We start from the raw sequence: 115,343 nt of genomic DNA, 5'->3' as shown, positions 1-115,343 counted from the left end.
GATGAGATCGGTTTTATGGTGACCCGAATTACGGAGGAAGGGTTTTTGCGTTTTCAACCCCTCGGGGGTTGGTGGAGTCAAGTCGTTTCCGCCCAACGGGTGGAGGTGATAACAGATCATGGAAAGGTGTTGGGGGTGATCGGTTCCAAACCGCCACATCTCCTTCCCCCTGATCAGCGGAGGAAGGCTGTTTCCCTTGAGGAACTCTTTATCGATGTGGGAGCTTATGACAAAGAAGAAGCGGAAGCGATGGGGATCCGCCCCGGAGATGTGGTGGTTCCATGGTCTCCCTTTACAGTGATGGAAAATCCCAAACATTGGTTGGGCAAGGCCATGGACAACCGGATGGGATGTGCTGTCGCTGTGGAGGTGTTGAGACGGCTGAGTAGAATCGATCATCCCAACACGGTTTATGGCGTTGGTACCGTGATGGAGGAGGTGGGGCGCCGGGGGGCTCATACGGCCACCGCCACCGTCCGACCTGATATCGGTATTGCAGTGGATGTGGGGATCGCGGGGGATACACCGGGGGTCAACAAGGATCAGGCTTCCTGTCGGCTGGGGGACGGCCCCCAACTGGTGTTGTACGATGCCGGTCACCTGCCCCATCGCGGTCTGGTCCGATTGGTGCAGGATGTGGCAAAAAAAGAGGGGATTCCCCTGCAGTATGAATGGATTAACCGGGGAGCGACCGATGCCAGCCATATCCATCTGTTTGATAAAGGAGTTCCCGCCATCAGTCTGGGTGTGCCAGCCCGATATATCCACAGCCACACTTCCATTATCCATCAAGATGACGTGGAACGCTTGATCAGTCTGTTGGTGGCGGTGATTCACCGGTTGGATCGAGAGACGGTGGATCAGCTCTGTCAGGGTTTGTAAACAGTGATTTTAAAAGTGTTCTGAAAAACGATCAAGGCTGATGACAGGAGCTGGTCATCAGCCTTTTTGAGCGGGAGGAAACCGGTGATATAGTGAGCATGGTTCTAGGAAGGGAAATATGGATGAACCGGATTGCTCAAGATGGTGCGACGGGTGGTTGCGCCTGTTCTCTGGGCATATGGTCGTATAATGTTTCGATCATGTGTTCTTGATCCTGTGGCGTACTGTTTTTCCAGATCACTTCAAAGAGAACCCCTAGTCCGGGGAGCAATTTTTCTTCTCCCAGAATGGAGTCTTCCACCATCGATTTCAGTTGTTCGGGACTCATCTCTTTTATGTTGTAATAGACGGCCCCGCGAATGGGAAAGCTCACTTCACGCTCCCTCCTTTCAGATGTAGTTTGACCCGGAAGAGACCGCTTATCCGTTCCGCAGGGAACATTGTGATATAATACTCACCATGTATGGGCAATCAAAAAGGGAGGATCTCTATGAGTAAGGAGTTTGCAGTCATCGGATTGGGCCGCTTCGGCGGAAGTGTAGCCAAAACCCTGCATGATATGGGGTATGAGGTGTTGGCCATCGATCGCGACCCGCAGCGGGTTCAGGATTTTGCCCAGATCGTCACCCATGCGGTAGAAGCGGATTCCACCGATGAAAACGCCCTCAAGGCACTGGGAATTCGAAACTTTGATGTGGTGGTTGTCTCGATCGGGGAAGATATTCAGTCCAGCATTATGACCACGCTGATTCTGCAGGAGATGGGTGTGGAAAAAGTGGTGGTCAAAGCGCGAAATGACCTTCATGGCAAGGTTTTGTACAAGATCGGAGCCTACAAGGTGGTTTATCCCGAGCGGGACATGGGGGTGCGGGTGGTCCATAATCTGATCTCTCCCAACATCCTGGATTATATCGAATTGGCGGATGAATACAGTATCATTGAGGTGAGTGCGGGGGAATTTTTTGCCGGCAAAACACTGGAGGAGCTGAATATCCGGGCCAAGTTCGGTTGTAACGTGATGGCCATCAAGAGCCGAGACAAGATCAACATCGCTCCCTTGGCCGGTGACCGGATCAACCGGGGGGATGTATTGGTTGTGATCGGTCACAACAATGATTTGAAGAAACTGGAGGAACGTGCATAAACCATGGAGATCCATCAAATCACTTCCGCCCGCAATGAGAAGGTGAAACGATGGCGGAAGCTGAGTACTCGGAAGGGACGGGAGGAATTCGGCAGCATCTTGATCGAGGGAGAGAAATTGCTGAAGGAAGCAGTCTGTGCCGGATGGCAGGCGCGTTCAGTGATTGTGTCTGACGAGGGGATCCAGGGCTTGGAACATCTTTCCCATCTGGATGGAGTTTCGATTTATGCCGTGTATCCGTCCATTTTTTCTCAATTGGTAGATACCCAGACTCCCCAGGGAATTGCTGCCGAGGTGATGGTTCCGGTAAACGGGGCAGGCTACCAAATCCGTGGCGAAAAGCCGGTCTTGTTGCTGGATGCCATCCAGGATCCGGGGAATCTGGGGGCGATTCTGCGGACGGCCGAAGCGGCAGGGGTTGGGGATGTTTGGTTGGGAGCGGGGACTGTGGATCCCTACAACCCCAAAGTGGTCCGTTCCGCGATGGGATCCCTGTTTCGTTCCCGTATCCGACGTGTTGATTTGCGAGAGGCGATTCCGGAATTGAAAGAGCAGGGATATTGGGTGGTGGGGACGAATCCCCGGGCGGAGAGAGTCCATTTTGATTGTCATTATCCGAAACGGACGGCAATTTTGCTTGGAAATGAAGGCCGGGGCATTTCCGCTGAAATCGACTCCCTGGTGGATGACCGGGTGAGAATTCCGATGCCCGGACAAGTGGAATCCCTCAATGTGTCGGTGACTGCAGGGATTCTTCTGTTTGAGCTTCTCCGCCAAAAATGGAGGGAAACTTGATGGTTTTTCACTTTTCGGCATTGCAAAGCGTCAAGTTTTTGTCTATACTGAAGGGTAAATTCTATTGACATCATCGGCTATGACGGAGAAGAGTACCGACACACGACCCGACCAGGGAGGGGATGTCGTGACTGGAAGCACCCCCGGAGTATCGGTGTCGGGAAGTTCGCTCCTGAGCTGTCCCCCGAACCCCTTTTGGGGCAGTAAGGGGTACCGGATCAAAACCGTTATCTTTTTTCGAGTGGAGCAGTTTCTGCAACCGACCGCAGGGATTGCTCAACCAAGGGTGGTACCACGGATCTCTCGTCCCTCGGACGCGGGATTTTTTTATTTTTATGGGAATCGGGAGGGAATTCAAGTGCGTGAACAATTGGAGTCCATGAAAAAGGAAGCGGAGGTGGAGATTCGTTCCGCTTCCGGGCCGGATGCTTTGAAGGAGCTTCGGGTGAAGTACCTAGGAAAAAAAGGGAAGATCACCTCTGTCCTTCGGGGAATGAAAGATCTCCCGCCTGCCGAGAGGCCTGTCATCGGCGGATTGGCCAACGAGATCCGGGCTTTGTTGGAAGCGTGGATCGGGGATAAGGAGCAGGAGCTGGATCAGGAGAGGCTGAAAACCCGGCTGGAGTCGGAGATGATCGACGTGACCCTCCCGGGAAAACCGAAGCCCTTAGGGGGGGTTCATCCGCTGAACGCGGTGATTGAGCGAATCGAGGATATCTTTGTGGGAATGGGCTTTGAAGTGGCGGAGGGGCCGGAAGTGGAGACAGATTATTATAACTTTGAGGCTCTGAATCTTCCCAAAGACCATCCGGCCCGGGATATGCAGGATTCTTTTTACATCACACCGGAGATTTTGCTGCGGACCCAGACTTCTCCGGTGCAAGTGCGCTCCATGGAAGCCAGAGGGGGAAAGGTGCCGGTCAAGGTCATCTGTCCGGGTAAAGTATACCGACGGGATGATGATGACGCCACCCACTCCCATCAGTTTACCCAGGTGGAAGGACTGGTGGTGGATCGGGGTATCGCCATGAGCGAGCTTCACGGGACCTTGCTCTCCTTTGCTGAGCAGATGTTTGGAAGGAAGTTGGAAAGCCGTTTGCGTCCCAGCTATTTTCCCTTTACCGAACCCAGTGTCGAAATGGATATCTCCTGTGTGCAATGTGGTGGAAAAGGATGCCGGATGTGCAAACAGACCGGATGGATTGAAATTTTGGGTGCAGGGATGGTTCACCCGCGGGTGTTGGAGCGTGGGGGGTACGATTCGGAACGTTATACCGGATTTGCCTTCGGTATGGGGCCGGAGCGGATCGCCCTTTTGAAATACGGAATTGATGATATCCGCCACTTTTACACCAATGATCTTCGGTTTCTGCGCCAATTTCAAAGCTTGTAACCGGAAAGGAGAGAGGACAGTCGATGCGCGTTTCTTATCAGTGGTTGAATGAATATGTGAATCTGGAGGGTGTCTCTCCGGAAGAATTGGCTGAACAATTAACCCGTGGCGGGATTGAAGTGGAGCTGGTGGAGCCCCGGGATCACGGGGTGAAAAAGGTGGTGGTCGGTCACGTGAAGAGCGTGGAACCTCACCCTGATGCGGATCGGTTGCGTGTTTGCACCGTTGATGCCGGACAAGGGGAGTTTCTGAACATCGTTTGTGGCGCTCCCAACGTGGCGGCAGGGCAAAAGGTGCCTGTCGCCTTGTCCGGAGCCAGACTGCCTGGTGGAATCAAGATTAAAAAGTCCAAACTGCGGGGGGTCACCTCGGAAGGAATGATTTGTTCCGCCGGGGAGTTGGGTCTGCCGGAGAAACTTCTGCCCAAGGAACAACAAGATGGAATTCTGGTTTTCTCCCCATCGGCGGAGGTGGGGGAAGATGCGAAAAAACTCCTCGGTTTGGACGATGTGGTGCTAGAGCTGGATCTGACTCCCAACCGTTCGGATTGCCTGAGCATGTGGGGAATCGCTTATGAAGTGGGGGCGTTGTTGGATCGGGAAGTGCGTCTCCCCCAACCGGCGGAACGTCGGCCGGGAGGGAAAGGAAAATCTGTCGACATTGTATTGGATGCTGAGGAAGACTGTCCCTTGTACGCCGCTCAGGTGGTGGAAGGAATCCGGCTGGGTCCCTCTCCCCAATGGATGCAGAATCGTTTGTTGGCAGCGGGTGTGCGTCCCATCAATAATGTGGTGGATATCACCAATTATGTGATGCTGGAATATGGTCAACCCTTGCATGCCTTTGATTACCACCGGGTGGATAACGGTGAGATCGTGGTTCGCCATGGTACTGCCGGAGAAACGGTGACCACTTTGGACGGGGTCACCCGGGCTTGTGATACAGAGACCTTACTCATTACGGACGGGAGCAAACCGATTGCTATCGCCGGCGTGATGGGGGGGGAGAACTCTGAGGTGACGGAAGAGACGACCACCCTTCTGATTGAATCCGCTTATTTTTCCCCGGAATCGGTGCGTCGAACCGCCCGCAGACTGGGACTCCGTTCTGAAGCGAGCACACGTTTTGAAAAGGGAGTGGATCCGGAGCGAATCTTGCCGGCTCTGCACCGGGCGGTGGAGTTGATGGAAGAACTGGCCTCCGGGGAAGTTGCCTCTGCCATCACTGCAAAACAGATAGGGGACATTGAAGAGGTGGCCGTCGATTTACGCCACAGCCGCCTGGTCGGTGTATTGGGGGTTCAGGTGGATAAACAGGCGGTCACGGATATCTTCCGGCGCCTTCGTTTCCCCACAGAAGTGAAAGAGGGGGTCTACCGTGTTCAAGTTCCCTCCCGCCGTCCCGATATTTCCATCGAAGTGGACCTGATCGAAGAGGTGGCCCGCCTGTACGGCTATGACCGGATCCCCACAACCCTCCCTTGGGGCCAACAATCCCCCGGATCCCTGACCCCGGAACAGCGGCTGCGCCGGGTGATTCGCCATACATTGCGGGATATTGGCTTCTATGAGGCGGTCAATTACAGTCTGACATCTCCGAATGTCCTCCGTTCATTGGAGCAGGTGATCCATCCAAAGGCGCGGCCTGTTCGGATCAGCATGCCGATGAGTGATGAACGGAAAGTGCTCAGGACCTCCCTGGTGCCGCAGCTGCTGGAGATAGCGGAATACAACATTCATCGCCGGGAAGAAGGGGTGTCCCTTTTTGAAATGGGGCGGGTGTATCTTGCAGAAGAAAAAAAGTTGACTCAGCAGCCGGAGGAGAGATGGATGTTGGCCGGGTTGACCACAGGCACCTTAACATCCAAATACTGGCAGAGAGAAGCGGAGGTTCCGGACTTTTTCTCTCTCAAGGGGGATCTGGAGATATTGTTCCAACGCTTGGGTGTGGCGGGAATCCGCTATGAAGCTGTCCAACCGGAAGGGTATCACCCTGGTCGCACCGCTCGGATCCTCATGAAGAACCGGGTGATCGGGTTGATCGGCCAGATCCATCCCCAAACAGCTCAAACCCATGATTTGGAGGAAGTATTCATCTTTGAACTGGACCTGACCCCGGTGGCAGAAGCAGTTCTCGGGGAGACGATGCAATATCGCCCCTTGCCCAAATACCCGGCTATCACCCGGGATCTGGCTCTGGTGGTGGATGAGGATATACCGGCGAACCGTTTGCAAGAATTGATCCATGCTACCGGTGGGAAATGGTTGCGGTCGGTGACGTTATTTGATGTGTTTACCGGCGGAAGAATCGGGAAAGGAAAGAAGAGTATCGCTTATTCCCTCACCTATCAAGCGAAAGATCGAACCCTGACCGATGACGAAGTGAATGGGGTGCACCAGGCAGTGATTGCGAAGCTGGAGAAGGAAGTGGGAGCTTCCCTGCGCCAATAACGGGATGATGCAGGACTTTGCAATCTGCAAGAGGAAACAATGGAAAACAGGAGGCTGAACAGGGAGGAGAAAACGATGAGCAAGCACAGACACAGTGTCGAGATTTACGGTCAGATGTATCATATCGTGGGCAAGGCTAGTTCCGGATATGTTCGGGAAGTGGCCCGATATGTGGATGACAAGATGAGAAATATCGCTGAAAGCAATCCCCGTCTCGATACCACCAGATTGGCGGTGCTATCTGCCGTGAATATCACTGATTCCTACATGAAGCTGAAACAGGAGCATGAAGAGATCTTACATTTGATTGAAGATGATCAACCGTAAGCCGGGCTGTTAATAAACCGGAAACTGGGCGCTGCTCCGGCAATGGTTTGATCAGATACGCTCAAATAAGCATTGTGAAAAAGCCGTTCACAGGGAAGATTTCCGACCGATCCGGCCATTACTCATTCACAACGCTTCCTAACATGCTTAAACCTTTGCCTTAATAAGTGATGCCCACCGTGGAGGGGAGTTGCGGATGAATCTGTTGGATGGGCTGATCGTCCTGTTGTTGATTGGAGGACTTTTTTCCGGTTACCGGAAGGGATTAATCAAGGAGACGGTTTCCCTGCTCGGAGTGCTGGCCGCCGTTTTTGTTGCCTGGCAATTCAGTCCGGATCTGGGTCCGGTCCTCATGGAAATCATTCCCCTTCCGGAGACTGTGAGCGACAGCGGTCTGCCTCTGTTTCTTTTGGCGAAACCGATCTATACGGCTTTGGCGTTTGTGTTGTTGTTTTTGGTCACTCGATTGCTCCTCTCCATTGTGGCCAAGATACTAACCGCGGTGGCGGATTTACCCGTTTTGGCTCAGATCAATGGATTGGGAGGGGCCTTGCTGGGTTTTCTCAAAGCTCTGTTGCTTATTTTTGTGCTGGTCAATCTGCTTCATATCCTTCCTTGGGATACGGGTCAGGAAGCGGTGACGGGATCCTCTCTCAGCCAAGGGATTTTGCAGTTAACCCCCGATTTCGGTGATTCCGTCAGGACCACCCGGTTATAAACAAACGGATCCGACAGCTCGTTCGCATCTGGCTTTTCTTCCTCCCCTTGACGGGGGGTTTTTCATGGCCCATCTCCCGCAAGTATAGGGAAGGTAAATGTCGGGATACTAACAGCAGACACCAACCTAAGAAAGGTTGACTGGGCCATGAAAAAAACATTGCTGTTACTATGTGCCTGTATGCTCATCGTGGCCGGTCCGGTCACCACTGCCACCAAAGCGGAAGCCGCTTTTGGCAAGGGCGAGTTGAAGGTGGGGGCGGCCGGCGGTGATGTGTATGAGTTACAGGGTCGGTTGAAGTATCTCGGATTTTATACCGGAAAGATCGATGGACGCTTGGGTTGGCGGACCCATCGCGCTGTTCGCCTCTTTCAGTACCAATTTGGATTGGAAGTGGATGGGGTTGTCGGCTCTGACACCAAGCGGAAACTGGTGGAGGCTTCAAAGTTGTGGGCACCCGGCGTTTCCAACCGGATCTTCAAGAAAGGAGATCGCGGGGGTTATGTGTGGGAGCTTCAGCGGAGACTTCAGTTTATCGGATATTATTCGGGAAAGATCGACGGGAAGTTCGGATGGCAAACCGATCGGGCCGTTCGGGATTTCCAGTATCGATTTGGTTTGAAAGTGGATGGACGGGTGGGCCCAAAAACTAAGCTGAAATTGTGGAAGGCCACCCGCCGGTGGAGTCCCCAAGCCGGCAAGGTTCCTCAAAGGAAAACCAAGGTCACGGGTTTGACCCAGATGAAACCCATGGCCCAAGTGCCGAAACATACGTCAGGGCTGTCCAAACATGATATTGACATCATCGCAAGAGCAGTTCACGCAGAAGCCAGGGGGGAAAGTTATACCGGCAAAGTGGCGGTGGCTGCAGTGATTCTAAATCGCTTGGAAAGTGAGCAGTTCCCCGATTCTCCTTCAGCAATCGTCTATCAACCCCTCGCCTTTGAAGCGGTTGCTGATGGTCAGATCAATATGACGCCGAACTTGAGGGCCAGAAAAGCGGTCTATGACGCGATCAACGGCTGGGATCCCAGCGGGGGCGCCCTCTACTACTTCAACCCGGTCAAAGCCACCTCCAGATGGATTTGGGGAAGACCTCAGATCAAACGGATCGGCGAGCATATCTTCACCAGATAAAATACTGTGCGGCATCTCCTAAAGGGAGGGTGCCGTCTTTTTTTTCCGGTATGGAAAGCCCTTCATGCTATAATATTGAATGATTGTTGTCGGAACAGGAGGGTACAAATTGGACCCGCAAATGCTTCATACCTTGGAATATGATCGAATCATTGATCAGTTGATTGAACAAGCCACATCGGAAACAGGAAAAAAAGCCGCTGCCGATCTGCAACCTGCTCTGCAGGGGGATGAAGTGAAGCGGATGCTTCAGTCGACCGCCGAAGCCATGGACTTGCTCCGGTTGAACGGGAACCTGTCCTTGGAGGCCGTCTCTGATATACGACCCGCTCTGCAAAGAGCACGGATCGGTGGTTTGTTGTCGGCTGTTGAGCTTCTCCGGGTGGCGGGAACTGCCGGAGCGGAAGAGACGGTTTGCTCGGTATTGGAAGGGATCGATCGGGAAGAAACCCCTTTGCCTCTTCTGCGGGAGTTATCCGTGCAATTGAGGGAAACCCGGATTTTGGCCCAGACCATTCGAGTTGCTATCGATGAAGACGGGGAAGTGACTGATGATGCCAGTCCGAAATTGAGTCGGATCCGTCGCAACATCCATCAGCTCCAGGGGGCCATCCGGAATACACTGGATGAATTCCTGCGTAACTCCCAATACCAGAAAATGCTTCAAGATCCGATCGTCACCCAGCGGAACGACCGTTATGTGATTCCGGTCAAGCAGGAGTACCGGGGAGCGGTCCGGGGTATTGTTCACGATCAGTCGGCATCGGGACAAACCTTGTTTATTGAGCCCCAGGCAGTGGTCGACCAGAACAACCGGTTGCGGGAATTGGAACTGGAAGAAGAGCGGGAAGTGGAACGGATTCTCAGGGAGCTGTCCATGGAGGTTGCAGACAAGGCTGATGAGCTGGAAAACAATCTCTCAGTCCTCACCGAATTGGATTTGATTATGGCCAAGGCCCGCCTGGGAAGGAGATTAAAGGGGATTGTCCCTGGAGTGAACACCAAGGGGTACATCCATCTGAAAAAAGCGAGACATCCTCTGATTCCCATCGAGGAAGCAGTTCCCAATGATGTGGAATTGGGACGGGAGTACCAGGCGATGGTAATCACCGGGCCCAACACGGGAGGGAAGACCGTCACCTTGAAAACGGTTGGCCTGCTCGCGTTGATGGCTCAATCGGGATTGCCGATTCCGGCGGAAGAAGAGAGCGATCTGGCGATCTTCACCGGAGTCTATGCCGATATCGGGGATGAGCAGAGCATCGAGCAAAATCTGAGCACCTTCTCATCTCATATGACCAATATCGTCCACATCCTGGATTTGATTGACGAAAACAGTCTGGTGTTATTGGATGAGTTGGGAGCGGGGACAGATCCCACTGAAGGAGCGGCACTGGCGATTTCCATCCTGGAACGGATTTTGGAACAAGGTTGCCGCTTGGTGGCAACCACTCACTATAACGAATTGAAGCTGTATGCCCATGCCCGCCAAGGCGTGATCAATGCCAGTGTGGAATTTGATGTGGAAAGCTTAAGTCCCACCTACCGACTGTTGACGGGAGTTCCGGGCCGAAGCAACGCCTTTGAGATCTCCCGGCGGCTGGGGCTGCCGGAGGAGGTCATCCAAGCGGCGAAATCCCAACTCTCTTCCGAGGAAAAACGTCTGGAAGAGATGATCGGGGCACTCTCAGAGGACCGCCGCAAAGCGGAAAGGGAACGAGCTGAGGCGGAGGATTTGCGACAGCAGGCAGAGATACTGCTGCAGGATCTGAAACTGGGATTGGAATCTTGGGATCGGGAAAAAGAACGAATCCGGGAATCCGCCCGCCGGGAGGCGAGGAGTATTGTTTCCCGGGCCAAACGGGAAGCGGATGAGGTGCTGGAGCAACTTCGACGCTGGGCGCGGGAACAGCCCGGGGAGTTAAAGGAACACCGGCTGATTGAAGCCAAAAAGCGACTGGATGATGCTGAACCTGAGACTGTGTTGGATCAGAGGATCGACAGGGAATCCACGCGGCAGATCCAAATCGGCGATGAGGTGTTGATCCGAAGTCTCGGTCAAAAAGGACAGGTGATCGATCAGATTGGAGACCGGGAGTTTCAGGTACAGGTGGGAATCATGAAGATGAAGGTGAGCCGGGAGCAATTGGAGTGGAAAGGATCCTCCCCACAGGAATCTCCCGACAAGGGGGGCACCTCCTATCGTCGACAGTCCGATCAAGTTCGGCCGGAGTTGGATCTGCGGGGGCGAATGGTGGAGGAAGCGATCCCGGAAATCGACAAGTATCTTGATGATGCCCTGTTGACCGGCTTTGACCATGTCTCCCTGATTCATGGAAAGGGGACGGGTGCGCTGCGGACAGGGGTTCGTAAGTTTTTGGATCAACACCCCCGAGTAAAATCCTATCGTTCCGGGGGCCAGGGGGAAGGAGGTCTGGGTGTGACAGTGGTGGAACTTTCTTGAACTTCCACGGATCTGCAGGAGAGCTTTTTTGCAAAACCGGAATTCCGGTGGCTGGAGGGGATTTAGATGCTGGCCCGTTTGGCCATGATTTTGGGGTTGGTCGCATTAATCTTTTTAATCACAGGTGTTGTTTGGTTTTTTTGGAATGCCATGTAACCTCGTGTTCCATTCCTGTATACATGTAAGATAAATGGAGGAGATCGGAATGGATTGGATACAGGATCCCTGGGTGGCTGCCTTGACGGTATTTTTGGCGGGGATGTTTCTGGTGACGGAATTTCTTGTAAAAGCCCGGGGGCTAGCCGGGTTGGCCGGAGTCGCCTTGCTGTTCTTGTATGCCTGGGTTCAAACCCCGTCATTTCATACTTGGTCCTTGGGTCTGTTGTTGATCGGACTCGCGTTGGTGATCCTGGACGGAAAGTTGATTCAAGATGGTACCACCGCAGGGATCGGGGTATTGATGATGCTGGTCGGTTTGGTTCTTCCCACGGGAGACTTTTTGACAGGGAGCCTGGTGGGGATCATGTGGATTTTGGGTCTGATGGCCGGATTTCTCTCATTGAAGATCCTTCCCCGGCGCCCGGTATGGGACAAGGTGGTGCTGAAGGATTCCTTGACACGTGAACGGGGTTACAGTTCGGTCAATGCCAGGTTCCTGGAACTGATTGACCGTGAAGGGGAGACGCTAACGGATCTGAGGCCTTCCGGTGTCATCTCGGTGGATGGAGAGCGTTTCAGTTGCACCAGTGGGGGTGCATGGGTGAAAAAGGGAACTCGGGTCCGGGTCATTTCCGTGGATGGAACCCGGATTCTGGTGGAACCTTTACAAGAGGATCACGCCGGGTGAATTTTCCCGAGTGGAAGGCACCGCACATGCGGTGCCTTATTGTTTCAATATTGAACGGCATTGTAGGCGTTGATACGACCATTGGCAAAATAGGTACCGGTCCCCGGAATGGGATCGGCCGTTTTTTCGATGGCTGCCCGGATCTCGTCAGCGCTCCTTCCCTGGGAAGCCAGCAGACCGGCCAATCCCGCCACATGGGGAGTGGCCATGGATGTGCCTGATAGGCTTTGGTAGGAGTCAGTCGGATAAGTGGAATAAATATCGACGCCGGGTGCTGCAATATCCACCCAGGATCCCCAGTTGGAGAAACTTGCCGTTTGGTCGTTGGAATCCGTGGCAGCGACGGCGATGGCATTACTGTAGTATGCGGGATAACTGGGGAAGGGCAGACCGGAATTGCCGGCAGCAGCCACGATGACGGAACCTTTGTTCCATGCGTAGTTCACAGCATCCTTCAGCGCCGTTCCACCTATGAAGGAGCCGAGGCTGAGGCTGATTACTTGGGAACCGTTGTCGGCGGCATGGGTGATTCCGCTGGCGACATCGGCCAAGCTTCCGCTGCCGTTGGCATCCAGCACTCGGACAGCATAGATGCTGGCATCGGGGGCCATTCCTGCGATCCCGATACCATTGTCAGTCACGGCGGCGGCGATGCCGGCGCAATGGGTACCGTGGCCGTTCTCATCATAGGGATCTGAATCCTTGTCCACAAAATCGAAACCTTTCACCACTTTATCGGCCAAATCGGGATGGTCATACTGCACTCCCGTGTCCACAATGGCGATTCGGACATTGGAACTGCCTCGGGTGACATCCCAGGCCTGAGGGGCTTTTGTGATCTGCGGTCCGTACTGCTTGGTGGAATAGTCGGGGTCATTAGGGGTCCAGGCAGTCTTGACGATATAGTTGGGCTCGGCATATTCGATGTTGGGATTGGCTTTGTAAGCTTTTAACGCTTGCTGTACCGATTGATCCTTCAGTTTGATCACTTCAAAACCGATATCGGTGTTTCGGCTGATCACTTCGGCGTCTTCCTGTGCATGGAGAGATGCCTTGGCGGCTCCCCGGGTTCCCGGTTTGAACTTGACGATCAATTCATTGGGGACATATTTGGCTTCCGCCTGGACTGATGCCGAGTCGACGGTTCCCGGAACCACCATGGCCAAGGCCAGCAAGATTGCAAACAGAAAAGCATGGATTCGTTTCACACAATCTCCCCCTCGCATAAAGATTATTGTAAATATTCTAGCGAGAGGTCTGTATTCCTTCCTGAATCAGGAATATTCATTCTGTTAAAAAAATATATCCAGGTGGAGAGTCCGGCAAATATAACCGCCGGATCGGTGCAGTCTCGGGCGGAAGAGGGGAATCATCCCCTGCGCGGTCGAATATTGACCCGGATCTTGTGATCAGATGGAGCTGGGTGTGGGGATGAGGTTCTCTCTTTTTCCAATGCCTTTTCTCTTTCTTCTCGATGGTAATGGTACATATACAGCCATTCAGGCTGGATCATTCCTGTAGCCAAGGCAGGGTAAAAGGGGAATCGGGTCGATTGAGGATCTCTCAATCCGAAAATCATCGAAGCACCCCCCGCGGAATCTTTTGCAAGAGTATATGAGGCTGGATGGTTGACCCATACCCTTTACGCCCGATTCCCTTCCTGACGGGACATTCGGAGTTCCACTGTCAAATGAGATTCCGGCGCAGCCATTTGGGATAGTGGTTTTTCAGCCAACCGCCGGAGACTTTTCCCCAACCGAGGGGAAATCCGTCAACTGTGATCAGAGTCCATCCTTTATCCTTGTCAATGGGGATAGTCTCCCCGCGCAGGTATTGATTCAGGTGATCCTCCTCCGGTGAAAAAGAGACGCTTCGCCGGACAGATTCGGATGTCAAGGCCGAGGCGAGGGCATGGGAAGGGGCAAAGTGTTTCCGCTTGGCCTGTCCCAGGTGAAGTCCTGGCCGTTCCACGACCAGGCCCTGAAGAGAGGGCAGGTCCGCATGGACTTGATAAAGATGGTCACCGAACAAAGTGAAGGGACCGGGGAATCTGTCTTCAATCAGGGTCTCCTGCAGGAAATCATTGAAAACTCTTTTGGCATCGCCATGTACAGGAGGCAGTTTTCCCGGTTTTTTGCAGATTCCTTCTTTCCCGTCCCTTTTCTCCAGTACCGCTACAAAATGTCCCTCTCCTCTCAAGTGGTGGGGCCAAAGTCGGGCTCCTTTGGCCAGGGAGGGAGAAGCATCGATCCAATCGGGCCGGGCGGGCTGGTAGTGGACGGCCTGGGGAACATGCTCTGGCGTGAAATGGGGATGTTGATCGAGAAAACGCTGAAGCACCCCCTCGTTTTCCCGGGGATTGAAAGTGCAAGTGGAATAGACCAGTCGGCCGCCGGGACGGAGCATCGGTGCCGCCGCTTCCAGAATGGAGAATTGCAGATCGGCGGCCGCCCTTGTGGAACGGTAGCTCCAGCGTTCCCGTGTGTCCGGGTCCTTTCGGAACATGCCTTCCCCGGAGCAGGGGGCATCGATCAGAATCCGGTCAAACCAGCCGGTGAAGCGGGTGGAGAGATGACGGGGATCCTCCCCCAGGATGAGGGCGTGGGGCACTCCGCACCGTTCCAGATTTTCCACCAGGGCTTTGCGTCGTTCCCTGCTGATCTCATTGGCGACCAAAACGCCTTCTCCCTTCATGTGAGCGGCAATCTGGGTCGTTTTGCCCCCGGGGGCGGCACACAGGTCGAGTATTTTTTCCCCGGGTCGGGGCTGGAGTGCCTCCACCGGGGCCATGGCACTGGGGTCCTGAATATAGTAGAGCCCGGCGGCATGATAGACATGCTTGCCGGGTCGGTCCCGGTCATGGTCATAGAAAAAACCTGTATTGCACCAGGGGATAGGCTCCAGATGGAAGGGGAGGCGCTGCCTCCCTTCTGACACAGACAGTTTCAATGTGTTGATCCGAAGCCCCCGGTGAGGCGGGTTGTCATAGGTCCGGATAAAGCTCGGGTACTCTTCTTTCAGCAGTTCCCGCATCTGTTTCTGATAATCTTCGGGAAGTCGGTTCACAGAATCTTTTCCTCCTCAAGTTCGCAAAGTCAGAATCACATCTAAAAGCGTTGTGATAAAGTCATTCACAGGGAGGGTTGGGTTTCACATGGAGTGATTTTGGATCGTAAGAACAACGAAAACGAAATGTGAAACCCAATCCCGACCGGCTCATCCTCGAAGGTTGGGTTTCACATGGAGTGATTTTGGCAGTTCAGAACAACAAAAAGGTCATGTGAAACCCAATCCCGACCGTTCAAGAACACACTAAATCACAGCTTCTAATCATTGTAGCAGAAGAAGTGATTTTCAATGAAAGTCGTTGCCCTTCCGACGTCCGCCCCGTTTCATAGTAGCTGTTTCGGGGATATAATGGGAAGGGACAAATACTGTGGGAGGGATGATCTTGCACGGGAATCACCATGTCTCCATCCGATTTTGCATGGCTTGAAATTATGCCCCTTATGCTGCCCGTGTGGCAGAAGAACTGTTCACCGAGTTTCGTCACCGGATCGCCGATTTGACCTTAATCCCTTCCAGCGGCGGGATTTTTGAGGTGACCGTCGATGGAGAGAAGATCTATTCCAAAAAAGAGACAGGACGGCATGCGAAAGAAGGGGAGGTCGTCCGGTTGATGAAAGAAAAGATTGACTGAGAATGATGGCCGGGTGTCCCCGGCCGTTTGAATTATCTGGCACGCTCCAGACGTTCAGCACACTTTCCCCGCATTCTCCTCAGTTTCACCTTCAAATTACAAAAATGGATAATATCCCGGATGGTTAATAGTGGTGAAGGAATGTGTAAAAATCTTCCGTTATCGGGATATCTCCAATCCAGATAAGCCGTACCGATTCCACCCCAAGTCACTGCTCTGACTTTCTTTCCGTAATCAAGAAATAAAAACTATGTACGCTTCCTGTTGATCCCCTTTTTTCATAGTGGATGAGCAAAAAAACAAGTATCGATTTTTCATAACACGCTTTCAAAGACGAGGAAAGTTCGTTAAAATGAGAAAAAGAGATAAAGTAAGGTTTGTATTCATTTTTCTTTGGTCCGGCTATGAATGATTGTTCATTCAGAGATTGAGGAGGAGATGGACCCATGACAGTCAAAGAAAGGCTCTGGTACAAAGATTATCCGGAGGCGGTACCCCAATCACTGGAGTATCCGGATCAACCCTTGCCCAATTTTCTGAAGAAATCTGCCGAGGAATACCCCGAACGGGAAGCGATCTATTTTATGGGAAAGCGGATCACATACCGGGAACTGATGGATGATGTTCACCGGATGGCCCGGGCCCTGAAAGAGTTGGGTGTGAAAAAAGGGGAGCGGGTTTCCATCATGCTGGCCAATTCTCCCCAAGCGGTCATTTCTTATTATGCGGTATTGATGATCGGCGGTGTGGTGGTTCAGACCAATCCGATGTACAAAGAGCGGGAATTGGAGCATCTGTTGGTCGATTCCGGGGCGGAGACAATTATCTGTCTTGACTTGGTTTATCAACAGCTGGAAAAAGTGAAACCGCGGACACCGCTGAAAAGGGTGATCGTCACCAGTATCAAAGATTACCTTCCCTTTCCCAAGAATCGGCTGTATCCACTGAAATTGAAGATGGATGGAATCAAGCCTCAAATCCCGTATGGGGACGGGGTTTTTGCCTTTCCGGTAATCATGAAAAAGGCACTCCCGGACCCAGTCGAAATTGAAATCGCTTCCATGGATGAGGTGGCCTTGCTTCAATACACCGGTGGTACCACAGGTCTGGCCAAAGGTGCCATGCTGACTCATCGCAACATCGTGGTCAACGTGGTCCAATGCAGCCACTGGATGTACAAAGGAGAGCGGGGAAAGGAGAAAGTCCTGGGACTGGTACCTTTCTTTCATGTTTACGGGATGACTGTGGTGATGAATTTTTCCATCTACATGGCGGCCACTATGGTGTTGGTTCCCCGTTTTCATGTGAAGGATGCACTGAAAGTGATCCACAAAGAGCGCCCTTCTTTCTTCCCGGGTGCCCCGACGATGTATGTGGGCCTGATCAATCATCCCGAGATCGCCAAATACGATCTCTCCTCCATCAAAGCTTGCATCAGCGGATCGGCTCCCTTGCCTCTGGCGGTGCAGGAAAGATTTGAAAAGTTAACCGGAGGACGACTGGTGGAAGGGTACGGGTTGACAGAGTGTTCCCCGGTGACTCACGCCAACCCGATCTGGGACAAGCGAAAAAACGGAAGCATCGGTCTTCCCTGGCCGGATACGGAGTGTCGTGTGGTTGATCCGGAGACCGGAGAAGAATTGGAGGCCGGGGTCGCAGGGGTGCTTCAGGTGAAAGGTCCCCAAGTGATGAAAGGATATTGGAACCGGAAAGAGGAAACGGAAAACGTGTTGCGTGATGGTTGGCTCAACACAGGAGATATCGCCATGATGGATGAGGATGGCTATTTTTACATCATGGACCGTCAGAAGGATATGATTATCGCCGGCGGCTTCAATATTTACCCGCGGGAAGTGGAGGAGGTTCTTTATGACCATCCGGCAGTGCAAGAAGCCGCCGTCATCGGGGTTCCGGATCCCTATCGGGGGGAGACGGTCAAGGCGTTTATCGTGTTGAGGCCGGATGAAAAGGTGACCGAACAGGATTTGGATACCTATTGTAGGAGCAAATTGGCCAGTTACAAGGTACCGCGTCTGTATGAGTTTCGTGATCGATTGCCGAAAACCACCGTGGGTAAGGTTTTGCGACGGGAATTGGTGGAAGAGGAGAAAAGAAAAGCTTCTATGGAAGAACAGGGGGAAAAATAGGCTGATCCCCCTCTTCCCAACTCCGTTTCTTCACTGGGTTCTTTTTCTTTTGTCACCTGGGGAGAACTGCTATAATATCATTGGTTGCGCTTTCACTCTAGGTTGGCATTTTGGATGGGAAAGTTGACAGAGTTGGGGAAGTTGGCATATACTCAATATTGAATGAATGGTCATTCATTGGGGGAAATCAGGGAAAGGAAAACACAGATGGCGAAGCGTACCGGAGAAAAATATGAAGCGATTATCGAGGCCGCCGTGCGTGTGATCGCCGAATTCGGCTATCATCAGGCACAGGTGTCCAAAATTGCCCGTGAGGCCAAGGTGGCAGACGGGACGATCTATCTGTATTTTGATAATAAAGACGATGTCCTCATCTCCCTTTTTAATGAGAAAATGGGGGCTTTTATCTCGGACATGGAACAAGCTCTATCAAAAGTTCCATCTCCGGTTGACCAATTGCGGCAGTTGATTTACCTCCATTTTTCATACCTCGGGAGTGACAAGAAGCTTGCCATCGTCACCCAGATCGAACTGCGCCAGTCCAATCCGGTAGTCCGCAAGGAGATTGGATTGATTCTCAAGCGATATCTGGCAGTGATCGACCGGGTGTTGCAATCCGGGGTGGAACATGGGCTGTTTCGGAAAGACTTCGATATCCGGATTGCCCGCAAGATGATTTTCGGAACTATTGATGAAACGGTTTCTTCTTGGATCATGGACGACTTTAAATACGATTTGATGGATCAGGTGGATCCGCTTCATCAATTATTTTTGCAAGGGATCGGCTCTTGAAAACGGCGGGTCTCCCGCCAAGGGTGCGATTCGTCTGCACTGAGACTGGAATGGCGAAGGAGGAACAGTGAATGAACATTCTGGTATGCTTGAAACAAACCTTCGACACTGAAGAGAGAATTGTAATTGAAGACGGACAAATCAGTGAAGACGGGGTGGAGTTTGTCATCAACCCCTACGATGAGTATGCCGTGGAAGAAGCGATTCGTCTTCGTGATGAACATGGTGGCGAAGTGACTGTGATCACTGTCGGACCGGAGCGGGCAGAACAAGCCCTGCGCACGGCCATGGCCATGGGTGCGGACAAGGGGATCATCGTGGACGATGAAGATCTGGAATCCGCCGACGAATACTCCATTGCCCGGGTGTTGGCAGCCGTGATCGAAGATCTCGATTATGATATCATCCTGAGCGGATACATGGCAGTGGATGACGGATCCGCCCAAGTGGGCCCCCGACTGGCCGAATTGTTGGGGATCCCCCATATCTCCACGATCACCAAGCTGACTGTGGATGGGGAGACGGTGGAGGTGGAGAAGGATGTGGAAGGTGACACGGAATACATTCAGTCCAAGCTTCCGATCCTGGTTACGGCACAGCAAGGGTTGAATGATCCCCGTTATCCCTCTCTGCCCGGAATTATGAAAGCCAAGAAAAAGCCGCTGGAACGCATGGATCTTGATGATCTGGATGTGGATGAGGACGAGCTGGAAGGTAAAACGGAAACCTTGGAAATCTTCCTGCCTCCGGAAAAGGAAGCGGGCAAAATATTGGATGGGGAACTGGAAGACCAAGTGAAGGAACTGGTCCATCTGTTGCGTAACGAAGCCAAGGTTATCTGAGGGAAGAGGGGGAAATGGAACCGATGAGCAAAAACGTACTCGTACTGGCGGATGTTCGCGAGGGTGAACTGAGAAATGTTTCTTTGGAAAGCTTGGCTGCGGCGATAAAAGTGGCGGACGGCGGGACGGTGACAGCTGCCGTTTTCGGAAGCAAGGGGAAAGATCTGGTGGAGAAACTGGCCCATCACGGTGCGGACCGTGTGCTGCTGGTCCCGAATGAACAGCTGGACACCTACACCACCGATGCCTATTTTCAGGCCTTTAAGCAAGTGATTGAAAAAGTGGAGCCCGATGTGATTTTTACGGGTCACACTGCGATCGGTCGGGATGTGAGCCCGCGAATCGCCGCCCGCCTCAACCTGGGGTTAGTGTCAGACTGCACTGATGTGGAGCTCAAGGACGGAAAGATTCTTCTCACCCGGCCCATCTATGCGGGAAAAGCCTTTGTCAAAAAAGCATTTCGTGACGGGATTGTCTTTGCCACTTTGCGCCCCAACAATATCCCGGCATTGGAGGCGGACACAGGTCGTTCCGCAGAAGTGGAAGAACTGGATGTCCAAATTGCTCCGGACTCCTTGCGGACACTGATCAAAGATGTGGTCCGAAAAGCTTCTGAAGGTGTCGACCTGTCTGAAGCCCGCGTTGTTGTCTCCGGAGGTCGGGGTGTCAAGAGCGCGGAAGGATTCAAACCGTTGCAAGAACTGGCAGATCTGTTGGGAGGGGCTGTTGGTGCTTCCCGGGGAGCTTGTGACGCCGACTACTGTGATTATGCCCTTCAGATCGGTCAGACAGGGAAAGTGGTCACCCCGGACCTGTACATCGCCTGTGGAATTTCCGGAGCTATCCAACACTTGGCGGGAATGTCCAATTCCAAGGTGATTGTTGCCATCAATAAAGACCCGGAAGCCAATATCTTCAGTGTGGCGGATTACGGGATTGTCGGTGATCTGTTTGAAGTGGTGCCGATGTTGACGGAAGAGTTCAAGAAGGTTTTGGCTGAGGGTTGAAGAATTTCGGGCGGCGGAAAATTTCGTCGCCTATTTTCAGGTTTAGATCATACATATACCGGGTATCCCTTCTATGGGTACTTCGATACCCGAAAGAGATTGAAACTTTCTTGTCCCAAGTGGTATACTGTGTGAAGTGAACCAGAAGGATCATTTGAAGGAGGAAGTATGATGGCGATCAAAGACGTAACGGATCAAACCTTCAATAACGAAGTGGCGTCTGGAACCGTTCTGGTGGATTTCTGGGCACCTTGGTGCGGCCCTTGCAAAATGATTGCGCCGGTCCTGGAGGAAATAGATCAGGAAGTGGGCGACAAGCTCACCATCGCAAAGCTCAATGTGGATGAAAACCCGGATACCGCCGGTAAATTCGGCGTGATGAGCATCCCGACCCTGATGGTCTTCAAAGATGGACAAATGGTGGATAAATTGACCGGTTTCCAACCGAAAGCACAATTGTTGGAATGGGTCAACCCCCATCTCTGAAGTAACAAGAAAAAGCCTGCACTCCCGACTGGGTGCAGGCTTTTGTTCATTCGTGTCATTTCAGCGATGGTAAGGATCCCAGGGATCATTCGGATCGGCGGAATTCCGTGAGTAATCACGGTCTTGCTGGTGTTCCTCAGGAGGGAGGAAGGGGTCCGGCTCATGCGGCTGGGAAAGTGGTTCCTCCCGATAGTTGTACGGGTCCTGATCACTCATCGGAACCTCCTGCTTGTATGGTTCTGTTGGTGCAGGTTCCGGCTCTTCCGGGATCACCCATTTGCGCAAGTGTTGTTTGTAACGAAGGGAGATGATCAGATTGCTGATCACCTGAACCAAAGGGAAGGTCAGGAAAAATACCAGACCCAGCAACAGCAGGCCTAAAATGGTGCCAACTCCCGCATTGTCCGGAGCCAGGATGATAGGTAAGAGTGAGGCCCCTGCGAGCAATCCATAAACGATAATAAAAGGGGCGACCGCGGCGAGCAGGATCAGCAGGGTACCGAAAGCTTTTCCATAGGATTTTCGTGCCGCTCGGATCGAATGGCGAATCGATTGCCAAGGCCTCATGTTTTCAGAGATCATGATATACGGAGAATAAAGCAGAAAGCTGCCGAAAAGGATCATGGCCACCAACAGGAGGAGCCAAATGGCACCACACAAAAAGAAAAGGAGAGTGCTGTCGATCTCACTGGCATAACTCATCCCGAGATCGACGATGCCCCACGGAATCAGAATTGGCAGACTGACCAACAATAACAAAATACTTAGCAGAAACATCTTCCACAGATAGCGTGTGGCAAAGCGGAAATAGCTGTTCAGGGAGGTACTGTCGTCCAACACCGCCTCTGTGGCCAATCCGATGCTCCCGGCGGAATGAAAGGATTGAATCAAAAAAGTGAGCAGGTAGATTAAAATAAAAAACAGAACCACCAGCAAGATCACTCCCACCGAGGCGGAGGAGAAGGCCTGGTCCAGGTTGTCCGCACCGACGACGGAAACGCCGATTCCCACAGAGGCCAGCAAAGCGACCACACCTATGAAATAAAAGATGATTTCCATCACAAATATGGCGGCCATCATGATCAGGGAGCCAAGCAGGTTGATTCCCCACATTTTCAGTCCGTGTCTACGGAGTAAGCTAAAAAACGTTCCCATGTACAATCTCTCCTATATCTGCAAGTATCTCCTCTCCTCCTCTCTATGATATACGATCGGGGAGGCCCAAGGTTTCAGAAAACTCTTCGGAAAGTTGCACAGCACAGGGTTTCCCCCGTGCTGTGTATTTTACCCGGTTGGCAGCCGCTTCTTTTCTTCTTCATGATCGAATGAATTGATCATGATCGGCTCCATACGGTCTTCCGGAAAGAGTCTGTCCTGGATGTACAGAAGATAGCGACGGAAAAAGACCCCCAAGGAAAGGATGATTGGAAACACCCCCAACATTGCGATCACGACAGGTCCCAAAGCGATTCCGACGATGTCGGCGATAGTGCTGTCCTCGAAGAAATGCAGGACCAGCCAGGGAAAGGCGGCCACCAGCAAGATGACGATCCAGGCCAGAGCTCCAACAACAATTGATCCGAGCAGGGAGGCGAGGGAAGTGCGTGCCTGAAACAGTCCGACACGAAACCCATATCCAAAAGATCGGAAGATTCCCGTTCCTTCCGCAAACAAGATTACCACGGAGTGGATCGCCGATGAGACCAGCAGCAATCCCAGGAGGAGTCCCACGATGATCCAGGCGATCAGCAGAAGGGTCTGATCATGGAGCAAGGGGTAGAGTGCCCCCCATCCGGCGGCAAAGACGAACAAGATGAGTGCCAACAAAATTTCCAGGCCGATGATTCGAAACAGGTAACGAAAACCGTAGGAGAAAAAACAGCTCAAGGGTACTCGGTCTTCCAACGCAGCCTCCCGAACCGCACCGGTGAGGGAGGCAGTGCAAAATGCGGCAGCCAGCCATGTCAACAGGAGGCTCCCTAGTGCGTAACCCAGGATCCAACCACCATTTTTTAAAATCTCCACACCGAGGTCGGCTACTGCCTCCCCGGCGGACCCGGGGGAAGTGATTATATTTTTGAGAAGATCCTGCAGGGAGAGGAGCTCAGAGCTGAGCATGATTCCCAAAAATAATTGCGGGACTGCCAGCAAGACGAATACAGTGATCGCTGTAAGCAGGGATCCCAGCCAGAGTTTCGCACCGTGTTGATTCAGCAACCGGAACGACTCAATCAAACCAATCCCTCCTCAGACAAATTTGACATAAAACCATCTTATCTTCACTGTGACTGTTTGGACAAGAAGCAACTGATCCAAAATGGGCTTTCACTCCTGTTAAACGGGATTTGCCATCGTGGTGGTTCTATCCTTTCACATCGGTTTTATATGGGAGGTGTGGTAAGATGAGCGTTGGGAGGTAAAGCACGATGAAGAAAAAAATCCGTGAAAAGCTCTCTCTCCTTCCGGAGAAGCCCGGCTGTTATCTGATGAAAAACCTTCGGGATGAAATTATTTATATCGGGAAAGCGAAGAGCCTTAAAAATCGGGTTCGTTCTTATTTTACAGGAAGTCATGACGGGAAAACCCAACTCCTGGTTTCAGAAATCGAGGATTTTGAATATATCGTGACAGAAAGTGCTACCGAAGCACTGATTTTGGAAGCAGTTTTGATCAAGCAGCACCGTCCCCATTACAACGTTTTGATGAAGGACGACAAGTCTTATCCTTACATTCGCCTGACCCGGGAAACCCATCCCCGGTTGGAAGTGACCCGGAAGGTGAAAAAGGACGGATCCCGTTATTTTGGTCCCTACCCTAATGCACAGGCAGCCCAACAAACCAAGAAGCTGTTGGATAAACTTTACCCGTTGAGAAAATGCCGGACACTCCCTAAACGGGTCTGTCTCTACTACCACCTGGGACAGTGCCTGGCCCCCTGTGAGTTTGATGTGGACCCGTCCCAATATGAGGAGATGGTCAGGGAGATCAGTCGCTTCCTCAACGGTGGTTTTCAGGAGGTCCAAAGGGATCTGGAACGGAAGATGCATCTGGCGGCGGAGGAGTTGAACTTTGAACGGGCCCGGGAACTGCGTGACCTGATCCAACACATCGAGGCAGTGATGGTGAAACAAAATATCATCATGAAAGACAATCTGGACAGGGATGTGTTTGGATATGCGGCGGACAAGGGAATGATGTGCGTTCAGATCTTCTTTGTCCGACAGGGAAAGCTGATTGAACGGGATGTTGCCATTTTCCCCTACTACGGGGAGGAGAGAGAGGATTTCCTCTCCTACGTCACCCAGTTTTATCATGAAAAACCGGTATTGCCCAAAGAGATCAATCTTCCGGAGGCGGTGGATGCCGGATTGTTGGGAGATTGGTTGACAGGGGTTCATGTTCACATTCCTCAGCGGGGGATGAAAAAGCGTTTGGTGGAGATGGCCAATGAAAACGCGCGGATTGCACTGGAAGAACGCTTTAAGCTTCTTGAACGGGATCAGGGCAGGACAGTGGAAGCGATTCACAGATTGGGAGAAGTGATGGGGATCGGCTCTCCCCGACGGATCGAGGCGTTTGACAACTCCAATATTCAGGGGACTGATCCCGTCTCGGCCATGGTGGTGTTCACCGATGGAGCCCCCGATAAGAAGGAGTACCGGAAATTCAAGATCCGTTCAGTTGAGGGTCCGGATGATTACGAAACGATGCGGGAAGTGATCCGCAGGCGCTACACCCGGGTTCTCAAAGAGAACCTTCCTTTGCCGGATCTGGTGCTGGTGGACGGGGGGCGTGGCCAGATGTCAGCGGCGATCGATATCCTGGAAAATGAGCTGGGTTTGTTTATTCCCGTCGCCGGCTTGGTCAAGGATGAACGTCATAAAACCGCCCGCCTTCTCTTTGGCGATCCTCCGTCAGAGGTGGAGCTACGCCGTGGGAGCCGGGAGTTTTATCTGTTACAGCGGATTCAGGAGGAAGTGCACCGGTTTGCGATCACTTTCCATCGCCAGACCCGGGGTAAAACCATGACCCGATCTCTCCTGGACGAGATCCCCGGGGTGGGGAAGAAACGAAAACAGAAACTCTACAAGCACTTCGGTTCCCTGGAGCGGATGCGACAAGCGAGTGTGGAGGAGTACCGGAAGGCGGGGATTGGCGATAAATTGGCCCAGGAAATCCTGGACCATCTACGTCGGAAGAGCGCCCACCCCCGGGAGAAAAATGGCTGATGGGGTGCAGTTTGCGGGATTGATCATCCTGGCGGGGGGACAATCCCGTCGCATGGGTCGGGATAAGGCGCTCCTTCCGCTGGCGGGAGAGATAATGGTGAGACGGGTGATCCGCCGCCTGTCCCTTCGGGGGAAGTGGGCCATCATGGTCAGCAGCAACCAACCGGAAAAATTTCCGGGACTGGAGGTCCCAGTGGTTCCAGATCAACTTTTAGAAGGGGGTCCTCTGGCAGGAATTCATGCTTGTCTGGAAACCTCCCCCTGTGAGTGGAATCTGGTCACGGCTTGCGACCTTCCCTTTGTCTCGGGGGAGGTGGCCCAACAACTTCTGGCCCTGGCGGGCTCTGGAACCTGGGATGTGGTCGTTCCTGTAGCCGGGAACCGAGCTCATCCCTTGTTCGGAGTGTACAGTCGTCGATGCCGAAGGCAGTTGGAAGTGTTTTTGAAGGGGGGTGGCCGCCGGGTTACCGATTTTCTGAAGAGGGCGAAAACCCGTTATGTATCCGGTGAATTTCCTGATAAAATCTTCTTCAACATGAACCGACCGGAAGACTATTACCGGGCCATCGCCATGGAAAAGGAAATTCAGGACGGTGGATGACAGGAAGAAGAAATCGCATAACAGCCCCCGGCTGGCCGGAGGCTGTATGTCATGACTTTCGATCGGTTTCCCGGGGCGGATCCGAAGCATCTTTTTTCTCCTCAGTTATTCCGGAGACGCTGTCTTTGAATTCCTTCAGGGTGCGACCGGCGGCCCGTCCCAATTCAGGCAGTTTGCTGGGACCGAACAGAAGAAGGGCGGCCAGAACGATCAGGATCAATCCGGGAACTCCAATGGTGCTCACGAGGATCACTCCTTTGGCTCCGGTCCGTGGACCGGTGAATATCTGATCACCTTGGATAAGGGTGGAAGTGACGTTTTTCCTACTTGGTATTATACTGCCCGGATGAAGGAAAGCCAAGTTAACGTTTTATGTATGTTGGGACGAGGCGTCATTGACAAAGGATGTTCCCCATAATAAAATGATTCCGATCCAAATATGAATGAGTATTCATTCTCGGGGGGTTCCAGCATGTCCATCCAAGAGGCCATCACTCAACTCACAGACAAAATGAACCGGGAACCGGGGGGAATCCAGGGGATTGATGCCGTCTACCAATTTGACATCGAAGGCTCAGGGGTACATCAGGTCAGACTGGCGGGGGGATCCGCGGAATACCGGGCAGGGGAAGAGTTTGATGCCGACTGCATTCTGACCATGTCGGAGGCGAACTTTGCGAGATTGACCGCAGGCAAATTGAATCCCACCACTGCGTTCATGACGGGAAAGCTGAAGGTGAAAGGGGATCTGTCCCTTGCTGTCCGATTGCAATCCCTGTTGAAAAAATACGGCTGAATCCACCCGCACTGACTGATCATCCTCTAATATTCATTTCGGTCACTCTCAGATCCCTTTTTTTCCTCAGGGGAATTGAGCACTCCCATCCGTCCACTGTCACAGGTGTACACGCGGAAACAGGCTGAAATCTCCGCTTGTGGAGAAGGAGTCTCTGTGGTAGGATCTATACAACCAGATGACGGGCGGGGGGAACCCGGATCTTTGCCCACTCGCCGGAAATTGAATAGTTGTAATCCTCACGTTCGGTGTGAACTAGAGGAGCGGATCGTCATCAGTACCCGTTGGGAGGCTGCGGTTGCCGTGGATCGGCGGGGAAAGGGAGATTCGCCGAAGTTTCCGGCCCGCCGCGGGGCTTGGGAACTGGGCCCGTTCTTGAAAAAAGGCGGGACTGTCACGACCCCTGTCGAGGGAGACGTGGAGCACTGTATCACTGGGAGCGATCGAGGCTGTTTTCGTCCGTTGAGGCGACAGCTGGAACTGCCTGCTGTCGCCTTTTTCAGTTTCGGCAGGGCCGTATATGATGATATGAGGAGAGGAGAGCACAAACCGACATGGGACTTGTGGTTCAAAAGTTTGGCGGAACATCCGTCGGAAGTGTGGAACGGATCAAAAAGGTGGGGGAACGGATCGCCCGTACCCGGGCGAAGGGCGACCAGGTGGTGGTAACGGTCTCTGCCATGGGAAAGACCACCGATCAGTTGGTCGCCTTGGCGAAAGAGATCAGTGTCGACCCGCCGCAGCGGGAGATGGATGTTCTGTTGACGACCGGGGAGCAGGTCAGTATCTCTCTCTTGTCCATGGCTCTGTTGGAATTGGGGGTTCAAGCCTGCCCGATGACCGGTTGGCAAGCGGGGATTCGCACCGATGAAGTTCACGGGAGTGCAAGGATTGAACAGATCGATACAACCAATATCCTGAAAAGTTTGGATCGGGGGGAAATTGTGATCGTGGCCGGTTTCCAGGGGGTTTCGGAGGAAGGGGAGATCACCACCTTGGGCCGGGGCGGGTCCGATACCACGGCAGTTGCATTGGCGGCCGCACTCAAGGCGGACCGATGCGAGATCTATACAGATGTGACAGGTGTGTTTACGGCGGATCCACGGATTGCACCCAAGGCGGGGAAGCTTTCCGAAATCAGTTTTGAGGAAATGTTGGAACTGGCCAATCTGGGGGCCGGGGTACTGCACCCCCGATCTGTCGAATGTGCGATGACCCACCGCGTCCCACTGGTGGTTCGGTCCAGTTTTGTCGAGGAGGAAGGAACCTGGGTGAAGGAGGCGGACAGCATGGAAGAAGAATTGAATGTGAGGGGAGTGGCCCACGACCTGGATGTGGCACGCATCAAAGTGTTGGGACTTCCCAACCGCACGGAAACTTTGACCCGGCTGTTTCAAAAGCTGGCGGATGCCCGAATCAATGTGGATATGATCGTGACCAGTGAACATGACGATGAGCGGATCGACGTGGCTTTCAGCGTTCATGAGAAGGAATCGGAACTGGCTGGCCAGGTGATCGAAAGCCACCGGGAAGAGTTGGGTCACCTGAAGATCTTATCGGAAACAGGGCTGGCCAAAGTTTCCGCGGTGGGTGCCGGAATGGTCACCAATCCGGGAGTGGCGGCCAAGATGTTCACCTCCATGTCGGATTCCGGTATCCGGATCAAGATGGTGTCCACCTCGGAAATCAAAATTTCCTGTGTCATTCCCAGGGAACAAGCTGGCAAGGCCGTACGGGAACTTCATACCGTCTTTGGTCTGGATGTGAAGGGATCGGCGTTGACGACAGCGGGTTTATGAATATTTCTGAAAAACATCCCCCCGGTCTCAACCACCTGGAAGGGAATCTTCTCTTCCGGGTGCTCTCCATTCTATATTTTTTGAATAATCCGCAATAGGGGAAAGATCGGAGGATTGGGAAGGATTTTTTCGATGAACTCAGAATATAGTTATACAGGTTGGGGTGAAGTCGTCCGATGGAATGGGTCATCATCGTTAAGTCCTATCGGATGGGTTTGTCCGGATGGAGACGGGACGATTTCGAACCCGGACACTGATCTCAAGGGGGTTGAATGAGTAATGGGCAAAGGAATTTCCAGGGGGATTGCGTTCCTGGCCATCCTCAGCATGGTCGTTTTGGCTGCTTGCGGGGGAGGGAACAGCGCGGACAAAGCCGGAACAGGAGAACTGGCGGAGAAGCAGGAAATCACGTTGGGCAATATCCCCAGCGAACCGCCGGGGTTGGATCCTCTGCAGGCGAAGGACAGTGTTTCAGGGGATATTTTAGCTCAAACGATGGTGGGTCTCACTAAAATGGGTAAAAATGGGGAAGCGATTCCCGGGATCGCTGAGAAGTGGGATGCCAACGAGGATATGACCAAAATCACCTTCCATCTCCGTGATGCCCAGTGGTCCAACGGAGATCCGGTCACCGCGGAGGATTTTGAATATGCATGGAAACGGATGCTGGACCCGAAAAACGGTGCGGTCTACGCTTATCAGCTTTTCTATTTGAAAAATGGGGAGAAATATAACAAAGGTAAGGCTAAAGCCGATGATGTGGGAGTTAAAGCGGTGGACGACAAAACTCTGGAAGTGGAACTGGAACAGCCGACCCCCTATTTTCTCAGTTTGACCACCTTCTATTCCTTGAGGCCTGTGCCGAAAAAAGTGGTCGAGAAAAACAAGGACTGGGCCAGTGAAGCGGACAGTTATGTATGTAACGGTCCTTTTAAGGTGAAGAGTTGGAAGCACGATGCCAAGATCGTGTTGGAGAAGAACGACAAGTATTATGACGCCGATAAGGTGAAATTGACCCAAATCAACTTGCCCTTTATCGCGGAACCAAAAACCGGCTATCAGATGTTCCAGACGGGAGATGTTGATTCCTCCAACTCCAATATCGTGCCCACGGATCTGACCAAGAAACTGTTGGACAGCGGGGAAGCCAAGGGAGCCCCGCAAATCGCCACTTACACAGTGGAATTCAACACTAAAAAGAAACCCTTCAACAACAAAAAAGTACGTAAGGCTTTTTCCCTGGCGATCGATCGAAAGCAGATTGTGGAGAATGTGCTGGAGGGCGGGCAAGAGCCGGCCAACGGCTGGGTGCCTTGGGGGATGCCGGACTTTGCCGCAGGGAAAGACTTTGCCGAAGTGCATGGCAAGTATATAGAGCCGACGGCTCAAGCCGACGAAGCGAAAAAACTGCTGGAAGAAGGGCTGAAAGAGGAAGGGCTGGAAAAGATGCCCGAGATGACCTATCTTTACAACACAGATGATGGTCACAAGAAGATCGCAGAGGCCTTGCAGCAGATGTGGAAGGAAAACCTGGATGTGAATGTCAAGCTGGGAAATGTGGAGTGGAAGGTCTTTTTGGAGCGGAAGACAGCCGGTGATTTTGATTTTGCCCGCTTTGGATGGTTGCCCGATTACATCGATCCGATGACCTTCATGGATGTGTATATGACCGATTCCGGAAACAACGATACCAAATTCAGCAACAAGAAATATGATGAGCTGATCAAGAAAGCGAAATCAACGGCGGATCAGAAGGTGCGGATGAAGGCGCTGCACGATGCTGAGGATATTTTGATGGATGAGATGCCGGTGGCACCTTTGTATTGGTACACCCGGGTGTACATGGATAAAGATTATGTGAAAAACGTGTACCGGGCGATCGATGGCAGTGTTTATTACGAAGAGGCCTATCTGACTGAGAAATAAAATGAACTTTGTCGGGGAGCCAAGTCACCCACCTCAGGCGGGTGACTTGGTTTGTCCCATGGATGTTGGGAGGTGCAGAGGTTGTTTCGTTATGTGGGAAAACGCCTGGTATTGATGCTTGTCTCCTTATGGCTGATTGCTTCGCTCACATTTGTCCTGATGCATTCGATTCCGGGGGATCCGTTCACTTCTGAGAAAAAGTTGCCCAAGCAAACATTGGAGAACCTGAAGGCAAAATACGGATTGGACAAGCCGTTACCGGTACAGTATGTCCAGTATTTGGGCAATCTTGCGATGTTTGATCTGGGGATCTCGATTAAAAGCACAACCCGAACCGTTAATGACATTTTGGAAGAGGGGTTTCCCGTTTCCGCTCATTTAGGAATTCAATCCATCCTGGTCGCATTGGTGGCGGGGATTGTGATGGGCATGATCGCTGCAGCCCGCCAAAACCGGATGTCCGACTATATTTTGATGGTGTTGGCGGTGATCGGATTATCAGTGCCTGCGTTTGTGTTGGCTCCCCTTTTTCAGAAGTATTTCGGAATGAATTGGAATCTGTTGCCTGTCTGGGGTTGGGGAGAATTTGAAAAAACCATCCTTCCTTCGATCGTCCTGGCTTTTTCACCCCTGGCTTTGGTCACACGGTTGATGAGGTCCAGTATGCTTGAAGTGATCGGTCAGGATTACATCCGGACGGCTCGGGCAAAAGGCCTCCCACCAATCAGGGTGATAAGCCGTCATACTTTGCGAAATGCGATCATTCCTGTGGTCACCATCATGGGCCCACTGACGGCGTCCATCCTGACCGGGAGTTTTGTGGTGGAGCAGATCTTTGCGATCCCGGGGTTGGGCAAGTATTTTGTGGAGAGCATCACGAACCGGGATTATCCAGTCATCATGGGGGTTACCATTTTTTACTCGGCATTTTTGATTCTGATGAACTTCCTGGTGGATCTGTTGTACGGCTGGATTGATCCCCGCATCAAATTGAGTGGGAAGGAGGCCAGTTAATCCGTGGCGATTCCGGTGGAAAAATTTCAACGGGTGGAAAGAAGGCCAAAAGAAGCGGAAGCGATTCGGCGTCCCAGGGTCTCTTATTGGAAGGATGCATGGATCCGTTTAAAGAAAAACTGGCTGGCCATGGGCGGCCTCATCGTCATTCTGTTGCTCGTGGTAATGGCCCTGGTGGGACCTTACATGCTTCCCTATGAATACTATGGAATTGATCTCAAAAGCGGCAAGAACCTGGAACCATCCGGTGATCATTGGTTTGGAACCGACGATTTGGGGCGGGATATGTTTGTCCGCACTTGGTACGGAGCGAGGATTTCACTCACGATTGGGATCGTGGCTGCTCTGATCGATCTGGTGGTTGGTGTTTTGTACGGCGGTATTTCCGGTTACAAAGGGGGGCGCACCGACGAGATCATGATGCGGATCGTCGATGTGCTGTGGGGCCTTCCCTATCTCCTGGTCGTGATTTTGCTGCTGGTGGTGATGGGGCCGGGCTTATTGACGATTATCATCGCCTTGACTGTCACCGGATGGTTGAATATGGCCCGTCTGGTTCGCGGACAGATCCTCCAATTGAAGGAACAGGAATTCGTGCTGGCTTCCAAAGCCCTGGGAGCTTCCACCAAAAGGCTGATGATGAAGCATCTGATCCCCAACACGATGGGACCGATCTTGGTGATGCTCACCTTTACCGTTCCCAATGCCATCTTTGCTGAGGCGTTTCTCAGCTTTCTGGGACTCGGGGTTCAAGCTCCCATCGCCAGCTGGGGGACGATGATCAATGATGCCCTGGTGGTAGTTTTATCCGATGAATGGTGGAGATTGTTCTTCCCCGCTTTATTCCTCAGTCTGACCCTGTTGGCCTTCAATGCCTTTGGCGACGGGCTGCGGGATGCTCTGGATCCAAAAATGCGGAAGTGAGGTGAGCTCAGATGAAAACCATACTGGAAATCAACGATCTTCATGTATCTTTCAATACCTACAACGGGGAAGTCCAGGCAGTGCGAGGGGTGAATCTCCGGCTGGAGAAAGGGGAGACCTTGGCCATTGTGGGGGAATCGGGCAGTGGTAAAAGTGTGACGGCTCAGTCGATTATTCGGTTGATCCCCTCTCCTCCGGGAAAGATCAAACAAGGAGAGCTCCTCTTTGAAGGAAAAGACTTGACCCAAATACCGGATCGGGAGATGTTCAAGATTCGGGGAGCGGAGATCGGAATGATCTTTCAGGACCCGATGACCTCCCTCAACCCGACCATGACTGTGGGTAAACAGATCATGGAAGGGTTGATGTGGCATCAGAACCACGGAAAGGACCAGGCCCGGGAAAGGGCGGTGGAGATGCTTCGCCTGGTGGGAATCCCCAACCCGGAAAGTCGGGTGGATCAATATCCTCATCAATTCAGTGGAGGGATGCGCCAACGTGCAATGATCGCTATCGCTCTGGCCTGCAATCCCAAGATTTTGATCGCCGATGAGCCGACCACAGCCTTGGACGTCACCATTCAAGCACAAATCCTGGACTTGTTGAAAGAACTGCAAAACAAGACAGAGACGGCTATTATTCTGATCACTCACGATCTGGGGGTGGTGGCGGAAATGGCCCGACGGGTGGCGGTGATGTACGGAGGGTTTCTGGTGGAGACCGGAACCGCGGAAGATATTTTTTACCGCTCCCGCCATCCCTACACTTGGGGATTGATGAGCTCCATGCCCAGACTGGACCAGAAACGGGAAGAGGATTTGATCCCCATTCCCGGATCACCGCCGGATTTGTTGGATCCGCCCCAAGGATGCCCCTTTGCCGACCGCTGTCCTCATGCCATGCAGATTTGTCACGAGGAGATGCCGAAGAGGACGGAGATCTCTGGATCTCATCAGGTTCACTGCTGGCTGGAACACCCCGACGCTCCCTCGGTGGACCCAAAGGCCCGGCTGAAAGTGAACATCGGCTCCAGATAATGGTGTTCCCGTCTTGACAATCCGCTGGAATCATCATATGATGAACAAAATTGCATAGGTCGATGTTCTTCTTATCCAGAGCGGTTGAGGGACTGGCCCGATGAAACCGCGGCAACCCCCTTTATACAGGGAAAGGTGCCAACTCCTGCTGGGCGTCAGCCCGGAAGATGAGAAGAGGCGTGGAAGACCATGTCCGGCGGAATTTACCCACCCTCTTCATTGTGAAGAGGGTGTTTTGCTTGTGGCGATATTCGGTCCATGACCGGCGAGACAGGGGGATGGATGATGCCGATCTCTACCCGGATTTTCGAGAAGAAAAAGGTATCTGTCGGATCTGTCCGACTGGAGAATGGGGAAACCCTTTCGCAAGTGGAAGTGGCGGTGGAAGCGGCCGGAAGGGAGCCGGAGGCGGATGGGAGCAATATTGTGCTGGTCTGCCATGCGCTGACCGGGGATGCCCACGCGGTGGGGGATCAAGAGCAACCCGGTTGGTGGGACGGCCTGATCGGTCCAGGGAAAAGTATCGATACCAATCTCTACCATGTGTTGACCCTCAATGTATTGGGGGGATGCGGGGGGACGACGGGTCCGGCCTCCACCAATCCCGCAACAGGTCAACCTTACGGTACTGATTTCCCCGTGGTCAGTATCCGGGATATGGTGTCTGTTCAAAAACGGTGCTTGGAGAAACTGGGGATCAGGCGTGTGGAAATGGTGATCGGGGGCTCCATGGGTGGCATGTTGGTGTTGGAATGGGGAATCTTGTACCCCACCTTCGCACGAAAGTTGGTTCCCATCGCCACCGCGGCCGCCCTTACTCCCACAGCGATCGCCTTCAATGATATCGGACGCCAGGCGATTCTGACTGATCCCGGTTATCAGCAAGGTAGTTATTATCCCGGATCCGGACCGGTGCAAGGATTGGCGGTGGCCCGAATGATGGCTATGGTCACCTACCGGACTCCGCAATTGTTTGAAAAACGGTTCAGCCGCAATCTACAATCCGGCAGGTCAGTGATCCAACCCGACTCTCTGTTTCAGGTGGAAAGCTATCTTCGCCACCAGGGAAAAAAGCTGGTGCAACGCTTCGATGCAAACAGCTACCTCTACTTGTTGAAGGCGATGGACACCCATGACCTGGGCCGGAACAGGGGAGGAGTGGAGACCGCCCTTGCCGCCATCGAGGCGGAAGTGCTGGTTGTGGGAATTCGGGAAGATCAGCTGTTTCCCGTCCAACAGCAACGGGAATTGTACACCCTGCTGAAGAACCTGGGAAAGAAGTGTGAGTTGCTGGAGATTTCTTCGGAATACGGCCATGATGCTTTCCTGGTGGAATATGAGAAGACGGGTCCTCGGATCCGGCAATTCCTCGATCAGGGGCTGAATGGAGCCGGGATTGAACGGCGGATCAGTTGATCAAAACCAAAGGGGCAAGAGTACCTGCCCGGTGAGAGCCGGGCAGGTTTTTATTTCCGGTGGGGGCTAGGTTTATAAGACGAAGGGTTGGGGTAATTTACCACGTAAGCAGGACGGCCCAACTTGACGCTATGTCGAAAGTGGGAGTACAATGAAAACGTCAAAGAAGTGAAACCTTTCTTTCCTTGAAGAGAAATGTATTCAGTGTTTCCGCCGGCTGAAAGCCGGTAAAGTTTTGGAAAGAGGGTTCCTAGCAAACATACCGTGATACCATCAGGGGATATTGGGGGGGCAAAAATGAGCACGCACCGCAGTTTTTTCAACAGACGGTTGCATTCCCTGCTGGGTGTCATCCCAGTCGGCTTTTTTTTGGTTGAACACCTAATTACAAATCATTATGCAACCGAAGGGGCGCAAGCCTTTACCGAACAGGTGGAATGGATCTGGGGCCTTCCGTTCCTGCCGATTCTGGAGATCTTTTTTATCTTTCTTCCTCTCCTGTACCACGGCGTTTACGGTCTGTACATCGCCTTTACGGCGAAGAACAATGTCGGCAGCTTCAGCCTGTTTCGCAATATCATGTTCATGCTCCAACGCTTGACCGGGGTGATCACCCTGATTTTTGTCACCATGCATGTGTGGGAGACCCGGTTGCAGGTAGCATTGAACGATTACAGTGCTGATCAACTGACCCATCTGACGGCGGACCTTCTGTCCAATCCGGTCAACCAAGTCTGGTACACGATCGGAATCCTGGCGGCCGTGTTCCATTTCTCCAACGGCATGTGGTCTTTCCTGGTCACTTGGGGAATCACCGTGGGCCCCCGGGCACAGCGAATCTCCTCCTATGTTTGGGCCGTTGTGTTTGTGTTGGTCAGCTATATTGGACTCAGCGCCCTGTATGCATTTGCAGATCCGGAATTTACTAACCAGCTGGCACAGTGGTAGAAGGGGGCACTGCCAAAATGAAAAAAGATAAAATCATTGTCGTCGGCGGAGGCCTGGCCGGACTGATGGCCACTGTACAAGCGGCCGAAGCCGGAGCCGACATCGATCTGTTTTCGATTGTACCGGTTCGCCGCTCCCACTCTGTCTGCGCCCAGGGAGGCATCAACGGAGCGGTGAACACCAAAGGGGAGGGAGACTCCCCCTGGGAACACTTTGACGATACTGTTTACGGCGGTGACTTTCTGGCCAACCAGCCGCCGGTGAAAGCCATGTGTGAAGCGGCTCCGGGAATTATCTACCTGATGGACCGGATGGGGGTTCCTTTCAACCGAACTCCGGAAGGGCTTCTCGACTTCCGCCGGTTCGGGGGAACCAAACACCATCGGACCGCTTTTGCCGGAGCCACCACCGGCCAGCAACTGTTGTATGCGCTGGATGAGCAGGTGCGCCGCTGGGAAGTGGCAGGCAATGTGACCAAGTATGAGCATTGGGAGTTCATTTCTTTGGTCCTTGATGAGGAGGGCCGTTGCCGGGGGATCGTGGCTCAGGACCGGCGGAGCATGGAGATCAAAGCGTTCCGTGCTGATGCGGTGATCTTGGCCACCGGTGGACCCGGGATTATCTTTGGAAAGTCGACCAACTCCATGATCAACACCGGCACCGCTGCCAGTGCCGCTTACCAGCAAGGGGCTTATTATGCCAACGGTGAATTTATCCAGGTGCACCCGACGGCCATCCCCGGAGATGATAAGCTGCGGCTGATGTCCGAGTCGGCCCGGGGGGAAGGAGGGCGCGTCTGGACCTATAAAGACGGGAAACCCTGGTATTTCCTTGAAGAATGGTATCCCGCCTATGGCAATCTCGTGCCCCGGGATATCGCCACCCGGGCCATCTTCAAGGTCTGTGTCGACATGAAACTGGGAATCAACGGGGAGAACATGGTTTATCTGGACCTCTCCCATAAAGACCCGAAGGAGTTGGATATCAAACTGGGCGGGATCATCGAGATCTATGAGAAATTCATGGGTGAAGATCCGCGCAAGGTACCGATGAAGATTTTCCCGGCGGTTCACTACTCCATGGGCGGATTGTGGGTGGATTACAACGGGATGACCAATATCCCGGGCCTGTTTGCCGCGGGGGAAGCCAATTACCAATACCACGGTGCCAACCGTCTCGGCGCCAACTCCTTGGTCTCCTGCATCTTCGACGGAATGGTCACCGGCCCCAGTGCGCTGGAATATGTCCGTGGACTGGATCGCTCCGCCGAAGACCTGCCTTCCACCCTGTTTGAGGGGTATCAGAAGCAGGAACAGGAGAAGTACGACAATATCCTCAAAATGGACGGAGACGAGAACCCTTATCAGTTGCACAAAGAGTTGGGTCAGTGGATGACGGATAATGTGACCGTGGTCCGTTACAACGACCGGCTGAAGAAAACCGATGAAAAGATTCAGGAGCTGATGGAGCGCTACAAGCGGATCAATGTAACGGACACCAGCACTTGGAACAACCAGTCGGCTTCCTTTGTCCGGCAACTGTGGAATATGCTCCAGCTGGCCCGGGTGATGACCCTGGGGGCTTATAACCGGAACGAAAGCCGGGGAGCTCATTACAAACCGGATTTCCCGGACCGGAACGATGAGGACTGGCTGAAGACAACCAAGGCCAAGTATACGGAAAATGGACCCGCCTTCGAGTATGAAGACGTGGATGTCTCCCTTATCAAACCGCGTCCGCGACGCTATGACGTGGCGAAACAAACTGAAAAGGGGGCGGAAAGCAAATGAGCGAACAAACGGCGACAGCTGTGGAAAAAAAGACTGTTCGTTTTATCATCACACGTCAGGATTCCCCCGACAGCGAGCCTTATGAAGAGGAGTTCGAGCTGGAATATCGTCCCAATATGACGATCAACTCCTCCCTGATGGAGATTCAACGCACTCCTTACAATGCCAAAGGGGAGAAGGTGGCCCCGGTCGCTTGGGAGTCCAACTGTTTGGAGGAGGTTTGCGGTGCCTGCTCCATGGTGATCAACGGTACTCCCCGCCAGGCCTGCTCCACGCTGGTGGATTCGCTGGAGCAACCGATCCGGATTCAGCCGATGGACACCTTCCCGGTTCTCCGGGATATGGTGATCGACCGGAACCGGATGTTTGATGCTTTGAAACGGGTGAAAGCCTGGATCCCGATTGACGGAACCTATGATCTGGGGCCCGGGCCACGGATGCCGGAAGTGGAGCGTCAATGGCGTTATGAATTGTCCAAGTGCATGACCTGCGGGGTCTGTCTCCAAGCCTGTCCCAATGTCAATGACCGTTCCAATTTCATGGGTCCTTTTATCATCGGTCAGGTGGATCTGTTTAACTCCCATCCCACGGGGGAGATGAACAAAGAGGAACGGACGGACGCCCTCATCGGCGAAGGCGGGTTGCAGGAATGCGGAAACTCCCAGAATTGTGTCCAAGCTTGTCCGAAAGGTGTGCCCCTGACCACGGCCATTGCCCGGATGAACCGGGAGGGCACCAAGCACATGTTCCGCAAGTGGCTTTCCCGTTAGTCTTGGACTCAATGGAAAACACCCTCCGAAATTGTGTCGGAGGGTGTTTCGTTTTACCCGGTTTTTCTGTCAAACAGTCAGGAGGAGAAGATGTTTTTCAGGGAGTCGATCAGATTGGATAACCAAGCCCACAATTTGTCAAAAAAGCCCTGAGCTTCTTTGGAGTCCACCACTTGACCGAGATTTCCCTTCAATTTTTCCAGTTGGTTGCTGAAGTGGTCCCAGTCGATATCCAATTGAGAGAACTTATACATCATATTGGTGATGTTATTGATTTCTTGGTTGTTCAGATGGATGTTGAGATCCCCGGCCACATTGACGATGATATCCCGAACCTGCTCTGGAGAATCGGGTTTTTTATCGGCGATCTCCTCTTTGACCCGTGTCATAAACTGGGCTGCTTTATCATTGTCTCCCAGTTTTTTACCCAATTCGGATGTGCGAACCATCTCTTCATTGGCCACTTGTTTTTGTTCTTCGCTGATGTTTTGGTCCGAGGCGGTTTCAAAGGCCTTCAGGATTCCGGTCAAGCCGGCGGTGCCGGAGACTTGCATCGGAGCCGTGACATACACTTCCGCATCATTCACGCCTGCGGTGATCAAGGCGTTTGCATACATTTTTTCAGTGATGGTGGTGATGTTGTGAGTCTGTACTTTGATGCCAGTGCCCTGTTTTTCCAGAGTGATCTTGGCGGATGAGAGAGCCCGGTTGCCGATGGTGGCCCGGTTCAGGTATTTGCCGAGATAGCGATGTTCTTCCTGGTTGGTTACGGTGATGGTTTTAACATCGGAGTTCACATTCATTTCCTGAAGGATTTGGTTTTTTTGTTGAGGGGTGAGATCGTGGCCCAAGGTGACCACGGTTTCCCCGGCAACCGCATCGGCAGATGCCGGATATGGAAGGGCCCATGAGAAAAACAGTATGATCAGGGTCAGATAAATCAACCCCGAAATCCGTTTGTGTTTGTTCATCTCCGTTTACCTCCTCCTTCATTAATATGGACGATAAAGGTCACCCGGATGTTTCAACCGGGTTGTTGGATCCTAGTGGAAAACCGGAAGGAAAGGGGTAGAAGCTTTGTGATCTAGAAGCCTTGTCACATCGCTTCTAGCGGTAGCGTTCAGCCAGCATCTTCTTAACGGCAGGGAAGATATAGTGGCTGCCGCCGCGATCCTGAACTTCATCCACCATGGTGGCCACCACCAAATCCGATTCCTGTCCCTTTTTACCTGCCATCCAGGCGAGCCACCCCAATTGACGGTTGTTTTTATCATCCTTGCTCGCTTTCAACTCTGCGGTTCCCGTCTTGGCCCCCAGATCCACACCGGCGGTTTTTAAATCCCGGGCCGAGCCTTTTGGCAGTTCGACCACTCCACGGAGTAATTCCTTCACTTTGGTGGCTGTGTCAGGGGAGATCACGTTTTTCTTCCAAATCATTCGTTTCCCTTTCTGATCGGGATCCAAGATTAGATAAGGTTTGATCATATCCCCATCGTTGGTGAAGGTGGTATACATTGCCGCCAGATGAAGAGGACTGACCAGGAGTTGTCCCTGTCCATAAGAGGTGTCCGCCAGCAGGATTTCATTGTCCAGCTTGTTATTGTTGGAAAATTGGGATGGAGTGATCTCTGGATTTTTCAGTTTTTTATTGAAACCGAATTTTTTGTAGTACTCGATCGTCTTTGCTGCCCCGATTTTAAGACCGACGCGGGCAAAATAGATATTGTCCGACCAAGCGAGGGCTTTGGCGAGATCGACACCGCCCCCCGGATTGTCCACCCGGGTTACATAATAGCCGCCCCAGGAGGAATCTTTCTGCCATTTTCCCTCATCTGTGTTATAGGAGGTGTCGGGAGTGATCGTCTTTGTATCCAGACCGATGGCGGCAGTGATCGGCTTCATGGTGGAACCGGGAGCATAGGTGAGTTTGGCCCGGTTGGCCAAAGGCTGATCAGGTCCGCTGATTCTGGACCACTCGGCTTGAGACAAACCCTGAATAAATTGATTGGGATCGTAGGAAGGGGCACTCACCATCGCTAGGATTTCTCCCGTTTTGGGATTTAAAGCGACGCCTGCTCCCTTGTCGTTCTTGATGCCCCGGTAGAGCTGTTCCTGTGTTTTTAAATCAATAGTGATTTGAATATTTTCTCCGCTTTTGGCAGGAGTTTCGCCAAGCACCGCCTTTTGTTTCCCATCCTCCCGGCTGATCACCACTTTCCATCCGGGGGTTCCCCGCAGGCGCTCTTCCAGATCTGATTCGAGGCCGCGATGGCCGATCCAGTCACCCGGCTGATACCCTCCCTTCTCTTTGTATTTCTTCAACTGTTCCTTGGTGATGGGGCGGATGTAGCCGGTAATGTGGGCAGTTAGCTCTTTTTGGGGATATACCCGGACCGATGCATCCTGAGCGGAGACACCGGGGATTTTTTTCAGGGTGTCCACCTCTTTTCCGCCCTTCCCGTTAAAAACTTGGATCGGAATGAATCGGTTGGGATCCTTCTTTTCTCCCCGTTTCAATCGGTCCCGGATGGTTTGGGGATCCCGGTTCAATGCCTTGGCCAGCTCCCGGCAAGTTTTTTCTGGATCCAATACCTCATTGGGAACCATGCCCACGGCGGTTTTTTTGGTGTTTACTGCTAGGGGCTCTCCATTCCGGTCAGTGATTTCTCCCCGGGTTCCCGGAGCAGTTCGGAGGACAGCGACCCGATCTCCATCTTTCAATTGGGGGAAAATCAGAGAGGGAGTCCAAGCCACCCGCCACCCCTCGTCATCTTCCACCATCCTTGCCCGGTTTTGAAAGGAGAGGACCCCGACGGTATCTGTTTCAATCCGAGACGAGAAAGGAATGGTCTCCACTTCTTTCTCCGAGCTTTTTCCCAACTTCAGCTGTATCTTCTGTTGCTTGATTCCTTTGGCGATGGATTCGTGCTTTTTGATGAATTCCTTTTTGGTCACCTGTTGTTTTGCATTCATACTAAGCAATTCGTACATGGACGCATAATCACCATTTTCCCAATGGTTCATGTATCTTTCCAGAACCACTCGTGGTTCAGGTCCGGAGTCTCCTTGAAAGGCATAGACCAGTCCTGCAATGATGGCAATCAAGGCCACGACGATCAACAGGGTGATCTTTTTGGAGATTGGAAACTTCCCGTTGTCCATTCGGATGAGTCACCTCTTTGAAAGGGTGGATGAGTACCCCAACATTCTACCCTTTCTAACGGCGCCTGTGAATCCATCTTTTAGTATAAAACCATGGTTTTGTGGGTCGATCATTGAAAGGGAAAAAAAGAAGCGGGGTTGTCCCCGCTGCCGTTTTTGGATCAGGAAAAGACAGGTTCTTTAAATTGTGCCAGTTTTTCCAGGGAGTCCAGCTCAATATCTTTGTGCAGACTGTTACCGTGGGCGTCCATGGTGACGATGGCGGCGAAGTTTTTCACCCGCAGATGCCACATGGCTTCGGGAACTCCGAAGTTCATGAAGTGAACTCCCTCGACATCGGTGATGCAATCGGCATAATATTGGGCAGCTCCCCCAATCGCATTCAGATAGACTGCGCCATGCTCTTTCAGACCTTCCAGGGTGCGGGCGCCCATTCCACCTTTACCGATCACAGCCCGGATCCCGAATTTCTTGATAATGTCAGCCTGATAGGGCTCTTCCCGGATACTGGTGGTGGGACCGGCTGCTTTTACTTCCCAACCCCCCTCCGGTTTTTTCAACATGACCGGACCGCAGTGGTAGATCACCCCGCCTGTGAGATCCACCGGAGCATCATGGTCGATCAAATACTTATGGAGCGCGTCGCGACCCGTATGGATGATTCCATCCAGGATGACGACATCTCCCACGCGCAAGGAACGGATATCGGCTTCTGAGATGGGAGGCGTCAGCCGCACTTCCCTGGAGGAAGCGGCAGTCTCCGGGGAGGTCGGTGGTTCAGCCGGTTCGGTGACGGTGACGGTTTCAGCTTTTGGCTCATCCTTGTACAGCCATCCGGTGATTTTTCCCGTGGTGGGATCGAGGGTGACACCCTGCCGCCGGAAAGCCCAACAATTGTAGGCGACGGAGACGTAAAAACTGGCCGGAATCCGGTGCATACTGCCAATCTTGCATCCGAGAAGGGTGGTATTGCCACCAAAACCCATCGTTCCGATACTAAGCTGGTTGGCTTTATCCAGGATGTAGGCCTCCAAGCGGGCCAGATCGGGATGGGGGTTGATGTCATCTGTTTTCCGGAACAATTGCTTTTTGGCCAATTCATAACCGGTGGTGCGGTCACCGCCGATGCCCACCCCGATGAAGCCAGCACTGCATCCCTGCCCCTGAGCTTGGTGGATGCTGTGCAGGATGCACTTGCGAATTCCATCCAAGTCCCGGCCGGCACGGCCCAACCCTTCCAATTCACAAGGGAGACTGTATTGGATGTTTTTGTTTTCACAGCCGCCGCCTTTCAGGATCAGGCGAACTTCAATTTCATCCTTTTCCCATTGTTCATAGTGGATTACCGGGACACCTTCGCCCAGATTGTCGCCGCTGTTTTCCCCAGTGAGGGAATCTACGGAATTGGGACGGAGCTTACCGGTCTTTGTCGCTTCGACGATCGCTTCCCGGATGGCCCGGGTTAGCTCCATTTGGTTGACTCCGACAGGAACACGGATGTAGAAGGTGGGCATTCCTGTATCCTGACAAATTGGAGAGACGTGATCCTCCGCCATCTGAATATTGTCGGTGATGGTGGTCAGGGCCAGTGCGGCCCGGGTGCCGGCATCCTCTTTTTCCTTTGCCTTGCGGATGGCATGGCGCACATCCGGGGGCAGATTGGTGGAGGTTTCCGTGATCAGTTGGAGAAGAGATTCTTTCAGTTCACGCATCAGACAAACTCCTTTGTAAGAAATCGGTTTTTTGTCCGAAGGATCGGTCCCAAGCAAAGGGAAATCTGTGTGGTCGGACTGGGGAGGGAAAAGGATTCGTTTTTGATGTCGGTATCCTTGTTGCCTCCTGCTTAAATCATAACACACCCGAAAAAGGAAAAAGCGCCCTTAGGTGATTTTTCCCTTCAGGCGCATGTGCTTAAAGTTAAATCCTTTTTTCTCCTGTTCCCCGCCGGGCTGTTTTTACAAATCGCTGTTCTGTTTCCACCACTCCGCAAACCCCGCATTGAACCCGCAGCTCTTCTCCCCGGTAAGGAGCCTGCAGCGGGTCGGAAGCGTCCACCTCTTCCATGATTTCACCGGTTTGAGGATCCTTTTTCACCGGGCGGACTGTTTGTTGAATCAGATTAAACCGGGTACGATTGGTACCGCAGGCAGGGCACAGATAAGGGATTTCCATGAAATTCCACCTCCCGGAATTATTATTTCCCGGGCGGGTTTCCTCATATACGAGAGGGGGGAGGTGAGAGGTGAGGAGTGGGACCGGTCCTGCCGGTATCTTTCCAATGGCTATTCCGGGGGTTTTTGGGCCGGTTCCGTCAGGGAACGATATTTCTCTTGGAGTTGTTGGAAATGATCCCGGATTTGGGATTTGGACCAGCCCCGATCCGTGAGCAGGAGTAAATGGTCCAGCCACAAGGGAGACCAGGACAATCCCAAAGCTGACTGGGTGAAAGAATGGGCGGCGATCTCCCTCAGCCGATGAATTCGCCTGCGGAGAACAAAGGGGCCCCATCTCTTTTTTTCCGCCTTGGGCAGACGGTGATCCGTCCGGCCGAGGCTGGAGGATTCCAGGTGATGAAACCATTCATGATACAGGTGCAAGGCGATCAGGTCATCCGGGTGGATCCGGTATCCTGATTGGCGGAAAAATTGGCCCAGTTGCTTCAGGGAGGGTTTGTAAATTTCGATGGTGGGAGGTTTCCGCCGGTATTGGGCACGGATCCAACCAGTGGAATCATGTCCTTCCCGCTCCACAAAACGGATCTTTACACCGGATTGGATCACCCGGTTGATCAAACGGGCCAGATCTCCTTCATAAAGTTCTCCCCTGGCGGCATTTTCACCGAAGGAGATCGCTTCCTCCAGATAGTTTGAGATCATTTGTTCAGGGATTAGGGGATACATCTCATCTTGTTCTAACTCAATCAAGGCAAGAACAACGGGTGACAGGGTCGGCCAGTTCTTTTCCAGCGGAATTTGATGCAATCTGTCTTCCTTCTGCCGGTGCCTTTTGGATGGGCTCGATCCGTAGGACTCGATTGGAACCGTTTTCCACCCCCCCTCTGTGGCAAATGCGGTCGAAGGATGGAGGATGATGTCTGAACCCCGCTCCACTTCTCCCGTTTTTCCATTGCTATGAGCTTGGTGGCTTGACCTATAACAGAAAATACTGTCCTGATTTCCGGCAGAGTTGTCTGTTCAAAGGGAGAGGGATCTGTCTCCTCTTCGACACCATCTGAGTAGGGGATTGGGATCAGGTATGGTTTTGTCAAATTCGAGGAGATTACCAGAGAAAGGGGTGGTTATCAATGTTTGTTCATGGTATACCCTTTGTTCACCTGGTGTCGCAGTATCCGGTGTTATCCCCCGGGGAGGGGAAGAAGAAACGAATATCCCCGGTACAGAAAGCGGATGCCCGCCGTCTGGTTCGACATCTGGGGTATGAACCGGTGCATCTGCTCCGCTCATCCCGGGAATATCCCCTGACTCGGTGCATCGCGGAGTGTCTCAATTATGGGGACACCATCCTTGCCTTTCCCGGAATACCTTATCCCAGGGTTCAGCTCAGTCGCAGGGAATGGGGGGTTCCCCGGCTAAATATTTTCGATGTCGCCTGGATTCTGACTACCCGGGAAAATGCTCGGGAGTGGTTTCATCATCGGCTGCCGGGGATCCCTGTATTGTATTGGAGACCGGATGTCCCACAGGCTTTGGGTCGACGGGAACTGAGGAAGATCTTCTGTGGAAAGCCGACAGGAGTGTATTCTCGGGAACCTGATTTTGGTATTGGCCCTTGATCGGAAAAGACACCGCAACAGTGTGCGCGGTGTCTCATTTTTTGAGAGGCCAATTTACTCCTGTGATTGAAGGCACTGGCATAAATGGATTTGTGACATTCGCAGTGTCATAAGGGAGCAGCCGGGTGGCAACATTTCTGTTCGGCTTTCTTAGTTTCCTTATAGATCGGCTCTTTCAGAATTAACTCGATATCTCTTATGCTTTCCACAGCACTTAACCGGTCCCGGAGCAGCCTATTTTTCTCCCGCCACCGCACCACGTTATAAGCCCGTTCATAAGATAACCTGACTGAGTCCCTGACCCTCGTGTTCCAAGAGCCCGAGCAAGGAGGGGTGACGCACTTGACGAGCAACCAGAAAGGGAAGCCTTTGTTAACCAACAGGGAAAGGGAAGTGTTTGAGCTGTTGGTGCAGGACAAGACAACCAAAGAGATCGCACAGCAACTCTTTATCAGCGAAAAAACCGTCCGAAATCATATCTCCAATGTAATGCAGAAATTGAATGTGAAAGGACGGTCGCAGGCAGTGGTGGAGTTGGTCCGGCTCGGTGAATTGAAAATTTAGCCTCATCCCATTGCCCTACCACATGCGTAGGGTTTTTTTATACGTGGGGGGATGGCGACTGATCACCATCTATAATCAGAGTTTGATTCCAAAATAATGAAGGAGCTCGTCACGAAACTGATCGTCCGATGCAACTGGACGTTTCTGTTTTTTCCCGTCCTGGGTGATGGTCAAAAAATCCTGAGTGAGTGTAATCCTTCCATCTTCAGTGGCGATCGTGCACATCTTTTTTATGTAAAGGTGGATGCGGGGGAAGTTTGGTGGTACTCGCACATGGGGGTAAAAGACTGCAATTCATGGGGGAGGGTTGTAAAATAGTACTCCGTAACCCAGTTGTGTTCCATCTTTTTTTGCAGGGCATATCCTTCTCCGTCAGCCTTTGAAATTACCCTGTAACGACCGCTGATATCTTCCAGCTCTTCCCCGGTCAAAGGCAACGGATGTCGACAACAGTCACCGAATCCCACATCTACCACATAAGGTGTTTCCAGTAAGACCAGCAGTGCCAAATGATCGAATTCGGGAGCAAAGGAACCATCCGCCTCCCGTACACGTGCGGAGATGAGCGTCGTATGAAATCCACACTCCCGAAGGAGCCAATGGAACAATCCGTTCAATTCGTAGCAAAAGCCCCCACACCCCCGCTCCACCACTATTTCATACACCTGGGGCAGTGATAAGCGAATGGGTCGATGGAGTGAGATATCCAGATTTTCAAAGGGAATGTGGAGCAGATGGTTCTCCTGAAGCCGGGACAGGAATTGTCGATCCGGATGATCGACGGCAGAGAGTCCGATCCGGCGAAGGTAAGCGGATACATTCATGGTGTTCCTCCTTGTTTGGGGATGAAATGTTGAATGCCAATGGCCCTTTCCCAACTGTGGGAATGGAAAATGTTTGGGGCAACGTCGGCCTTTACTTACCAGTGCCTCGCAAATCTCGGGGAAACCGGGCTATCCCCGGCCTGGGTGAGACCCAGTCCCGACCGTCCCGGCCCCGGATATGGATTTGCCAGACACACCCAAACACACCCAATCACAACGTTTCTGATCGCTTTGCCTGGAAACTCAGTTAAAATCATATCATTGGCGTGTGGTTGCGGTCTTCGGTCCATTTACTCAGACAGTATCCTTTGATGGTCCTGGGACGGATGGATGAGGATTTCGCATTTCATTTTCTGAACACTTGTGTCAGGCCGGTTCACCCGTTACCATATGTGATAGGACAGACCATCTCCGTTGCAGGCGAATTTGGAGGTAAACTGACAGAGATCGGCAAGGGGCCGTTAAAGGGGTTAACGGAAATGGATAATCAAACGGGTTTGTCAAAAGAGCTGGTGGCCGAAATTGAATGCTTGCTCAGGGAGATCAGTGTGGTGGTGAAGCGAAAGGGGCGGGAAATTCTCAACGAATTCCCGATTACTCCTCCGCAGTTCACTGCTTTATTGTGGCTGAATGATGAAGGGGATATGACCATCGGAGACCTGAGTCAGAAGATGTATTTGGCGTGTAGCACGATGACGGACTTGGTGGATCGGATGGAAAAGAACGGTTTGGTGGAACGGGTTCGGGATGACCGGGATCGGCGGGTGGTACGGATCCATCTTCTGAAGAAAGGAAAAGAGATCATCGGGGATGTGATGGAGACACGTCAGTCTTATCTGTCTCAAGTGCTGTCCCGCTTTTCTGAGGAGGAAGTGAGGGAGATGGCAAAGCACCTTTCTCTTCTTCATCGCGAAATAAAGTAAACGGAGTTGGGAGACTTCCTGAAAACACAGGGATACAGAGTTTTTTGGACACTCGGACCGGTTTCACCGCTCTCCCTGTTTTCAACTGGAATCTCACGCTCCAATCTGGTTTCCGGAGTTCTGGCCTGACATGAAGTTTTTATTCGGTTTGTGCAAATTCTATTTTCCGGGAAGGGGATGTTTGGTAGAATTATCACATTCCCCCGGGAATCTGCACATACCGCTTTCTCATCAGGTACATATTCTGACATTGAAAGTGACAGCCAAAAACGGAGCCAACCTGGTTCATGGAGGATGGAAGGTTTTGACCCATCAACATTCTGTGGAAAGTGCCATCGGCATTTTGGATTCCGGTGTCGGAGGCCTCACCGTTGTCCGGGAAGTTTTTCAGCAGTTGCCCAAGGAAAAAGTTCTTTATTTCGGAGATACACTCCGTTGTCCCTATGGTCCCAGACCCTCAGACGAGGTTCGCAGATTCACTCTGGAAATCGTCCGTTATTTATCCGGGCACCCTCTGAAAGCCCTCGTGATCGCTTGCAACACTGCCACAGCCCTGGCTCTCGACGAGGTTCGCCGTCAAGTGAATGTTCCGGTGTTGGGAGTGGTCGAACCGGGAGCCCGGGCGGCAATCAAAGTATCACAACAGGGTCGGGTCGGAGTGATCGGCACCGAAGGTACCATCCGGAGTTCTGCCTATGAACGGGCATTGAAGCGGATTGACCCGAGGTTGTATGTGGTCAGTCTCGCTTGTCCCGCCTTGGTTCCCCTGGTGGAGAGCGGGAGGGAGGAAAATGAGAACTCTCGCAAGATCCTGAGGGAATCCCTGGCTCCGTTGAAGAAGCACAGACTGGATTCATTGATTTTGGGATGTACCCATTATCCCTTGATTGCTTCTATGATTTCCCGGGAGATGGGATCCGGGGTGACCCTGATCAGTTCTGCCGAGGAAACCACCCGGGAATTGATTGGGATCTTGAGCAGCCACGGACTTCTTCGTCAGGGTCCCGCCCGTCACCCCGAGGAACATCACTTCTTCACCAGTGGCCGTCCCGAGGCCTTCCGTAGCATTGCGGAGCGCTGGCTCCACCGAAGGGTGCGGGTGGAGCACGCGGTTCTTTCGGCTCTGGATGAGAGTCAGGTCGGATGAAAATCAGCAGTATCCGCTCAGCCTGTTGTATTTTTCCGCCTTTGTGGCGGATTTTTTCTATGAAATCTCCTCCTGCAACAAACAAGTGTGATATTTTTCCTCAGGGCTCGTATATATGTACCAGAAACTTTTGTCCCGGGAGGGAAGAGCACACATGTGGAACAAGTGGTTCAAAGGGATCGCTCCTTTGCTGATGTTACCCCTAGTGCTGACCGGATGTCTGTTCGGTCCTGAAAAGGAGTCGGCCCCCATCGATCCGCCACCCAAGGAGATGGAGAAATCAGAGAAAGATTCGGGGATTTCGGAAGAGAAGCCCACGACCCGGAAGCAGGATGAATTGGAGCTTTATTTCCTGACGGATACGGGTTATGTAGTGCCCTACTCCATGAACGTTCCCAAAGTGGAAGGAATCGCCAAAGAGGCGATGAAGTACATGGTAAAGGACGGGCCCGCCGAATCCGATCTCCCGGAAGGATTCAGCGGAATTCTTCCGGCGGGGACGGAAGTCAAAGGCTTGGATATCAAGGATGGAACAGCCATCGTGGATTTTTCCAAAGAGTTTCTCGACTATGATGCAAAGATGGAAGAGAAGATCCTGAGTGCGGTTACGTGGACCCTGACCGGATTTGACTCGGTGAACCAAGTGGGGATCCGGGTGAATGGACAGCCACTGGAAGTGATGCCAAAAGGAAAGACTCCGGCCCAGGGGATGACTCGTGACGGAGGAATCAATCTGGAGGTGGCCCAAGGGGTCAAGGTGAGTGACAGTATGCCGGTTACCCTGTACTTCCTGGGACAAACAAAAGATAACACGGTTTACTATGTTCCGGTCACCCGGTTGATTCCCCGTCAGAAAAACGGAGCGGAGGCGGCGATGAAAGAGCTGATCAAAGGTCCTCAACACGGTTCCGAGTTGGTCAGCGCCCTGGTTGAATCCACCCGGGTAAACAGTGTGGAGTTGAAGGGGGATACAGCGGTCGCTGATTTTGGAAAAGAACTTCTTCAATATAGTGATGAAAAAAAAGCTTCTCAGGATGCTCTTAATGCCATCGTTTTATCCTTGACGGAAAACACTGCAGCCAAAAAAGTGAAGATCACCGTGGAGGGTAAGTCCGATGTGGGAAGTGAGGGAGGCGATCTGTTTGATAAACCGGTCCTTCGGCCCAAAAGAGTGAACCCGACCGGACTCTGACCCGTCCACTTCCCGTGGTCCACATGGATCATATGTGATCCGGTTAGGCTAAAGAGGTGAACCGCCTCTTTTTTCTTTGGATCAGGATGGTCGCACCGGCTTCGGTGCTATGATATAATAATTAACTACTTGTCATGGATTTATTGAGCCTCCGGCGTGTCCTCTCCGTAATTGTCACTTTTGAATTTCTGAGGCACATGTCTTGAGAGTGGGGATTTCCGCTCGCAGTTTATAAAACATACATAATGGAGGGGTACGAGTTGAGGGTGGACGGGCGACAGTACAACCAGTTGAGAAATGTGGAGATGATTTCCGATTATATCAAGCATGCGGAAGGGTCCGTCTTGATGTGTGTGGGAGATACCAAAGTGATCTGCACTGCATCGGTGGAAGAGCGAGTCCCCCCTTTTTTGCGGGGATCCGGGAAGGGTTGGGTGACTGCGGAATATTCCATGTTGCCTCGTGCCACCCAATCCCGTACCATTCGCGAATCCAGCAAAGGCAAGGTGGGCGGGCGGACGATGGAAATCCAGCGCTTGATTGGACGCAGTCTGCGATCGGTTGTCCAGCTGGATCGGTTGGGGGAGCGGACCATTTGGCTGGACTGTGATGTGATCCAGGCGGACGGAGGCACCCGTACGGCGTCCATCACTGGTGCATTTGTGGCAGTGGCACAGGCGATCCACGGATTGGTGAAATCGGGAGCCTTGGACTCGGTTCCGATTACTGACTTCCTGGCGGCGACCAGTGTGGGGATCGTGGATGGGCAGCCCTGTCTGGATCTTTGCTATGAGGAAGATTCCCAGGCGAAAGTGGATATGAATGTAGTGATGACCGGATCCGGAAAGTATGTGGAGATTCAGGGAACAGGGGAGGAATCTCCCTTCACCCCGGAGGAACTCCATCAGCTTTTGTCTTTGGCCAGTCTCGGGACAGAACAGCTGATCCGTTTTCAAAAAGATGTGCTCCAAGAGGCGGCGCGTGGGATCGGAGGGAATTGAGATGGAGGAGGAAAAGGTACCTATCGAGGAAACTGAGTGGGTGTTTGCCACCCGTAATGCCCATAAGGTGAAAGAGTTGGATACGATGTTCCACTCTGCTCTCGGGATTCACGTGGTAGGGCTGGATCACTTTGAGGGTTTGCCCGAGATTGTGGAGGATCAGGACACTTTTGAAGGCAATGCCATCAAGAAAGCGGAGACAATCGCCGCAATTCTGGGACTTCCCGTGGCCGCTGACGATTCCGGATTGTGTGTGGATTATTTAAAGGGAGCGCCCGGTGTGCATTCCGCCCGTTACGCAGGTCCCGGGGCGACAGACCAAGCGAACAATGAAAAGTTGTTACAAGCGTTAAACGGGGTTCCGAAGGAACAGAGGGGGGCCGCTTTCGTCTGCGTGCTCGCCTTGGCGATCCCGGGAAAGGACACGCGGACGGTACGCGGGGAGTGCAGAGGTCGCATCACCGAGGAACCCCGGGGAAAATATGGCTTCGGTTATGACCCGCTCTTTTTTCTTCCCGAACAGGGATGCACCATGGGGGAGCTGCCCCCCGAGATGAAAAACCGGATCAGCCACAGATCCCAAGCCACTAAGCGTCTGCTTCACCTGGTGAAAGATCAGTTGGCCATGGGATGGACGACAGGGGGGTGAATCTGTTGTGCGGGTTCTGATTGTCAGCGACAGCCATGGGGAAGGGGAACTTCTGCAGGAAGTGGTGAACCGGGAACAAGCGGATCATGTGATTCACTGTGGAGACTTCTGCACCGAAAGTGCCCAACTCCCGGGGGGATTTGCCACAGTGGTTCGGGGGAACTGCGACTGGGTGGAAGTTCCTTGGGAAGCACAGTGGGAAGGCGGGGGGATCCACTTTTTGATCACCCACGGGCATCGACTCCAAGTCGGTTCTTCTCTCCTTCCCTTACAGTATCGTGCGCAGGAGGTGGGGGCACAGATCGCCTGTTTCGGCCACACTCATATTCCCTTGTCAGAGCGGGTGAATGACATGTTGTTACTCAATCCCGGCAGTCTGGTGAATCCCCGGGGCGGATTTCCAAAGCCTTCATATGCGGTTTTAGAGACATCGGGAAGAGAAGATGTGACTGTTTCTTACTTCACTCCGGATGGGGAGCTCCTCCCCGGCTTGGGTGGAAAATTTACCGTTATAAAAAGGAAGTAATCCCCTTGACGGTTTGGATTTCCATGGTATAATGAACTTCATGGTGGAAGTTGTAACTCCACCGTCGGGTCCCAGTAGCTCAGCTGGATAGAGCAACGGCCTTTGATTAGGAGCCTCTGCAGGGAAACAGAAACTTGCAGAGTGGACGGCACTGTATCGGTGAACCCTTAACAGGTCATGCTGATGGTAACACCGAGGAAACTTGCGATCTCCACACAGGGGATTCAGGAGTTTCGAAGGCTCGGGTCGGTTTTTGCTCGAGGGTAGAGACTCCAAAGAATCATCCGATGCAAAAGAGACTTAACACCGGATGATCGCGAGGCTCCGTAGAGACTATACGTGCCGCACCTGAAACGGTGAAGATATAGTCCAGACCACAAACAACTTGCCTTGGTGGCGAAAGCCATAGTGGTATGCTAAGCCGTCGGTCGGGGGTTCGAATCCCTCCTGGGACGCCAATATCCCTTGGTGGATCGGAAGGAGTTACAACTTTTGTCAAAAAAGAGGCCCCTACCCGGGGTTTTTGTTTTGATTGCCGGGTGGTGGGTCTCTCTTGCAACAGAACCCGCATATGGTATAATGAAGCAGTTGCTTAATAAATGGGATCCTTGCGGGTATTATCTTTTTCGTGCCCGTATGGTTGGCAATAGAGTTCGTCAGGAGGGAAACACAGATGAAGGCAAGCTGGGAAAAGAATGAAAAGAACCGCGGCGTACTCACTGTTGAAGTTGACGAACAGAAGTTGGGCGAAGCGTTGAACAAAGCATTTAAAAAAGTGGTAAAAAACGTGAACATCCCCGGATTCCGCAAAGGAAAGGTTCCGCGCCCCATCTTTGAAAAGCGTTTCGGTGTGGAAGCACTGTATCAGGATGCGGTGGAGATCCTCGTACCGGAAGCGTACCAGGCCGGGGTGGAAGAGACCGGGATCAAACCGGTGGATCAACCGGAGATTGACATCGAACAGCTGGAAAAGGGAAAACCCTTTGTTTTTAAAGCGACGGTTACGGTCAAGCCGGAAGTGAAACTGGGCGATTACAAAGGTTTGGAGGTTCCGGAAAAAGACTTCTCCGTCACTGCGGATGATGTGGAAGCCGAGCTGAAGCGAATGCAGGAGCGCCAAGGACAATTGAAACCTGTGGAAGAGGGAACAGTGGAAGAAAAGGACCGGGTCATCCTCGATTTTGAAGGATTTGTAGACGGGGAAGCCTTCGAAGGCGGTAAGGCGGAAGGATATACGTTGGAAGTGGGCTCCGGTCAGTTCATTCCTGGTTTTGAAGAGCAATTGATCGGATTGAAACCCGGGGGAGAGAAGGAAGTGAAGGTGACCTTCCCCGAGGACTACCATGCTGAAGAACTGGCAGGCAAAGAAGCGGTCTTTCGGGTGAAGCTTCATGAGATCAAACGGCTGGAGCTGCCGGAATTGGACGATGAATTTGCTCAGGATGTCAGCGAGTTGGACACCCTGGATGAATTGAAGAAAGATATTGAGAATAAATTGAAAGAACAGAAGGCCAAGGAAGAAGAAAATTACAAGCGAAATTCATTGGTTGAAAAAGCCTCCGAACAGGCGGAGATTGATCTACCGGATGTCATGGTGGAGCATGAGATCGATCATATGCTGCAACATTTTGAACAGCAGCTCCAGATGCAAGGGGTCAATCTGGATCAGTATGCCCAATTTACCGGACAGGAAAAGTCGGAGATCCGTGAACAGTTTAAAGAGGATGCCGAGAAGAAAGTGCGGGCCAACCTGGTATTGGAAGCCATCGCTGCTCAGGAAAATGTGGAAGTGAGCGATGAAGAGACAGAAGCGGAAGTGAAAAAACTGGCAGAACAGATGGGTCGCGACATCGAAGAAATCCGCAAACTCCTTGAAGCTCAAGGCGGCTTCGATCAGATCCGGAATGAAGTGAAGATCCGAAAAACGATTGACCTACTTGTATCCAACAGTAAAAATGCGGCATAATGAGAATAGGACGGAAAAAACGAGGCACGTCAAGACGCGTGCCTTGTTTTTAAACATATGCTTTGAAGGGAGGAAGAAACCGTGAACTTGATCCCCATGGTTGTGGAGCGAACCAATCGAGGGGAACGGGCGTACGATTTGTATTCCCGTCTGTTGAAAGACCGCATCATCTTTGTCGGGAGTCCGATTGACGATTCGGTTTCCAACACGGTCATTGCCCAGCTGTTGTTTTTGGCGGCGGATGATCCGGACAAGGAGATTTCTTTGTACATAAATTCCCCAGGAGGATCGATTACGGCGGGAATGGCGATTTATGACACCATGCAGTACATAAAACCTGATGTTTCCACCATCTGTGTGGGGATGGCTGCGAGTATGGGGGCATTCCTGCTGGCGGCCGGAACCAAAGGGAAACGATATGCTCTGCCGAACAGTGAGGTGATGATCCATCAGCCACTCGGGGGAGTGCGCGGTCAGGCCGCCGATATTAAAATCCACGCCGACTGGATTCTTAAAACCAGGAAGCGGATTTATGAAATTTTGGCCGGGCGGACGGGTCAACCCCTTTCAAAAATTGAACGGGATTCTGACCGCGACTTCTTTATGAATGCTCAGGAAGCCATGGAATACGGGTTGGTGGATCAGGTGATGATCACCCGCTGACAGACTTTGAGAGGGGTGATACGGTTGTTTAAATTCAATGAAGAGAAAGGGCAACTGAAGTGTTCCTTCTGCGGTAAATCACAGGATCAGGTCCGGAAACTGGTGGCCGGTCCCGGTGTTTACATCTGTGATGAGTGTATTGAGCTTTGCAACGAAATTGTGGAAGAGGAATTGGGCGGCGAAGAAGAGCTTGATTTGGAGAACCTGCCGAAACCCCAGGAGATCAACGCCATCCTGGATGAGTATGTCATCGGACAGGAGCAAGCCAAGAAATCGCTCTCAGTGGCCGTCTATAACCACTATAAGCGGATTAACAGCTCCCACAAGTCTGATGATGTGGAGCTTCAGAAAAGCAACATCATTATGATCGGTCCGACGGGGAGCGGGAAAACGCTGTTAGCCCAAACCATGGCCAAGATCCTGAATGTTCCCTTCGCGATCGCCGATGCTACCTCTTTGACTGAAGCCGGGTATGTGGGGGAAGACGTTGAAAATATTCTTCTCAAACTGATCCAGGCTGCGGATTACGATGTGGAAAAGGCAGAACGTGGGATTATCTATATCGACGAGATTGACAAGGTAGCTCGTAAGTCTGAGAACCCATCCATCACCCGGGATGTTTCCGGAGAAGGGGTTCAACAAGCACTCCTGAAAATCCTGGAGGGAACCGTAGCCAGTGTTCCCCCACAGGGGGGACGCAAACATCCCCATCAGGAGTTCATTCAGATCGACACCGGCAACATCCTGTTCGTCTGTGGCGGTGCATTTGACGGCTTGGAGCCCATCATCAAACGAAGGATCGGTAAAAAAGTGATCGGTTTCGGTGCGGACAGCAACACGGAGGATCTGAAACCGGGTGAATATCTGAAAATGGTCTTGCCGGAAGATCTGCTCCGTTTCGGCTTGATTCCGGAGTTCGTCGGCCGTCTGCCGGTCATCTCCACCCTGGAACCCCTGGACCAGGACGCTCTGGTTCGGATCCTCACCGAGCCGAAAAATGCGCTCGTCAAACAATATCAGAAGCTGTTGGAAATGGATAATGTCAAACTCACCTTTGAAGAAGACGCGTTGAAGGCGATTGCGGATGAGGCGATCCGGCGCAACACCGGTGCCCGGGGATTGCGCGCGATCATTGAATCCATCATGTTGGATGTCATGTTTGATCTTCCGTCCCGCGACGATGTGTCTGAATGTGTGGTGACGGAAGCCACCGTTCGAAACAAGGTGGCCCCCCGTCTCACCAGCAGAAAAGGGCGCTCAGTCAACAAAAAGGAAGAGAGCGCTTGAGGGAATGAAACGCACTCGAAATCGGGTGCGTTTCTCTTTTGCTGTTGAAGAAAAGGGGGATTCTCCGAAGTATTTGTGATAGAATACTGTTGGCAGTTTATTATTATATAATTCAATTGGAAATCATCAGAAGTGGAGTTGTGGTTGCATGCAAGTGGAAGTGGTTTCACGGGAAGACTATTTGTCCTTCATTGAAAAACAACCTTTGGGAAACTTCATGCAGTACCCTTCCTGGGCGGAAGTGAAGACAGAATGGAAAAACGATCTCCTGGGCTGGTTTGACACAGAGGGGCAAATGGCGGGTTGTGCTTTGGTTTTGTACCGCAAACTCCCCGGTATGAATAAGTATCTGGCTTATATCCCCCGGGGTCCGGTGATTGACTGGGAGTCAAAAAACATCGGCGAATGGTTCGCTCCCTTGTTTGAATTTCTCCGTCGGCGAAATGTGTTCAGTATCAAAATGGAGCCCCCGGTCGTGCGGGCCAAATGGAAGACCCCCACGATTAAGAGTTATCTCAAAGAGGTGAGGAAGCACGGACTCAAGGGGAAAACCTTTCGTGATCTGGGGCCGGATGAAGTGGATGCCCGCGCTGAATATGTTCAGCAGGAATTGGCGGCGATGGGCTGGAAGAAAAAAGAGGGAGAAGGCGGTTTTTCAGCGATTCAGCCCCAATATGTGTTCCGCCTCCCTTTAAAGGGACGAACCTTGGATGAGATTTTTTCCGGTTTCCATACGAATTGGCGTCGCAACGTGCGAAAATCGGAAAAACAGGGTGTGGAAGTGACCGAAGGCGGACTGGAAGAGTTGCCCGAGTTTTATGATCTTCTGAAAGTGACGGCAGAGCGGGACAAGTTTGCCGTTCGAAGCTATTCTTATTTTGAGACGATGTACAAGGCGCTGAAAAGAGAGGATCCGAATCGGATCCGGCTCTATTTAGCAAAGTATGAGGGTGAACTGCTGGCCTCGACCCTTGCCATCCATTCCAACGGTCATACATGGTATCTCTACGGAGCCAGTGGTAATGAGATGCGGGAGAAGATGCCCAACCATGCAATTCAGTGGCGAATGATTCAGGATGCCCATGAAATAGGAGCCCATACTTATGACTTTCGGGGGATCAGTGATGCCCTGGATGAATCGGAACCCTTGTATGGTCTGCTCCGCTTTAAGTTGGGCTTTGGCGGGGAAGCCTGTGAATTGATCGGAGAATGGGATTATCCCTTACAACCTCTTCTCCATTGGGCTTTTGACATGTATATGAAGAAGCGATGACAGAGGTGGTTGACAATGAGTCTCACCCTGTACCTGAACCGACGGGATTGGTTTCGGCACATGGAAGAGATGGAGGAGCTGTATCCCGGCTGTGTTCCGGTGATCAAAGGGAACGGATACGGTTTTGGCAATGAAGTTTTGGCTGATGCCGCACAGAAGTCCGGCAAGCGGGAGATCGCCGTGGGAACAGTGGAAGAAGCGCGACAGTTGGAGGTGTCCCATCGCTTCGATCAGATGATCGTACTGACTCCTGTCATGTCGGAACTGATGGAAGTCGATTTGGTGTCGGGACGTGTTTATACCGTGGGTAGCCGGGATCAATTGCAATTTCTCGTCACTGCCATCGACGGATTGCTGCCAAGTGGAGGAAGAGGGGCGGAGGAGCCTTTTCGACTGAATCTCTTGATCAAATGTCAGTCTCCTATGAAACGATACGGCTTTTCACTGGAAGATGCAGGCCTGCTACCCGAATGGATCCGGACGGCAGAGACGGATCGGGTCAAAATTGAAATCAAAGGTCTCTCCATTCATTTTCCCAAGGAAAGAATGACTTTCCAGGAAAAAGAGAAATGTATTGGCGATTGGTTGGAAACAATGAAACAGGTGGGTCTTCCTCTAGAACGGATTTATGTCAGTCACCTGTCTTCGGAGCAGTATCGCAGGTTGGTGGAGCAATGGCCGGAGGTCGGATTTGCGATGCGACTTGGCACCGACCTCTGGCTCGCCGATAAATCCTTTATAACAACCAAGAGCACGGTGTTGGATGTACAATCCATTCGCAGGGGGGAGCGGTTTGGCTACAAACAACAGCGTGCCCGCCGAAACGGGCATCTGGTGTATCTGGCCGGAGGTACGGCGAATGGAGTGGGATTGGAAGCCCCCGTCACTTCCCGAGGATGGAAGGACCGGTTAAAGTTAACGGCCTTTTGGCTGATGGGTCTGTTCAACTTCCACTTGAGCCCCTTTACTTATCGTGGAAAGCGGCTGTGGTTTGCGGAACCGCCTCATATGCAGACGAGTGTTCTTTTCTTTCCGGCCGGTTCCTCCCTTCCCGAGGTGGGGGAAGAGCTTCCGGTCCAATTGCGTATGACAACCGCCTATTTTGACCGACGGGTGGATACCGGGGAAGTGGAAGAAAGAATGAATGCTGAGGAAAATGAAGAAAAAGGCAACCCTGTTCATCTAGCGCTTTAACAACGCGCAGCCCTGTCGCCGTGGCCCTAATTCCGGGAAACGGCGTTTTTTTGACCCTGATTATCCCACGGGACCGACGGTCATACTAACACCCAGATAAAAGGGGTATGGACTTTTGTGTGACCTGAAGACGGGGAGGAAAGGGAATTGAACTGGACAATCTTGATTATGATGTTGCAGGTCTTCTTTTCGATCGTGATCGGTCTGTATTTCTGGAATTTGCTTCGGAATCAGCAATCCAGCCGCTCCGCGGTGGATCGGGAATCCCGGAAAGAGATGGACAAATTGCGGAAGATGCGCAGCGTTTCCTTGACTGAACCTCTGTCGGAAAAAACCAGGCCTTCATCCTTTGATGAGATCGTGGGTCAAAAAGAGGGACTCAAAGCGCTGAAAGCGGCTCTCTGTGGGCCCAACCCACAACATATACTGATCTATGGACCTCCAGGTGTCGGAAAGACAGCCGCAGCCCGGGTGGTACTGGAAGAAGCCAAAAAAAATCCACAGTCTCCCTTCAACTCCACTTCAAAGTTTGTGGAAATCGATGCCACTACCGCCCGCTTTGATGAAAGAGGGATCGCCGATCCCCTGATCGGATCAGTACATGATCCCATCTATCAAGGAGCCGGTGCCATGGGCATGGCCGGAATCCCTCAACCCAAACCGGGAGCGGTTTCCAAGGCGCACGGGGGGGTACTGTTCATCGATGAGATTGGAGAACTTCATCCGATTCAAATGAATAAACTCCTGAAGGTTTTGGAAGACCGAAAGGTGTTTTTTGAAAGTGCATATTACAGTTCAGAAGATGTAAACACCCCGAGCCATATCCATGATATTTTTCAAAATGGTCTTCCCGCTGATTTTCGCTTGGTGGGGGCGACCACCCGTACTCCCGATGAGATTCCGCCGGCGATTCGTTCCCGCTGTGTGGAGATCTTTTTCCGGCCGCTTCTGGCGGAAGAGATTGGCCGCGTCGCACATCAGGCGATGGAGCGGATCGGATTTGATCATGAACCCGCCGCGGTGGAAGTGATCAAGAAATATGCCACCAACGGCAGGGAAGCGGTCAACATGGTGCAGACCGCTGCCGGGTTGGCATTGACTGAAGGTGAAAAAGAGATAAAAGCTTCCGATGTGGAGTGGGTGGTTCACAGTAGTCAATTAACTCCGCGGCCGGATAAAAAAGTGCCGGAAAAAGCACAACCGGGACTGGTGAACGGACTCGCCATCCATGGGCCCAACATGGGAATTCTGCTGGAGATCGAAGTGACTGCAGTCCCGGCAGGACCGGGACAAAGAGGTTCCATTCAGATCAGCGGGCTGGTGGACGAAGAGGAATTGGGAGGACGGCAACGCACTCTTCGCAGAAAAAGTATGGCTCGCAGCTCGGTGGACAATGTGCTGACCGTTTTGGGCCGAACTGATATCGATCCTTATGCATACCATTTGCATCTCAATTTTCCGGGCGGGGTCCCATTGGATGGACCATCGGCGGGAATTGCGATGGCATCCGCCATATATTCCGCGATCAAGGGAATTCGGGTGGACAATCGCTTGGCGATGACCGGCGAATTGAGTATTCATGGGAGAGTGAAACCTGTTGGCGGGATTGTGGCCAAAGTGGAGGCGGCCAAGCAAGCGGGAGCCAACCGGGTGTTGATCCCCGAGGAAAATATGCAGGCGATGTTTTCCGGAATGGATGGGATTCAGGTGATCCCGGTCAGAGGAATTGACGAAGTGTTGCAAGCCCTGCCCATGCAAGCGGGTGAGGAACAACAGGGGGCAGTATCCGCATCTGTTTTGACCGCGACTCCTTCTCCGATCACCTGAGGAAATCCGCAATCGGCCGGCTGTCATGGACAAAAGAGAATGAATAAGATAAAATCGTACAAAGCTCGACAAAACGACATCGGAGACGGCATTCGGAGGTGCATTCATGGCTGTAAAAGAGGAGGAGCGCGTACTGCCATTGCTACCACTTCGCGGTTTGCTGGTTTACCCCAGTATGGTTTTGCACCTGGATGTGGGTCGCGAACGATCCGTGAAGGCATTGGAGCAGGCAATGGTGGAGGATGATCTGATTCTCCTTGCAACGCAGCATGAGGTTCAGCTTGAAGAACCGACGCCGGAGGATATCTTTAAAATGGGCACGATTGCCCGGGTACGGCAAATGCTCAAATTGCCCAACGGGACGATTCGGGTCCTGGTGGAAGGGTTGTCCCGGGCCCGGCTTCTGGAGTTTTTGAAGACTGAACCCCATTACCAGGTACGTGTTCGCGAGATCATACAGGAGGAAGCTCATGATATAAATGTCGAAGCCTTGATGCGATCGGTCTTGGATCATTTTGAACAGTACTTGCGGCTGTCCAAAAAGATGTCCCCGGAAACTTTGTCGGCAGTATCTGATATCGATGAACCGGGTCGCTTGGCGGATGTGGTCGCTTCGCACCTTCCCCTCAAAATGGAGGATAAACAGAAAATCCTGGAGACGGTGGAGGTCCGGGAACGTCTGGAAACGCTCCTTTCCATGTTGAACAATGAGCGGGAAGTGTTGGAGCTGGAACGAAAAATCTCCCAGCGCGTCAAAAAGCAGATGGAGAAAACCCAAAAAGAGTATTATCTCCGTGAGCAGATGAAAGCAATTCAACGGGAACTGGGAGAAAAAGAAGGACGTCTCGGGGAAGTGGAGGAACTTCGGGAACAGCTGGCCAAACTGGAAGCGCCAGAGGAAGTGAAAGAAAGGATTGAGAAAGAACTGCAGCGGTTGGAGAAAATCCCCACTTCTTCCGCTGAGGGCGGTGTGATCCGCACATACGTGGAATGGTTGCTGGAGCTTCCATGGTTGAAAGAGACCGAAGATGACCTGGACCTGAAAAAAGCGGAAAGAATTCTGGATGAGGATCATTACGGCTTGGAAAAGGCGAAAGAACGGGTGTTGGAGTACCTGGCCGTCCAAAAGATGGTACGGCAGCTGAAAGGACCCATCCTGTGTCTCGTTGGGCCGCCGGGAGTGGGGAAAACCTCCTTGGGTCGCTCCATCGCCCGCGCACTTGGCCGTCAATTTGTCCGTATCTCTCTGGGCGGAGTCAGGGATGAGGCGGAAATTCGCGGCCATCGCCGCACTTATGTGGGAGCTATGCCCGGGCGAATTATCCAAGGAATTAAAAACGCGGGAACTTCCAACCCGGTCTTTCTTCTGGATGAGATCGATAAAATGACGATGGATTTTCGGGGGGATCCTGCTTCCGCTCTGTTGGAAGTGCTTGATCCGGAACAGAACAAAACCTTCAGTGATCACTATATCGAGGTGCCCTACGACCTGTCTAAGGTGATGTTTATCACCACAGCCAATACATTGCACACGATTCCCCAGCCACTTTTGGATCGGATGGAAACCCTGTACATCTCCGGGTATACCGAGATCGAAAAGGAACAGATCGCCAAGGAATACCTGATTCCCAAACAGATCGAGGAGCATGGCCTGACCAAAGAAATTTTTCAGATTCACAAGGAGGCCATTCGCAATGTGATCCGGTATTACACCCGGGAGGCGGGTGTCCGGAATCTGGAGCGAATCTTTGGCAAACTGGCCCGAAAAGGCGCTAAGCAATTGGTTTCCGGCGATCGTAAGCGGGTGGTCATCACAGCCAAAAGCCTCTCCAAATATCTGGGGCCGGAAAAATTTCGCTACGGGAAGGCAGAGGAGACTGATCAGACAGGGGCGGCCACCGGGTTGGCTTGGACTGCCGCCGGTGGGGATACTCTCACCATCGAAGTATCCGTTCTCCCTGGCAAAGGAAAATTGACCCTAACCGGTAAACTGGGGGACGTGATGAAGGAATCAGCCCAGGCTGCATTCAGCTATATCCGATCCCGGGCAGAAGAATGGGAAATCGATCCCGAGTTCAACGAAAAAAATGATATTCACATTCATATTCCGGAAGGAGCCATCCCCAAAGACGGTCCCTCAGCCGGCATCACGATGGCCACAGCACTGATTTCCGCGCTGACAGGTGTGCCGGTATCCCGGGAGGTCGGGATGACTGGAGAGATCACCCTCCGGGGCCGCGTCTTGCCGATCGGGGGGCTGAAAGAGAAATCCTTGGCCGCCCATCGGGCGGGCTTGACCCGGATTCTGATTCCTATAGAGAATGAAAAGGATCTGGACGAGATTCCAAAGAGTGTGAGGAAAGATATGAAGATCACCCCGGTCAGCCATATGGATGAAGTGCTGAAACTGGCATTGGTGAGGGATCCCAATGAAAGTGACTGAGTCGGAGTTTGTCATCAGCGCCGTCGGACCAGCTCAATACCCTGCGGACGCCCTGCCGGAAATCGCTCTGGCCGGGCGTTCCAATGTGGGGAAATCATCTTTGATCAATCGGTTGATTCATCGGAAAAATTTGGCCCGGACCAGTTCCAAGCCGGGGAAGACCCAAACCATCAATTTCTATCGGATCAACAGGGTTTTACTTTTGGCGGACATGCCGGGCTACGGTTTCGCCAAGGTTCCCAAATCGGTCAAAGCCGCCTGGGGTCGTATGATTGAAGGTTATCTCAGCCAACGGGATGAACTGTGTGGAGTGATTCAGGTGATCGATGTGCGGCACCCACCCACCCGGGACGACATCACCATGTACGAATGGTTGAAACATTACCGGATGCCCACAGTGATCGTGGCGACCAAGGCGGATAAAATCCCCCGCGGCCGCTGGCAAAAACACCTGAAACAAGTCCGGGAGGGTCTCCATCTGAAAACGGGTGTTCCGTTGATTTTGTTCTCAGCTCAGACGGGACAGGGGAAAGAAGAGGTATGGGCGGAAATTCGGAGATTGATGCGAAGTGAAGAGGATGGCTCCTGACAAACGTTCTTCCTCTGGGGAACCAATCGGGACAGGGACGAATAGGTTACATAGGACACTGATGATGAACCCTATCAGATGACACAGACATTTGGGGAGAAAGGTTGGAGGACAGGATGGATCAGAAGATTCGCGTCGCCGTGCTCTTCGGAGGAAAATCGGGGGAACACGCGGTTTCACTTCAGTCTGCCGCATCGGTGATCCAGGCTATGGATCTGGAAAGAATGGATGTTTTGCCGATCTTGATCAATCCGGAGGGGAATTGGCAACCGGGACAATATGCTCTTCCCGCCTTGGAAGGGAAAATGGAGCCGAAGCTGCTGGAGGAATTGGGCAAGCGGACGACAGCCGGGGAACAGTTTCCTGTCTCTTCTTCCTTGCCAGTGTTGAAGTGGGAGGAGATCGATGTGGTGTTTCCGGTCCTTCACGGCACCTTCGGCGAAGACGGGACGGTTCAGGGAATGCTGGAAATCGCCGATATCCCATATGTGGGTGCGGGTGTTCTCGCTTCAGCTGTTGGCATGGACAAGGTGATGATGAAGAAAATCTTTGCCCAGGAAGGACTTCCACAGGGGAAATTCACCTTCTGTTTGCGCAACTCCATCGAAAAAGACATCGATGCAGTGATTACTGGAATCGAAGCTGAATTTGGCTATCCTTGCTTTGTCAAGCCAGCCAATTCGGGTTCCAGTGTAGGCATTTCCAAGGCGAAAAATCAAGAGCAGCTGAAGAAAGCTCTTCGGCTGGCTGCCCGTTATGATCGGAAAGTGATTGTGGAAGAGTTTATTGATGCCCGAGAGGTGGAGGTGGCCGTTCTCGGAAATGACGAGCCGGTTGCTTCCGTACCAGGAGAGATCGTCTCTTCCAACGACTTTTACGACTATCGGGCCAAGTATATCGATGGCAAGTCAGAGATGCGGATTCCTGCGGAACTGTCGGAGCCTGTCCTGGAAGAAATCCGTGGATTGGCGTTGAAAGCCTATCAGGGAATCGATTGCAGCGGTCTTGCCCGGGTCGATTTCTTTATCCGAAATTCGGATGGAAAGGTGTTGATCAATGAGATTAACACTATGCCCGGTTTCACTCCCTTCAGCATGTACGCCAATTTGTGGAAGCATTCCGGCATCAGTTATCCGGAACTGATTTCAAGGCTGATTGACTTGGCCCTGGAGCGTCACGGGGAGAAAAAGAAATCGATCACCACTTTTGATGTGGAGTAAGGTGTTGGGATCCCCCGTATTGCATACGGGGATTTTTTGTGGAGCAGGGGTGGCATTAAGAACCCTCGGAGCCGACTATTTCTTAAAGGCCATATAACCACCCAATATCACCAAAATACCGGGCCAATAGCTGTTCAAAATTTGCGTCGCCGGGTTCAGTCCCGGAAGATCGGCCACACCCGGCCAAGCAAACAATCCGAGCAGCAGCAACAGGGTACCGATCGTGCCGTGGTGTCTGTTTTTTTTGATCAGACCGCCGAAGATGAGGAAAGTTGCACCGATGATGACGGGGATCATGCTCCAGTGAGAAGGCCAATCTTTGATGTGGTTCAAACCCCATGCGTGTAGGCCCAGGCCCAGTGCGATTCCACCCCAGATCATTAAATAGGGGTGCCTCGGCTTGTGCCGGGCATAGATAATCACTAGCAAACCAGCCGCCGCAAGGATCAATTCCCAGGAAAGAGTGTCGGGGGAGGGTGAGATTCCTTGTTTTCGGAACAATAGGAAGATACCGGCAAGGGCGATCAATATTCCGATGGTTTTTGTGCGCATGTCGGCTCTCCTTTCCATTAATAAAGTATTTTCCGGAAGTTGGACAAAATTATTGACGAGAGTGCCACCTGAGAAACTTCGTTCGGTCCTGGGAAACCAAGACGGCGACACAGCATTCAGACTTCGTCCCCCCGCACTGACGAATGGGCCGGAATTGCCCTATGTCATGGATTGATATCTCCTGGCTTTGGCCGGCCTTTTCCCGGATCAACCGGGCGAACTGTCAGCCGTTCTCTGTGCCATCGGGTTTCGGCTCAATGGCAGACCGGTAACCGCTATGTCTGCCGCCGTACCAACTGGAGACACATTTTCAGCGGCAGACCAGTCCGAACCAGGTGGCCTTGATCTTTGCCATAGAGCCAATCGCTCTAGCATCAGGTACGAAAGTGGTAGCTAAAATCAATGAAAAGCAGGGCGGTATCCCCCCGGATCTGTAGGGTAGACATCCGACAATCCCCTTTGATATATAAAAATTGATTCAAATCCCATAGTATCATAGATCCGAATGAGGGCAGACAAGAACTTTTCAAAAGGAATCCGCTGTTCAATGGTTCTAGTCTTAATAACCATGGTAAAATTATGTTAAGATTAAATAAGACATTTGAATGGGTTTGTATTCTGACCAAAGAACTATTTCGTAAGGAGCCGATGATCCGGCTCCTTGGAAAGCAGGAAAGGAGGTCGCCAGATTTTAAAAGGTCGGATCTGTAATTTCGGACACTCTTCCAGACGGTCGGAGGTGTCCCCTTACATATGCTGTTCGCAAAAGTACAAAAAGATTGGCGGGTAGGATCTGAATGAAATGGCAGAATTGGCTGGAACGGACAAGTCGATGGTCAGTGGTCTTTTTTGCATGGTTTCTCTCTGCATTCACGGTTTTAATGCAAGAGTCGGATGTCGGATGGAGTCCCCTTCATTTGATTGTATTGGCTTCCTTGTTGATGATTACGGAGTTTTTTCCGTTTCCGGGACAGGAGGGAAGAGTGACAGTTCACTTTCCGTTTCTGTTCACCCTGACCTCTATGTTTTCTCCGGGTCTCGCGGGAATCGTGTATACAGCGATCGTCCTTGCAGTGACTTTGATCAAAAAGCACTCCCTGTACCGGGCGGCTTTCCGGACCGGATATACCATTCTGGGATTGTTCGGAATACAGTTGTTCCTGTCTGAAGTCGGGACGGACTGGATCAACCAGGGCGGGATTACCATGCCTTTTCTGGCGACAGCAGGAAGTGTGCTGGTCTATGAAACCATCAGCAAAGGCGTTCGTGACGTCATCGAACTTATACGTCCCCATCCGCGGCGGTCGCGTCTCTGGTGGGCCAATTGGCAGTTGGAATCGGGAGCGGCTCTGTTGTCTCTAATCTACTCCCTGGCTTACTACGGGATGTTGCATGAGGGGAGAGAGACCGATTCCTTAGCATTATTGTTTTTCTATGCTCCCTTGGCGGCTTTTGCCGTCCTGTCCAATGTCATCGTCCGACTGGCACGAAAAGAACAGAAATTAAAGTTGCTGTTTGTGCTGGCCACCGAAATCAACCGGAACCTGGATCTCCGAAAAGTGATGGAAAAAACAATTCTTCCCTTATCCAAGGTGATTCCCTACAATCGTGGATTCTTTTATCTGCTGAAAAACGGCCGGCTCTATCCTGCCGTGACAGCGGGAGAGGTGCCGGAACACCTGAAGAAGTGGCAACCTCCGCTGAACCAGGGGATTAGCGGATGGGTCGCCGCCCACGGCGTTCCCGCCATGATTCACCATGCTGGACGGGATCCCCGGTGCCTCGAGGATATGGAGGAGTTGGATGAGGTCTGCTCAGTCCTATCGGTCCCTCTCAAGATGGATGGGGAGGTGCTGGGGGTGATCACTCTGTGGAAGATGGAACAGCGGGCCTTTGAAGAAGTGGATCTCACCTTTCTTCAGGTATTGGCCAGTCAGACTGTGGTGGCGATCAAAAACGCCCGGTTGATGGAAGAGAGAGAACGGCGGGTGGTCGCAGAAGAGAGAAACCGTCTGGCCAGGGAAATCCATGATGGGATCGCCCAATCATTTGCAGGTGTACTGATGAAAGTGGAATCTTCCCTAAAGGTTTTTGATTCCCGTCCGGAGCAAGTGCGCAAGTGGTTGGAGGAGAGTCAAGTGGAGTTGCGGGATGGTCTCAAAGAAGTCCGCCATTCCATCACGGCACTCCGTCCTTCCCCGGCAGCCCGGATCGGGTTGATCCCGGCCCTTCGCAGACGGGTGGAGGCATTTGAAAGTGAAACAGGTGCTGAAGGCATCTTTGAAATCCGTGGGGAAAAAGTCCCCCTCAATGATGATGCGGTGGAAACCATTTATATGGTTTGCCACGAAGCTCTCTCCAATGCGGCCAAGCATGCAAAAGCCTCCCGCATTCGTGTTTCCCTGGATTATCAACCTGATGAAGTGCGGCTGACAGTGGAGGACAACGGTGTCGGTTTTTCCTTGGCCAAAGCGGTGTACAAAGCTGAAGCGCAAAAACGCTATGGAATTGTGGGGATGAATGAACGAGCTCAAAATTTGGGAGCCGCCCTGCAATTTGACAGCGAAGAGGGAGAAGGGACCCGGGTCATCCTGAATATACCGATCGGAGAAGAGGAGGAGGCGGCTGTCCATGCCCATTAACGTGTTATTGGTGGATGACCATGCGGTTTTGAGAGACGGGTTGTCCAATATCATCAGTCTGGAAGAGGACATGGAGGTCGTTGGACAGGCGAGCAGTGGAGCGGAAGCGCTGTCGATGATTGAAGAATTGCAACCTGATGTGGTGCTCATGGATATCAATATGCCGGGGATGAGCGGGGTGGAAGCGATTCGGCGCATCCGTGCCAAAGACCAAAAAGTGGCAGTATTGGTGTTGACCATGTTTGACAGGGATGAATATCTATATGAGTCGATCCGGGCCGGGGCGACAGGCTATCTGTTGAAAGATGCACCCTCCTCCGATGTGATCGATGCGATCCGTTCTGCATCCCGGGGAGAATCCACACTTCATCCGGTGATGGCCAGAAAACTGTTGGACAACATCAGCGGGGGCAAAAAAACGGATCGGGGTTCCAATGAAGATTCACTCACTCCCCGGGAATTGGATGTTCTTAATCTGATGGTGAAAGGGTTGTCCAACAAAGAGATCGCCGAACAGCTTTTTATCAGCGACAAAACAGTCAAGATCCATGTCAGCAACATATTGAAAAAGTTGCAGGTCAAAAGCCGTTCTCAGGCGATTATCTATGCGATCCAACACGAATTGGTGTTGCTGGATTGACGGGGAGCGGGCATATCCCGCAAAAAAACGGGTCAACGGAAGGTTGGACCCGTTTTTATTTTTCAATCAAAGGGGCAGGGTTCTGAGTTTTTCTTGTGGATGGATCAACAGACAGCCTCTATTCCAGGTTGCGGTGTCTGAGCAGATATTTTTCCAGGCGGGAGACGGCTTCATACATGACTGTGGCACAGATGGCCACAACTACCAGGCTCATGATGACGAGGGTCAGATTAAACACCTGAAACCCGTACATGATCAGGTATCCCAATCCATTTTTGGAAACCAGAAATTCCCCCACAATCACTCCGACCCAGGCCAGACCGACATTCACCTTTAATGCGGCGATCATATCGGGAATACAGGCGGGGAAGATAATTCGGGTGTACAGTTGCCGCCGGGTGGCTCCAAAGGAGCGGGCCAATTTAAGATAGTCGGTGCTTACACTCCGAAAGCTGTTGTGAATCACCAAAGTGGTAATTACGACTGTGATAGCCACCCCCATCATCAGGATGGAGCCAAACCCGGCGCCGAAGGTGACAATAAACAGCGGTCCGAGGGCGACCTTGGGCATGCTATTCAAAACAACCAGGTAGGGGTCCAGCACCCGGGAAAGAAAGGGAGAGGCCCAGATCAACGTGGCCAGAGCCGTGCCTGCAGCGGTTCCCAGGATAAAACCGATCACCGTTTCAAGGATCGTGACCCCGATATCGTCGATCAAATTGCCGTCGGACAGCATCTCAAAAAACAGGTTCCAGATCCGGGAAGGGCTGCTGAAGAGAAAAGGATCGATCCACCCCGACCGGGAACTGATTTCCCATCCGCCCAGAAACATAATCAGAATGATCCATCGGGTGATCCCGACCCACCCGTCCTGCAATCGGAGACGTCGCAAGTAACGGGCATGGATCTCCGATTTAGCCCCACGGGACAATCGGGCGTCCATCCATTTCTTCACCACAGCTCCATCTCCTTCCACAACACGTCAAACAGGGGGCGAAAAGAAGGCTTTCCCCGGGCTTCCAACGGGGAAGCTGACCTGAGTTCTTCCGGGACTTCCAACGTGCGACGTATTTTGCCCGGTCTTCCGCCCATTACCAGGATTCGGTCGGACATGGCGAGGGCTTCTTCCAGGTCGTGAGTGACTAACAGAACAGTCATCGAACGGTTTTCCAACGCTCGGATCAATAATTCTTCCAAATGGAGTTTGTTCTGGTAGTCCACGGCGGAGAAGGGTTCATCAAGCAGCAGGATTTTTGGTTGAACAGCCAGTGTCCGCACCAAGGCCACGCGCTGTCTCATCCCGCCGGAGAGCTGGGAGGGAAAATGCTTCGCTATGTGTTCCAAACCCAATTCTTTCAGCAGGAGGCGAGCCTGCTTTCTGGTGGCCTCGTCATTCATCCCTCTGAACTCCAGGCCGAGGAAGATATTATCCTCCACTGTCCGCCAATCCAGCAAACAATCCCTCTGCAACATGTAGCTGACACGTCTGTTTGGTGCTTCCACCTTTTCTCCGGCAATCCGAACCTCCCCCTCTGTAGGTTGGATCAAACCGGCAACAAGAGAGAGAACCGTACTTTTTCCGCATCCGCTGGATCCGATCAAACTGACAAACTCACCGGGTCGGATCTCAAAAGAGACTGGCTCCAGGGCCTGGATCTCATCTTCCCGGCTCAAGTACGCTTTGGTTACACGAAGGGCCTCAATGACAGGGGTGTCGCTCAAAAATGGTCCCTCCTTCCGGTCCCAACTGCAGTCACTTCAAGCTTTTTACCACTTTGTCGGCGATGTCCCTCCGGATCACTTGGTCATAGGGGACATTGCCGGGAAGTTCACCCGCCTCTTTCATCACTTGAAGCATATGGTTGTACTCCTTCCGGTCAATGATCGGGTCTGTGGCCCAGGTTTCCTGTGACTGATAACGTTGGATCACTTTGATCAGAATCTCCCGGTCTGTATCCTTGAATGAGGGCTGAATGGCATCGGCGATTTCCTCCGGGGAATGGTTTTTCACCCAGCGTTGAGCTTTGTAGAGGGCACGGGTGAATCGTTCCATCAGCTCCGGATTCTCCCTGAGGTAACTCTCTTTCGCAAGGTAGACGGTGTAGGGCAACCTTCCGCTGTCCAATCCGAAGGAAGCAACCACATATCCCTTTCCTTCCTGTTCGATCTTGGAGGCGACCGGTTCGAAGAGTTGGGCGTAATCTCCCGTTCCCGAAATAAAAGCGCTGCCCAGGTTTTTAAAATCGATATTTTGGATGATCTCGACCTCTTTGTGAGGTACGAGGCCGTTTTTCCGTTGTACATGTTCGCTCACCATTTCCGGCATTCCGCCTTTACGCTGTCCGAGGAGCTTTTTTCCTTTCAACTCTTTCCATTGGAAATTTTTGGTCGGCTTTCGGGAAACAAGGAAGGTGCCGTCTGTCTGGGTTACTTGAGCAAAACCGATGATGGGGTTTTGTGCCCCCCGGGAGGTGACATAGATTCCGGTTTCCGCTCCGACGAGGACCACATCTGCATCGCCAGAGAGAAGAGCCGTCATCGTTTTGTCTCCACCGAACCCGTTGGAGAGCTCGATCTGGATGCCCTCTTTCTCATAAAACCCTTTGTGGATAGCTACATACTGAGGAGCGTAAAAGATGGACCGGGTAACCTCCATCACACGTATTCGCTCGTGACGGGGGCTGGCATCATCCGCAGAGCAGGCCGTGATCATCAGGAGCAGACTCAGCAACAGGCACAGGGTGAAACTGTTTTTTACAGATTGCATGCCGGTTCCCTCCGTAAAAAATGGGCTGCTGTATCCTATGCCCAGCTTCAAAATCTGTTCACAACCTCCTTTTTTCATGGGAGAATAGCCTGTGCTATAATGGGGTATGAATACACATGATCCACGGCGTGTAATCACCGCGGTTACACGCACCGGCAGCACCGGCCTGTCGGATGTGGATGACCGGCAATCCGAAAGCCGGGTAGATCGGGGTGAGTCTGATGCACATCATCGTAACAGGATTCAATCATGAGACGGCGCCGGTGGAACTCCGGGAACGGATGACTTTCTCCGTCGAAGGTTTGGGCCGTTCCCTCCAACGGCTCCGCAACACGAAAAGCATACTGGAGTGTGTGATCCTCAGCACCTGCAACCGGATGGAGCTGTATGTGGTCAGCGATCAGCCTCACACCGGCCGACATTTCTCCAAGGTGTTTCTGGAGAGTGAATTCGGCATTCCAAAAGAGGAATTTGTTAACAATCTGTATGTAAAAGAAGATGACCATGCGGTTCATCACCTCTTCCGGGTGGTATCCGGTCTGGATTCCATGGTGCTGGGTGAAACCCAGATTTTGGGCCAGGTGAAGGATGCCTTTGTGACCGCACAGGCGGAAAAGGTGACGGGAACCATCTTTAACCAGTTGTTTAAGCAGGCCCTCACGTTGGGTAAACGGATTCAATCGACCACAGAGATCGGTCAAAACGCGGTATCTGTCAGTTATGCGGCGGTGGAACTGGGGAAAAAGATGTTCAGCACCTTCACCGGGAAAACCGTCCTTCTTCTCGGTGCTGGTGAAACCGGGGAATTGACGGCGAAACACTTGGTTGAATCGGGAGCGGATCGGGTGATTGTGCTGAACCGCACCTTTGCAAAAGCAAAGGAAGTGGCTGACCGTTTCCACGGGGAGGCGCGACCTTTTCACCGATTGGTGGAATCGATCCAGGAGGCGGACATCGTGGTCAGCTCCACGGGGGCCCCGAAGGCGGTGATCGCAAAAAATACGGTTGAAAGTGCCGTGAACAAGCGTCTCTCCCCCTTGTTTCTGATCGATATCGCCGTTCCCCGAGACATCGATCCAGCCATTCATGGATTGGACAATGTTTTTCTCTACGATATCGATGACTTGAAAGACATTGTGGAATCCAATCTGGGGTTGCGACAACGGGAAGCAGAGAAGGCGGAAGAGCTGATTCGGGAAGAGGTGAAGGACTTTCGCGAATGGGTTCATACTCTCGGAGTGGTTCCTTTGATCGCGGCTCTCCGTGAGAAAGCGATGGAGATTCAGGCGGAGACGATGGACAGTATCGAGCGGAAGTTGCCTGATCTGACCGAACGGGAGAAGCGGGTTTTGCGCAAGCACACCAAGAGTATTGTCAACCAGATGCTCCGCGACCCTTTGGCACGCATCAAAGAGCTTGCCGTGACCAAGAAACGGGACGAAGCATTTGAGCTGTTTGCCCATATCTTTGCATTGGAAGAGCAACTGAAAGCGAAGGAGACGGAGACAACACGGCGGGAAGCCACAGGCGATGTCAGCCTGAAACCGTCCCCTTGGATCTGTTGAGGGGGGTCTGTCCGTTCCCGGGTGAAGGGGGAGACCGGTGTGTTTGCCGAAGGTTGGTTTTACGATTTTATCATCTATGTCTATGTTTTGAGCCTGCTGTTTGCGTTTTCCCACATTCTCCAGCCCAGCCGACGCTCGCGTCGGTTGGCGCTTCTCTTATTAATGACCGTTTGGTTTTTTCAAACGGTTTTTTTGACATGGACCGTAAGCAACCGATTTCCGGTACTCTCGGGAACAGATTCCCTCCTGTTTTATTCCTGGATCCTGGTGATGCTCTCCTTGGTGATGGATCGGGTGTACCAAAACGATTTTCTGATCTTTTCCACCAACCTGCCGGGGTTTGGATTTTTGGCAGCCCATCTGTATATCGCCCCCGAGTCTGCGCCCTTATCCAAATCGTTGTTATCCGAACTGGTGTTCATCCATGTGACTTTGGCTTTTCTGGCCTACGCATTGTTTTCGCTGTCGGCGGTGACGGCGGTGCTGTACCTGATCGGATGCAAGCTTCTGAAGCGAAAGCGTTGGAACCAGACACTTCGGCGTTTGCCAAGCCTGGGGAGTTTGCAACATTTTTCAAACCGGATGGTCATGATCGGGGTTCCCCTGCTGATTTTGGCACTGGTATTGGGAGGGATTTGGGCCAATAAACAGATAGGGAGCGGTTTTTGGTACGATCCCAAGATTTTCGGCTCGATCCTCGTGATTCTTGCCTATTCGATTTATCTGTACCAGCGGGCAGTCCGTGGATGGAACGGACAACGTCTCGCTTGGTGGAATATCGTCTCTTTTATCACCCTGGTGATCAATTACTTGATTTCCAATGCGGGCTTTTCCTTTCATCAGTGGTTGTAATGATCGATTCCATCCCGCCCGCCCCTGTCATGTGTCTGTAAGCGGTGGGCTCCGCGGATCCAAAATCACAACCATTTCAAGCAACATCCTTGAGGCGGGGGAAAAGCTGCCGGACCGTCTTTCATAAGGAGGAGAGGATCGTGCGAACCATCGTCGTCGGAACGCGACGCAGCCAGTTGGCGGTCACCCAGACCCAATGGGTGATGGATCAAGTGCGGGACCAGCTGCCGCAGGATTGGCAGATGAGGTTGGAGAAGATGGTGACCCGTGGGGACCGGATTCTGAATGTCACCCTGTCCAAAGTGGGTGGAAAAGGGTTGTTTGTCAAAGAGATTGAACGGGCATTGTTGGACGGTCGTATCGATTTTGCCGTCCACAGCATGAAGGATATGCCCGCCGAGATGCCGGAGGGTTTAACCTTCGGTGCGGTCACCCGACGGGAAGACCCGCGGGATTGCCTGTTGTCCCGAAGAGGTGAAGGACTGGAGGATTTACCGGAAAATGCTGTTGTCGGAACCAGCAGTCTTCGACGCCAGGCCCAGATCCTGGCATATCGTCCTGATCTGCGGGTGGAGCCGGTTCGGGGTAACCTGAACACCCGGTATCAAAAATTGATGAATGGTCAATTTGATGCCATTATCCTGGCTCAGGCAGGGATTTCCCGGATGGGCTGGACAGACAGGGTGACCGGGATTTTGCCTGAAGAGGTGATGTTGCCTGCGGTGGGTCAGGGGGCCCTCGCGGTTCAGTGCCGAAAGGATGATCAAGAGATGCTTGAGTTGCTGGAGGAAGTGAATGATCCGGTGACAGAACGGGCCATCATTGCGGAACGTACGTTCCTTCAAGCCTTTGAGGGAGGTTGCCACTTGCCGATCGCAGGCCGGGCCACGGTGGACGAGGAGCACATCCGTCTCCGGGGATTGGTGGCTCACCCCTCGGGCACTCCGGTACTTCGGGAAGAAGCGGAGGGGATGGAACCAGTGGAGCTGGGGCGCCGTCTGGCCCGGGAGTTGATGGAGAAAGGAGCACGCTCTCTGCTGGAGGAAGTGAAGAAAGGGATGGAAGAATGAAGGGGGCACAGCTTCCGAATGTTGTCGTCCCGTTGGTCGGGGCCGGTCCCGGCAATCCCGACTTGTTGACCCTGAAAGGTCGGGAGATACTGGGGCAGACTGACATTCTGTTTTACGATCCCAGAGTGTCTCCGGCGTTTTTTCAATTTCTTCCGGAAGGGTCGCGGCGGGAACCGGCGGAGACGGGGACTGCCGGCCCGGAGATCCTCCGGGCCTGTCGGAGCGGAAAGCAAGTGGTCCGCCTGGTGAGTGGGGATCCCTATCTGGATCGGGGGACCGTTTCTGAAGCATTGGAGCTCGCCGCCATGGGAATTCGGACAGAGCCGGTTCCCGGGATACCGATGGAGACGGCGGGACTTGCCTATGCGGGAATTGCCCCCGCCTTTGGTGCCCGCGGCAATTGGATAGCATGCCGGTTTGCGGAGGCGGACTCCCATGGATGGGAAGGTGTTGCCGGTTTTTCCGGTACCCGGATCATCTTTCTGGAGGGACATGGGGTTCAACAGGTGGCCGGGAAGCTCCTCTGCTCCGGTTTATCCAAGGATACTCCTGTTGCCCTGATTGAAAAGGGAAGTGGGACGGAACAAAGAGTGTGGACAGGTTGCCTCGATGGAGTGACTAAAGGGTATGAACGGCATTCCGCCACCCTGTTCATTCTGGGAGAAGCGGTTGAGTCCAGAGAGCATCTCGCTTGGTTTGAGAGAAAACCCTTGTTCGGACGGCGTATCCTGGTCACCCGGGCCAAGGGGCAAAATCAGTCCATGGCGGAAAAGATCAGACGGATCGGTGGGGAGGTTGTGGAATTTCCTACCGTCGAGATCCGTCCTCCCCGACAACAGGAGCGATTGGATCAAGCCTTGCGCCATCTGGAGACTTATGATTGGGTCATCTTTACCAGTGTGAATGGAGTGGATTTTTTTTTCCGCCATCTGAAGCGTCTGAACATCGATATCCGTCAAATGCATCGGGCCCGACTGGCTGCTGTCGGCCCCCAGACGGCACAAGCTTTGGAAGGGAAGGGGCTTTGGGTGGACATCCTTCCCGAAGCATACAAGGCCGAAAATCTGATCGAGGCGCTGAAGCCCCATGTGCGTCCGGGGGAAACCGTGCTGCTTCCCCGTGCCAACATTGCCCGAAAACTGTTGGCCACAGAGCTGACTGCCTGTGGCTGTCAGGTGACTGATGTGGATGTCTATGATACAGTCCCCGGTTCTCAGGGAATCGGGGAGGTGGCCGGGATGCTAAAACGGGAAGATCTTCACTTTTTGACATTTACCAGCTCATCCACGGTGCGCAATTTTGCGAAGGCACTCAGTACAGTGGAGTCTGGATGGAAATCGTTGCTGGACGGAGTCCGGGTGGTCTGCATCGGGCCGATCACTGCACAGACTGCGGAACAATATGGCGTGAAGGTGGATGCGATTGCCGAGACCTATACTGTCGATGGCCTGATTGACGCCATAATTCACTTGACATCATCAGCAGTTGAGGAGGAATCGAAATGAAATCCTTTTCCCGTCACCGCCGGCTGAGAAGTGGGGAGAACATCCGCCGGATGGTCCGGGAACACCAAGTTTCCCCGGATGACTTCATTTATCCCCTCTTTGTCGTGGAGGGGAGCGGTATCAAAGAAGAAGTTCCTTCCATGCCAGGGGTGTTCCATTTTTCCCTCGACCGTTTGAACGAAGAAGTGGATGAAGTGGTGGAACTTGGCATTCCATCGATCATCCTGTTTGGAGTGCCGGAGGATAAGGATGCCTGTGGCAGTTCAGCCCATGCTGATGAAGGGATTGTGCAACGGGCCATCCGTCAGGTAAAAGAGCGGCATCCCGATCTGTATGTAATGGCGGATACCTGTCTCTGTCAATACACGGATCATGGTCATTGCGGTGTGGTGGAGAACGGGGAGATCGTCAATGACGAATCCTTGCGTGTATTGGCCCGAACGGCTGTCTCACAAGCCCGGGCCGGGGCGGATCTGATCGCTCCTTCTAACATGATGGACGGATTTGTGACTGTGATCCGGGAGGCTTTGGATGAGGCGGGATTCCCTCACATCCCAATCATGTCTTACGCGGTCAAGTATGCCTCCGCATTTTACGGTCCCTTCCGTGACGCGGCCCACTCCACCCCTCAATTTGGGGATCGCCGTACTTACCAGATGGATCCGGCCAATGCCAGAGAAGCTCTTCGGGAAGCCGCCTCCGATGTGGCGGAGGGTGCCGATCTGCTGATGGTGAAGCCGGGGCTGGCCTATATGGATATTATCCACCAGTTGAAGGAGAATTTTCACCTGCCCGTGGCCGCCTACAATGTCAGTGGGGAATACTCCATGGTGAAGGCTGCCGCCGAAAAAGGATGGATCGATGAGCGGAAAGTGGTTTTGGAGACATTGACAGGGTTGAAGCGGGCCGGGGCGGATCTGATCCTGACTTATCACGCCAAAGATGCGGTACACTGGCTGACAAACCGAGCCTGATGGGTCTCCTAGAAGTATTGTGGATTTACTGCGTTTGAAGGCGGTCGGAATTGGATTTCACATGACCTTTTCGTTGTTCTTAACTGTCAAAATCACTCCATGTGAAACCCAACCCTCCCTGCATAGCGTGACCGGGGAGTGAAGCGACCTAGGCATGACTTGTGCCCTGTGGGTATGACGGCTTTTTCACAACCCTTCTGACAGGAAAACAGGACCATTTATCGAACGAGTGTACTGGACACAGCGGATGTCAAGGAGGCGGAGGAGTGGCCGAAACCTATTCCCTACGGTGGTTGCGGGCAAAAACAGAGAATCGTTCCGTTATCATCCCGTTTGAGGAAGCTTGGCTTTCACTGGAGATGCCGGGGCCCTTCAATTTGAAGAGTTGGTCGGTGACCGTGACGGGAATCGAGGCGTCAGGAGCGGAATTTCTGGACAGCTGTTATTACTATGGGGATCAAACCCTGGCTCTGGAGATGGAAACCCCTGGAGGCAAAAAGCTTAGCGGAGCAGTGCGGATCCGTTCGGTGGCAGTGGGTCCCCGGGCCCGGGCTGTTTTTGACGGTGCGGGGTTCCTGAATGGATTTGAATTTTTGTAGCGGCTGAGAAAAAGGAGGGATGGACCGTTGACGAGAAGTTTTGACCGGTCGGCGGCCTATTTTGAGGAAGCGAAACAGGTGATTCCCGGGGGAGTGAACAGTCCTGTTCGTGCTTTTAAAAATGTGGGGATGTCCCCGGTATTCATCCAACGGGGAGAGGGCTCCCGGATTTATGACGAAGACGGCAATGAATACATCGACTATATCTGTTCCTGGGGTCCACTGATTCTGGGACATGCCCACCCTGTTGTGGTGGAAGCAGTAACACAGGCCGCCGCCCGAGGAACCAGTTTTGGAATCCCGACTCAGATGGAGACGAAATTGGCGCGGTTGGTGACACAGATCGTTCCCGGAGTGGAATCGGTCCGAATGGTCAATTCCGGAACGGAAGCGACGATGAGTGCCCTGCGATTGGCCCGGGCTTATACGAAGCGGAACAAGATTCTCAAGTTTGAAGGGTGTTATCATGGTCACTCAGACAGCCTTTTGATTAAAGCCGGCTCGGGGGTGGCCACGTTGGGGTTGCCTGACAGCCCGGGGGTTCCCGATAATACCGGTCAACACACTCTAACGGTGCCGTACAACGATTTGGACAGTACCCGGGTTGCATTTCAGAAGTTTGGACACGATATCGCCGCCGTGATTGTGGAGCCGGTGGCCGGCAATATGGGTGTGGTCCCACCGGAACCGGGTTTTCTTGAAGGCTTGCGCCGCCTGACTCACCATTATGGGAGCCTCCTGATTTTCGATGAAGTGATGACTGGATTTCGTGTCGATTACCACTGTGCTCAAGGTCTGTTCGGGATTGAGCCGGATCTGACCACCTTGGGTAAGGTGATCGGCGGGGGACTGCCGGTGGGGGCTTACGGAGGAAAGCGGGAGATCATGGAGATGGTGGCTCCCATGGGTCCGGTCTATCAGGCGGGAACTCTTTCCGGAAACCCCATCGCCATGGCCGCCGGACACGCCACCCTGATGGAAATGGGAAAACCGGGTGCTTACGAATATCTGGAACAGCGGGCGATTCGCCTGGAGGAAGGGTTGAAACAAAACGCCGAAGAGGCAGGGATTCCTCATCATATCAACCGGATCGGCTCCATGATCTGCCTCTTTTTCACCGATGTGAGGGTGACCAGCTACGAACACGCGAAACAGGCGGATACAGAAATGTTTGCCCGGTATTTCAAGGGAATGATGGAACAAGGGATCTCCCTTCCTCCGTCTCAGTTTGAGGGAATGTTCATTTCCACTGCCCACACGGAAGAAGATATCGAACGGACCCTTGAGGCCAGCCGTCATGTGATGAAACAACTCTGAAACAAATCGAAGCTGCCGATTTCGATCGGTAGCTTTTTTCATTCGCCCACACGAACAGGGCTTCCTGTTCACTTGGACGGACAGGGCACAAGTATATCCCGTCGGGACCCGCATATAGTTACAGTAAGTCGGTAACCAGCGGCATCTTCTGTTCGGATGCTGTCGGTTTCATCGAGAGTGACGTCCAACAGAGGGGGGATTTTTTTGGCGGAGAGCAATCACAGCCAACTCCGGTTTGACATTCAGGAAAAGGTCCGATTGCATCCCCAGCAGCCGGGGATCCGGAGTCTGCTGGATCTGGATCTGTATCCGGATGTTGAGATCGAAGACCAGGGCACCCACCTGAAGATCCATGGCTATCTCCGTCTGAACGGGGAATATGTGGGTGGGGACGGAATGGACCCGTTGCCCGGCGGGGAGGGAGGCCGAGAGGATATCCGGGAGCGGCCATCAGAATCATCCGGTACGGAGGAGATCGCCTACGTGATCCCTGTGGAAATCACTCTGCCGGCGGATCGGGTGGATATGGATCAGGTCTCCTCAGAGGTTCAAACCTTTGACTACAAGGTTTTGTCGCCCTTTGAACTCCAGATCGAAGCGGTTTTGACCATCGACGGGCTTCTGGAAGATACGAAAAAAGAAGAAGATCCGGCTGTGGAAACCGTGGATCGGTTGGCCACCTTCTCTGTTCCGGATTCAGGTGGAATGGAGACAGACGGATCCCCGGAACAAGAGCAGGTGCAGGGTGAAGAGATGATGGACAGAGGTGAAGATTTGGAGGCCCAGCAAGGGGAATACCAGTTTGTCCATGTCGCCAGAAGTGATGCTGATGAGCAGGAGTCTCCAGAACAGATCACCTCACCGGATGAGGGGACAGTAGATGAAGAAGGCGACAGGGAGGATGGGTCGGATCCGTCCCCTGTTTCCGATGAGGTGGAGATGACTGAAGAAGCATATCCGGGTCAAGGGATGGGTTCCGAGACTCCCGAAGAAACATCGGCATATCTGAAGCAGTCAGAGGGTCAAGAAGTGTCCGACGAGCCGGAAGAAGACGGGAAGACTGTGGTGTTCAAGCCTGCATGCCCGATACGGGATCGGGAGGAGATGAACTTATCCGATCGCTTTTTACGGCAACCCCATGCAGAGGAATTTGACTTCCAAGAATTAAGTGATGAACGGGATAAGTTCGGGATTGAAAGGATGATCCATCCGGAATCGGAGGAGGAAACCGCCGATTCCCACAGCGAAGAAAAAACCGGCGAGGAAGCGGCGGATAGTAAGGAAGACAGCGGGGAAACGGATGGGACCGGTCTGGAGTGGGCCCGCTGGATATTGGGGGAAGAGAAGGAGCAGTTTGCCCAAATGCGGATGGTGATCGTCCATCAGGAGGAGTCCATTGAGTCGATCTCCGATCGTTACAAGGTACCTGCCAGCAAAATCATGACAATGAACCAGCTGGAATCCAATCAGTTGAAAGACGGTCAGATCCTCTATATTCCCAACAAGGGTTAAATGGGACCGGAAACGGCCGCTGCCGTGCCTTCACGGGCAGTGGCCTTTTTGGCGAATGAGAGGAGGAAAGGCGGTTGAAACTGGATCCCCAAACGGATGGCTCTGTAATTCCCCGAGTTTTTGCCGCTTTTGGATGGTCACCTGTACAGGTCCGCTATATCCGGGGAATTCTCCGGGTGGACACCGGAGACGGTGTGTTTGCCCTCAAAAAAACAGCGGCGGAACCGGCACAACTGACTTTTCTCAATCAAACCCTCATCCAACTGAAAGAGAAGGGTTATGAACATGTGATGTTGCCGGTAAAAACCAAAGAGGGAGACCGCCTTTTTGTGGAGGAGGAAGGCAGTTGCTGGTATGCACTGCCCTGGTACGGAGAGACAGCGGAAAAGGGGGACGAGGTATCTCCCACAGAACTGATCAGAGGGCTGGCCCGACTCCATAAGTTGTGTGAACCCTTGATTGCCGGCAAAAAAGCACCGGATTCCGCGATCGTCACCAGTGGGTTAAAGGAGAAAACAGAAGCGGGGGAACGGTTGAAACGATGGCGGGAGGCCGTATCGGTTCGGGAATATGCTTCTCCCTTTGAAAAAGCGGTACTTTCTCATGTGGATTATTTGGAAAAAGCCCTTCGCTTCTCTGTGGAAGGGTGGCGGAAGCAAAAGAGTGCGGGAGAAGTTTTTCCCCGGACCACATTGGTTCACGGACGTCTTCACCCCCACAATTTGTTGGTGGGGACATTCGGTTGGCGGTGGATCGATTTTGATCATGCACATGTCGGCACCCCTGTTTCTGACGTGGCCATGTTTCTGCGACGGTTTGTTCCTTTTGACCGGGATGAAGTGGTGGATCCCTTTGCCCTGTTGAGAGAATACGAGTCAGAATACCCTTTGAAGCAAAAGGAAAAAAGACTTTTGGCACTCCATCTGGCCTATCCAGAGGGGCCGATCCGGATGATCTTCGCCTATTACGACCGTCCGAACCGGTTGGAGGAAACCGTCGCGGTTCGCACACTGTCGGAAGAGATGGATCGCCTTCGCCTGTTCCGGGAGTGGGTGCAAAGTGTCTGGAAGCAAAAGGGGAAAAGCCCTTCGCCGAAAAAGCGTCGCGGGACAGTGAGTGTCCGTTCCAACCGGTGAAGAACTGGTGAGAATCTCTTCGTTTTGGTTGTTTGTTCCGCTGGTGCGCCGGTCAGTCACCGGCGTTTTTTGTATGGGAGAACTCCCAACCACGTTTGTATCGCCCGTAATGGAAGATAGAGAAGAAGGGAGAACAGTATAGCGCAGATGAGCTTCATGGAAACACACCTTCTTATGGAATTTGATTTCCCAAAACCAACAAAGTTTCCCTACGGAAACTATATGTCGTTTTTCTCTTTCCGGTTCGGGCCTGGGATGAAAAATGGGAAGCATAGAGAAGACTTTCCGGCGGAAAAAGGGAAGGAAGAGGCAGTTCCCAGTACAAGGTGAAGAAAAAGGGTGGACAATCTGTCGAGAAAGACGCAAAATAAACCATAGAGAACGGTGGGCAAAGGGGGTTTTTGTCTTGGCCGTGGTGAAATCGACGGTACGAAGTGTGTACCGGGGATTTCTGATATTGTTTGCTCTCAGCTTCCTGCTTCTCAGCACGGTGTTGCTGCTTGCCTTTTTGGCCAACCCGCAATTGATGTGGGAAAGTGTGCAGCAGGCTTTCGGCATGGTGAAATAAGCCGATGGATTGAATCGGGCTGGGAAATGCAGGTGTCGGATCTGATCCAGGGTATCATTTCATTCACTTGTGAGTCGGGAGTTTTTCTCCTGAAGGGGATGTCCAAGGGATTCACCGTAAAATCATGTCAGAATCTACAGGTGGCGGCATTCCCGTCAAGCAGTTTGGTGCAGTGATGACGGTACGACCGAATCACTTCCCGTGGAGGAAGGGCCCTCCGCTTGCTCGGGTTTGAAGGATTTGACGTGAGCTGCTCAGAGGGTTAGAATAAAAGAACCATGGAGACCGCCAGAATAGGGGTCTCCACAAATAATTGGCGATGACGGGAAGAGTAGGCGGAGGATCCTCTCCAGAGAGAAGGCCCCCGGCTGAAAGGTCTTCAGGTGTAATCCGCTGAACGTCACCCCGGAGCCGTCCGCCTGAAGTGAAGAGTAGGGCGGTCCGTCCTCCCGCGTTAAGGGATGAAGTGTATCGGACTCCCTTGCCTGTCGGTGAAAGGAGTTCGGTGAATAAAGGTGGTACCGCGGAACCTTCCGTCCTTTTGGATGGAAGGTTTTATTTACTTTGTGAGGGGGGTTAACATGGCTGAGCAACAGTCCCAACTGCCCACCGCTTACGATCCGAAGCGGGCAGAAGAGAAATGGTATGATTACTGGTTGGAGGGAGGGTTCTTTCAGGCGGGGAAACATCCGGATCAAGAGCCATTCACTATTGTGATTCCGCCGCCCAATGTGACCGGAAATCTACACATCGGTCACGCTCTGGACACCACCCTGCAGGATATCCTGATCCGTTGGAAACGGATGAAGGGATATGACGCCCTCTGGTTACCCGGAACGGATCATGCGGGGATTGCGACTCAGGCGCGGGTGGAAGCCCATCTTCGGGAAGAAGGGGTCAGTCGGCATGATCTCGGACGGGAGAAGTTTTTGGAAAAGGTGTGGGAGTGGAAGGAGCATTATGTCCAGGTCATCCATAATCAATGGAGGAAGCTGGGTCTTTCCCTGGACTACTCCCGGGAGCGGTTTACGATGGATGAAGGTTTGTCCCGGGCGGTGCGGGAGGTTTTTGTGCGGTTGTATAACAAGGGGCTGATCTATCGGGGCAAATATATCATCAACTGGGACCCCGCGGCACGGACGGCCCTGTCGGATATTGAAGTGATCCACAAAGAGGTTCAAGGGAAACTGTATCATATGAACTATCCCCTCAAAGAAGGCAACGGCCAAATCCGGGTGGCCACCACCCGTCCGGAAACCATGTTGGGGGATACCGGTGTGGCGGTTCACCCCGACGATGAACGTTATAAGCATTTGATCGGAAAAACGGTGATCCTGCCCATCGTGAACCGGGAGATTCCCATCGTCGCCGATGAACATGTGGATCCCGGATTCGGGAGCGGTGCGGTGAAAATCACTCCGGCCCACGATCCGAATGATTTTGAAATCGGTCAACGTCACGATCTAAAGCCGATTCTGGTGATGGACGAAACCGGTACCATGAACGAGCTGGCCGGGCCCTACGAAGGGCTGGACCGGTTTGAATGCCGGAAGAAGATTGTCGCCGATCTGAAGGAACAAGGGATCTTGACGAAAATCGAAGAACATACCCACTCCGTGGGGCACAGTGAGCGCTCCGGTGCTGTGGTGGAACCCTACCTGTCGACCCAGTGGTTTGTACGGATGCAACCTTTGGCGGAAGCTGCCATCCAGAATGCCAAATCCGGTGAAGGGGTTCGCTTTGTGCCGGACCGCTTTGAAAAGATCTATCTCCATTGGATTGAGAACATCCGAGACTGGTGCATCTCCCGTCAACTTTGGTGGGGCCACCGAATCCCGGCCTGGTACTGTGGCGAATGCGGGGATATGATTGTACAGTTGGAAGATCCGGACCGTTGTCCCCGATGTGGAAATGGAAAGCTCCGGCAGGACGAGGATGTGTTGGACACTTGGTTCAGCTCGGCTCTGTGGCCCTTCTCCACTTTGGGCTGGCCGGAGGAAACTGATGAATTGAAACGGTACTATCCGACGGATGTGTTGGTGACCAGTTATGATATCATTTACTTCTGGGTGGCTCGGATGATCTTCACCGCCCTGGAGTTTACCGGCAGCAAACCTTTCAAAGATGTCCTCATCCATGGATTGGTGAGGGATTCCGAAGGGCGCAAGATGTCCAAGTCCCTTGGCAACGGTCTGGACCCGATGGAAGTGATCGAGAAGTACGGTGCTGATGCGACCCGGTTTATGCTGTCCACCGGCAGCAGTCCGGGCAACGACATGCGCTTTCGGTGGGAGCGGGTGGAATCGGCCCGCAACTTTGCCAATAAGATCTGGAATGCTTCCCGCTTCGCTCTGATGCACCTGAACGGTGTGAAGCCGGGGGAAATTTCCTTGGAAGGAAAGCTGTCCACGGCAGATCGTTGGATCCTCCATCGTCTAAACGAGACGGCAGAGAAGGTTACCCGCAGCCTGGACCGTTATGATTTCGGGGAGGCAGGGCAGGTTCTTTATCATTTTATCTGGGATGAACTTTGCGATTGGTATATTGAGTTTGCCAAACTTCCATTGTACGGCGATGATGAAGAGGCCCGCCGTTCCACCCGGTCGGTGCTTGCCCATGTGCTGGATCATTCCCTTCGTCTCTTGCATCCCTTCATGCCGTTTATCACCGAAGAGATCTGGCAACATCTGCCGGTGGAGGGGGAAAGTATCACGATTGCTTCTTGGCCTGAAATGGATTCGGCCTATGCAGCTTTGGAAGCGGTTCAAGAGATGGAAGTCCTGATCGAGACCATCCGTTCGGTCCGTAACATCCGTGCAGAGATGGATGTACCGGTGAAGAAACAGATCGATCTCCTGATCCGGGCGGAAACGGAATCCCTCCCTGTCTTCCAAAACAATGTGGCAGCGATTCGCCGTCTGTGCGGAGTCAACCGACTGGAAGCGGATACCGGGATCCGCCGGCCGGACCGGGCGATGACAGCAGTGGTGACCGGTGCTGAGATCTTCCTCCCCCTGGAAGGCCTGATCGACATTGAGCAGACGATCTCCAGGCTGGAAGGGGAGCTGAAAAAGCTGGACAAAGAAGTGGATCGGGTGGAGAAAAAATTGTCCAACCAAGGGTTTATCAACAAAGCCCCTGCCCATGTGGTGGAGGAAGAACGGGTAAAAGGACAGGAGTATCGGGAAAAAAGGGAAAAAGTACGCAGCCGGTTGGCAGAATTGAGAGGAAGTTGATGATTTCTCCGGCACATTTCCTTTGGGACAAAGAAGGATGGGAAGTATGGCGGTTGATTAACAGGAGATGGACGGTGGAAGGGAATCGTGTACCGCTGCAACGAGAGCTGAGAGCAAAGGTTCAACGGTCGCGTTGCAGAACAGATTCCCATCATATGGACGGATAATCGACGCACCCGGAAAGGAAGAAACAAAAATGGCTGACGCACCGTTGTTTTCCACAGCGAAAGAGGTTCTTGACTGGATGGAGGAGGGCTGCACTCAGGGGATCCGTCCGGGACTGGAGCGGATGGAATGGATTCTCCGGCAGCTGAACCATCCGGAACGCCGCCTGAAGTTTATCCATATCGCGGGTACCAACGGCAAGGGGTCCACAGCGGCGATGGTCGCCTCCGTATTGCGGGAGGCGGGTTATCCGGTGGGGATGTTCACATCCCCGTATCTTCACCATTGGGGAGAGAGAATCACCTTGGACGGGAAACCGATTCCGGAGGGATCCTTTGTCCATTGGGCCAATCAGGTGGCACAACAGGTGGAAGAAATGGACCGCGAAGGTTTGGGTCGGGTGACCCCCTTCGAATTCTGGACCCTGGTGGCGATCCTCTATTTCGCAAAGGAAGCCGTTCCGTGGTTTGTGGTATGGGAGTCCGGACTGGGCGGACGCCTGGATTCCACCAATGTCGTGTACCCACTGGTCTCGGTCATCACCAATATCGGGCACGACCATACCCATATATTAGGGGGAACCTTGACCCAAATCGCCGGAGAGAAGGCTGGGATCATCAAGTCCGGCGTCCCGGTGGTCACTGCATGTGAAGAAGAGGAGGCACTCTCAGTCCTCTCCACCGTTGCAGAGGAGAAACAGTGCCGGTTGTATCGTTTTCACCGGGAATTTGATGCAGAACCCCGTTCCAATGGAGAGGATGGGGAATCTTTTTCCTTCAACAGTCCCTTCCGCTCTCTGGAGCGAGTTCGGATTCCGCTTCGGGGGGAACACCAGGTGAAAAACGGGGCGGCTGCCTTGATGACCCTGGAAGTTTTGCGGAAATATTATGCTACGGTGTTGGAGGAAGCGGAAGTTTTGAAAGGGATGGAGAGTGTTTGCTGGCCGGGTCGTCTGGAAGAGATCAAGCAACAGCCGTCGGTGTGGTTGGACGGGGCACACAATCCGGAAGGGGCTGAGGCTTTGGCCCGGGCTCTCCGTGATCTATCCTGTGACCGTCTTCTGCTGTTGACGGCAGTGTTGGAAGATAAAGATGCGACCGGGATTTTGAAGCCGCTCCTTCCCTTGGTGGATCGGGTGATGGTGACCGGGGTGGATCAACCGAGAGGGATGGATCCGGCCCGCCTGCGGGAGGTGGCGGCACGCTTGCGCCCTGATCTGGATATCAGCCAGGCAACCCGGGCGGATGAGGGGCTCCGCCGTCTGCTGGAGGAAACCGGTGAGCGGGATTGTATCGTGGTGGCCGGCACCTTGTTTTTGGTGTCGGAGATCAGAGAAAAAATTTTGTCGGAATAAGCCTTTGAGGGTGGGTGAGTTGGTTGAAACCGAAGGAACATGTACATTTCATTGGAATCGGCGGTTACGGGATGAGCGCCATTGCCCGTGTCCTGTTGGAGATGGGGTACCGGGTGACCGGTTCGGATGTGGCGGATAACAAGTTAACGCAGAGCCTGGCGACGCGGGGGGCTGAGATCCATATCGGCCATCAAGCGGTGTTGGTGGAGGGAGCAGATCGGGTGGTATACTCTTCCAGCATTCCCCGGGACAATGTGGAGTTGAAGGCAGCCCGGGAAAAGGGGATTCCTGTTTTTCACCGTTCCCAAATGCTGGCCGCTCTGCTTAACGATAAGCAAGGGATCGCCGTGGCAGGTGCCCATGGAAAGACCACCACCTCCTCCATGATTGCCCAGACCATGGAGGAAGGGGGAGCCGAACCCACCTACGTGATCGGGGGAGAGGTGGTCAGCCTCGGCAGCAACGCCAAAGCGGGCAACAGCCCCTACGTGGTGGCGGAGGCGGATGAGAGTGACGGCACCTTTTTGGAGTATTTCCCCGAGATCGCAGTGGTTACCAATATTGAACCGGATCACCTGGAGAACTATGAGGGCAGTTTTGAGAAACTGAAAGAGGCTTATCGCCGTTTCCTCAGCCAGGTGAAGGAAGACGGTGTGGTTATTCTGGGTTGGGACGATCCGTACCTCCCAGAGATCGCCGGGGAATGCAGAGCCCGTGTGATCACCTATGCCCTGGATCGGGAGGCGGATTACACCGCCACCCACCTCCAACAAGTGCTCAACCGGACCCAATTCACTGTAAATTATCAGGGAACCCCCCTCGGGGATGTGACCATCCATGTGCCGGGCCGTCACAATGTGGCCAATGCTCTGGCGGCTGTGGTCGTCTGTCTGGAAGTAGGTCTTCCCTTCGATACCATCGCGGAGGGGTTGTCCCATTTCCGTGGTGCCAAGCGACGGTTCCAGGTGATCGGGGAAGCAGACGGAATCCTGGTCGTGGATGATTATGCCCACCATCCGACGGAAATCAGAGCCACCATCAATGGCTTGAAAGCCCTGAATCGTCGTATTTTCGGCGTTTTTCAACCCCAACGATACTCCCGGACCCATCTGTTGATGGAGGAATTCAGTCGGGCTTTCACAGAGGCGGATGAACTGGTGATCACTGATATTTACTCTCCGCCAGGCGAACCTCCCATCGCCGGAGTCACATCAGAACGATTGGCTCAAATGGTGCGGGAGAACAGCAATCCCAACACGGTGTACCGGGCCACGAAGGAGGATGTGGAACTTCACTTGCTCCAACATGCCCGTCCAGGGGACCTGGTGATCACCATGGGTGCTGGGGACATTTGGCGCGTGGCCCACAACCTGGTCCCCGCCCTGAAAGCGAGACAGAAGGGGAAAGCCAAGTGAGAGAAGAGCAACCGTCCGCACCGGGCGGTTGTTTTTTTGTTTTGGGTCAACAAAAACCGCCGGGAGTCCCGAAACGGTTGGAATCGAAATCAGGATTGTGGCTACTCTTTCTCCCACCTTCGACCATAATTCAACAAGGTGGTGACCGTGCCAAAAAACGGTCTTCGATCTCTTCTTCCACATGAAAGTGCATGGATTGGTAAAATGCCCGACCGCCGGAGTTCTCCTTCTCCACCCAAGCAAACATATATCGAAGAGGGGATACGGCATCAATCAATTGATTCAAAAGGCGTTTACCGATCCATTTCCCTGAACGTCCGGAAACAGATAGATACGGGTCAGTTCGTATGCAGCAGGTTTCCTTTCAGCCAATTCCGCATAACCGACAATGCGGTCTTTGTCAGCAACTACATAAAATTGACGTTGCGGCCTGTTGCAGTTTGCTTTCTAGGACGCTCTCAAGCTGTCCAAGGAATACGCTTGGGACAGGAATGTTTGAATGGCTCTCTCCGGCAGGATTTCCCGATAGGTGTGAAGACAAACTGTTTTTTCACTTCTTGGACACTCGTTAAATCGGTCTCCCGGATTGGACGAAACTGCATTATTCCGCCTCCATGATATGATGGAATCGTATCTGGATATGACACGATGAACAGATTGCCCCATGATCGTGAGCGGTGTGGAATCCCTCCGGATGTTATTCATCATCTGCTTCTCAAACCCCTTTTCCGGGGAAGTTAACTGAAGCTGGTGCTCTGAAAGCGGGGAGGTCTGGTATGGAGGGGAAGGGTGGTGATCCGGTTTTCTCTTGTCAATTCATATTCCCGACGGTATAATAAATCCAATTTTTCCGGTGGAGAAAGGAGATACAGATGGGAATTCGGCAATTGACGGAGATGGACCGGGAGCAGACGCTGCGGTTTTTGGAGATGGAAAGTGCCCTCAACCTGTTTTTGATCGGGGATATATACAACTACGGATTTGATCAGGAGTTTCAGCAGTTGTGGGGGGATTTTGATGGGACAGGTCAGCTGCGGGCCGTGTTGCTCCGGTATCGGGGCAACTGGATTCCTTGGGCACCGGGTCCCTTTGATGTGGAGGGTTTTGCCGAGGTGATCCGCACCGGGCGGGAGACTGAGATGCTTTCCGGGATCGATCGAGTGACGGGAGCATTTCGGAGGATTCCCGGTTTGCCCTTTCGCTGGGACAACCGGCGGCAGACTCATTTTGCCCGCTTCACCGACGCCGACGGGCTGAACCGGCTGGAGAAAGAAGTTTCCCTGCCCATCCGGCCCATGACCTTGGAAGATGTGCCACTCTTATCCCGCCTGTCTGAACAGATCGCGGAATTTGACAGTCGGGACCGGGCGGAGGAGTTGCGGGCATCTCTGGAATCGGGAGATGCCCGGGGATACTGGGCGGAAGATGGGGGCCGGGCGGTGGCCATGGCCCGGACTGCGGCGGAAAATCCCGCGTCGGCGATGGTGGTGGGGGTGGCCACCCACCCTTCATACCGTCGGCAGGGACTAGCCACCCAGCTGATGATCCGATTGTGCCGGGAAGTGTGGAGTGAAGGGAAAAGTTTGTGTCTCTTTTACGATAACCCCGGGGCGGGAGCCATTTACCGCCGTCTGGGATTCCGGGAGATCGGAATCTGGAATATGATCGGTGTCTGAAATGTTTGTGACGACTTTGCAAGGGGATGGACATGGGGTGCTCCTATGGGCTACACTATAGAAGAGGCGTTTCCATGATAGTCTGCACCGGCTGGCCCAAAAAAGCGTTAAAAAACATTACAGGGAAGGTTGGGTTCCACATGGATCGTCTTCGGATTGTCTGAACAAATGAAGCCGAATGTGAAACCCAATCCCGACCGTCCAAGCACGAACTGAAGGACAACATCCCAATGGCCGGACGGGTTGCCGAAAGGAGAGCGTACCATGTCGGATGCGAAATGGCGTCGTAGGCGGATTTCACTCCTGCTGGTCCTGGTCTTGGTGTTTGCGGCAGGTTGCGGGGCCGCGACGGAGGATGGGAAAGAGACCGATGGTTCCGGACAGCAGGAGGAGCGGGAAGCATTAAATTGGGAGGTTCCCGATTTTCAGTATAAGGATCAGAACGGGAAACCCTTCGGCCTGTCCGACTTGAAGGGGAAGGTATGGCTATCCAATGCGATGTTCACACGTTGTCCCGATGTTTGTCCGCCGATGACTGCCAATATGAAAAAAGTCCAGGATCGGCTGAAAAGTGAGGGACTGGAGGTTCAGATCGTCTCCTTCAGTGTGGACCCCACCCATGATACTCCCAAGGTGTTGAAATCCTTCGGGGAGAAATTTGACGCCGACTTCGGAAACTGGCACTTTCTGACCGGATACAAGGATGAGGAGATTCAAACCTTGATCCGGGACGGCTTTAAGGGAAGTGTCCAGAGAAATGAACCGGAATCCAAGGATGACCCGCTCACCATCAGCCATCCCGTCTCTTTTTTCCTGGTGGACCAACAGGGAAAGGTGTATGAGCGCTATGACGGGTTGAAACCGGATTTGGACCAACTGGTCAAGGATATCCGCAAGTTGGAAAAATCATGACAAACAAAGCTCTCTCCCTTACAGGAGGGAGCTTTGTTTATGAAGTCGTTTGGGCAACCAGACACGGCCCAGGATCCATGCCATACTCCAGCCGATCACGAGGAATAAGGGGAGTAGGGGAAATGGCTGTTTCCACAGCCACCATTGCAGCATCACCACTGCAGTGGCTTGTCCCGCCAACAGTCCAAAGGTGAGCCGGGCCCAATCGGTCCGCTTTTGCATGTCAGGGCGGGGATAGAGGCGAAACCAAGGTTGATAGCGGTGAATACGCCGAATCCAGGGAAGCTGAATTCCGGTGAGGAGCAAGCCCAGGGACAGCACCAGTGCCGACAGCCACCATTCTCCCCGCAGGTAGGCGACCAACAAGGCAGTCACCCCGGTCAACCGCACATAAACGCCGAAGGGTTCCCGATAACGAAAGAAGGTGCGCAGATAGAGATACAGATAGGTATTCTCCGGCCGAATGCGAAGGAGTCTTCGCAGAAAAGGGGTGAATAGGGGACGCGGTCTGATTTCATTGCCGGTCTGAGGCACATCGACGAAATGGCCGGCCAGCCGGTACCAGGCGGAGACGGTTCGTTCTTCCAGGCGGAGCAACCGATCCCAAGGGACGATCCGGTTGCGGGAATGCATCCGCCGATAATAGAGAGTGAGCCAGGCGAACCAGACCAAGGCAACCAGGAGTGGCCAACCAAATAATCGACCGGAGAAAAGCCATAATGTGATCAGTCCGTTGCTGCCCACACGCAAGAGGAGGAGGAGGGCGGGACGGTCTTCTTCCCGGAGTTCCAGCCAGTAAGCCCATAGGTTCCAGACTTTAAGAGGGATCAATATGGCCAAGGCCGCCAAAAAGTCCCACGCATCCCCCAGACGGGCGTGGAACAGGGGAAACAGAAAGCCCATCCAGAACATGACTTTCAATGACTGCATGATCCCGCTGTACAGAAGGCTCTTCCGGAAATATTCCCGGAGTCCTTCCTCCGCCGGCAACAGGAAAACGGGGTCCGCCGGTTTTACATAGGTGCGGATCCCGGTACGAGTGAGAATCCAAGTCAACAAGACTGTCATCAGAAGATTTGCCGGAAAACCTGGAGGAAGTCCCGATAGAAACGCCCGGTACCCAAAATAGATGAAAAGCAAGACCGCGAAGGGCAGGAAGTGAAGGCCTTTGGCGACCAAAGCGGTGTAACGGGCCCCTTTGATCCAGGCCTGCCTTCTCCGCTGACGAAACAGGGATGCGACAGGATTCATGACTGGTTCCCCCCTGCGGTATGGATGAAGAGTTCGTCCAAAGTAGCTTCGGGCATCCCGGTCTCTCTTCTCATCTCTTCCATGGTGCCCGCCAGAGCGATGCGTCCTTCCTGCAACAGGACAAACCGGTCACAGTTTTGTTCCGCTGTCGCCAACACATGAGTCGACAAAAGAATGCCGGCTCCCCTTTTTTTCAATTCCATCATCCATTCCAACAGGTTGTGGATGGCCAGCGGGTCCAGACCGATGAAAGGCTCGTCCACGATCAGCAGGGATGGCTCCACTAGGAATGCCGACATCACCATCACCTTCTGCCGCATGCCCTTGGAAAACGTACCGGGATACCAGTCAAGCTTTTTTTTCATCTGAAAGAGTTCCAGCAACCGTAATGTTCGTTTCTCAACCTCCTGCGGAGAAATTCCATAAGCCATCCCTGTCAGCTCCAGGTGTTCCCACAGGGTCAGTTCGGGATACAGATATGGAGTTTCCGGGATGTAGGCTATCCTCTTTTTAAAGGTGGAAGGATCTTCATCCATCCTGCGACCGTTAAACCGGATCTCCCCTCTTTTGGGACGGAGAAATCCGAGAATCTGCTTGATGGTGGTGCTTTTTCCAGCTCCGTTCAACCCGATCAGCCCCACCATCTCTCCGGGGGAAACTGTGAAGGAAAGATCATGAATGACCGGTTGACGTGCGGAATACCCACCTGTCAGTTTTTTTACTTCCAACAAAGACGGACCACACCTTCCCGATTTTATCTCTTTTGCATCTTATCTCAGACAGTGGCCCGGTGTCCAGGTTTTTCAAGTAGGAGAATACCCCACGGGAGTCTTCCATATGGTTGTAAAGAGAGAAAAGGGGGGAGAGGGTTGCGGCGTTCACCGGAACATCTGCAAGCAGCGGCCAATGGAGCGAATAAGCTGATCGGGGAGCTGATCCGGCAACAACAGACAGACGGACGTTGGATCTTCTGTTTTGAAAGTGGGGTTATGTCAGATGCATATATGCTTTTGTTATATGAAATCTTTGGAACAGGGAGACAAGAGTACCGGGAGGGAATGGCTCAGAGACTCCTGTCTCTTTCAGATAACGGAATCTGGAGGTCTTACCCCGATGAAAAGGGAGGGAGTGTCACTGCCACCTTGGAAGCTTCCGTTGCCCTGGTGGCAGCCGGGTTTAAGGAGTTGTCCGATCCCCTCATCCAGAACAGTCAGGCTTTTGTCCGGGAACAGGGGGGGATCGACGCGGCGGGGTCCTTGACCAGAGTGGCCATGATTTTGATCGGGCTTCACAGTTGGCCTGAAAACGCTCAGATTCCGATTAAACTATTTCTCCTTCCCTGGTGGTTTCCGATCAGTTTTTTCGACTTCGTCGGATTTACTCGGGTTCATGTGGCACCGATCCTGCTGGCATCCCATCGAAAATTCTCGGTCCATCTGCCCGGAGGTCCCCGGGATTTGGCTCATTGGAACGGGGAAGGAGGGGCAGGTGATGTTTCGGCCCGATCCCTCCGGTTGGACCAGAAGATCGATGAACTCCTGCCCCATATCCGACTGTCCGGCGGCGGGGGAAGGTTGGATCGGTTGGTCGAAGAACGCGGTCTCCGGTTTATCCTGGATCGGATCGAACCGGATGGTACATTGTACAGCTATTTCAGTACCACCTTTTTGATGCTCTTTGCTTTGATGGCGATGGGGTACCGAAGGGACCATCCACTTATCCTCCGGGCGATCAGCGGGTTGGAACGCTTTTATTTGCCAGTAAAAGGAGGGATCCATCTTCAGGAAACGACATCCACTGTGTGGGATACGGCACTGATCAGCTATGCACTCCAGGAAGCGGGTATGGCTGCGCATGATCCCGTAATCCAAAAGGCTGGGAGCTATCTTCTGAGCCGACAACAAACCCGCCTTGGGGATTGGGCCTTGCGAAATACCGGGGTGACTCCGGGGGGATGGGGGTTTTCCGATATCAATACGATCAATCCGGATGTGGACGACACTGCATATGCCCTTCGGGCTTTGGGCCCTTTGGCACGGCTGAACCCCCGGATTCATCAATATTGGGCTCGGGGAGTCCGATGGGAGCTGTCCATGCAAAACCGGGACGGGGGGTGGTCCGCCTTTGAAAAAAACACGGATAAAAAGTGGCCGAAAATTTTGCTGCCAAAATCGGATGCTCAGACGGTTTGGACGGATCCCTCCACGGCGGATCTGACTGGTCGCACACTGGAATGGATCGGTAACCATCTCAGTTGGAGACGGGGTCATCCCGTTGTTGACAGGGCCACCTCTTTCCTGTTGAAGATACAGGAATCCGATGGATCCTGGTTCGGCCGTTGGGGAATCTCCTATATTTACGGGACGTGGGCCGCTTTGACAGGACTGACTTCAGTGGGGTTCCGCCAGGGGCATCCAGCCATCGACAAGGGTGTACAGTGGTTGCTGTCTGTTCAGCAGGATGACGGGGGCTGGGGCGAATCTTGTTACAGCGATGTGGTTCGGAAATACGTTCCCTTGAAAATGAGTACACCTGTGCAAACCGCTTGGGCTGTGGACGCCTTGGTCGCAGTTCACGATGCCCCCACTCCGGCGATTGAAGCAGGAGTCCACCGTCTGTTGCAGTTGTGTGAACATCCCGGTGAGCCGGCGGAGTATCCCACCGGTGGCGGTCTTTCGGGACAGTTTTACATCTATTATCACAGCTATCGCTATGTCTGGCCATTGACCGCTCTGTCCCACTACCGAAGGAAATATGCAGAAAAATGATAGGAGTGGAAGGAGGCAAAGGGGGTGCCGGCAGAACATCTGCAGGCGGCGTCTGAACGGAGCCATCGGCTGGTGAATGAGTTAACCCGTCAACAGCAGGCGGACGGACGTTGGATCTTCTGTTTTGAGAGTGGGCCCATGACAGATGCCTATATGCTGTTACTGTATGAGATTTTTGGAACAACGGGGAAAAAGAGTTTCGGGAAGGAATGGCTGGGCGTCTTCTCTCCCTATCGGACAATGGGATCTGGCGGCTTTATCCCGATGAAAAGGAGGGAAGCATTTCAGCCACTATGGAGGCCTCTTTTGCTTTGGTAGCCGCCGGGTTTAAAGATCCTTCGGATCCGCTCATCCAAAACAGTCAGGCCTTTGTCCGGGAACAGGGAGGGATCGCCGCGGCGGGGTCCCTGACCAAGGTGATGTTGACCCTGATCGGTCAGTACAATTGGCCGGATCTTGAACCCCAGGTTCCGATCAAGGTATTCCTTCTTCCCTGGTGGTTTCCCATCAGTTTCTTTGATTTTGTCGGGTTTACCCGGTGTCATGCGGCACCGATTGTGCTGGCATCCCATCGGAAGTTTTCCCTCCGGTTGCCCCGGGGTCCCCGGAACGTGATCCCTTGGAACGGAGAAACAGGGGGCGGATATGGCTTGACCGGTTTTACCGGATTGGAGCGGAAAATCGATGAATTGTTGCCTCATCTCCCTCCATCCATCAGTGGCGGCGGATTGAATCAACTGGCCGAGGAAGCAGAATCGCTATGGGGATTGGGCACTGCGAAACCCGGGGGTGCCTCCAGGGGGATGGGGATTTTCCGATATCAATACGATCAATCCTGATCTGGACGGTACCACCTACAGTCTTCGTGTTCTGGGTCCCCTTGCCCAGGTGGACGGACGAGTCCGCCAAGCCTGGGAGAGAGGAGTCCGCTGGGCTTTGTCCATGCAAAACCGGGACGGAGGGTGGTCCGCTTTTGAAAAAAACACGAACAAAAAATGGCCTATGATCCTGTTGCCCAAGACTGATGCCCAGACGGTCTGGACCGATCCCTCCACTCACATCTGACAGGTCGTACCCTGGAATGGATGGGTAACCATCTGGGATGGAAACGGGTCGATCCCGTGGTGGAGAGGGCATGCAAATTCCTGGTAACCCATCAGGAATCCAACGGTTCTTGGTTTGGCAGATGGGGGATCGCCTACATTTATGGAACCTGGGCGGCCTTGACTGGTCTGGCATCGGTGGGCTTTCGGCGGGGAAACCCCTCAATAGACCGGGGAGTTCGGTGGCTCCTGACCATTCAGAATGAAGACGGAGGTTGGGGAGAATCCTGTCACAGCGATGTGGTTCGAAAGTATGTTCCTTTGGGGAAGAGTACCGAAGTTCAGACCGCCTGGGCGCTGAATGCTTTGGTGGCGGTCCATGATTCACCCATCCCCGAGATCGAAGCAGGGGTTAAGCGGCTGTTGGAGTTGTGCGAAAGCCCGGGGGAGATGGCGGATGTGCCCACAGGCGGCGGTTTGTCAGGCCAGTTCTATATCCACTATCACAGTTACCGCTATATTTGGCCGCTGGTCGCCTTGTCCCATTACCGTAAAAAATACGGAGAAAAACCGGGCTGAATTTTCGGTAAGGCCTTCCATTTTGTCGTAAATTGTAATATGATAGAATTGTTGGAATTCATATTCTCACATGCACCTTCGGAGGAGAGCCGATGGAGTGGCTGGCGTTGTCAGTGGGTGGACTCATGGGTTGGTGGATTCCGGGGGTGACAGGTCGCATTTTTCTTTCGGAACCGAAGAGGGAGAGGGGAATCCAGCCTTCGATGGCGGCGATGGGTGCCGTTGGTTTCTGGTTGTTGGTTACATCTTCCCTGACGGTGGGGGAGCAGGTTATGGGTGGGCTGTTTCTCCTTTTTTTGCTGGCGGCGGTCGCTCTGGATCTGTCCTGCCGTCTGATTCCCAATCGTCTCAACGGGATGGCTGCCCTTGGGTTTTTGGTGGTCCGCCTCCTGTCCGGACAGGAAGTTCTCTTGTCGCTGGGAGCCGGATTATTCGGGGGTGGAATCCTTTTGGCCATCTCCCTTCTCTCCCGGGGTGGAATGGGAGGAGGGGATGTCAAGATGGCCGCTGTTGCCGGGTTTGCTTTGGGATGGCCCAAGGTGGCGACCGGACTGGGACTGGGGATTATATCCGGAGGTCTTTGGGCTTCCTTTCTTCTGATCACAGGAAGGGCGGATCGTAAAACCCCGCTTCCTTTTGCGCCTCATCTGGCGATCGGTTTTTTCGTATCCTGTCTGTGGGGGGAGAAGCTGCTTCACCGATATCTGTCTCTGTACAGCTGATCTCATCGTTTCTGTGTATAGCGGCTGGCTTCCGACGGTTCTATCTCAATCTATCATTTCATAGTCATGATAGTACCAGTTGGAAGAAGGAGACGATAAATCGATGATGAAACCCCGGATCAATGTACGTGGCAAAAATGCAACCCCCCAGTTGTCTGAGCCCTTCATAAAAAAGAAGGAGCAGGTCGGTGGGGAAAATCGGCAGAACGGGAAGCGGGATTTCCGTCAAAGGTGTGGGGGAGTCTCAGGGTCACCAAAGGACCGGTCGCCGGGGTGGAAACGACCGTTGCTGCGGGCGCTTCAGGAAATGGAAGAAGAGAATCCGATTGGTTGGGGAAGCCCGTATTCCGGGCGCAGAACGGGAATGGGGAGGAAGGACAAGCGTATCCGATCGGTTGTGGTTTCTGTGGTGGGAGCCGTGCTGTTGGGCACCTTGATGGGAGGGCTGATCATGAGTCTCTTCTTTTCGGAAGATCCGGATCTGTCCACCCGGAGCATCGATTCTCACTTGAGACGGGCACCTGATGATGCAGAACAGTCCAAATCCCGAATTGAAGGGGAAAAATCAGGGGCAAAGAAGAAACAATCTCCACAAACCTTACAGTTGCCCGTACTCCAAGCCGTACTGGTCCAAGGCGGGAACTTCAAAGAAAGGGAAGGGGCTTTAAAAACCGTCCGGAAATATCGATCCGAGGGATGGGCTGCGGTCACAACAGAGGATCCGCCGTACCGGATCTATCGCGGGGTTGGACTGGATCGAGAGGGTTCTCGCAAGTTGACAGACGTGTTAGAGGAGAAGGACGCCAAAACCTATGCAAAAGAGGTTCAGTTCGGGGCCCAGTCCGTTCCACTCACCTCCATTCCGGAGGGGAAGAGTCTCATCACTTGGTTGAATCACGGGCATCAGGTGTTCCGGTTGTTGGGGGAAAAGAGTGCAGAGGGGCTGGCGCCAGGGGAGAAGGGAGTTTCCCTTGAACCGGTCTGGAGTGAGGTCCTCGAACATTACAATCATCTGGTACAGACAGCTCCCCAGCTTGAAAAGGGGATCCCGGCAAAAGCCAAGCCCCAGCTGGTCCAGATGGTACGTGGAATGGATCAAGTGGTGCAAAGCGGGCAGACCAATCCGAAGCAGCCGGAAAGCGCCATGTTGTGGCAAATGCAGGAAGGGTTGATCCGCTATGCATTGGCTTATGAAAAATTTGTGGAGGCTTTACGTTGACAGGAGATTCTTTCTTGTCCCCCCCCGTTGATTTTGCTAAACTGAACATGTATCTGAGACTTTTCGCGATCCTGTCTGCCCGGATTCGGGACGGCCGCCGGGACTCCCCGTCGGTGACCTAACAGGATCGATTTTCTTCGTTTGTAACTTTTTGCATATATTATTTGACACATCCATCCAAATGGAAACAGGTTCGCCAGTTACTGACTTCCTTCTGCCCAGGAGCCTGTTAACAATATGAGAGATATGTTTTGTGAATTGTTCACTTTCACTGCCGTACCTCTCACCTCACAGATATCATTGTCCGGACATCACATATGGAAATCATTTGTTGAAACATGGCAGTCATGAAGGAGGTCGGGGCCCATGCAGCCGGAACTCGTACTCGCCTCCGGTTCCCCGCGACGAAAAAATCTCCTCAAAACGATGGGGCTCTCCTTTTCGGTTCACCCCAGTTCTGTGACGGAGGAAGTTCCGGGAGAGCCGGCGCCGGGGGAACTGGTGGAGATCCTTGCCGCCAAAAAAGCGCTGGCAGTGGCTCATACAAAAAAACAAGCATTGGTGATCGGAGCGGATACGGTTGTGGCCCTAGGGGATGAGATCCTGGGCAAGCCGGGAGATGAGAAAGAGGCTTGTCGCATTCTCCAACACCTTCAAGGGCAGTCCCACCAGGTGTATACCGGGATTGCTCTGGTGGAGGTGGTCAAAGGAAAAGTATCCCATCGCCTGATCAGGCACCGGGTGACGGAAGTGATGATTCGTAACATGAGTTTGGATGAGATCCGATGGTACGTTTCCACCGGGGAGCCGATGGATAAAGCGGGGGCGTACGGGATTCAGGGTATCGGTTCCCTTTGGGTGGATTGGATCGATGGCTGTTACTCCAATGTAGTGGGGATGTCACTTCCCCTGCTTTATGACATGATGAATGAGATGGGTTACCCTGTCCTCAAGGGATCATTCGCTCCGGAAAATAAGGCGTAACAACTGAGATCTGGCAACAGGCCCTCCTTATTTTGCCGGTTCAAAGGGAGGTTTTTCAGAAGTTGCGTTCGCCGGAACAATTGATGATTCGTGATGTACCAGAAGAAGACCGGCCCAGGGAACGGTTGTCCCGGCAGGGGCCGGCCTCACTTTCCAATGCGGAGCTGGTTGCCATTCTATTGCGGACGGGCACCTCTTCGGAGTCAGTGCTTCAACTGGCCAACCGGGTTCTCTCCCGGTCGGAAGGATTAAAAGGATTGGCCGGCTCCACCTTGAATGAGTTGGTTCAGATCAGAGGGATCGGACCGGCCAAAGCGATTCAGCTCCTGGCGGGAATCGAGCTGGGGCGCCGGGTCTTCCGGGCCTTGCCCTCGGAGCGGATCCAGATTCGGTCTCCCGGGGATGCCGCCGATTATGTGATGGATGAGATGAGGCATCTGTCCCAGGAACATTTTCTTTGTCTGTTTCTGAACACCAAAAACCGGGTAATCGATAAAAAATGCATTTTTGTAGGCAGTCTCAATTCGTCGGTGGTTCATCCGCGGGAGGTGTTCCGGGAAGCGATCCGCAGAAGCTCAGCAGGAGTGATCTGTGTCCACAATCACCCGAGCGGGGATCCGACACCCAGTCGGGAGGACATTCATGTGACGGAACGCCTGGTCGAGGCAGGACAGATCGTCGGGATTGAGTTATTGGACCATATCATCATCGGGGATCATCGTTACTACAGCATGAAAGAAAAGGGGATTATTCCTGTCTGATTCTCCGTGTCTAAAAAAATGAGAATACTATAAGCGAAGGACTGAGATGGTTCATGCGATTCTGGTTTGGGAACAAAGGAAAAGACGGAGGAAATGAGACGATCTTCCAGAAATTCGGAGGATTCACAAGAGACATGGGAATCGATCTGGGGACGGCCAACACCTTGGTCTATCTAAAGGGTCAAGGGATCGTGGTAAGAGAACCATCTGTGGTGGCACTGGAAACAGGATCCCAGGAGATTAAAGCCGTGGGGGATGAAGCCAAACGGATGATCGGAAGGACTCCGAGCAACATTGTGGCCATTCGTCCCATGAAAGATGGAGTGATCGCCGATTACAATACAACCGCCACCATGTTGGAATATTTTATCAAGCAAGCGCAGAACCAACGAGTCTATCTCCCCCGTCGTCCCAATGTGATGGTTTGTGTTCCGACTGGAGTCACTCCGGTGGAAAAGCGTGCGGTGGAAGAGGCAACCCGTGCAGCCGGTGCCAAGGAGGCTCACACCATTGAGGAACCTTTTGCCGCCGCCATCGGCGCCGGTTTGCCTGTCTGGGAACCGACGGGGAGCATGGTAGTGGATATCGGAGGCGGGACGACGGAGGTCGCCGTCATCTCTCTGGGCGGAATCGTCACTTCTAAATCCCTGCGTGTGGCCGGGGACGGTATGGATGATGCGATCATCCAATATATCAAACGCATGTACAACTTGATGATCGGTGAACGGAGTGCCGAAACGCTGAAATTGGAGATCGGATCGGCGATGGCAATAGATCCGAAAGAAGTCCGGGAAATTCGTGGTCGGGATCTGATCTCCGGCCTGCCTAAGACCATCGAGATCACCTCCACTGAAGTGGCGGAAGCACTCGATGATACAGTGAGTGCCATCATTGAATCGGTCAAGCTGACTCTGGAACAGACCCCGCCGGAACTGGCGGCAGATGTCATGGATCAGGGGATTGTGTTGACTGGGGGTGGTGCACTGTTGCGAAAACTGGACCAAAGACTGGCGGAAGAGACGAAAATGTCAGTAGTGATTGCGGAAAATGCTTTGGATTGTGTGGCTATCGGTACGGGACAATCCCTTGAAAATATCCATCTGTTCACTTCCGGCGTGGGGATCTCTTCTCCTCGTGACCGTCGCCGGTCATAAAGGTGATGAATGTGTTTTTACGCTTGTTTGCCAATCGTCGTCTGTTTGTCCTGTTGCTGGCGGTGATCCTGTTGACGGTCTCTGTCGGGATGACCCGGGGAGAACGGGAAAAGGTGACCTGGGTGGAAGCCGGAGTGAAGAATACTGTCGCTTGGTTGAGCAGTTGGATCCCTTCCCCCTCCCGTCTTCTGGCGGAGGGATCTCCAGAGGGGAAAGGTGAGGAAGGTGAGGAAATCCTTCAATTAAAAGCGGAATTGAGTCGGTTGAAGCAGGAAAACCGTCAGCTGAAAGAGGCAGCCGATTATATTGATAAAAACAAAGAAAGCTATATTACGGCTCAGACCGTGGCCCGCAGTCCGGATCGTTGGAATGACCGGCTGGTGATCGACAAAGGGAAGAAGGACGGAATCCAAAGGAATATGCCGGTCGTCACCCATGAGGGCTTGATTGGACGGGTGTCGGCGGTGACCGATCAGATGGCGGATATCCAACTTCTTACAGACTCCGGCAGCACCCCGGGGATTGCCGCTCATGTTCTGGCCGGGGAGGAAATATTCGGTCTGATCGAAGGATATGACGAAAAAAGCAAGCGCCTGCTGATGAAGAAGATCCCTTCCGGAGTTCAATTGAAAAAAGGGCAACTGGTGGTCACCTCGGGAATGTCCGAGATCTTCCCGGGCAATCTTTTGATTGGAACCGTCGATAAGGTGACAACGGGGGATTTCGGAGTGGATCAAATGGTTTATGTGAAACCCGCCGCCCGGTTTGAGCGACTCCAATATGTGATGGTGGTCCGTGACCCGGCCAAAATTCAACTGAAAAAACACCGGCAGAAATTGGACTCAAAGGACGAGAGAAACGGAGGGAATTAAGCCATGGCAGCCTGGATGCTAACCGGTTTCCTCTCCTTTCTTTTTTTGTTGGAGGGAACTGTGTTGCAAGATTTGGCTCCCCAGGCTTGGGGGAGTCCATTTGTTTGGATTCCGCAGCCGGTGACCAGCGGAATTATTCTTTTGTCTTTGATTCAGGGAAGAAAGGCCGGTCTGATATATGGATTATGTTTCGGTTTGATCCACGATCTGGTGTTTGGACAGGTGATTGGAGTCTATGCCTTCAGCACTGCCGCGATCGGTTATATAGCGGGACAGATCTCCCGGCAATTTGTTTCCGGTCCCATTGTTGCTCTATGTGCGACCGGGATTTGTCAGGCGGTGCATCTGTGCATGGTATTCGGTTGGTACCGTCTCTTCAACGTGACGCAAATCCCTTGGGAAGAGTCGATGATTTATCATATCATCCCCTCCGTTTTGATCAACACCGTAGTCGCTTATCCGGTCTACCGAGGAGTTCGGTGGATTGTCGGACGATTTCACCCTCATTCGCTACAATTGTTTGAATAAATAAGATCTGCCTGTGTATCCGGTCATGTCCGAAGAGGAGGATTTTTCGGGTATGTGCCGAAAACATAGAGAGAACGGGGTGAACTGGATCATGGGTAAAGTGATGAAACCGGGTGTGCACATTAAGGGAACCAAGGCTGGGCTTCTCTTTTTGCTAAATGAGTCACGTCCCTTTTCTACAGTATTGAGCGAACTGAAATCTAAGCTGGAGGATGGATCCAATCTGTGGGACGGCCCCGATACCCGTGTCCTGATCAAGCTGGGAAAAAGACAGATCACGCGGGACGAAGAAAAGGAAATGAGAAGATTGTTTTCCTCCCACAAAAACCTGATTATCCATTCCATCGAAACATCCAATGGCCGGCCCTATCTGGTGGAGGATCAGGGAATTCAAATATTGACCGGAACCGTCCGTTCCGGTCAGATTCTGGAACACCGGGGAGATCTTCTTCTCCTAGGAGATGTGAACCCCGGAGGGACAGTCCGTTCCACGGGGAGTATCTATGTCCTGGGGGCTCTGCGGGGGTTGGCCCATGCGGGGGGCGAGGGGGATGAAGAGGCGATCATCGCTGCCTCCAGCCTATACCCGACCCAACTGCGGATCGCCGGTGTGGTGTCCCGTCCACCGGATGAATGGGGGGAGTCCGGAGTCACCGGCATGAATTTTGCTTACTTGGTCAATGGGCAGATTGCCGTGGATAAAATGCACCATTTGAATCGCATCCGTCCGGAAATCGAGTGGAAAGGGAACCGGTTCAGATCATAGAATGGCCGGGAGGAGGGTAAAGAGTGGGGGAAGCCATCGTCGTAACTTCCGGGAAAGGCGGGGTGGGCAAGACGACGACATCGGCCAATATTGGGACTGCCCTGGCCTTGTCCGGCAAGAAGGTGTGCCTTCTGGACACGGATATCGGGTTACGCAATCTGGATGTGCTGTTGGGGTTGGAAAACCGCATCATCTATGACCTGGTGGATGTGACTGAACAAAAGTGCAAAATCGAACAGGCATGGATCAAACATAAACGGTGCGACACTCTTTACCTGTTGCCTGCGGCCCAGACGAAAGACAAGTCTGCGGTGGATGCAAAACAACTCCGCTGGCTGACCGCCGAGTTGAAGGAACGGTTTGATTACGTCATCATCGATTGTCCGGCGGGGATTGAGATGGGCTTTAAGAATGCCGTCGCCGGGGCGGACCGGGCGATTGTGGTCAGCAGTCCGGAAAATGCGGCCATCCGCGATGCGGACCGGGTGATTGGAATCCTGGAAAAGGAGAGGGTTCCGCAACCCAAACTGGTGGTCAACCGGTTTCGGCCCCAGATGGTGAAAGAGGGGGGCATGTTGGATGTGGAGGAAGTCATCTCCGTCTTGGCCGTTGATCTGTTGGGGGTGGTCCCTGATGACGAGGAAGTGATCCGGGCCGGACATCAGGGAGAACCCATCGTCTTCCAATCTCGAAATCTCGCCGCCAAAGCCTACCGCAACATCGCCCGCCGGATCCAGGGAGAAGTGGTCCCCCTCCTCCCCCTCGACCCGGAACGGAAACTATTCCACCGAATGAAGCGCTGGCTTGGCTTGGCATAAACCAAAAAAGCACCTGGAGGCGGGTGCTTTTTTGGTTTGTGGGTGTGAACTGCGATGAATCATTTTCATAAATTAAGGGCGCACACTGATGGACTGAATCCGTATTTCACAACATACTAGTGAAAGCCGTTCATTGGGAGAGGTGGGTTTCACATGGAGCGTCTTTGGATCGTCAGACTCGCCGGAATGTGAAACCCAATCCCGACCGGCCCGACCACCACTAATTCACAACGCTTCTAGTGAGCAGACTCCCAATAATGAACTCTAATCGGTAGCATCTAGCCTCGCAGGTACTTTATTATCAGTGGAGGGATGCGTTTTTAGAGGGAGCAAGGCGGGGCTTCCTCCCAAGAGGCAGATGGAAACGGAAAAATGGAAAAAGGATTATGGAATATGAACGGTTCTCAGGCGAACTGATCATGCAGATCAAGGTGTTGAAAAAGTATACATCCCTGAAAGAAGAAGACTTCTCCTCGATTCGGGGTTGGTGGAAACCGATGAGGTAACGGTTTCGACTGTCTGTAAGGCCTTAGAGGATCGAGCGTTCAACCTGCTACAAACAGGTACAACGCTCTCTAGATGGGGGAAATCTGCGCGGTCCTGTCCCCGCCAGGGAACCTTGGCTCTAGAGATCAAGCGCCTGTTTATCCAGTATCCGGTCTTTGGTTACCGTAGGATTTGGGCTCTGCTCCAACGAAAAGGATATCCCTACAACAGGAAAACGGTTTACCGGGGATAAAAGACATAAACTTGTTTCAAAAAACGGTGTATTATGAGACCAAACAGTCCTTGGAGATCGTTCTACCGATCTAACAGGTCCGAACCAACGGTGGCATATCGATATGACGAGGTGTGAAGAAGGCTGGGCCAACCTCGTGGCGATGATTGACGCGTATGACCGTCGGTTTGTGAGCCATGACGTTCAATCTTAAAGTGGAGACTTTCAAAGCAGGTTGCTTACACCAACAGTTTCATGCGTGGAACGGCATCATTTGACATTCTTCATCGGATCGATATGCTATGTATAACAGATCCGTAATCGAAAGGGACGGAAAAAGGAGGACTCCATTTTGGATATACGAGAAACTGATATACCAGGAATCGGCCGTAAATTTCAATTGGAGACTCGTTCCGGAGAGAAGGCCGTGGTCATCATCCATGACGACGGCAGGCGGGAAATGTATCAATCTGATCCCAATGACCCGGACGAAAGTAAATGTATTGTTACGTTGGACGATGAGGAGGCCCGACAATTGGCTGGGATCATCGGTGGAATGAGTTATCAACCCAAAGCATTGGAAAATATCGAAATCGCTCTGGAGGATTTGATTATCGAATGGTATAAGATCCCTCCCCATGTGAAATGTAACGGAATTACCATCGGAGAGCTGAGGGTCCGCCAAAGAACAGGAACGACGATTATCGCCGTGATTGAAAAAAATCAGCGCAAAACGATCAATCCTGGGCCTGACCATGTTCTTGTTTCAGACGCTACACTGGTCATTGCCGGCAAAAGAAAACAAATCAATAAACTCAAACAGATTTTATCCGGTGGAGAATAGTCACCAGTCAAATTCACCTTCCTGTTGAGCTCGAAGACGCAAGAGGGCATCGCTTGTTCCGCAAGCGATGCCCTCTTTTCTTTCTCATGATCCAATGAATCACTGCCGGACTCGGATCCGGTTTGCTACTTTTTGATACAGACCGTAAATCGTTTTCGATTCCTTTGTCAACAAGGGTCCGATCACTGCGAGGATCAGAACATATAGTACAGCGAAGGACTGAATGACCGGCATCAGATTCCCCTCTTTGCCGATATTCGCCATGATGATCGAGAACTCGCCGCGGGAGACAAGGGTGAATCCGATATTCACCGAAGATTTTGCGGATACGCCGGATGCATGCCCAGCGAAGAAGCCTGACAATAGATTGCCGAGGATGGTCAACAGGACTCCGACAACTGCCACACCCACGGCCCCTCCCAGGGAAGTGGGGTCAATGGTCAATCCAAAGCTGAAGAAAAACATGGCACCGAACAGGTCCCGGAAAGGCAGAACCAATTGTTCAATTCGTTTTGCATGAGCGGATTCCGCCAGCACCAGTCCGATCAGCAATGCTCCGATCGCCTCCGCCACATGCAGAGTTTCGGAGAAGCCTGAAACCAGAAACAAAGAAGCGATCACCAGCAGCAAAAACAATTCTGAGGATCGTACGTTTAACACTTTATCAATCCACGGCATCAATCTTCGTCCAACGACGATAAACAGAAGGATAAAGACCAGGGCTGTCAACGAGGTGAACAGCACACCAGTCCATGATGTTGCACCGCTCAGTACCAACCCGGATAAAATCGAAATGTGAACAGCGATGAACAGGTCATCGAACATGATCATTCCCATGATTATTTCCGTTTCCGGGTTGGCTGTCCGTTTTAGATCGACCAGTACTTTGGCAACAATGGCTGTGGAAGAACTGGTCATAATTCCGCAAATAACCATGGTTTCTTTCAATGGAAACCCCATCATCCACCCGAGTAGAAGACCGGAAACAAAATTGATCGCGACATAAAATGACCCGCCGATCACGATCGATTTTCCCGACTTGATGAGTCGTCCAACGGAAAACTCCAAACCGAGATAAAACAGCAGAAACAACACGCCCAGCCGTCCCATGAAATCGATAAAAACCGAGCTCTCGATAAACCGCAAATCGATAATCCCGAAATGGGGGGCGTGGGGTCCAACCACCATACCCACAAGAATATAGAAGGGGATCACCGAAAAACGAAGCTTTGTTGACAAGACTCCAACCACTGCGATCAAAGCAATTGCGAGCCCAACCTCAAATATAAGTGTGTCCATAGCTCCCCCCTCCCGTCATAATCCTTTCTGTAAATACATTTTCAACGTTTTCAACTGTTCCCGTTCGCCTGCGACGATGAGGGTGGAACCGGCAGCCAATGGAAAGTCTGGCCCCGGAATCAGATGATTTTGATGTCCTTTATCGATCACCGCGATGATGGTGGCGCCTGTCATCTGGCGAACCTTCAGATCGCCGATCGTGTTTCCGATGCAACTCGCATCCCTCTCAAGTTTAAACCATTCGATGACCAGGTCGTCCAGTGCCACTTCAATGGTTTCAAGCGCCTTCGGTTGATAGGTCATTCCGCCAATGATCCCTGCGAGGTGTCTCGCTTCGTCATCTTCAAATGTCGCGATGGAGATACTTTCATCGGGATCGTCGGGATTTAATCTATACAGTTCACGCCTTCCATCATCATGAATAATAATGACCAGATGATCGCCGCTGCGGGCTGACACTTCAAACTTACGCCCAATTCCCGGTAAGTCTGTTTCCCCAATATTCAAACTGAATTCCTCCGTTGATTGGATTGCGGTTCCCGGATGCGAGTCCAAGTAAAGATACCAGAACCGAATCGTATTCATCATACCCTGGATCACTGGTATAAATGCACTTACAACCAATCAGGTGGTGCCCCGTAGTACAAAGATTGCCTAGGCAACACACGGTTCCTTTCCAATGCCCATGATCAGGTGAATCGGCAGTCTTGAACCTATGAAACATAAGAAAATAAAGCAGGGAGAATAAACAGGATTAACCGAGGAGTTACACGTAAGCCGAGGTGAATTTGGTAGGCATAAGAAATAAACGTTTCATCCAGATACAAATGATATCCAGGACGAAAACGATGGGAAGCGTAACCAGTATGATCGGATTGACGGGATAAATATGCACATAAGATACCGGTTTTTTGATCCACTGCATTTTTACCGGCAACTTCAAATGGTTACCCACGATCTGGTAGTGAAGTCTGAATGAGGAAAGTATCGGGGATTTGTTCAGAAGATGACGATCGTCTTCAATATATAATAGTGCTATTGAAGTATAAAGAAGAAGCAAAACGAGGAAAAAATAGGTGAACAGGTTACAACGTCGGTTTCCATACATTGTCAAACCCGTTCACCCTCCCCTTTGTTCCTGGTTTTCTACTAAAATAAATTTATCATTCAGTATGGTATAAATCAAGATGGACTTACTGCGAATTCCTTTAGGAATTTACAATGAGCGACCTATGTATCACCAAACGATTCAAGAAGGGTCAATAAGAAGGCATCACCTTCATCGAGGCGATGCTCATTATGCTCTTAGCCAGCTGGTTCCTCAAATCTTGTTCCTTGTTCCATATCCCAGTATAATTACTCGTTAGAAGCTGTATGATGAAGAATACTTGATCCAAATAGAGATCCGAATACTTGTTACGCATATGGGATAATTGTTCAGAATTGCTAAGTATATTCTAAAAAGGGTGATCCAATGGTGGATGTGATTGTGGTGGGGGCCGGAATAGCTGGTCTGGTCGCCACTGCGGAATTGGCGGATGCGGGGAAGAGGGTATTACTATTGGATCAAGAACCTGAAAGCTCCCTCGGTGGTCAGGCGTGGTGGTCTTTTGGCGGTCTGTTTCTGGTGGATTCCCCGGAGCAGCGGCGGATGGGAATCAAAGATTCCAGGGACTTGGCATGGCAGGATTGGTTGGGGACGGCGGGTTTTGATCGGGAAGATGATGAGGATATTTGGGGAAGAAAGTGGGCTGAAGCCTATGTGGACTTTGCCGCCGGAGAAAAGCGCGCCTGGTTGCGAAGTTTGGGAGTCCGTTTTTTTCCGGTTGTGGGTTGGGCGGAACGGGGAGGGTCCCTTGCTGAAGGACACGGAAACTCGGTTCCCCGCTTCCACATTGTATGGGGAACGGGTCCCGGAATTGTTGCCCCATTTGAAGGGCGCCTTCGGGAACATATAAAAAACGGTCGGGTGGATTACCGTCCCCGACATCGTGTGAAGCATTTGATTAAAAATAACGGTGCAGTAGTGGGTGTGAGCGGTTCTGTTCTGGTGCCGAGCACAGCGGCACGGGGTGAAGCCAGTTCGGATGAAGAGATCGGCCATTTTGAATTCAGGGGAGAAGCGGTGCTGGTTTCCAGTGGAGGGATCGGTGGAAATCATGATCTGATTCGTAAAAACTGGCCTAAACGTCTTGGGGATCCTCCTAAACGTATGGTCTCGGGTGTTCCGGCGCATGTCGACGGACGAATGCTTGCCATCACGGAAAAAGCCGGGGGGCGCATTGTGAACCGGGATCGCATGTGGCACTACACGGAAGGGATAAAAAACTGGAATCCCATTTGGGAAAATCACGGCATACGGATTCTCCCGGGACCTTCTTCCATATGGTTGGACGCATGTGGGAGGCGTTTTTCGGCTCCGAATTTTCCCGGATTTGACACATTGAGCACTTTAAAAGCGATCCAAGGGACAGGCTACGACTACTCTTGGTTCATATTGACGCAAAAAATTATTGAAAAAGAATTTGCTCTGTCAGGTTCAGAGCAAAATCCGGATTTAACGGACAAAAGCATTAAAAAAGTGTTGGGCAGAGTTTTGCCTGGAGCCCCCGGGCCGGTAAAAGATTTTATGGAGCGGGGGGAGGATTTTATCGTCGCTGATACGTTGGCCGAATTGGTCACCAGGATGAATCGACTCACAGGCGAAAACTTACTGAGCCTGGAGGACATTGAACGACAAATACGAGCAAGGGACCGTGAAATGGAGAATAAATTCACCAAGGATCTTCAGATCACGGCTCTCCGTGGCGCACGTTATTATCTGGGCGATAAATGGATCCGAGTAGCCACACCACATCAAATACTGGATCCAAAAAACGGTCCTCTGATCGCAGTTCGCTTACATATTCTGAGTCGAAAAACTTTGGGGGGATTGCAGACTGATTTGTCCGGGAAAGTGTTGGACTCTCAAGGGAAAGCCATTCCGGGACTTTATGCAGCCGGCGAAGCCTCGGGTTTCGGCGGGGGAGGTGTCCATGGATATCGCTCCCTCGAAGGGACCTTTCTGGGTGGATGTCTCTTTACAGGTAGAGTGGCAGGACGCGCAATCGCCAAAGAGCTGGGTTAGGGCATGTCTGGTAATTCACTTTTATCCGATGTGTAGGGTGAATACATAAAAAGCACCTGGGGACGGGTGCTTTTTGCAGGAGTGCCCGGCCCAGGCCTCAGAACAGCTTTTGGCGACAGAATTTTGAGACAGTCCCCATGCTCGTCCCCATCGGCAAGATTTACGAGCGGCGCCAGCGGGAGTCAGACTTTCTTCCCGGTGAATCAACAGCCCTAATTTGTTATCTATTCAGCACTTTTAAGGCTCGGGCCACTTTCCGTGCAAATTGGATAGGATTTTCCACTGATTCAAAGTGAATATAAAAAAGGCGCGGCTTTTCAAAGAGCCAGTGATTGTGAAGGGCAGTAACGATAATCCCTTGTCTTCGCAATTCAGTAATAAAGGGATTGATCTCTTCTTGAAGGATCACGGTTTCTCCCAAGTTAAGAGCCCGACCTTTGCGGTCCAAACTTTCAAAGCTGAAAAAGGTGGGCAATACAAGAGGTGAACGGCTGCGACGTCCCAAAATAGTGACCGGTATTTTGCGAAACTTCTGGATTAGACAGGCTCCGTTTACAATACTGGGCGATCCGCCCACAATATTGGCAAACAGTTGGCAAAGTTGGTTAAATGAACTCAAGTCTATCATCCTCCTCTTTCTTTGAGTCAATTTCAGGTTATGAAAACAGAAAGCATAGGGTGATAGACTGAATTCCTGTTTCTTAACGAATAGTGAATGGTGTCTGGCTTGCACCACACAACATGAATCCCCACATCACCGCATCGTCCGGATTTAAGCAGTGAAAATGGCTGTCCCGACTTTGATGACAGGGATCGCGGGTATGTCGATTAGCCACACTTTGGATAGTTTTTGTATATCAACATACTTTAATTTCCATTCGGAGGCGCAAGAACGAGGAGCTAATCGCGATAAAATACATGGACGGTAAGAGTCACTTCCTTTCGTATCGGTTATGAGAGAGGGTTCGCAGGAGAGCACTGTTTGTAAACGCGAACCATCTGAGGAACCACTTGACTGACGTCATGTACTCTTACCGCATAGGACCGTCCGATTTCACCCAACCGACGTCGTTCATTGGGGCGGGCCAAAAGCCAGTCTAGCTTTTCCGTAATGGTTTCCGGGTTTGCTGACAGAATCGGAAAATCGCGGGGGAAGGTGCTTTTGAGATCTTCGCGGATATAACTGATAACCGGCTTTCCCAAAGCCATCGCTTCCATCGCCAGAATCCCATGAGTCCCGATCAACAACTGGTCCACAATGATATCCGCTTGTCGGTAAATTTGAAGCGCTTGTTCATGGGACATATTTTGGACCCTGCGAAAAGTGAAATTGTGTTTTTGCCTTAATGCGTTGACAGCTTTTTCGACATAGGAAGTGCCTTTTAGGGAAGGGATGGAGGGTGCGTGGACCACAAGGGGAACCCGTTTGTGAGGATCGGGATATATGGGCGGATACTTTTTTGTCTCGATCATGCGAGGGACGACGTGCACCTTTTTGTAAAACCGCTTGGCGTGTTCATAGAGTTCATAATCCGGAACTACTGCATCTTCAATTGCCGCCGAAATACGCTTCAGGTGTCTCACAATTTCCGTTTCCGTTTGATTTTGGGGATGGATGACTTGAATCAATGGGTTTTTCTGTCTGGCATGGGATAAAAGGCGTACATCATTCCCACAGTGTCGCATCAACACTTTTTTCTTGTTTTTAGCGAGGATATTTAGATCACTGAGGTCTTCAAACATGGTCTTTCCCCAGTAATAGTGGAAAATATCAAAACGGCCCCAATTCCTTTGGAACCACTGAGGCATTTTTTCACGGTGAAGATAACGCTGCAACGGATATTTAAATTTGCTTTTGTTATAAACCAACTGTTCAGTGTAAAAACCTCGACGATTCAATTCACGAGCAAGAAGATTTCCTTGTCCGGCTATGTCCACCGGGGTTATTAAAATGCGCATGGAACAGTCTCCCCTCCTATTTGTCATCGTCAGTACATCTTATGTTCTTCATTTCGCTCCAGTGTGGATATCGATAGAAACTATACCTTGTTTAGGTTTTTGTCCTGTAGGGGAATTTGAAGGAGGGATTGAGATGAAGCATCTTTTCCGGGGCGGATCTGATCCGGAACAGCCGACACTACTGTTGTTGCACGGGACGGGGGGGAATGAGGAGGATCTGTTGCCCCTTGCGAAGATGCTCTCCCCGGAATCGGGGATGCTGAGTGTCAGAGGGGATGTGTTGGAGAATGGGATGCCCCGGTTTTTCCGCAGGCTGGTGGCTGTCGGTTATTCCAACGGAGCCAATATCGCTGCCACTGTTGTTTTTAGCACAGCAAAAAACCTGATGGATCATGGTTTTTCCTTTTGCATAACCCGGTGAGACAAGTCATAGGATGTACCAAAACCGATGTGGAAAAAAGGGGCGGTGAATCCCATGATGGAATGGTCCCGGGGCATAAGCAAAAGGCGACAGAACCGGATCCGGGCGATCAGGGAAGGAAAAGGTCTCCCCAGAGGAGGGGGTGGCTTTCGTCGCCGGAGCCAACCGATTTTCCCCAAAAAAGACCCGGTGGGTAAATGGGACGAGCTTCCTTGGAACCGTCCCGGCGTCTGGGAGAAAGAGGGGAGGAAAAAGGGAGAGAGTCGGTTGTTGATTCAAAGCTTCTTCGCCTTTTTTCTGATGACGGGAGCTTGGCTGGTCTTTCAATCCAATACTCCATCGGCAAAACAGGCTCAAAGCTTCATTTCCGAAGTGATGAACCGGGATTACAACTTTCAGGGCGTGGCCCGGTGGTATGAGGAAAACATCGGCGGGGCACCGGCGATTCTGCCCACATTTCGGGAAAATCAAGGGGAGCGGGAAAGAGGAAATTCATCCTGGGTTGCTCCGATCCGGGGGACTGTCGTCCAGCCCTTCAAAAAAGGAGGGCGGGGAGTTGTCATTCGCACCAAGCCCGGGTCACCGGTGGTTGCGCCGGCGGAAGGGTGGGTGGTGGAGACTGGAGAGCAGGAAGGACTGGGGAAAACTGTGGTCCTCCGTCATGCCGGTGGGAAAGAAACCTGGTATGGATGGCTGAAGGAGATCCGGGTGAAGAAAAAAGATTGGGTACAACCGCGCCAGCTTTTGGGCGAAGTGGATGGTCGGGAGGGGGAGCCTCTCCTTTTCTTCGCCCTCAGACAGGGAGGCGATTTTGTCAACCCTGCGGGGGTGGTCGCCTTTGAGTAGCCTTTTTTCTCTGCCAGGAATTCAGGTTCGTATTCATAGTTTGTTCTGGTTGGTGATCTTCTCTTCAGTGGTGACAGGCCAATTTCTGGAGGTGATCACCCTCTTTGTCTTGGTGCTGATCCATGAACTGGGTCATGTCAGCGTCGCCCGTTCTTGTGGTTGGCGGATGTCCGGAATTCAGCTACTCCCTTTCGGCGGTGTCGCCCATACGGATGAATGGGGAACGGTGCCTGCCCGGGAAGAGATCGCTGTAGCCCTGGCAGGTCCTTTTCATAATGTCATGATGGTTCTTTTTGGGTACGCTTTTTATCGGATGGGGTGGTGGTCGGAGGAGTGGATGCGTTATTTTGTACGAGGAAACGCCTTGATGGCGGGCTTTAACCTGTTGCCGATCTATCCTCTGGACGGGGGCAGGATCTTACAGGCTTTGCTCAGCTATCACTTATCCTATCGCCGGACACTTACAACGAGTCTGACGTGCAGTATGGCCGGGGCTTGTCTGGTTCTGCTTTGGAGTGTGTGGGGCAGGGGCTGGGATCTAAATCTGAGCGTCATCGCTCTGTTTTTGGTATACTCCAATGGGATCGCTTTTAAACAAAGGGATTTTCAATATATGCGCTTTCTGATGAAGCGAAGTGAATCGACGGTTCCTGCCCATGCCCGTATCGTCCAATTGAAGGTAAACCATGATGAAATCTTGGCATCGGTGTTGAAAAGGTTGCAGAAGGAGGCCTATCATATTGTGATGGTGCGGGATTCCCGGGGAGTCTGGTCTCCTCTTCCGGAAGAGGCGCTGTTCCGCCGTTTTTTTCATGAGAAAAAACCGGACAGCCGGATTGGAGACCTGATCGCTTAGTCTACATTGACAATCCCAATCGATTGTGTTAAGATTTTCTTTGTGCAATATGCGCTTGCTCTCCCGGAGTAAGCTGTACCGCACGGGATGGGTTTTAACATAAGGGATTTCCCCACCCATTTCCGGCGAGTCTTCACAGGAGAAGGAGGTTCCGGGATGTACGCACTGATCGAGACCGGTGGCAAACAATATCGCGTCGAAGAAGGACAAACGATCTACATTGAAAAGCTGGCTGCCGATGAAGGTGAAACGGTCACCTTTGACAAAGTGCTCCTCATCAACAAGGAAGAGGGGACTGTGGTGGGTACACCGGTGGTAAACGGTGCCAAAGTGACCGGTAAAGTGGAAAAGCACGGCAAAGGCAAAAAAGTGACCGTATTCAAATTTAAACCGAAAAAGAACTACAAGCGGAAACAAGGACACCGCCAGCCCTTCACCAAAGTGGTTATCGAGAAGATCGAGGCCTGATTCTCACTCCATGATACAGATTTCTTTGTATCGTGACGGAGAAGGGGAGTTGGAGCGGGTCGTCCTCCAGGGACATGCCGGCTTCGGGGAAGCCGGCGAGGATCTGGTCTGTTCAGCGGTGTCCGGGATCGCGCTCGGCTTGACCAATGCTTCGGAAACCCTCCTCGGAGTTCAAATCCACCCGGATGGTGTGGATGAGGAGGAGGGGGGGTACCTGGATTGTCGGATTCCGGACGGTCTGACCCCCGAAATACGGGAG

104 protein-coding genes, 5 pseudogenes, 2 riboswitches and 1 other annotated feature (2 of these 112 only partly in view) are annotated in these 115,343 nt (G+C 52.5%); of the genes and pseudogenes, 86 read left to right on the top strand and 23 right to left on the bottom strand.

The window, feature by feature from the left end:
- Positions 1–882 carry the 3' portion of a M42 family metallopeptidase gene (locus IEV46_RS06470; protein WP_188431101.1) on the top strand. The gene continues 207 nt to the left of window position 1, outside the view, so only the last 882 of its 1,089 coding nucleotides appear in the window; its start codon lies beyond the left edge, outside the window; it ends in the stop codon at positions 880–882.
- A 136-nt stretch (positions 883–1,018) separates the two neighbouring features.
- Here IEV46_RS06470 and sspI read toward each other — a convergent pair whose 3' ends face one another.
- Positions 1,019–1,255 carry a small acid-soluble spore protein SspI gene (gene sspI, locus IEV46_RS06465; RefSeq protein WP_188431099.1) on the bottom strand — a complete coding sequence of 79 codons (237 nt, stop codon included), beginning with the start codon at positions 1,253–1,255 and terminating at the stop codon, positions 1,019–1,021.
- Positions 1,256–1,372: 117 nt separating this feature from the next.
- On the opposite strand from sspI, the gene IEV46_RS06460 reads away from it, so the two are divergent.
- The 9 genes from IEV46_RS06460 (at position 1,373) to IEV46_RS06420 (ending at position 12,157) form a co-directional block, all read left to right on the top strand.
- Positions 1,373–2,026 carry a potassium channel family protein gene (locus tag IEV46_RS06460; protein WP_188431097.1) on the top strand — a complete coding sequence of 218 codons (654 nt, stop codon included), beginning with the start codon at positions 1,373–1,375 and terminating at the stop codon, positions 2,024–2,026.
- A 3-nt stretch (positions 2,027–2,029) separates the two neighbouring features.
- On the top strand, positions 2,030–2,821 hold the full coding sequence (locus tag IEV46_RS06455) for a TrmH family RNA methyltransferase (RefSeq protein WP_188431095.1): 792 nt from the start codon (positions 2,030–2,032) through the stop codon (positions 2,819–2,821).
- A gap of 379 nt (positions 2,822–3,200) precedes the next feature.
- Positions 3,201–4,214, top strand: coding sequence for a phenylalanine--tRNA ligase subunit alpha (pheS, locus tag IEV46_RS06450; RefSeq protein ID WP_373284566.1), 1,014 nt, complete (start codon positions 3,201–3,203; stop codon positions 4,212–4,214).
- A 23-nt stretch (positions 4,215–4,237) separates the two neighbouring features.
- The gene (gene pheT / locus IEV46_RS06445) at positions 4,238–6,664 is read left to right on the top strand and encodes a phenylalanine--tRNA ligase subunit beta (RefSeq protein WP_188431091.1); all 2,427 of its coding nucleotides are present in this window, start codon (positions 4,238–4,240) and stop codon (positions 6,662–6,664) included.
- A 75-nt stretch (positions 6,665–6,739) separates the two neighbouring features.
- Entirely contained in the window at positions 6,740–6,991 is a 252-nt protein-coding gene (gene zapA, locus IEV46_RS06440) for a cell division protein ZapA (RefSeq protein ID WP_373284565.1), read from the top strand.
- Positions 6,992–7,187: 196 nt separating this feature from the next.
- Complete coding sequence (locus IEV46_RS06435) at positions 7,188–7,709, top strand: CvpA family protein (protein WP_188431087.1); 522 nt, start codon at positions 7,188–7,190, stop codon at positions 7,707–7,709.
- Between the two features lie 147 nt (positions 7,710–7,856).
- Positions 7,857–8,846 (top strand): spore cortex-lytic enzyme, encoded by a 990-nt coding sequence (sleB, locus tag IEV46_RS06430; protein WP_229735938.1) that lies wholly within the window; start codon positions 7,857–7,859, stop codon positions 8,844–8,846.
- Between the two features lie 109 nt (positions 8,847–8,955).
- Complete coding sequence (locus tag IEV46_RS06425; RefSeq protein ID WP_188431085.1) at positions 8,956–11,310, top strand: endonuclease MutS2; 2,355 nt, start codon at positions 8,956–8,958, stop codon at positions 11,308–11,310.
- Between the two features lie 205 nt (positions 11,311–11,515).
- Positions 11,516–12,157, top strand: a complete 642-nt coding sequence (locus IEV46_RS06420) for an NfeD family protein (protein WP_188431083.1) — start codon at positions 11,516–11,518, stop codon at positions 12,155–12,157.
- Positions 12,158–12,201: 44 nt separating this feature from the next.
- Here the strand turns inward: IEV46_RS06420 and IEV46_RS06415 are convergent, their stop codons facing one another.
- Both IEV46_RS06415 and IEV46_RS06410 read right to left on the bottom strand, forming a co-directional pair.
- Positions 12,202–13,383: a S8 family peptidase gene (locus IEV46_RS06415; RefSeq protein WP_373284562.1), complete on the bottom strand. Its 1,182-nt coding sequence runs from the start codon at positions 13,381–13,383 to the stop codon at positions 12,202–12,204.
- 460 nt (positions 13,384–13,843) lie between these two features.
- Positions 13,844–15,223, bottom strand: coding sequence for an RsmF rRNA methyltransferase first C-terminal domain-containing protein (locus IEV46_RS06410; RefSeq protein WP_188431081.1), 1,380 nt, complete (start codon positions 15,221–15,223; stop codon positions 13,844–13,846).
- Between the two features lie 77 nt (positions 15,224–15,300).
- Between IEV46_RS06410 and IEV46_RS18020 the strand changes: the two are divergent.
- From IEV46_RS18020 to trxA, 7 genes and pseudogenes are all read left to right on the top strand, one after another.
- Positions 15,301–15,441: pseudogene (locus tag IEV46_RS18020) on the top strand (heat-shock protein HtpX).
- 212 nt (positions 15,442–15,653) lie between these two features.
- A pseudogene (locus IEV46_RS06405) lies at positions 15,654–15,857 on the top strand (SelT/SelW/SelH family protein); the annotation flags it as partial.
- 446 nt (positions 15,858–16,303) lie between these two features.
- Complete coding sequence (locus IEV46_RS06400) at positions 16,304–18,004, top strand: long-chain-fatty-acid--CoA ligase (RefSeq protein WP_188431079.1); 1,701 nt, start codon at positions 16,304–16,306, stop codon at positions 18,002–18,004.
- A 207-nt stretch (positions 18,005–18,211) separates the two neighbouring features.
- Positions 18,212–18,796 (top strand): fatty acid metabolism transcriptional regulator FadR, encoded by a 585-nt coding sequence (gene fadR, locus IEV46_RS06395; protein ID WP_188431077.1) that lies wholly within the window; start codon positions 18,212–18,214, stop codon positions 18,794–18,796.
- 71 nt (positions 18,797–18,867) lie between these two features.
- Positions 18,868–19,638: an electron transfer flavoprotein subunit beta/FixA family protein gene (locus IEV46_RS06390; RefSeq protein ID WP_188431075.1), complete on the top strand. Its 771-nt coding sequence runs from the start codon at positions 18,868–18,870 to the stop codon at positions 19,636–19,638.
- 23 nt (positions 19,639–19,661) lie between these two features.
- On the top strand, positions 19,662–20,645 hold the full coding sequence (locus IEV46_RS06385; RefSeq protein WP_188431073.1) for an electron transfer flavoprotein subunit alpha/FixB family protein: 984 nt from the start codon (positions 19,662–19,664) through the stop codon (positions 20,643–20,645).
- A gap of 171 nt (positions 20,646–20,816) precedes the next feature.
- Positions 20,817–21,131 (top strand): thioredoxin, encoded by a 315-nt coding sequence (trxA, locus tag IEV46_RS06380; protein ID WP_188431071.1) that lies wholly within the window; start codon positions 20,817–20,819, stop codon positions 21,129–21,131.
- Between the two features lie 60 nt (positions 21,132–21,191).
- On the opposite strand, the gene IEV46_RS06375 is transcribed toward trxA, so the two are convergent.
- Both IEV46_RS06375 and IEV46_RS06370 read right to left on the bottom strand, forming a co-directional pair.
- Entirely contained in the window at positions 21,192–22,286 is a 1,095-nt protein-coding gene (locus tag IEV46_RS06375) for a hypothetical protein (RefSeq protein ID WP_188431069.1), read from the bottom strand.
- Positions 22,287–22,415: 129 nt separating this feature from the next.
- On the bottom strand, positions 22,416–23,366 hold the full coding sequence (locus IEV46_RS06370) for a hypothetical protein (protein ID WP_188431067.1): 951 nt from the start codon (positions 23,364–23,366) through the stop codon (positions 22,416–22,418).
- A gap of 191 nt (positions 23,367–23,557) precedes the next feature.
- Between IEV46_RS06370 and uvrC the strand changes: the two genes are divergently transcribed.
- Positions 23,558–25,360 (top strand): excinuclease ABC subunit UvrC, encoded by a 1,803-nt coding sequence (gene uvrC / locus IEV46_RS06365; RefSeq protein WP_188431065.1) that lies wholly within the window; start codon positions 23,558–23,560, stop codon positions 25,358–25,360.
- Positions 25,353–25,961, top strand: a complete 609-nt coding sequence (mobA, locus tag IEV46_RS06360; protein ID WP_188431063.1) for a molybdenum cofactor guanylyltransferase — start codon at positions 25,353–25,355, stop codon at positions 25,959–25,961. The genes uvrC and mobA overlap by 8 nt, the downstream gene beginning before the upstream one ends.
- A gap of 49 nt (positions 25,962–26,010) precedes the next feature.
- On the opposite strand, the gene tatA is transcribed toward mobA, so the two are convergent.
- Positions 26,011–26,205 carry a twin-arginine translocase TatA/TatE family subunit gene (gene tatA / locus IEV46_RS06355; protein WP_308420281.1) on the bottom strand — a complete coding sequence of 65 codons (195 nt, stop codon included), beginning with the start codon at positions 26,203–26,205 and terminating at the stop codon, positions 26,011–26,013.
- Positions 26,206–26,433: 228 nt separating this feature from the next.
- On the opposite strand from tatA, the gene IEV46_RS06350 reads away from it, so the two are divergent.
- The 10 genes from IEV46_RS06350 to sdhB all read left to right on the top strand — a co-directional run bounded on the left by IEV46_RS06350 (position 26,434) and on the right by sdhB (position 38,381).
- Entirely contained in the window at positions 26,434–26,757 is a 324-nt protein-coding gene (locus IEV46_RS06350; protein ID WP_188431061.1) for an SCP2 sterol-binding domain-containing protein, read from the top strand.
- Positions 26,758–27,005: 248 nt separating this feature from the next.
- Positions 27,006–27,193: riboswitch (Lysine riboswitch) on the top strand.
- Between the two features lie 118 nt (positions 27,194–27,311).
- The gene (locus tag IEV46_RS06345) at positions 27,312–28,556 is read left to right on the top strand and encodes an aspartate kinase (protein ID WP_188431059.1); all 1,245 of its coding nucleotides are present in this window, start codon (positions 27,312–27,314) and stop codon (positions 28,554–28,556) included.
- A 279-nt stretch (positions 28,557–28,835) separates the two neighbouring features.
- Positions 28,836–30,482, top strand: coding sequence for a peptide ABC transporter substrate-binding protein (locus IEV46_RS06340; protein WP_188431057.1), 1,647 nt, complete (start codon positions 28,836–28,838; stop codon positions 30,480–30,482).
- 81 nt (positions 30,483–30,563) lie between these two features.
- Entirely contained in the window at positions 30,564–31,496 is a 933-nt protein-coding gene (locus IEV46_RS06335) for an ABC transporter permease (RefSeq protein ID WP_188431054.1), read from the top strand.
- A gap of 3 nt (positions 31,497–31,499) precedes the next feature.
- On the top strand, positions 31,500–32,420 hold the full coding sequence (locus IEV46_RS06330; RefSeq protein ID WP_188431052.1) for an ABC transporter permease: 921 nt from the start codon (positions 31,500–31,502) through the stop codon (positions 32,418–32,420).
- 11 nt (positions 32,421–32,431) lie between these two features.
- Positions 32,432–33,457: an ABC transporter ATP-binding protein gene (locus IEV46_RS06325; protein WP_188431050.1), complete on the top strand. Its 1,026-nt coding sequence runs from the start codon at positions 32,432–32,434 to the stop codon at positions 33,455–33,457.
- Positions 33,458–33,525: 68 nt separating this feature from the next.
- Positions 33,526–33,631: riboswitch (SAM riboswitch) on the top strand.
- A gap of 111 nt (positions 33,632–33,742) precedes the next feature.
- Positions 33,743–34,873, top strand: a complete 1,131-nt coding sequence (gene metX, locus IEV46_RS06320) for a homoserine O-acetyltransferase MetX (RefSeq protein ID WP_229735934.1) — start codon at positions 33,743–33,745, stop codon at positions 34,871–34,873.
- Between the two features lie 297 nt (positions 34,874–35,170).
- Positions 35,171–35,821 carry a succinate dehydrogenase cytochrome b558 subunit gene (locus IEV46_RS06315; protein WP_188431046.1) on the top strand — a complete coding sequence of 217 codons (651 nt, stop codon included), beginning with the start codon at positions 35,171–35,173 and terminating at the stop codon, positions 35,819–35,821.
- Positions 35,822–35,838: 17 nt separating this feature from the next.
- Positions 35,839–37,611, top strand: coding sequence for a succinate dehydrogenase flavoprotein subunit (gene sdhA / locus IEV46_RS06310; RefSeq protein WP_188431044.1), 1,773 nt, complete (start codon positions 35,839–35,841; stop codon positions 37,609–37,611).
- Positions 37,608–38,381, top strand: a complete 774-nt coding sequence (sdhB, locus tag IEV46_RS06305) for a succinate dehydrogenase iron-sulfur subunit (protein WP_188431042.1) — start codon at positions 37,608–37,610, stop codon at positions 38,379–38,381. Before sdhA ends, sdhB begins: the two co-directional genes overlap by 4 nt.
- 77 nt (positions 38,382–38,458) lie before the next feature.
- Here sdhB and IEV46_RS06300 read toward each other — a convergent pair whose 3' ends face one another.
- From IEV46_RS06300 to IEV46_RS06280, 5 genes are all read right to left on the bottom strand, one after another.
- Entirely contained in the window at positions 38,459–39,352 is an 894-nt protein-coding gene (locus IEV46_RS06300) for a DUF1002 domain-containing protein (protein WP_188431040.1), read from the bottom strand.
- 136 nt (positions 39,353–39,488) lie between these two features.
- Complete coding sequence (locus IEV46_RS06295; protein ID WP_188431038.1) at positions 39,489–41,543, bottom strand: penicillin-binding transpeptidase domain-containing protein; 2,055 nt, start codon at positions 41,541–41,543, stop codon at positions 39,489–39,491.
- A 161-nt stretch (positions 41,544–41,704) separates the two neighbouring features.
- Entirely contained in the window at positions 41,705–43,255 is a 1,551-nt protein-coding gene (locus IEV46_RS06290) for a fumarate hydratase (protein WP_188431036.1), read from the bottom strand.
- A gap of 205 nt (positions 43,256–43,460) precedes the next feature.
- On the bottom strand, positions 43,461–43,715 hold the full coding sequence (locus tag IEV46_RS06285; protein WP_188431034.1) for a DNA alkylation repair protein: 255 nt from the start codon (positions 43,713–43,715) through the stop codon (positions 43,461–43,463).
- A 110-nt stretch (positions 43,716–43,825) separates the two neighbouring features.
- Positions 43,826–44,524 carry a hypothetical protein gene (locus IEV46_RS06280; RefSeq protein WP_188431032.1) on the bottom strand — a complete coding sequence of 233 codons (699 nt, stop codon included), beginning with the start codon at positions 44,522–44,524 and terminating at the stop codon, positions 43,826–43,828.
- Positions 44,525–44,847: 323 nt separating this feature from the next.
- On the opposite strand from IEV46_RS06280, the gene IEV46_RS06275 reads away from it, so the two are divergent.
- Positions 44,848–45,336: a hypothetical protein gene (locus IEV46_RS06275; protein ID WP_188431030.1), complete on the top strand. Its 489-nt coding sequence runs from the start codon at positions 44,848–44,850 to the stop codon at positions 45,334–45,336.
- A 342-nt stretch (positions 45,337–45,678) separates the two neighbouring features.
- Positions 45,679–45,900, top strand: a complete 222-nt coding sequence (locus IEV46_RS06270) for a helix-turn-helix domain-containing protein (protein ID WP_040387081.1) — start codon at positions 45,679–45,681, stop codon at positions 45,898–45,900.
- A gap of 75 nt (positions 45,901–45,975) precedes the next feature.
- Here IEV46_RS06270 and IEV46_RS06265 read toward each other — a convergent pair.
- Positions 45,976–46,724, bottom strand: a pseudogene (locus IEV46_RS06265) (arylamine N-acetyltransferase family protein).
- A 479-nt stretch (positions 46,725–47,203) separates the two neighbouring features.
- Between IEV46_RS06265 and IEV46_RS06260 the strand changes: the two are divergent.
- The 15 genes from IEV46_RS06260 to IEV46_RS06190 all read left to right on the top strand — a co-directional run bounded on the left by IEV46_RS06260 (position 47,204) and on the right by IEV46_RS06190 (position 64,624).
- Entirely contained in the window at positions 47,204–47,647 is a 444-nt protein-coding gene (locus tag IEV46_RS06260; protein ID WP_188431028.1) for a MarR family winged helix-turn-helix transcriptional regulator, read from the top strand.
- A gap of 322 nt (positions 47,648–47,969) precedes the next feature.
- Positions 47,970–48,794: a glutamate racemase gene (gene racE / locus IEV46_RS06255; protein ID WP_229735952.1), complete on the top strand. Its 825-nt coding sequence runs from the start codon at positions 47,970–47,972 to the stop codon at positions 48,792–48,794.
- A 154-nt stretch (positions 48,795–48,948) separates the two neighbouring features.
- Positions 48,949–49,986: a GerMN domain-containing protein gene (locus tag IEV46_RS06250; protein ID WP_188431024.1), complete on the top strand. Its 1,038-nt coding sequence runs from the start codon at positions 48,949–48,951 to the stop codon at positions 49,984–49,986.
- Between the two features lie 260 nt (positions 49,987–50,246).
- The gene (rph, locus tag IEV46_RS06245) at positions 50,247–50,987 is read left to right on the top strand and encodes a ribonuclease PH (RefSeq protein WP_188431022.1); all 741 of its coding nucleotides are present in this window, start codon (positions 50,247–50,249) and stop codon (positions 50,985–50,987) included.
- A 1-nt stretch (position 50,988) separates the two neighbouring features.
- Positions 50,989–51,636: an XTP/dITP diphosphatase gene (locus tag IEV46_RS06240; RefSeq protein WP_188431020.1), complete on the top strand. Its 648-nt coding sequence runs from the start codon at positions 50,989–50,991 to the stop codon at positions 51,634–51,636.
- Positions 51,637–51,643: 7 nt separating this feature from the next.
- Positions 51,644–52,162 (top strand): metallophosphoesterase, encoded by a 519-nt coding sequence (locus IEV46_RS06235; protein WP_188431019.1) that lies wholly within the window; start codon positions 51,644–51,646, stop codon positions 52,160–52,162.
- Between the two features lie 673 nt (positions 52,163–52,835).
- Complete coding sequence (tig, locus tag IEV46_RS06230; protein WP_188431017.1) at positions 52,836–54,128, top strand: trigger factor; 1,293 nt, start codon at positions 52,836–52,838, stop codon at positions 54,126–54,128.
- 81 nt (positions 54,129–54,209) lie between these two features.
- Positions 54,210–54,791: an ATP-dependent Clp endopeptidase proteolytic subunit ClpP gene (gene clpP / locus IEV46_RS06225; RefSeq protein ID WP_308420280.1), complete on the top strand. Its 582-nt coding sequence runs from the start codon at positions 54,210–54,212 to the stop codon at positions 54,789–54,791.
- 24 nt (positions 54,792–54,815) lie between these two features.
- Positions 54,816–56,078 (top strand): ATP-dependent protease ATP-binding subunit ClpX, encoded by a 1,263-nt coding sequence (gene clpX / locus IEV46_RS06220; protein WP_188431015.1) that lies wholly within the window; start codon positions 54,816–54,818, stop codon positions 56,076–56,078.
- Positions 56,079–56,226: 148 nt separating this feature from the next.
- Positions 56,227–57,351 carry a lipid II:glycine glycyltransferase FemX gene (locus IEV46_RS06215; protein ID WP_188431013.1) on the top strand — a complete coding sequence of 375 codons (1,125 nt, stop codon included), beginning with the start codon at positions 56,227–56,229 and terminating at the stop codon, positions 57,349–57,351.
- Positions 57,352–57,366: 15 nt separating this feature from the next.
- The gene (locus tag IEV46_RS06210; RefSeq protein WP_188431010.1) at positions 57,367–58,545 is read left to right on the top strand and encodes an alanine racemase; all 1,179 of its coding nucleotides are present in this window, start codon (positions 57,367–57,369) and stop codon (positions 58,543–58,545) included.
- Positions 58,546–58,692: 147 nt separating this feature from the next.
- Positions 58,693–60,372 (top strand): ATP-dependent protease LonB, encoded by a 1,680-nt coding sequence (gene lonB, locus IEV46_RS06205; RefSeq protein ID WP_188431008.1) that lies wholly within the window; start codon positions 58,693–58,695, stop codon positions 60,370–60,372.
- A 106-nt stretch (positions 60,373–60,478) separates the two neighbouring features.
- The gene (gene lon / locus IEV46_RS06200; protein ID WP_188431006.1) at positions 60,479–62,815 is read left to right on the top strand and encodes an endopeptidase La; all 2,337 of its coding nucleotides are present in this window, start codon (positions 60,479–60,481) and stop codon (positions 62,813–62,815) included.
- Positions 62,802–63,404 (top strand): ribosome biogenesis GTP-binding protein YihA/YsxC, encoded by a 603-nt coding sequence (yihA, locus tag IEV46_RS06195; protein WP_188431004.1) that lies wholly within the window; start codon positions 62,802–62,804, stop codon positions 63,402–63,404. The genes lon and yihA overlap by 14 nt, the downstream gene beginning before the upstream one ends.
- 116 nt (positions 63,405–63,520) lie before the next feature.
- Positions 63,521–64,624 carry a D-alanine--D-alanine ligase gene (locus tag IEV46_RS06190; RefSeq protein ID WP_188431003.1) on the top strand — a complete coding sequence of 368 codons (1,104 nt, stop codon included), beginning with the start codon at positions 63,521–63,523 and terminating at the stop codon, positions 64,622–64,624.
- 75 nt (positions 64,625–64,699) lie between these two features.
- Here the strand turns inward: IEV46_RS06190 and IEV46_RS06185 are convergent, their stop codons facing one another.
- The gene (locus IEV46_RS06185; protein WP_188431001.1) at positions 64,700–65,176 is read right to left on the bottom strand and encodes a hypothetical protein; all 477 of its coding nucleotides are present in this window, start codon (positions 65,174–65,176) and stop codon (positions 64,700–64,702) included.
- A gap of 797 nt (positions 65,177–65,973) precedes the next feature.
- Here IEV46_RS06185 and IEV46_RS06180 point away from each other — a divergent pair.
- Together IEV46_RS06180 and IEV46_RS06175 are read left to right on the top strand one after the other, a co-directional pair.
- Positions 65,974–67,818 (top strand): GAF domain-containing sensor histidine kinase, encoded by a 1,845-nt coding sequence (locus IEV46_RS06180; RefSeq protein ID WP_188430999.1) that lies wholly within the window; start codon positions 65,974–65,976, stop codon positions 67,816–67,818.
- Positions 67,808–68,458 carry a response regulator gene (locus IEV46_RS06175; protein WP_188430997.1) on the top strand — a complete coding sequence of 217 codons (651 nt, stop codon included), beginning with the start codon at positions 67,808–67,810 and terminating at the stop codon, positions 68,456–68,458. The genes IEV46_RS06180 and IEV46_RS06175 overlap by 11 nt, the downstream gene beginning before the upstream one ends.
- A 118-nt stretch (positions 68,459–68,576) precedes the next feature.
- Here the strand turns inward: IEV46_RS06175 and IEV46_RS06170 are convergent, their stop codons facing one another.
- The 3 genes from IEV46_RS06170 to IEV46_RS06160 are packed head-to-tail and all read right to left on the bottom strand — an operon-like array spanning position 68,577 to position 71,225.
- A complete protein-coding gene (locus IEV46_RS06170) occupies positions 68,577–69,413 on the bottom strand; it encodes an ABC transporter permease (RefSeq protein WP_229735946.1) in 837 nt (278 codons plus the stop codon).
- The gene (locus tag IEV46_RS06165) at positions 69,410–70,180 is read right to left on the bottom strand and encodes an ABC transporter ATP-binding protein (protein ID WP_188430995.1); all 771 of its coding nucleotides are present in this window, start codon (positions 70,178–70,180) and stop codon (positions 69,410–69,412) included. Before IEV46_RS06165 ends, IEV46_RS06170 begins: the two co-directional genes overlap by 4 nt.
- A 31-nt stretch (positions 70,181–70,211) precedes the next feature.
- Positions 70,212–71,225: an ABC transporter substrate-binding protein gene (locus IEV46_RS06160; RefSeq protein ID WP_188430993.1), complete on the bottom strand. Its 1,014-nt coding sequence runs from the start codon at positions 71,223–71,225 to the stop codon at positions 70,212–70,214.
- 221 nt (positions 71,226–71,446) lie between these two features.
- Here IEV46_RS06160 and hemA point away from each other — a divergent pair, with 221 nt between their 5' ends.
- From hemA to murC, 13 genes are all read left to right on the top strand, one after another.
- Positions 71,447–72,790, top strand: a complete 1,344-nt coding sequence (hemA, locus tag IEV46_RS06155; protein WP_188430991.1) for a glutamyl-tRNA reductase — start codon at positions 71,447–71,449, stop codon at positions 72,788–72,790.
- A gap of 39 nt (positions 72,791–72,829) precedes the next feature.
- On the top strand, positions 72,830–73,642 hold the full coding sequence (locus IEV46_RS06150; protein ID WP_188430989.1) for a cytochrome C assembly family protein: 813 nt from the start codon (positions 72,830–72,832) through the stop codon (positions 73,640–73,642).
- Between the two features lie 140 nt (positions 73,643–73,782).
- Entirely contained in the window at positions 73,783–74,712 is a 930-nt protein-coding gene (hemC, locus tag IEV46_RS06145) for a hydroxymethylbilane synthase (protein ID WP_188430983.1), read from the top strand.
- Positions 74,709–76,217 (top strand): uroporphyrinogen-III synthase, encoded by a 1,509-nt coding sequence (locus tag IEV46_RS06140; protein ID WP_188430981.1) that lies wholly within the window; start codon positions 74,709–74,711, stop codon positions 76,215–76,217. The genes hemC and IEV46_RS06140 overlap by 4 nt, the downstream gene beginning before the upstream one ends.
- A complete protein-coding gene (gene hemB / locus IEV46_RS06135) occupies positions 76,214–77,191 on the top strand; it encodes a porphobilinogen synthase (protein WP_188430979.1) in 978 nt (325 codons plus the stop codon). The genes IEV46_RS06140 and hemB overlap by 4 nt, the downstream gene beginning before the upstream one ends.
- A gap of 266 nt (positions 77,192–77,457) precedes the next feature.
- Positions 77,458–77,790, top strand: coding sequence for a hypothetical protein (locus IEV46_RS06130; RefSeq protein ID WP_188430977.1), 333 nt, complete (start codon positions 77,458–77,460; stop codon positions 77,788–77,790).
- Between the two features lie 27 nt (positions 77,791–77,817).
- Complete coding sequence (hemL, locus tag IEV46_RS06125; protein WP_188430975.1) at positions 77,818–79,107, top strand: glutamate-1-semialdehyde 2,1-aminomutase; 1,290 nt, start codon at positions 77,818–77,820, stop codon at positions 79,105–79,107.
- A 204-nt stretch (positions 79,108–79,311) separates the two neighbouring features.
- A complete protein-coding gene (locus tag IEV46_RS06120) occupies positions 79,312–80,619 on the top strand; it encodes a LysM peptidoglycan-binding domain-containing protein (RefSeq protein ID WP_188430974.1) in 1,308 nt (435 codons plus the stop codon).
- A gap of 74 nt (positions 80,620–80,693) precedes the next feature.
- Entirely contained in the window at positions 80,694–81,755 is a 1,062-nt protein-coding gene (locus IEV46_RS06115; RefSeq protein WP_188430973.1) for a phosphotransferase, read from the top strand.
- A 406-nt stretch (positions 81,756–82,161) separates the two neighbouring features.
- Positions 82,162–82,323: a hypothetical protein gene (locus IEV46_RS06110; protein ID WP_159439696.1), complete on the top strand. Its 162-nt coding sequence runs from the start codon at positions 82,162–82,164 to the stop codon at positions 82,321–82,323.
- A gap of 310 nt (positions 82,324–82,633) precedes the next feature.
- Positions 82,634–82,867, top strand: a binding site (T-box leader).
- A gap of 37 nt (positions 82,868–82,904) precedes the next feature.
- On the top strand, positions 82,905–85,559 hold the full coding sequence (locus IEV46_RS06105) for a valine--tRNA ligase (protein ID WP_188430972.1): 2,655 nt from the start codon (positions 82,905–82,907) through the stop codon (positions 85,557–85,559).
- Between the two features lie 196 nt (positions 85,560–85,755).
- Positions 85,756–87,078, top strand: a complete 1,323-nt coding sequence (locus IEV46_RS06100; protein WP_188430967.1) for a bifunctional folylpolyglutamate synthase/dihydrofolate synthase — start codon at positions 85,756–85,758, stop codon at positions 87,076–87,078.
- A 23-nt stretch (positions 87,079–87,101) separates the two neighbouring features.
- Positions 87,102–88,493 carry a UDP-N-acetylmuramate--L-alanine ligase gene (gene murC, locus IEV46_RS06095; protein ID WP_188430965.1) on the top strand — a complete coding sequence of 464 codons (1,392 nt, stop codon included), beginning with the start codon at positions 87,102–87,104 and terminating at the stop codon, positions 88,491–88,493.
- 282 nt (positions 88,494–88,775) lie between these two features.
- On the opposite strand, the pseudogene IEV46_RS18605 reads toward murC, so the two are convergent.
- Positions 88,776–88,916 (bottom strand): annotated as a pseudogene (locus tag IEV46_RS18605) (hypothetical protein); the annotation flags it as partial.
- A 449-nt stretch (positions 88,917–89,365) separates the two neighbouring features.
- Here IEV46_RS18605 and IEV46_RS06090 point away from each other — a divergent pair.
- A complete protein-coding gene (locus IEV46_RS06090) occupies positions 89,366–90,169 on the top strand; it encodes a GNAT family N-acetyltransferase (protein WP_188430963.1) in 804 nt (267 codons plus the stop codon).
- Between the two features lie 264 nt (positions 90,170–90,433).
- Entirely contained in the window at positions 90,434–91,081 is a 648-nt protein-coding gene (locus tag IEV46_RS06085) for an SCO family protein (protein WP_188430960.1), read from the top strand.
- An 18-nt stretch (positions 91,082–91,099) separates the two neighbouring features.
- Here IEV46_RS06085 and IEV46_RS06080 read toward each other — a convergent pair whose 3' ends face one another.
- Both IEV46_RS06080 and IEV46_RS06075 read right to left on the bottom strand, forming a co-directional pair.
- Complete coding sequence (locus IEV46_RS06080; protein WP_188430958.1) at positions 91,100–92,332, bottom strand: ABC transporter permease; 1,233 nt, start codon at positions 92,330–92,332, stop codon at positions 91,100–91,102.
- Entirely contained in the window at positions 92,329–93,063 is a 735-nt protein-coding gene (locus tag IEV46_RS06075) for an ABC transporter ATP-binding protein (RefSeq protein WP_229735932.1), read from the bottom strand. Before IEV46_RS06075 ends, IEV46_RS06080 begins: the two co-directional genes overlap by 4 nt.
- Before the next feature lie 138 nt (positions 93,064–93,201).
- Between IEV46_RS06075 and IEV46_RS06070 the strand changes: the two genes are divergently transcribed.
- The 17 genes from IEV46_RS06070 (at position 93,202) to IEV46_RS05995 (ending at position 106,108) form a co-directional block, all read left to right on the top strand.
- A complete protein-coding gene (locus IEV46_RS06070) occupies positions 93,202–95,100 on the top strand; it encodes a terpene cyclase/mutase family protein (RefSeq protein WP_188430956.1) in 1,899 nt (632 codons plus the stop codon).
- Positions 95,101–95,124: 24 nt separating this feature from the next.
- The gene (locus IEV46_RS06065) at positions 95,125–95,418 is read left to right on the top strand and encodes a hypothetical protein (RefSeq protein ID WP_188431199.1); all 294 of its coding nucleotides are present in this window, start codon (positions 95,125–95,127) and stop codon (positions 95,416–95,418) included.
- Complete coding sequence (locus tag IEV46_RS06060) at positions 95,310–95,939, top strand: hypothetical protein (protein ID WP_188430954.1); 630 nt, start codon at positions 95,310–95,312, stop codon at positions 95,937–95,939. The genes IEV46_RS06065 and IEV46_RS06060 overlap by 109 nt, the downstream gene beginning before the upstream one ends.
- Positions 95,890–96,165, top strand: a complete 276-nt coding sequence (locus IEV46_RS18330; protein WP_188430953.1) for a hypothetical protein — start codon at positions 95,890–95,892, stop codon at positions 96,163–96,165. Before IEV46_RS06060 ends, IEV46_RS18330 begins: the two co-directional genes overlap by 50 nt.
- A gap of 20 nt (positions 96,166–96,185) precedes the next feature.
- Positions 96,186–96,722 carry a prenyltransferase/squalene oxidase repeat-containing protein gene (locus IEV46_RS18325; protein ID WP_188430952.1) on the top strand — a complete coding sequence of 179 codons (537 nt, stop codon included), beginning with the start codon at positions 96,186–96,188 and terminating at the stop codon, positions 96,720–96,722.
- Between the two features lie 92 nt (positions 96,723–96,814).
- Complete coding sequence (locus IEV46_RS06045) at positions 96,815–97,444, top strand: prepilin peptidase (RefSeq protein WP_188430951.1); 630 nt, start codon at positions 96,815–96,817, stop codon at positions 97,442–97,444.
- A gap of 103 nt (positions 97,445–97,547) precedes the next feature.
- Positions 97,548–98,663: a hypothetical protein gene (locus IEV46_RS06040; RefSeq protein ID WP_188430950.1), complete on the top strand. Its 1,116-nt coding sequence runs from the start codon at positions 97,548–97,550 to the stop codon at positions 98,661–98,663.
- The gene (locus tag IEV46_RS18320) at positions 98,660–98,785 is read left to right on the top strand and encodes a hypothetical protein (protein WP_268235874.1); all 126 of its coding nucleotides are present in this window, start codon (positions 98,660–98,662) and stop codon (positions 98,783–98,785) included. The genes IEV46_RS06040 and IEV46_RS18320 overlap by 4 nt, the downstream gene beginning before the upstream one ends.
- A 244-nt stretch (positions 98,786–99,029) precedes the next feature.
- Entirely contained in the window at positions 99,030–99,647 is a 618-nt protein-coding gene (locus IEV46_RS06035; protein WP_188430949.1) for a Maf family protein, read from the top strand.
- Between the two features lie 83 nt (positions 99,648–99,730).
- Complete coding sequence (gene radC / locus IEV46_RS06030; protein ID WP_188431179.1) at positions 99,731–100,408, top strand: RadC family protein; 678 nt, start codon at positions 99,731–99,733, stop codon at positions 100,406–100,408.
- 53 nt (positions 100,409–100,461) lie between these two features.
- Positions 100,462–101,562, top strand: coding sequence for a rod shape-determining protein (locus tag IEV46_RS06025; protein ID WP_308420278.1), 1,101 nt, complete (start codon positions 100,462–100,464; stop codon positions 101,560–101,562).
- An 11-nt stretch (positions 101,563–101,573) separates the two neighbouring features.
- Complete coding sequence (gene mreC, locus IEV46_RS06020; RefSeq protein WP_188430947.1) at positions 101,574–102,434, top strand: rod shape-determining protein MreC; 861 nt, start codon at positions 101,574–101,576, stop codon at positions 102,432–102,434.
- Between the two features lie 3 nt (positions 102,435–102,437).
- On the top strand, positions 102,438–102,962 hold the full coding sequence (gene mreD, locus IEV46_RS06015) for a rod shape-determining protein MreD (protein ID WP_188430945.1): 525 nt from the start codon (positions 102,438–102,440) through the stop codon (positions 102,960–102,962).
- Positions 102,963–103,065: 103 nt separating this feature from the next.
- Positions 103,066–103,728, top strand: a complete 663-nt coding sequence (locus IEV46_RS06010) for a septum site-determining protein MinC (RefSeq protein WP_188431175.1) — start codon at positions 103,066–103,068, stop codon at positions 103,726–103,728.
- Between the two features lie 23 nt (positions 103,729–103,751).
- Positions 103,752–104,546, top strand: a complete 795-nt coding sequence (gene minD, locus IEV46_RS06005; RefSeq protein WP_188430943.1) for a septum site-determining protein MinD — start codon at positions 103,752–103,754, stop codon at positions 104,544–104,546.
- 487 nt (positions 104,547–105,033) lie between these two features.
- Positions 105,034–105,285: an IS3 family transposase gene (locus IEV46_RS18600; RefSeq protein WP_373284559.1), complete on the top strand. Its 252-nt coding sequence runs from the start codon at positions 105,034–105,036 to the stop codon at positions 105,283–105,285.
- 328 nt (positions 105,286–105,613) lie between these two features.
- Positions 105,614–106,108 (top strand): cation:proton antiporter regulatory subunit, encoded by a 495-nt coding sequence (locus IEV46_RS05995; RefSeq protein ID WP_308420284.1) that lies wholly within the window; start codon positions 105,614–105,616, stop codon positions 106,106–106,108.
- 99 nt (positions 106,109–106,207) lie between these two features.
- Here the strand turns inward: IEV46_RS05995 and IEV46_RS05990 are convergent, their stop codons facing one another.
- Together IEV46_RS05990 and IEV46_RS05985 are read right to left on the bottom strand one after the other, a co-directional pair.
- On the bottom strand, positions 106,208–107,407 hold the full coding sequence (locus tag IEV46_RS05990) for a cation:proton antiporter (RefSeq protein ID WP_188430937.1): 1,200 nt from the start codon (positions 107,405–107,407) through the stop codon (positions 106,208–106,210).
- 15 nt (positions 107,408–107,422) lie between these two features.
- Positions 107,423–107,914, bottom strand: a complete 492-nt coding sequence (locus IEV46_RS05985) for a cation:proton antiporter regulatory subunit (RefSeq protein ID WP_188430935.1) — start codon at positions 107,912–107,914, stop codon at positions 107,423–107,425.
- 967 nt (positions 107,915–108,881) lie between these two features.
- Here IEV46_RS05985 and IEV46_RS05980 point away from each other — a divergent pair.
- Complete coding sequence (locus IEV46_RS05980) at positions 108,882–110,534, top strand: FAD-binding dehydrogenase (RefSeq protein WP_188430933.1); 1,653 nt, start codon at positions 108,882–108,884, stop codon at positions 110,532–110,534.
- Positions 110,535–110,754: 220 nt separating this feature from the next.
- On the opposite strand, the gene IEV46_RS05975 is transcribed toward IEV46_RS05980, so the two are convergent.
- Both IEV46_RS05975 and IEV46_RS05970 read right to left on the bottom strand, forming a co-directional pair.
- Positions 110,755–111,162: a DUF1259 domain-containing protein gene (locus IEV46_RS05975; RefSeq protein WP_188430931.1), complete on the bottom strand. Its 408-nt coding sequence runs from the start codon at positions 111,160–111,162 to the stop codon at positions 110,755–110,757.
- Between the two features lie 323 nt (positions 111,163–111,485).
- Positions 111,486–112,493 carry a glycosyltransferase gene (locus tag IEV46_RS05970; protein ID WP_188430929.1) on the bottom strand — a complete coding sequence of 336 codons (1,008 nt, stop codon included), beginning with the start codon at positions 112,491–112,493 and terminating at the stop codon, positions 111,486–111,488.
- Positions 112,494–112,626: 133 nt separating this feature from the next.
- Between IEV46_RS05970 and IEV46_RS05965 the strand changes: the two are divergent.
- From IEV46_RS05965 to IEV46_RS05945, 5 genes and pseudogenes are all read left to right on the top strand, one after another.
- Positions 112,627–112,878: pseudogene (locus IEV46_RS05965) on the top strand (alpha/beta hydrolase); the annotation flags it as partial.
- A 63-nt stretch (positions 112,879–112,941) separates the two neighbouring features.
- Complete coding sequence (locus tag IEV46_RS05960; protein ID WP_188430927.1) at positions 112,942–113,760, top strand: M23 family metallopeptidase; 819 nt, start codon at positions 112,942–112,944, stop codon at positions 113,758–113,760.
- Positions 113,753–114,616, top strand: coding sequence for a M50 family metallopeptidase (locus IEV46_RS05955; protein WP_188430925.1), 864 nt, complete (start codon positions 113,753–113,755; stop codon positions 114,614–114,616). Before IEV46_RS05960 ends, IEV46_RS05955 begins: the two co-directional genes overlap by 8 nt.
- A 156-nt stretch (positions 114,617–114,772) precedes the next feature.
- Positions 114,773–115,084 carry a 50S ribosomal protein L21 gene (gene rplU / locus IEV46_RS05950; RefSeq protein WP_188430922.1) on the top strand — a complete coding sequence of 104 codons (312 nt, stop codon included), beginning with the start codon at positions 114,773–114,775 and terminating at the stop codon, positions 115,082–115,084.
- A gap of 10 nt (positions 115,085–115,094) precedes the next feature.
- On the top strand, positions 115,095–115,343 hold the 5' portion of the coding sequence (locus tag IEV46_RS05945; RefSeq protein ID WP_188430920.1) for a ribosomal-processing cysteine protease Prp. It continues 90 nt past the right edge of the window; only the first 249 of its 339 coding nucleotides appear in the window; it begins with the start codon at positions 115,095–115,097; the stop codon falls past the right edge of the window.

The organism is Kroppenstedtia guangzhouensis (genome assembly GCF_014637345.1).
GTDB lineage: Bacteria > Bacillota > Bacilli > Thermoactinomycetales > DSM-45169 > Kroppenstedtia > Kroppenstedtia guangzhouensis.
Note: the sequence above shows the minus strand (reverse complement) of the source record. Positions and strands in the feature narration are given on the sequence as shown.

Coding starts and splice junctions, on each gene's coding strand:
- IEV46_RS06345 (WP_188431059.1), top strand. CDS start 27,312: ATGGGACTTGTGGTTCAAAAGTTTGGCGGAACATCCGTCGGAAGTGTG.
- IEV46_RS06180 (WP_188430999.1), top strand. CDS start 65,974: ATGAAATGGCAGAATTGGCTGGAACGGACAAGTCGATGGTCAGTGGTC.
- IEV46_RS06100 (WP_188430967.1), top strand. CDS start 85,756: ATGGCTGACGCACCGTTGTTTTCCACAGCGAAAGAGGTTCTTGACTGG.
- IEV46_RS06045 (WP_188430951.1), top strand. CDS start 96,815: ATGGAGTGGCTGGCGTTGTCAGTGGGTGGACTCATGGGTTGGTGGATT.
- IEV46_RS06455 (WP_188431095.1), top strand. CDS start 2,030: ATGGAGATCCATCAAATCACTTCCGCCCGCAATGAGAAGGTGAAACGA.
- IEV46_RS06160 (WP_188430993.1), bottom strand. CDS start 71,225: ATGCAATCTGTAAAAAACAGTTTCACCCTGTGCCTGTTGCTGAGTCTG.
- IEV46_RS06315 (WP_188431046.1), top strand. CDS start 35,171: ATGAGCACGCACCGCAGTTTTTTCAACAGACGGTTGCATTCCCTGCTG.
- IEV46_RS06285 (WP_188431034.1), bottom strand. CDS start 43,715: ATGGAAATCCCTTATCTGTGCCCTGCCTGCGGTACCAATCGTACCCGG.
- IEV46_RS05980 (WP_188430933.1), top strand. CDS start 108,882: ATGGTGGATGTGATTGTGGTGGGGGCCGGAATAGCTGGTCTGGTCGCC.
- IEV46_RS05960 (WP_188430927.1), top strand. CDS start 112,942: ATGTGGAAAAAAGGGGCGGTGAATCCCATGATGGAATGGTCCCGGGGC.
- lon (WP_188431006.1), top strand. CDS start 60,479: ATGGCTGTAAAAGAGGAGGAGCGCGTACTGCCATTGCTACCACTTCGC.
- IEV46_RS06035 (WP_188430949.1), top strand. CDS start 99,030: ATGCAGCCGGAACTCGTACTCGCCTCCGGTTCCCCGCGACGAAAAAAT.
- IEV46_RS06215 (WP_188431013.1), top strand. CDS start 56,227: ATGCAAGTGGAAGTGGTTTCACGGGAAGACTATTTGTCCTTCATTGAA.
- yihA (WP_188431004.1), top strand. CDS start 62,802: ATGAAAGTGACTGAGTCGGAGTTTGTCATCAGCGCCGTCGGACCAGCT.
- IEV46_RS06105 (WP_188430972.1), top strand. CDS start 82,905: ATGGCTGAGCAACAGTCCCAACTGCCCACCGCTTACGATCCGAAGCGG.
- rplU (WP_188430922.1), top strand. CDS start 114,773: ATGTACGCACTGATCGAGACCGGTGGCAAACAATATCGCGTCGAAGAA.
- IEV46_RS06300 (WP_188431040.1), bottom strand. CDS start 39,352: ATGAACAAACACAAACGGATTTCGGGGTTGATTTATCTGACCCTGATC.
- radC (WP_188431179.1), top strand. CDS start 99,731: ATGATTCGTGATGTACCAGAAGAAGACCGGCCCAGGGAACGGTTGTCC.
- IEV46_RS06040 (WP_188430950.1), top strand. CDS start 97,548: ATGATGAAACCCCGGATCAATGTACGTGGCAAAAATGCAACCCCCCAG.
- metX (WP_229735934.1), top strand. CDS start 33,743: ATGCCGATCTCTACCCGGATTTTCGAGAAGAAAAAGGTATCTGTCGGA.
- IEV46_RS06420 (WP_188431083.1), top strand. CDS start 11,516: ATGGATTGGATACAGGATCCCTGGGTGGCTGCCTTGACGGTATTTTTG.
- IEV46_RS06190 (WP_188431003.1), top strand. CDS start 63,521: ATGGATCAGAAGATTCGCGTCGCCGTGCTCTTCGGAGGAAAATCGGGG.
- trxA (WP_188431071.1), top strand. CDS start 20,817: ATGGCGATCAAAGACGTAACGGATCAAACCTTCAATAACGAAGTGGCG.
- IEV46_RS06010 (WP_188431175.1), top strand. CDS start 103,066: ATGAAACCGGGTGTGCACATTAAGGGAACCAAGGCTGGGCTTCTCTTT.
- IEV46_RS06435 (WP_188431087.1), top strand. CDS start 7,188: ATGAATCTGTTGGATGGGCTGATCGTCCTGTTGTTGATTGGAGGACTT.
- IEV46_RS06025 (WP_308420278.1), top strand. CDS start 100,462: ATGCGATTCTGGTTTGGGAACAAAGGAAAAGACGGAGGAAATGAGACG.
- IEV46_RS06290 (WP_188431036.1), bottom strand. CDS start 43,255: ATGCGTGAACTGAAAGAATCTCTTCTCCAACTGATCACGGAAACCTCC.
- fadR (WP_188431077.1), top strand. CDS start 18,212: ATGGCGAAGCGTACCGGAGAAAAATATGAAGCGATTATCGAGGCCGCC.
- IEV46_RS06325 (WP_188431050.1), top strand. CDS start 32,432: ATGAAAACCATACTGGAAATCAACGATCTTCATGTATCTTTCAATACC.
- IEV46_RS06400 (WP_188431079.1), top strand. CDS start 16,304: ATGACAGTCAAAGAAAGGCTCTGGTACAAAGATTATCCGGAGGCGGTA.
- IEV46_RS06295 (WP_188431038.1), bottom strand. CDS start 41,543: ATGGACAACGGGAAGTTTCCAATCTCCAAAAAGATCACCCTGTTGATC.
- IEV46_RS06375 (WP_188431069.1), bottom strand. CDS start 22,286: ATGGGAACGTTTTTTAGCTTACTCCGTAGACACGGACTGAAAATGTGG.
- IEV46_RS05990 (WP_188430937.1), bottom strand. CDS start 107,407: ATGGACACACTTATATTTGAGGTTGGGCTCGCAATTGCTTTGATCGCA.
- tig (WP_188431017.1), top strand. CDS start 52,836: ATGAAGGCAAGCTGGGAAAAGAATGAAAAGAACCGCGGCGTACTCACT.
- IEV46_RS06185 (WP_188431001.1), bottom strand. CDS start 65,176: ATGCGCACAAAAACCATCGGAATATTGATCGCCCTTGCCGGTATCTTC.
- IEV46_RS06140 (WP_188430981.1), top strand. CDS start 74,709: ATGAAGGGGGCACAGCTTCCGAATGTTGTCGTCCCGTTGGTCGGGGCC.
- IEV46_RS06460 (WP_188431097.1), top strand. CDS start 1,373: ATGAGTAAGGAGTTTGCAGTCATCGGATTGGGCCGCTTCGGCGGAAGT.
- sdhB (WP_188431042.1), top strand. CDS start 37,608: ATGAGCGAACAAACGGCGACAGCTGTGGAAAAAAAGACTGTTCGTTTT.
- pheS (WP_373284566.1), top strand. CDS start 3,201: ATGAAAAAGGAAGCGGAGGTGGAGATTCGTTCCGCTTCCGGGCCGGAT.
- IEV46_RS06090 (WP_188430963.1), top strand. CDS start 89,366: ATGGGAATTCGGCAATTGACGGAGATGGACCGGGAGCAGACGCTGCGG.
- IEV46_RS18325 (WP_188430952.1), top strand. CDS start 96,186: ATGGGTAACCATCTGGGATGGAAACGGGTCGATCCCGTGGTGGAGAGG.
- hemA (WP_188430991.1), top strand. CDS start 71,447: ATGCACATCATCGTAACAGGATTCAATCATGAGACGGCGCCGGTGGAA.
- pheT (WP_188431091.1), top strand. CDS start 4,238: ATGCGCGTTTCTTATCAGTGGTTGAATGAATATGTGAATCTGGAGGGT.
- IEV46_RS06275 (WP_188431030.1), top strand. CDS start 44,848: ATGTTTGTTCATGGTATACCCTTTGTTCACCTGGTGTCGCAGTATCCG.
- IEV46_RS06385 (WP_188431073.1), top strand. CDS start 19,662: ATGAGCAAAAACGTACTCGTACTGGCGGATGTTCGCGAGGGTGAACTG.
- IEV46_RS06240 (WP_188431020.1), top strand. CDS start 50,989: ATGGAGGAGGAAAAGGTACCTATCGAGGAAACTGAGTGGGTGTTTGCC.
- IEV46_RS06340 (WP_188431057.1), top strand. CDS start 28,836: ATGGGCAAAGGAATTTCCAGGGGGATTGCGTTCCTGGCCATCCTCAGC.
- mobA (WP_188431063.1), top strand. CDS start 25,353: ATGGCTGATGGGGTGCAGTTTGCGGGATTGATCATCCTGGCGGGGGGA.
- IEV46_RS06350 (WP_188431061.1), top strand. CDS start 26,434: ATGTCCATCCAAGAGGCCATCACTCAACTCACAGACAAAATGAACCGG.
- uvrC (WP_188431065.1), top strand. CDS start 23,558: ATGAAGAAAAAAATCCGTGAAAAGCTCTCTCTCCTTCCGGAGAAGCCC.
- IEV46_RS06085 (WP_188430960.1), top strand. CDS start 90,434: ATGTCGGATGCGAAATGGCGTCGTAGGCGGATTTCACTCCTGCTGGTC.
- IEV46_RS05975 (WP_188430931.1), bottom strand. CDS start 111,162: ATGATAGACTTGAGTTCATTTAACCAACTTTGCCAACTGTTTGCCAAT.
- IEV46_RS06250 (WP_188431024.1), top strand. CDS start 48,949: ATGTGGAACAAGTGGTTCAAAGGGATCGCTCCTTTGCTGATGTTACCC.
- IEV46_RS05970 (WP_188430929.1), bottom strand. CDS start 112,493: ATGCGCATTTTAATAACCCCGGTGGACATAGCCGGACAAGGAAATCTT.
- sdhA (WP_188431044.1), top strand. CDS start 35,839: ATGAAAAAAGATAAAATCATTGTCGTCGGCGGAGGCCTGGCCGGACTG.
- IEV46_RS06175 (WP_188430997.1), top strand. CDS start 67,808: ATGCCCATTAACGTGTTATTGGTGGATGACCATGCGGTTTTGAGAGAC.
- IEV46_RS06080 (WP_188430958.1), bottom strand. CDS start 92,332: ATGAATCCTGTCGCATCCCTGTTTCGTCAGCGGAGAAGGCAGGCCTGG.
- IEV46_RS06390 (WP_188431075.1), top strand. CDS start 18,868: ATGAACATTCTGGTATGCTTGAAACAAACCTTCGACACTGAAGAGAGA.
- IEV46_RS06210 (WP_188431010.1), top strand. CDS start 57,367: ATGAGTCTCACCCTGTACCTGAACCGACGGGATTGGTTTCGGCACATG.
- IEV46_RS06415 (WP_373284562.1), bottom strand. CDS start 13,383: ATGCGAGGGGGAGATTGTGTGAAACGAATCCATGCTTTTCTGTTTGCA.
- sleB (WP_229735938.1), top strand. CDS start 7,857: ATGAAAAAAACATTGCTGTTACTATGTGCCTGTATGCTCATCGTGGCC.
- mreD (WP_188430945.1), top strand. CDS start 102,438: ATGGCAGCCTGGATGCTAACCGGTTTCCTCTCCTTTCTTTTTTTGTTG.
- IEV46_RS06260 (WP_188431028.1), top strand. CDS start 47,204: ATGGATAATCAAACGGGTTTGTCAAAAGAGCTGGTGGCCGAAATTGAA.
- zapA (WP_373284565.1), top strand. CDS start 6,740: ATGAGCAAGCACAGACACAGTGTCGAGATTTACGGTCAGATGTATCAT.
- IEV46_RS06060 (WP_188430954.1), top strand. CDS start 95,310: ATGGCTGGGCGTCTTCTCTCCCTATCGGACAATGGGATCTGGCGGCTT.
- hemB (WP_188430979.1), top strand. CDS start 76,214: ATGAAATCCTTTTCCCGTCACCGCCGGCTGAGAAGTGGGGAGAACATC.